The following is a 104,726-nucleotide window of genomic DNA, read 5'->3' as shown; positions in this document are numbered from 1 at the left end:
CGTGACGAACTGGAAGCAGGCCCTGGGCCAGCTCGCGATCGCCTATCCCGACCGCATCAACCCCTACCTGTAAGCAAGAAACCAACCACGAGGGACCGATCGCTTACACAGGAATCTTGACAAGCTCGATCTTCAGGATCCGTGAGGGTGCCTCGTCCAGGGCCGCGGCGACCGCGGTGTCGACGACCCGGACCTGGGGGCGGGTGAGCTTGCGGGACCAGCGGGCGACCTTGCGCACCACCCACAGCTCACAACGCCCTTCGCGGGCTCCGGCCCACACCTGGGGAAGGCGGTGGCGCAGGTCGAACGCATCGGCCACCGCGCTGCGGGTCGACAGGACACCTTCGTGGCGGGCGATCGCCATCTCCACCAGGGCCAGGTCCTGGACCTGCGGCGTTCCGTCGCCGCCGAGGGTGATCAGCTTCGGACCCCCGAGTCGTACGGGCACCGCGTCGGGTTCGGTCTGCGGGTCACTCGAGTGGAGGTCGGCCCAGGCGAGCAGCAGCTCCAGCTGTTCGACTTCGTGGATTCGGTGGACCTGGACGCCGTTCTCGGCCGCGTGGAGCAGCTGCGCCGGGGTGGCGTCCGAGAGGTCCGAGATCATGGGTCGATTCTACTCGAACACACGTTCGCACGCCATGGTCGAGGGGCGACTTTCCCCATATTTCTAGCGGGTTCTCGCGCTATTCCATCGCGGCCCCGCGGTCCCGACGGTACCGCAAGCCGACCGCCGAACCCGGCCCCTACGACCCTTCCTCGTTGCTGCCATTCGGAACGCAACCGGCTACGCGACCGAAGACCGCTGACCGTCTCCCTGGCACGCAAGAGCGGGTCTGTGTCGGAACATGTGGCAGCTCAACAGCGAGGAAGTGGCAACTCAACGGTGAGAAAGTGGCGACTCAACGACCCTGGGCCCGGTCCGAGACCCCGAGCGCCCGCAGCACGAACGACTCGAGGGCGGCGGGGGGCAGGTGCCGGGAGCTGAGGCAGGCGTGGACCAGGGACAGGGTGGCGTCGACGTCGTCGAAGGTGAAGGTGCCCTCGGCCCGGCCGTGCTCGAGGATGCCGCGCAGCACGTCCTCGACGGCGACGACGTGGTCGCGGATCTCGAGCCGGGCGGAGGGGGAGAGGTCGCCGTACAGCGACGGGCCCAGGCCCATGTGAAACCTCTCGCCCGCAGCCAGGTGGTGGCGGACGTAGGTGCGCAGCTGGTCGGCGGGCTCCTCGACGTCGTCGAGCGCGGCGCGCAGGTCGGTGGTGTAGGCGTCGGTCTCGTGGGTCGCGAAGGCGACGAGCACGGCTTCCTTGTCGTGGAAGTGGTGGTAGATCGCGGTCCGCCCGATCCCGGCCTCCTCGGCGATCGCCGCCATCGTGAGGGCGTCGAAGCTGCCCTCGCCCATCAGCTTCGCGAAGGCGTCGAACACGCGGCGCTGGACCAGGTCGCGGTGCTCGCTCAGCGAGTCGGCGAGGATCCGGGGCACGCGCGGCAGACTAGTGGAGCCGGGGCGCCGTCAGAGGGTCGCGACGCCGTTCATGATCCAGATGAAGGCGAGTGCCGCCAGGACGGCGAGCACGAGGTCGCCAAGAAGGATCGCGCCGGCCGCCAGGACGTACGGCGAGCGCCGGGGCAGGAGGCCCGTCGCCCAGCCTCCGGCGACCAGCACCAGGAGTGCCGTGAAGACGACGATCGGGCCGTAGACGTCGACCTCGAAGCCCAGGTAGGGCACCAGCGACGGTGGCGCGCAGAGCCAGACCAGGGCGCCCGCGTTGGCGACGACGACGGCGACCAGCGCGGCCATCCCGCGCCGCTCCTTCCTCACGTCGCCGTCCAGCGCTGCGTCCGCCCGTGGCCGTGCGTCTGCGCGACCATCTGCCCGTCGATCCCGAGCACGAACGTGGGGTGCTCGTCGGGGATCGGCGGGCCGGTGGCGGTCACGGACGGCAGCACCTGCTTGCCCTCGTTGCTCACCCAGTGACACGCTCCGGACGCGACCAGGTCGCGGACCAGCGCGTCGAACTCGAGCCGACGCGCTGGCGGCAGGTAGGCGATCACCGCGCTGTGGAACACCACGACGGTCCCGTACGCCGACGCCTGCTCGACCAGTGCAGGCAGCTCCTCGACGAGGTCGCCGGCGACCACCGTCGGCGGGTCGGCCCGGGCCACCTCGATCGCCCGCACCAGGCGCGTCCGCCGCTCGTCCTGCTCGGGCCAGACCAGGGTCTCCAGCCAGGCCATGTCGTCGGGGTCGGTGACGTCGAGCGGGTTGAGGTCGATGCCGCCGCGCCAGGTCACCTCGGGCAGCTCGGCCGGCAGGGGCGCGGGGCCCTTCACCCGGCAGGGCAGCCGTGGCTCGTCGCCGAGCACCACCGGACCGTCGTCGGTCGACCAGGCGTAGCCCCAGCGGTCGGGGTACAGGCACAGCCCGGCGGACGAGCCGACCTCGAGCAGGGCCAACGGCCCGGCGAAGGAACCGAACGCCGGCAGCAGCGTCGCCAGCCGACCGACCTCGTTGGTCTGCGTGGAACGGGCCAGGATCGTGGCCCGCAACGGCCCGGTGTCACCGAGCAGCGCGGCCCGCAGGCCGTCGTAGGGCCCGGGTGCGGGTACGCCGTGGCGCCGGGCCGCCGCGAAGACGAGGTTGGGCTGCTGCTTCAGCTCCGGCAGCGTGCGGATCCAGGCGACGACGTCCGGGTCGTCGGCGACTGCGGCCGCCCAGGCCGCGAAGGTGGGGGAGTCCGCCGCCTCGGCGGCGAAGCGGCGGTAGGACTCCTCGACCTCGGCGTAGGGCTCCACGCGGGGCGCCGGACCTCAGATGCGCGGGACGATGTCGCCGAGCAGCGCACCCATCCGGGTGGCGGCCAGGCGACCTGCCTCGAGCACCTCGGCGTGGTTGAGCGGCTCGCCGCTCAGGCCCGCGGCCAGGTTGGTGACCAGGCTGATGCCGAGGATCTCCATGCCGGCCTCGCGGGCGGCGATCGCCTCGAGCGTGGTGCTCATGCCGACCAGCTGGCCGCCGAGGATGCCGGCCATCCGCACCTCGGCCGGCGTCTCGTAGTGGGGGCCGGTGAACTGGACGTAGACGCCCTCGTCGAGGGTCGGCTCCACCTCGCGGCACAGCTCGCGCAGGCGCGAGGAGTACAGGTCGGTGAGGTCGACGAAGTTCGCGCCGACGATCGGCGACTGGCCGGTCAGGTTGATGTGGTCGCTGATCAGCACCGGGGTGCCGGGCGTCCAGGTCTCCTTCAGCCCGCCGCACCCGTTGGTGAGCACGATCGCGCGGCAGCCCGCCGCGGCCGCCGTACGCACGCCGTGGACGACGGCCGCGACCCCGCGGCCCTCGTAGTAGTGGGTGCGGCTGAGGAACACCAGCAGGTGGCGGTCGGGGTTGCCGTCGGTGCCGGGGATCCGGATCGAGCGGATCTTGCCGGAGTGCCCCTGCACGGCCGATGCCGCGAAGCCGGGCAGCGACGTCACGTCGATCTCGGTGGTGTTCGCGCCCCCCGCGCCGTCGAGCGCGTCGGCCGCCGGCAGCCAGCCGGAGCCGAGCACGAGCGCGACGTCGTGACGGGCCACGTCGGTGAGCTCGGCGAGACGGGCGGCGGCCTCTTCGGCCAGGGCGTACGGCGTGGACTCGGTCACGGCGCGAGCCTACTCATCACCAGGTGGCGACGAGGGTTTCCGGCACGTACCCGTGCCGCACCCGCTGCGGGTGGTCGCCGACCTCGCGGTAGGCGAGCTCCTGGCCGGTGTTCGTGTCGATGACCGCGACGGCGTCACTGCCCGACAGCGAGATCCAGCAGGTGTCGTCGAGGCCCTCGGTGGTCCAGTACGGCTTGAGATAGGTGTGGCCGGTCGTCGTCTCGTCGAAGATCGTGGACCGCCCGGACGTGCGGTCGACCAGGGCGGCGTAGTCGTCCATCGTGCCGGCGACGCACAGGGTGTCCCCGGCGTCGTTGATGGACAGGCCGTGGTGCGCGGAGTCGTTGACGTACTGCTCGCGCAGCATCCTCGGGACCCGGTTGGGCAGCGGGACCAGCCGGGTCACCGCCCCGACGGACGGCTCGGGCACACCCCCGAGGGTGTAGTCGACCTTGCCGTTGAGGTCGGGGGCCTGGGTGTCGAACTCGACGAAGCCGTGGAAGAAGGAGACCTGGAAGTAGACGTAGCGCTCGTCGGGGGAGACCGCCATCGGGCGTACGGCGCTGCTCATGTTCGGGTAGCCGGCCTCGGCCAGTTCGCGACCGATGCCCCAGCGCTCCAGGACCGAGAAGTCGGAGTTGCGCACGACCTGGAACCACCGGTCGCCCTTGAGCGCGTCGAGCAGCGGGATGTCGCCGGGCGTGTAGACGAGCCCGATGGAGGCGTGGAAGACCCGCGAGCCGTCCTGCGTGTAGTTGCTCTCGTGCGGGGTCTCGCCGGACGCGAAGGTCCGCATCCGGTCGCCCATCTTCACGACGGTGCCGTCGGTGAGGGTCTCGTCGACCATCGAGTACTCGATCACCTGGCGCTTGGTCGAGTCCGAGACCAGCAGCCGCCGGCCGTCCGGTGAGAGCGCCATGTGGTCGCTGCGGTTGCCGTCCATCGACTGCTCGCGCACGACCGAGCCGGGGGCGCCGGCCGTCGCCTTGGCGATGTCGATCCACACCACGTCGGCGAAGCTGGGCCGCGAGACCGCGAGGTAGCGCCCGTCGAGCGTGGTGAACATGTCGTCCACGAACTGGTCGTGGCCCTCGCCGGGGCCGTAGCGGATGAGCAGGAAGTACGCGAGGTCGACGGGGTTCGCCCGGATGTCCGCGAGCTCCTGCGCCTTGTCGGGCACCAGGTCCACCCCGCGCTTGAGGACGGTGAAGTCATGGGCGTCCACGATGCTCGCGGTCCCGGCCCAGTTGTTGCCGACCCACATCACGTCGCGCAGGCCGGGTGCCCGCTGCGGCAGCGCGGTCGGTGCGGCCGGGTGGGCGCTGCGGACCGGGCGCTCGGCCACCGCCGCCGGCGCGGGCTGCGCGGGCGCGGCGTCCGGGAACGCGAGCGAGAGGGTCGCGACACCGGCGGCGGTGGCGGCGAGGGACAGGCGACGGAGAGCACGGGAGGACGTCCGCATGACCTGACAACGATTCAGGTTTGGGTCAGGTCACGCTCCGCAGATATCGCGCCGCGGCCGGGTCCCACGCGCTCGGCTGGTCGCCGGCGCCCTCGCCGACGGTGAGTCCCACGATCGCCTCGTCCTTCGGCAGCCCGCCGGGGTTCAGGTCGAGCTCGAGCTCGTACGTCGACCCCACCGGCAGCGTCCCGGTGACGTCCAGCTGCGGGCGGATCAGCGGCCAGAGCCGGTCGCCCCACGTCGCTGGGGTCACCTCGCCCTCGCCGGTGACGCCGGGCAGCACCAGCCGGGTGTGGATCGACAGCGGGGGACCTGGCGGGACCTCACCCTCGGTGAGCCGGTCGTCGTTCCCCTCGCGCAGCCAGGTGTTCGCCCTCGCGCCCTCCGGTGCGAGGTCCAGCGTGGCGCGCAGCCTCCGCCAGCGCTCGGCGAGGTCGGCCGTGAGCGGCGCCGCCCACGCGACCCCCGACGCCGCGGTCGCCTGCTGCTCTCCCGTCCGAACCGACACCTGGGGACTGGCCTGGAGCACCGGGTCGGCCAGCGTCGCGTCGAGGGCGGCCGTGACGCCGTCGGGTGAGTCGTCGGCGAGGACGACCTCGGTGCCGCGCGGGGTCAGCGTGACGGATCCGTCGAAGGTGCGCGACGCCGCCAGGAACTGAGGGGCGCGCTCGCCGGCGGTCGCCTCCAGCGGGCCGTAGGCGCCGTCGATCACGTCGCGGTCGCCGAGGTCCGCCGGCACGCTCCGGGGCAGTTCGCCCCAACCCAGCGAGAGCGTGTACATCTCGGGGCTCGCCGCCTCGGTCGCGACCAGCACCCGCGTGAGCTGCTCGGGAGTGATGTCCTCCTCGAGGTCCGCGACGATCACCAACCCGCGGACGCCGTCCTCGACCTCCCGCAGTCCAGACCACGTGTCCCGGACCCCCGGCATCCCGGCGAGCTTCCCCGTGCCACCGCTGGGGGAGCGAGGGCTCGGGTCCGAGGTGCAGCCGGCGAGGCCCACCGCGACGAGGAGGAGGGCCGCGAGCGTCGGGCGTCGATGCATGGCCCCTGCATACCCCATCCGTCCCGGGCCATGTCCCGCGGTGTTTGGTCGTCGGCCGACCGGGGAACGACGGCACGCTCGCGCGAGGAACGAGGGCAGGATGACGGATCCCGAGGGTCTCTTCGCGCGGCTCGTGGCCGGGCGTCCGGCCCGGATCCGCGAGCTGGGGACGGACCTCGTGCTCGAGGACACGAAGATCACCGAGGCGGTCGACCGGCTGACTGCCGGACTCGCCGGCGTCCGATGGAACGGCGGCATCGCGGTGCTGGCCTGCCTGGGCGCGGGCCAGCGGGTCTTCGTCGCGAGCTGCCTGACCTCGTGGCGGCTCTACCGCACCGGCCGGGTGCTCGACCGGTTGGCCGGGCAGGTGACTCGATCGAGGAAGCGGCCCGTTCGACCATCAGGGTCTGGCGCCAGCGCGATCCCGACCTCGACGCCGGGCAGGTCGACAGCCTGCGTGCGGCGGTCAACTTCGCCCTGGTCCAGGAGTGCATCGTCTACACGGCTCTACTGGCCTCCGTGCGCACCGAGATCACGACCGCCGACGACGAGCTGGTCGACTGGCTCGAGGACGGCGCTGCCGACGACTACCGATGGGCTCTCGCGTACGGCGGCGGGCGCGGCCCGCGGATCCCCGACGCCGTGGCCAACGGCGACGACGGTGGCTGGACGCCGCAGGGGCTCGGCTACGACCCCGTGAGCGGCAACTACCTGACGACCTCGTACCGCACCAACGTCGGCAACCCCGACGAGTCGGACGACGACTACGACGACAGCCAGCTCACGATCACCGACCCGCGCACGGGCGAGGTGGTCAACCAGGTGCGGCTCGGCGGTGCCGGGAACCTCAGCCGCGGCCCGAGCCACGCGGGTGGTGTCGAGGTCGTGGGTGACCACGTCTACGTCGTCGGCGGGGGGAAGCTCTACGACTACGACCTGGCGGAGATCAACGCGGCGGCCCCGGGGGCGACGGTGCACCCGACGGTCGTGGACGAGAGCCTGCCCGCGACGTCGTACGCGACGGCCGCCGACGGCAGGCTCTACCTCGGCAAGTGGGACAAGGAGGGCGAGGAGGACGCCGTCTGGGTCTACGACATCGGCCCCGACGGCCGGCCGGACCTGAGCAGCGGGCAGAGGTACGACGCGCCCGCCGGCGCCAACGGGGTGGCGGTCCTGCCCGGCAACCGGCTGGTCTTCTCCGTGAACCACGGTCGGGGAGAGTCGGGAGCCCTCGAGTCGTACGTCGTGCGCGACGGCGAGCTGGACCACGCAGGGTCGATCCCGGTCGGGAACCTCCCCGAGGAGCTGATCGTCACCGACGACGGCCGCCTGGTCGGCATCAATGAGTCGGGGGCCAGCGACTACGCCCCGTGGGACACCGATGGGCGCGACCGCGACGGGACGTACGGCGGCGAGGACGACGGCGTCGGCGACACGGGCGGCTCCGAGGGCACGGACCTCGAGGACTTCTGGGCGCGCACCCATCTCTTCGACCTCCCGCTCGGGGCGTTCGACAGCGAGGGCTACCTGGTCGAGCCGACGTCGCTCGACCAGGGCGCCCTCGACGCGTTCGCCGCCGCGGACGGTCTCGATGCCGTCCGGGTCCGGCTGGCCGGCCTGCACCTCCCGGCCTCGCTGCTGGGCGAGGTCGGCGGCGCCGATGAGCTCAGCGCGGCCGTCGACGCCACGCTGGAGTCGGCCCGGTCCGACCTGACCAAGCTGGCCCCGGCCGCCGACCGGATGGGTTCGGAGCTGCGGGCCACCTCGTCGGACTACAGCGCCGCGGACATCGCCAGCGGAGTGCTGCTCAACCTCCTGCTGACCAGGATCCTGCAGTGAGGCCGCGGCTCACAGCCCGGTCGAGCGGCAGGCCCGGGCCCGCAGCCCGGTGACGTAGTCGGCCGGGGCGTCCGCCGCCTCGGCGGCGTCGGCCAGCACGCCGAGGTAGGAGGCCGAGGGCAGCCCGCCCTCGTACGCGTCGAGCACGTAGGTCCAGGCCACGATCTCCCCGGCCATCGTGGAGATCCGCACCTTCGTCTTGCGGTAGAGCCCGGAGTCGGCCGACTCCCACTGGTCCAGGCTCGGCTCGTCGAGCGGGCTGACGTCGTAGACCGCGACGAACACCGCGCTGATCGGGTCGGGTGCGATCGTCGCCAGGGAACCGTCCCAGCCGTGCTCCTCGCCGCCGAACGTCAGCCGCCACCCGGTCAGCCAGCCGGTGGTCTGCAGCGGCGAGTGGGGGCACCGCTCGCCCATTCGCTGGGGGTCGAGGTTGGTGCCGTAGGCGGCGTACGACGTCACGGGGTCAGGCTAGACCGTCGTACGCCGCCTACCGGTCAGGCGCCGGCGTACAGCAGGTGGTTGTTGGGCGTGGCGGGGGAGCAGACGATCAGCAGCACGCAGGACTTCTCGGTGCCGGTGACCTTGTTCTTCGTGGTCGCGCCGAGGATCGCGGTGCCGACCTGGGCGGGTGTGGCGCTCGGGTGGCCGGACAGGTAGAGCGCCGCGGCTCCGGCGACGTGCGGCGAGGCCATCGACGTACCGCTGATCGTGTTCGTGCCGCCGTCGAGCCAGTCGGACGTGATCTCGACGCCGGGGGCGAACAGGTCGACGCAGGTGCCGCGGTTGGAGAAGCTCGCGCGGGCGTCGTTGCGGTCGCTGGCGGCGACGGTCAGGGCCTCGGGCACCCGGGCGGGCGACTTCGTGCAGGAGTCGGCGTTCTCGTTGCCGGCCGCGACCGCGATCGTGACGCCGTCGGCGACGACCCGCTTCACGGCGGCGTCGAGGGTGGCGGACGCGCCGCCGCCGAGGCTCATGTTGGCGACCGCCGGGGCGCCCGCCGGATGGTTCGCGACGACCCAGTCCAGGCCGGCGATGACGCCGGAGGTCGCACCGGAGCCGTTGCAGTCGAGGACCCGGACCGCGACCAGCCTCACGGCCTTGGCCAGGCCCATGCCGGTGCCGCCGATGGTGCCCGCGACGTGGGTGCCGTGGCCGTTGCAGTCGCCGGCGTTCGTGTCCCCGTCGACGGTGTCGGTGCCGGACACCGCGCGGCCACCGAAGTCCGGGTGGTCGAGCTGGATGCCGGTGTCGACGACGTAGGCGGTGACACTCGCGGCCGTGGTCGGGTACGTGTAGGAGCTGTCGAGCGGGAGGTTGCGCTGGTCGACGCGGTCCAGCCCCCAGCTCGGCGCGGGGGTCTGGGTGCCGCTGGCGTGGACCGCCTGGTCGAGCTCGATCGAGCGGACCAGGCCGTTGCCGCGCAGGGCGCTCAGGGCGGCGTCGGGCAGGCTGGCCGCGAAGCCGTTGAGCGCGTGCTCGTAGACGTGGGTGACCCGGCCCCGGCCGCCCGCGGCGGAACGGGCGGTGGCGGCGGCGTCGGCACCCGGCGCGAGGGTGACGATCACGTCGACGAGGCCGCTCGCGGCGGCCTGCGCCTGGGCCTGGGCCGGGGTGGCCGGCACGGCGGCGAGGCCGGCGAGCGCGAGCGCGCAGGACGCGGTGAATCCGAGAATCCGAGGCATGGCGGGAGCAGCTTCCTCTTCGTCGACGGCGACCCCATGCCGCCGTACTCGTGGGTAGATGCACTCTGCCGCGAGCGTGATGTCCGACACAAGGAGGGGTCCTACTACGCTGGTTGCGTGACCCACTTCGATGTCCTCGTCCTCGGTGCCGGCCCCGGTGGGTACGTCGCCGCGATCCGCGCCGCCCAGCTCGGCAAGTCCGTTGCCGTGATCGAGAAGAAGTACTGGGGCGGCGTGTGCCTCAACGTCGGCTGCATCCCCTCCAAGGCCCTGCTCAAGAACGCCGAGCTGGCCCACACGCTGACCCACGAGAAGGCCAAGTTCGGCATCGAGGGTGACGCGACGATGGCCTTCGGCCCGACGCACGCGCGCTCCCGTCAGGTGAGCGCCGGCATCGTCAAGGGCGTCCACTTCTTGATGAAGAAGAACAAGATCACCGAGATCGACGGCTGGGGCACCCTGACCGGGCCGAAGTCGGTCTCCGTCGCACTGAACGACGGCTCCACCGCCGACTACACCGGCGACAACCTGATCATCGCCACCGGCGCCACGGTGCGCACCGTCCCGGGCGTCGAGGTCAACGGCAAGAACATCGTCAGCTACGAGGAGCAGATCCTCGACGAGAACCTGCCGTCCTCGATCATCATCGGCGGCTCGGGCGCGATCGGCGTCGAGTTCGCCTACGTGCTCAAGAACTTCGGCGTCGACGTCACCATCGTCGAGTTCCTCGACCGGATGGTCCCGACGGAGGACGCCGACGTCTCCAAGGAGCTCGCCCGCCACTACAAGAAGCTCGGCGTGAAGGTGCTGACCTCGACCGCCGTGAAGGGCGTCGAGGACACCGGCTCCGGTGTGAAGGTCCGCGTCGCTCCTGCCGCCGGTGGCGACGAGCAGATCCTGGAGGCCGACAAGTTCCTCGCCGCCTTCGGCTTCGCCCCGCGGCTGGAGGGCTACGGCCTGGAGAGCACCGGCGTCGCGCTCACCGAGCGCGGCGCGATCCAGATCGACGAGTTCTGCCGCACCAGCGTCGAGGGCGTCTACGCGATCGGCGACGTGACGGCGAAGATGATGCTGGCCCACGTGGCCGACGCGATGGGCACCGTCGCCGCCGAGCACCTCGCGGGTGCCGAGACGATGCCGGTCGAGTACGACTTCATCCCGCGCGCGACCTACTGCCAGCCGCAGATCGGCTCCTTCGGCTACAGCGAGCAGCAGGCCAAGGACAAGGGGTACGACGTCAAGACGGCGTCGTTCCCGTTCTCGGCCAACGGCAAGGCGCAGGGCCTCGGTGAGGCGGTCGGCTTCGTCAAGATCGTGGCCGACGCGGAGTTCAACGAGATCCTCGGTGCCCACATGATCGGCCCCGACGTCACCGAGCTGCTCCCCGCGCTCACCCTCGCGCAGAAGTGGGACCTCACCGCCGACGAGGTGGGCCGCAACGTGTTCGCCCACCCGACCCTGTCCGAGGCGGTCAAGGAGGCGATCCACGGGATCGCCGGCCACATGATCCACCTGTAGCGAACGCCCGGCCCGGCGCCCACGGGCCCGGCGCTGCCCGCACCTTCGTGCACGTCAGGACCCCGCCTCGGAACGTCGAGGCGGGGTCCTGTCAGTGGCGGGGGTGCTCAGGCGTGGGCAGGTGGTTCGATCTCAACCGCGCCGCCTGGCCCAGCGGGCCAGTCGTCGCGGTGGCGTCGCGGGCAGCTGCGGCGCCGCGGTGCCCAGCCGCTGGATCGCGGTGGCCACCCCGATGGCGACATCGGCCGCGAGCTCGGGATCGACGGTGCCGGGGACGGTCGTCTCCCGGGCGCCGGTGAGGGGGACCGCCGAGAGCTGGGCGAGATCACCGCGAACGTCGACGCCGAGCGCTCCGATGTTGGCCGCCATCTCTGCCGCCACCTCGTTCGCCCGGGAGAGCGCCCAGTCGGGCGTGACGATCCGCGGCTCGTCATCGTGCGGCGTGCGCTGCTTGAGGTGGTTGCCGATGTCGATCAACATCCGCGCCTGCGACTCGGGGCGCAGGCCAGCGCGCCGGTACTGCACGTTGAACCGGCGGATCACCTCGGCCTCCGCCGCGGTGAGGGAGCGGTTCTCCAGGGCCGGCTTCGCGGTCAGGGTGCGCGCGGTCAGGCCCAGGATCTGCTCGAAGGTGCGGGGCAGGAAGTCCCGGTCGACGGGATCGAGGACGACGACGATGACCTTCTCCGGCCCGATCCGCTCGGCCCACCGCCGCGCCAAGGCGTCGTGGCGGTGGCGCAGCCAGAACTGCCGCGGCGCGGGGCGTGTGTGTTCCGGGGTGAACAGGGAGCGCAGCCATTCGTCGTACTCGCGCCGTCCGCCGCTCTGGAGCGTCTGCTGGTACTGCGAGGACAGGATCCGTGCCAACGGGCGCAGCGTGAGCACCGCCCACAGGTCCGAGTGGCCGATCCGGGTCAGGATCTCGTCGACCTGGTCGTCGGTCGCGTCGGAGAGGAACTCGCTGCTGAACAAGCGTCGCGCAGTGCTGGGTGCGCGCAGGTCGGACGCGATCCGCTCCCACCGCTGCTCCGCCTTGACCAGGTCGGAGCCGAGGACCGGGCGGCGGGTGATCCACCTCGCCGCGGACGCGTCATGGCGTCCGCGGGAGAGGTAGTGGACGCCCTGCTCCTCGAGCTCGGCACGAGCTTGGTGAAGGCTGCTCTGCAGCGCGGTCGTGCCGGTCTTCGGCGGACCTACGTGCAGGATTCGCGCCCCTGCCGGCAGGGGGAGGGATGCGGTCACGGCGGCCAGACTATCGATCGGCGGGATGGCGACATCCGGCCGACATCGGGACCCGGAGCCGGTCCGGGGTGTCGAGGTCGTGATCACGCCGGGCGGGACGCAGGGCAGGAATCGTAGGCCCGGGCCTGCGCTGCAAGAATGGCGGACATGACGCGCGTCGTGATCGTCGGTGGGGGACCCGGTGGCTACGAGTCGGCCTTGGTGGCCGCCCAGCTGGGGGCGGAGGTCGTCGTCGTGGACTCCGACGGGCTCGGTGGCTCGGCGGTGCTCACCGACTGCGTGCCGAGCAAGACCCTGATCGCGACGGCCGAGGTGATGACCGACCTGGGTGCGGCCGGCGCCCTGGGCATCCAGGTCGACGCCCCCACCGTGGACCTCGCGAAGGTCAACGAGAGGGTCAAGGCGCTCGCCCTCGCGCAGTCCGCCGACATCGAGCGACGGCTGACCCGCGACGGCGTCACCGTCGTCCGCGGCCGCGGCCGCCTCGACGGACCGGGCCGTGTGATCGCCACGGCGCCGGACGGCACCGAGACGACGTACGACGCCGGTGCGGTCCTCCTCGCGACCGGCGCCTCGCCGCGCACCCTCCCCTCGGCGGTGCCCGACGGGGAACGGATCCTCACCTGGGAGCAGGTCTACGACCTCGATGAGATGCCCGAGCACCTCATCGTCGTCGGCTCGGGCGTGACGGGTGCGGAGTTCGCCAGCGCCTACCAGGCGCTCGGCATCCCGGTCACCCTGGTGTCCTCGCGCGACCGGGTGTTGCCGGGCGAGGACGCCGACGCGTCCCTGGTGCTCGAGGAGGTCGCGCAGCGGCGCGGCATGACGGTGCTGGGCAGGTCCCGGATGGAGTCGGTCACCCGTGACGGCGACGTCGTGACCGTGGCCCTCACCGACGGTCGGACCGTCCAGGGCTCGCACTGCATCCTCGCCCTCGGCTCGGTCCCCAACACCTCCGGCCTGGGGCTGGAGGAGGCCGGGATCGTCCTCAAGGAGGGCGGCTTCGTCAACGTCGACCGGGTCTCCCGCACGTCGGTGCGCAGCGTCTACGCGGCCGGTGACTGCACCGGGGTGCTGATGCTGGCCTCGGTCGCGGCGATGCAGGGCCGGATCGCGATGTACCACCACCTCGGCGACGCCGTGCAGCCGCTGGACCTGAAGAAGGTCGCCTCCAACGTCTTCACCGCGCCGGAGATCGCCACCGTCGGCTGGTCACAGCGGGCGATCGACGCCGGCGAGATCGAGGCGGCCTCGATCATGCTGCCGCTGCGCGGCAACCCGCGCGCCAAGATGCAAGGGGTGCGAGACGGCTTCGTGAAGCTCTTCTGCCGCCCCGGCACCCAGATCGTCGTCGGCGGGGTGGTGGTCGGGCCCCGTGCCAGCGAGCTGATCCACCCGGTCTCCCTCGCCGTCGCGGAGTCCCTCACCGCCGACCAGGTCGCCCAGGCGTTCACCGTCTACCCGTCGATGAGCGGGTCCATCGCCGAGGCCGCCCGCCGCCTGCACCGCGCCTGATCCCCGCACCCCATCCGAATTGGTCGCGATATGCGCGAAATGACGACCAATTCGCATGGGGTGCGGAGCTCGAGCCCGCCCCCCGCCGGCCTGGCGCCGGACTCCTGAGAGAATGGCGCCCATGCGCGTTCACCTCGGCTGCGACCACGCCGGCCTCGAGCTCAAGTCCCACTTGATCGGCTGGCTGACCGAGCACGGCTACGAGCCGGTCGACCACGGCCCGTTCGTCTACGACGCGCTCGACGACTACCCGGTCTTCTGCCTGCGTGCGGCCGAGGGCGTCGCCGCCGACCGCGAGCAGGGCCTCGACAGCCTCGGCGTCGTGATCGGCGGCTCCGGCAACGGCGAGCAGATCGCGGCCAACAAGGTGAAGGGCATCCGGGCCGCGCTCGCCTGGTCCGAGGAGACCGCCACCCTGGCGCGCGAGCACAACGACGCCTGGGTCGTCGCGGTCGGCGGCCGGATGCACACCCTCGAGGAGATGACGCGTCTCGTCGAGGTCTTCCTGGCCACCCCGTTCCCCGGCGACGAGCGCCACGTGCGCCGCATCGGCCAGCTGGCGTCGTACGAGACGACCGGCGACCTGCCGCCCCTGCCCGAGTCGGCGCTCGGGCACGGCCAGGACTGATGCCTGAGGGGCACACCCTCCATCGTCTCGCCGGCGAGATCACCGCGGTCTTCGGGGGGAGCCGCGTCCGGGTCGGCAGCCCGCAAGGCCGCTTCGCCGAGTCGGCCGCGCAGCTCGACGGCGCCCTGCTCGTCGATGCCGAGGCCTGGGGCAAGCAGCTGTTCATCCGGTTCGAGGGCGACCGGTTCGTCCACGTCCACCTCGGGCTGTACGGCACCTTCGACGTCCGCGACGGCGTCGCCGAGATCCCGCTGCCGGTGGGGCAGGTGCGGCTGCGCCTGGCCCGCCCCGGTGCGTACGCCGACCTGCGCGGTGCCACGACCTGTGCGCTCGTCACGGGGGCGGAGCGCGCGGCCGTCGCCGCGAAGGCAGGCCCGGACCCGCTGCGCGAGGATGCCGACCCCGAGCGGGCGTGGGCCCGGGTCTCCCGTAGCAGCGCACCGATCGGCACCCTGCTCATGGACCAGACCGTCCTGGCCGGCGTCGGGAACGTCTACCGGGCCGAGGTGCTGTTCCGCCAGCGCATCCACCCCCTGCGCCCGGGTCGCACGCTTCGCCGTACGCAGTGGAGCGCGATCTGGGACGATCTCGTCGTGCTGATGGCGCAGGGCGTGCGCACCGGGCGGATCGACACCGTCCGGCCCGAGCACACCCCGGAGGCCATGGGCCGTGCGCCGCGGGTCGACGACCACGGCGGCGAGGTCTACGTCTACCGGCGCACCGGCCAGGCCTGCCACGTCTGCGGGAGCAAGGTGCGCACCGAGGTCCTCGGCGGCCGCAACCTGTTCTGGTGCGCGCGCTGCCAACCGGTCTTCCGCTCCCGGGCGGCACGATGATCCGGCGCCTTCGCGCAGCGCGCTCCGACATCGTGATCGCCAGCCTGCTCGCGCTCTTCGCCTCGGCGGTCGTGGTCGCGATCGCGATCCTGCCGGCCGACGTACCGGTCAACCTGGTGTTCCTGCCGCTGGTGCTCGGCATCCTGTTCCTGAGCAACCGGGTGCTGCGCTGGTTCGCGGCCTTCATCATGGTCGCGCTCACCGCCGCCGCGGTCCTGCAGGACCCCTACGAGGTGCGGGTCGTCGTCGCCCTGGGCGTGATGTACGGCCTGGCGGTCCTGGTGATCCTGCTGTCCCTGCGCCGCGACCACATCGGGGTCGGCCCGATCCGCGGCCAGTCGATGCTCGTCGACCTGCGCGACCGGATCCTGGCGCAGGGGGAGATCCCGCAGCTCCCAGCCGAGTGGCTGGTGCAGTCGGCGCTGTCGTCGGCCGGGGGGTCGCCGTTCGCCGGGGACTTCGTGGTCGCCACCGCCAGCGACCGCGGCCGCCGGGTGGAGCTGGTGGTCGTCGACGTGTCCGGCAAGGGCGAGGCTGCCGGCACCCGGGCCCTCCAGCTGTCCGGCGCGATGGGCGGCCTGGTCGCCGCGCTGCCTCCGGAGCGCTTCTTCCCGGCAGCCAACGACTACCTGCTCCAGCGCGCCTGGGAAGAGGGCTTCGCGACCGCGGTCCACGTCTCGGTCGACCTCGGCACCGGCGACTTCGAGCTGCGCTCCGCCGGCCATCCGCCGGCCGTGCAGCGCGAGGCCGGCTCCGGGCGCTGGAAGCCGCTGCGTCCCGACGGCCCGGTCCTCGGCATCGTCGACGAGGCCGAGTTCGGCTGCCACCGCGGCCGTCTCGCGCCCGGTGACAGCCTGCTGCTCTACACCGACGGCATGGTCGAGGAGCCGCGTCGCGACATCGACCTGGGCATCGACCACATGATGGGGCAGGCCGAGTCGCTGCTGCGCGGGTCGTGGGACGGCCTGGCCCGGCGGCTCGTCGCCGCGGTCGGCTCGCCCGACGACGACCGGGCGCTGCTGGTGGTCCACCGGCGCCCCTGAGTTGGGGTAGGCGCGTGTGCGTGTGGCACGATTGCGCGTGGTCTCCAGCCGTGCGTGAGCGTGGCTGCGACCGGTCGGGGATGTAGCTCAATGGTAGAGCCTCAGTCTTCCAAACTGATTACGCGGGTTCGATTCCCGTCATCCCCTCGAAGTGCGGCCCGGCCACCCCAGCGCCGGGCCGTTCCGCGGGGCGTAGCGTAGTGGCTAGCGCGCCTGCTTTGGGAGCAGGAGACCGCAGGTTCGAGTCCTGTCGCCCCGACAGATCGCCCCGATCGGCGGGCCCTCGTGGCCCGTGCACCATCCCCAGACCAGTAGGAGAACACCTGTGAAGAGCGCCGTCGAGACCTTGAGCCCGACCCGGGCCAAGCTGACCGTCGAGGTGCCCTTCGAGGAGCTCAAGCCGAGCCTCGACGCGGCGTACCAGAAGATCGCGAAGCAGATCAACGTCCCCGGCTTCCGCCGTGGCAAGGTCCCGCCGCAGGTCATCGACCGCCAGGTCGGCCGCGGCGTGGTCCTCGACGAGGCCGTCAACGACGTGCTGCCGAAGGCCTACGTCGAGGCGCTCCAGGAGAACAACCTCACCCCGCTGGCCCAGCCGGACATCGAGGTGACGAAGTTCGAGGACAACGACGGGCTCGAGTTCACCGCCGAGGTCGACGTGAAGCCCGAGTTCGAGGTGCCGGCGTACGACGGCATCGAGGCCTCGGTCGAGGACCTCGCGGTCTCCGACGAGGATGTCGCCGAGCAGGTCGACGCGCTCCGTGAGCGCTTCGGCACCCTGATCGACGTCGAGCGCGCGGCCCAGGACGGCGACTTCGTCGTCATCGACCTGGTCGCCACCAACGACGGCGAGGTCGTCGAGGGCGCCGAGATCTCCGGCTTCTCCTACAAGGTCGGCAACGGCGGCATGATCGACGGTCTCGACGAGGCCCTGGCCGGCATGTCGGTCGACGAGGAGAAGACCTTCACCACCCAGCTCGTCTCCGGCGACATGGTGGGCCAGGACGTCGAGGTGGCCGTCAAGGTGACCCAGGTCCAGGAGCAGGAGCTCCCGGAGCTCGACGACGAGTTCGCCCAGGAGGCCTCGGAGTTCGACACCCTCGACGAGCTGCGCGACGACGTCCGCGAGCGCCTCACCCGCGGCAAGCGCCTCGAGCAGGCCGCCGCCGCCCGCGACGCCGTCCTCGAGGCCCTCCTCGAGAAGGTCGAGATCCCGCTGCCCGACACCATGGTCACCGAGGAGCTCAACGCTCGCCGGGCCAACCTCGAGCAGCAGCTCCAGTTCGCCGGCATGACCCTCGAGAAGTACCTCGAGGACGAGAAGCAGACCCAGGAGGAGTTCGAGGCCGACCTCGAGCGCCGGGTCCGTGACGCCGTCGCCGCGCAGTTCCTCCTCGACGCCATCGCCGACAAGGAGGAGATGGGTGTCGACCAGGGCGAGCTGACCCAGCACATGATCCGCCGCGCCCAGCAGTCCGGTCAGGACCCGCAGGAGTTCGTGAACCACATGTTCGAGCACAACCACGTGCCCGAGCTGGTCCAGGAGATCCGCCGCGGCAAGGCGCTGCAGCTGCTCGTCGAGGGCGCGACCGTCAAGGACGCCGCCGGCAACGTCGTCGAGCTGAAGAACCTGCAGGCCGACGGCACCATCGGCGAGCCCGCCGACGAGGCCGACGAGCCTGCCGCCGAGGAGACCGAGGCCCCCGCCGAGGCCTGATCCTCACCGCTGTCCCGTTCCGCGGCCCCCGACGTGCACCACGTCGGGGGCCGCGGCGTTGCGGTCCGCTGGGGGCGGTGCACGCGAACCGTTGAGTGCACGCATGTGCACTCAACGGGCTAGCCTGTCCGCCATGACCACTGTCCCGACCGTCGTCGACGCCCTGGCCCTGGCCACCGCCGTCGTCGACGACCTGGTCGTGACGACCGCCCGCGACACCCACCAGGCGATCGCCCGCCGCGCCCACGGCGTCGCCCGCCGCAGCGTCGGGCCCGCCGCCGTGCCTGTCGAAGTGCTGCACCGCGGCGTCGCCGGCCTCGTGTACGGCGCCGTGGGGCTCTCCTTGCGCGGCGCGAGCCGCGGACTGGCGCGCCTCGGTGAGTCGGGGGCCGGACCGGCCCTCGAGGACGGGCCGCGCGGCCGGTTCGTCAACGCCGCGGTCAACGGGCTGATCGGCGAGGAGCTGCGCCGCGACCGGCCCCGGCTCGCCATCGAGATGGGCGTGCGCCGCGAGGGCCGCGACGTCCCCCTCACCGCCGGCGGGGTGGCCGGCGCCTTCCCCGACGCGACGGGGCAGGTCGTCGTGTTCCTGCACGGCCTGTGCGAGAACGAGGACTACTGGCGCCGGCACCGCGACCGCCTGGGGTCGACGTACGGCGAGAGCCTGGCCGCCCGCGGCTGGACCCCCGTCTACCTGCGGGCCAACACCGGGCTCGCGTTGCGCGAGAACGGCGTCGTGCTCGCCTCCCTGATGCAGCGCCTCGTCGACGCGTGGCCGACGGAGGTCACCCGGATCGCGCTCGTCGGGCACTCGCTCGGCGGCCTGGTGCTGCGTGCCTCCTCGGCGGTCGTCGCCGAGGGCGACGGGCCCGCGCCCTGGACCCGCCTGGTCAGCGACGTGGTCACCCTCGGCACCCCGCACCTCGGCTCCTGGTTCGCGGTCGGCGCCGACCACGCCAGCCGCACCCTCGCCCGTGTCCCCGAGGTGGCCGCCCTCGGTCGGGTCATCGACCGCCAGGCGCCGGGCATCCACGACCTGATCGAGGGCCTCGCCCACGACGTACCGCCCCTGCCGCACGCGCGCTACCGCCTCGTCACGGCCACCCTGACCCGCTCCGCGCGCCACCCCGTCGCACAGACCGTCGGCGACCTGCTCGTCACGCCCCGCTCGGCCGTCGGCCGCGACCGTCGTGGCACCGAGCTGTTCCCCGGCGCGGAGGTGCTGCACCTCGGCCGCACCGACCACTTCGGGCTGCTCAACCACCCGGAGGTCCATGCCGCGCTGGCCCGCTGGCTCGCCTGAGCAGCCGGAGCAGCCGGGGGCATCCAGGGGGCATCTCCTCCCGCGGGAGGTGGTGGTGCAGCGCCGCGGGCGGCCATGATGAGCGCCATGACGACGAGAGCCGCGCGCGAGCTGCGCGCCGAGGCCGTGATCGAGGCGCCGGTGGCGCACGTGTGGGCGCTGCTGACCGACTTCGGTCAGATGGCCGCCTGGAGTCCCGAGACGGTACGGATGGTGCCGCTCAAGCGGGGCGGCCTGCGCGTGGGCCAGTGGTACCTCGGCATCAACCGGCGCAAGGGCGTCGTGTGGCCGACCCGCTCGGTGGTGGCCGACGTGGCGCCCGAGCGCCGGCTGGTCTGGGACACCCCGTCCAGCGGTGCCCAGTGGGTCTGGGAGCTCGAGGCGGACCCCGCCGACGCCGGCCGGACCCGGGTCGTGCACCGCCGGCCCGTGCCGCGCTCGCTGAGCCTCGGCAGCCGGGTCGTCGCGCCGCTCCTGCTCGGCGGCACCGATGCCCACGCCGACGAGCTCGAGGCCGGCATGGCCACCACGGTCGCGGGCCTCAAGGCCGCCGCCGAGGCCTAGGAGCCTGCTGAACAAGACGGGCGGGCGCGAGCGACGCCGGGTGCGTGCGGTCGCCAGAGCGGCGAGGACAGGCGTGGCGGGTCACTTCAACCGAGCCGAACGCAGCGAACGCTCCACCCGGCGCCGCGCAGCCGCGCGGATTGTTCAGCAGGCTCCTAGAACCCGGTGTAGCCCACCAGCGTCGTCGCAGCGAGCGCCCATACGGCGCTGGGGGAGACATAGGGCCCGCCGAGCGCGATGCCGTCGTCGTACCCGGCCCGGGCGAGCTCGCTGACGTCCTTCGACCACGCGACGTCGCCGGTCCTGCGGTCGAGGGCCTGCACAGCCCAGCTCGTGGCGTGGTCGGTCGCGACCTGGAGGAAGGCGTCGGGCGTCTCGGTGGGGGCGGTGTCGGTGCCCGGGCCGGTCCACTGGGTCGTGCCCGTCGCGGCGTCGAGGTAGGTCGTCGCCATGGTGCCGGCCTTGGCGTCGTATCCGGTCACGGCGACCTGGGTGCGGTCGGCCGTCCAGCGCCAGCCGTCGAGCTCGTCGCCGAGGTCGGCGCGCTCCCAGACCGGCTGGCCGGTGGTCGCGTCGTAGAGGGTCGAGCCGACGCCGACCCGGCCCTCGGTCGAGACGATCCGGTCGTCCTGGGTGTCCCAGGGCTGGCCCTTCAGCCGGAGCTGGACCTCGTCGCCGAGGAGCACCTCGAGCTTGTCGTTGCCGAAGCCGCGGTGCACGGTCCACGGGCGCTCGAGGAAGGAGCTCTTGCCGAGGTGGGTGCTGCCGAGCAGCTTGCCGGTGGCCCGGTCGAGCTCGAGCTGGGTGGCGTCCGGCTGTCCGTCCGGTGAGTCCTTCCACGCGGCGACCGAGACGTGGTCGCCGTTCAGGTCGAGGGCGGGGGAGCCGGCCCCGAAGCCCCGCAGCGGTGCCACGCCGGCGTCGGGCGGCCAGACGCTCTTCAGCGTGGCCGCGTCGAGAGCGGAGAGCGTGAACGGCGGGGGGTAGGCGGTCTCGTCGGCGCCCGGGGGCTTCGTGACGACGTACAGGACGCCGTCGTCGAGGACCGGCGCGCTGCCCGGGGCGACGGCCACGGCGGCCCCGGGGCCGGCGCCGCCCGTCTCGGCGTCGACGCGCACCAGGGCCTCGCCTCGCACGCAGTAGAGCGCGGCGGCGTCGGGCGACCAGCAGCCGGCGTACCCCTGCCCGCGCCAGAGCACCTTCCCGGCGCCGGAGACGCCGACCAGCAGCGGCTCGGCGTCGGGTCCCTGGCCGGCGACGGCGGTCACGAGGACCTCGCCGACGACCACGCCCGACGGCTGCGGGACCTCGTCGTCGCCGACGGGGGTCAGTGGCACGAACCGGCCTCCCGGAACCACCGTGTCGGCCTGGAGCTGCCAGGTCGTGCCCGGCTCGTGGAGGACGGCGGCCGCCGGCTGGGGACGGGTGTCGTCGGCCTTGCCCGGACCGCTCCTGCCCGGGTCCTCGTCGCCGGAGCACCCGGTCAGGCCCAGGCCGGCCATGAGGGTCACGACGGCGACGAACCGCCCGGCGGGTGAAGCCACGGGCATGGGGACCTCCTGGAGCGCGGCGGACAGTCGGCTCCCGGCAGGCTACCGGCGGGGTGCGACGACATCGGGGACCGCGTGGGGATCGCGCCCGGATCGAGCGCCGATCGCGAATCTGCTGTCGGCGAACAGTGGCGCCGAACGCGTGGATCTGTCTCCCGCTCCGGCTAGTGTCACTCGCGTGACTCAGAATCTTCCCGGTGGCCCCGTGCGCGGTCATGAGATGAACGGCGGAGCGGGGATCAACTTCCTCGACGACAACATCTACAGCCGGCTGCTCCGCGAGCGGATCGTGTTCCTCGGCTCCGAGGTCCGTGACCAGAACGCCAACGCGATCTGCGCCCAGCTGCTGCTGCTGTCGGCCGAGGACCCCGAGGCGGACATCTTCTTGCACATCAACAGCCCCGGTGGCTCCGTGGACGCCGGCATGGCGATCTACGACACCATGAACTACATCCCCAACGACGTCGCGACCGTCGGCATGGGGCTGGCCGCCTCGATGGGCCAGTTCCTGCTGTGCGCCGGCGCCAAGGGCAAGCGCTACGCCCTGCCCCACGCGCGGATCATGATGCACCAGCCCTCCTCGGGCATGGGTGGCTCGGCCTCCGACATCAAGATCCAGGCCCAGCAGTCGCTGCACATCAAGAAGGTGCTCCTCGAGCTCATCGCCGAGCACACCGGCCAGAGCGTCGAGCAGGTCACCGAGGACGCCGACCGCGACCGCTGGTTCACCGCGGAGGAGGCCCTCGCGTACGGGCTGGTCGACAAGGTCGTCAAGAGCGCCAAGGAAGCCGCCGCCGAAGGCCGGCCGGCCCACAAGAAGGACTGAGGCAGATGAACTACTACATCCCGCAGTGGGAAGAGCGGACCTCCTACGGGTTCCGCCGCATCGACCCCTACGCCAAGCTGTTCGAGGACCGCATCATCTACCTCGGCACGCCGATCTCCGACGACGTCGCCAACGCGGTCATCGCCCAGCTGCTGTGCCTGCAGTCGATGAACCCCGACCAGGACATCAGCATCTACATCAACAGCCCCGGTGGCTCCTTCACGGCGCTGACCGCCATCTACGACACGATCCAGTTCATCAAGCCGGACGTGCAGACGGTGTGCATCGGCCAGGCGGCCTCGGCCGCGGCGATCCTGCTCGCCGCGGGCGCCAAGGGCAAGCGGCTCGCGCTGCCCAACAGCCGGATCCTGATCCACCAGCCCTACACCGAGGGCACCTTCGGCCAGACCTCGGACATCGAGATCCAGGCCAACGAGATCCTGCGCATGCGCGAGCTCCTCGAGAAGATGATCAGCGACCACTCGGGCAAGTCCGTCGAGGAGGTCAGCCGTGACATCGAGCGCGACAAGATCCTCACCGCCCAGGGCGCGATCGAGTACGGCCTGATCGACTCCGTGCTCGAGTCTCTGAAGACCCCGGCCCTCGTCTGAGCCACGGCTCAGACGACGACCAACAAGACCGATGAGCATCCCGACGCACCCCTCGTGTCACGCTCCCGCCGGAGGGTGGCACGGGGTACCGTCGGGTAGTTCGATTGTGAGGAGGACCCGTGGCACGCATCGGTGACGGTGGCGACCTGTTGAAGTGCTCGTTCTGCGGAAAGAGCCAGAAGCAGGTCAAGAAGCTCATCGCTGGTCCGGGTGTCTACATCTGTGACGAGTGCATCGACTTGTGCAACGAGATCATCGAGGAGGAGCTCGCCGAGGGCTCCGAGGTCGAGCTCGCTGACCTGCCGAAGCCCAAGGAGATCTTCGAGTTCCTGAACTCCTACGTCATCGGGCAGGAGCAGGCCAAGAAGTCCCTCGCGGTCGCGGTCTACAACCACTACAAGCGGGTCCAGGCCGGCGTGCAGCCCATCTCGGGCAAGCACAGCAAGGACGAGGTCGTCGAGGTGGCGAAGTCCAACATCCTCGTCATCGGCCCGACCGGCTGCGGCAAGACCTACCTCGCCCAGACCCTCGCCCGGATGCTCAACGTGCCGTTCGCCATCGCGGACGCCACGGCGCTGACCGAGGCCGGCTACGTCGGCGAGGACGTCGAGAACATCCTCCTCAAGCTGATCCAGGCCGCCGACTACGACGTCAAGAAGGCCGAGACCGGCATCATCTACATCGACGAGATCGACAAGGTGGCCCGCAAGGCCGAGAACCCGTCGATCACGCGCGACGTGTCCGGCGAGGGCGTCCAGCAGGCGCTGCTGAAGATCATCGAGGGCACCACCGCCTCGGTGCCGCCGCAGGGTGGCCGCAAGCACCCCCACCAGGAGTTCATCCAGATCGACACCACGAACATCCTGTTCGTGGTGGGCGGCGCCTTCGCCGGCCTCGAGCACATCATCGAGCAGCGCGTCGGCAAGAAGTCCCTGGGCTTCACCGCCGAGCCGCGCGGCGAGGCCGAGCGCGCCGCCGACGACCTGCTCTCCCTGGTCCGCCCCGAGGACCTCACCAAGTTCGGCCTGATCCCCGAGTTCATCGGCCGTCTGCCGCTGATCGCGAGCGTCAGCCCGCTCGACCAGGACGCCCTGGTGCAGATCCTCACCGAGCCGCGCAACGCCTTGGTGAAGCAGTACAAGAAGCTCTTCGAGCTCGACGGGGTCGAGCTGGAGTTCACCGACGACGCCATCGGTGCGATCGCCGACAAGGCCCTCGAGCGCGGCACCGGCGCCCGCGGCCTGCGCGCGATCATCGAGGAGGTCCTCCTCCACGTCATGTACGACGTCCCCAGCCGTGGCGACGTCGAGAAGGTCGTGGTGACCAAGGAGGTCGTCGAGGACGACGTCGCGCCGACCCTGGTGCTGCGCGAGTCCAAGAAGAAGAAGTCGGCCTGATCGACCGACCCGCCTGACGCGGAAGGCCCCCGGGGACTCCCGGGGGCCTTCGTCGTCTCCGCGCGCCTCGCTTGTAACTAAGGGTTACAGAGCGAAAACCGGTGCCTCAACGCCGAGGTAGTAGCAACAGCGCCCGGGTAGATCGCACGTCCCGGCCAATACGGCGGCGTGAGCCTCCGATCGGTCGTGCGGGCTCGCCTGGACCAACCACCCGGGTGCTGTGGCCACTACCCGGGTGCTCTGGCACCGGAATTGGCGCTGTAACACTTAGTTACAAGTGCGTCCGGGCTCAGCCCTCTCGCCGGGCTACTCCGCCGGCTCCTCCGCGATCTCTGCCGTGACGGTCAGCTCGGTGGCGTCCTCGGCGAGCGTGAACACCAGCTCACCGACCACGTTGCCGCTGCGGCGCAGGTCGTCGGCGGCCTTCTCGGCGGCCCGGACCAGCCGCGCCGGGCCGGTGACCTCGACGCGCGCCAGCGGGGCGCGCATCTTGACCTTGGCGGCCGACTTGGCGCCACGGATGCCGGACAGGGCGGCGGCGACGGCGTCGATCAGGGAGCCGTCGGAGGCGGCGGGGGAGCCGAGCTCGGCGACGCTCGGCCAGGGCGCGCGGTGCACCGAGCCCTCCTGCCACCACGACCAGACCTCCTCGGTGACGTAGGGGAGGAAGGGCGCGAGCAGCCGCAGCTGGACCTGCAGGGCGAGGGCGAGCGTGGCCCGGGCGGAGGACGAGGCGTCGCTGTCGCCGGCGTACGCGCGCTCCTTGACCAGCTCGAGGTAGTCGTCGCAGAACTCCCAGAAGAACTTCTCGGTGACCTCGAGCGCGGTGGTGTAGTCGTAGGCCTCGAACGCCTCGCTCGCGCGGCGCACGACGCCGGCGAGCCGGCCGAGCAGCGCGGTGTCGACGGGCTGGGAGACGGCGGCCGGGCTGAACGTGGTCGCGCCGACGCTGCCGAGGACGAACTTCGACGCGTTGAGGACCTTCATCGCCAGCCGGCGGCCGACCTTCATCTGGGTCTCGTCGAACGGCGAGTCCAGGCCCGGGCGGGCGATCGCCGCACGCCAGCGGACCGCGTCGGCGCCGTACTTGTCGAGGATCTCGTTGGGGACGACGACGTTGCCCTTGGACTTCGACATCTTCTTGCGGTCGGGGTCGACGATGAAGCCGGAGATCATCGCGTGCGACCACGGGGCGACGTGGTTCTCGAAGTGCGCGCGGACCACGCGCGAGAAGAGCCAGGTCCGGATGATGTCGTGGGCCTGGGTGGCCAGGTCCATCGGGAACACCCGCGACCACAGGTCGGGGTCGGACTCCCAGCCGCCCGCGATGTGCGGGGTGAGCGACGAGGTCGCCCAGGTGTCCATCACGTCGGGGTCGCCGATGAAGCCGCCCGGCTTGCCGCGCTGCTCCTCGGTGTAGCCGGTCGGCGCCTGGGTGGAGGGGTCGATGGGCAGCTCGGCCTCGGTGGGCAGCAGCAGCCGGGTGTAGTCGGGCTCGCCCTCGGCGTCGAGCGGGTACCACACCGGGAACGGGATGCCGAAGAAGCGCTGGCGCGAGATCAGCCAGTCGCCGTTGAGGCCGCCGACCCAGTTGTCGTAACGGTGCTTCATGTGCGGCGGCAGCCAGTCGATCTCCGAGCCGCGGCCGAGCATCTGCTTGCGGATCTCGGCGTCGCGCCCGCCGTTGCGGATGTACCACTGGCGGGTGGAGACGATCTCGAGCGGCTTGTCGCCCTTCTCGTAGAAGTTCGCCATCCGCTGGGTGGGCTTCGGGTCGCCGTCGAGGTCGCCGGTCTCCTTGAGCTTGGCGACCATCGCCTCGCGGGCGGAGTGGACGGTCTTGCCCTGGAGGTCCTCGTACGCCGCCGCGGCCCTCTCCGACGAGAGCCACTCGGGCGTCTCGCGGGTGAGCCGGCCGTCGCGGCCGATCACGGTGCGGACCGGCAGCTGCAGCTCGCGCCACCACTGGACGTCGGTGAGGTCGCCGAAGGTGCAGCACATCGCGATGCCGGCGCCCTTGTCCGTCTCGGCGGCGCCGTGGGCCAGCACGGGGATCTCCACGCCGAAGACCGGCGAGGTCACCGTCGTACCGAACAGGTCGGCGTAGCGCTCGTCGTCGGGGTGCGCGATCAGGGCGACGACCGAGGGGATCAGCTCGGGACGGGTCGTTTCGATGTAGACCGGGGAGCCGTCGGCCTTGTGGAAGGCGACCCGGTGGTAGGCGCCGGCGTAGTCACGCGCCTCCAGCTCGGCCTGCGCGACCGCGGTCTGGAAGGTGACGTCCCACAGGGTCGGCGCCTCCTGCAGGTAGGCCTCGCCACGGGCCAGGTTGCGCAGGAACGCCCGCTGGCTGACGGTCTGCGCCTTCGTGCCGATCGTCGTGTAGGTCGTGTTCCAGTCGACGCTGAGGCCGAGGGTGCGCCACAGGTCCTCGAAGACCTTCTCGTCCTGCTCGACCAGCTGCTCGCACAGCGCGATGAAGTTGGGCCGGCTGATCGGGACCTGGCGCTTCGGGTCGGGCTTCTCGGGCGGGGTGAAGTCGGCGTCGTACGGCAGCGACGGGTCGCAGCGCACGCCGAAGTAGTTCTGCACCCGGCGCTCGGTGGGCAGGCCGTTGTCGTCCCAGCCCATCGGGTAGAAGACGGACTTGCCCTGCATCCGCTGGAAGCGGGCGATCAGGTCGGTGTGGGTGTAGGAGAAGACGTGCCCGACGTGCAGGCTGCCACTCACCGTCGGGGGCGGGGTGTCGATCGCGTAGACGTTCTCGCGCGGCTGGGTGCGGTCGAAGCCGTAGGTGTCGGCGTCCTTCCAGCGCTGCGCCCACTTCTCCTCGAGCCCCTCCAGCGCGGGCTTGTCCGGTACGACGACCGCGCTGGTGGGCGCGTCGGTCGGGTCCGGGGTCTGCGTGCTGTCGAGCTCGGTCATGGCCAAAGCCTATTGCGACCCGGCGTCAGGCTTTCAACTGGCAGTTACTCTCGGACGATGCGCCTGTCCTCGGGAACCATCGCCACCCTCGCCGTCGGTCTCGCCCTCGGGGTCGCCGGCCCCGCCTCAGTGCCCGCGGCCTCCGCGGCCCCAGCCGGCCCGGAGACGGTCACCCTGACGGGAAGCGGCTGGGGCCACGGCAAGGGACTGTCCCAGTGGGGCGCCCGCGGTGCCGCCGACCAGGGCCTCGCCGCGGCGCAGATCCTCGACTTCTACTACCCGGGCACCCAGCCCGGGCTCGCGGGCGGGTCGGTGAAGGTCCTGATCACCGCCGACACCTCCAGCAACGTGGTCGTCCAGCACCGGTCCCGGCTCAAGGTCCGCAGCCTCGCGACCGGGAGGGCCTGGAAGCTCGGCAAGCGGGGCGCGAAGCGCTGGAAGCTGACGGCGCACGGCGCCGACACCAAGCTGTCGGTGAAGACGCGGCGCTGGCGCAAGGTCCGGATCATCCCGGGCCAGGCCGAGTTCCAGGGCAAGGGCGGCACGATCCGGGTCTACGTGCCCGGCGGCGCGGTCGACTACCGCGGCAAGATCCGCTCCGTCGTGCCAGCCAACGGGCAGGGCCGCGACACCGTCAACGTGGTGAGCGTGGAGAAGTACCTGCGCGGCGTCGTCCCCTCCGAGATGCCCGCCACGTGGCACCCGCAGGCGGTCCAGGCCCAGGTCGTGGCCGCGCGTACCTATGCGGTCTTCGAGCGCGACAACAACGACCGCGGCGTCTTCGACGTCTGGGACACCACCCAGTCCCAGGTCTACCGCGGCGTCGCCGCCGAGGAGCCGGAGTCGAACGCCGCCATCGCCGCGACCGCGGGCCAGGTCCGGACGTACGGCGGCCTGCCGGCGTTCACGCAGTTCTCCTCGAGCAACGGCGGCTGGACCGCGCCGGGCAGCTTCCCGTACCAGGTCGCCAAGGCGGATCCGTACGAGGCGCTGACGACCAACCCGAACAAGACGTGGCAGGTGGTGCTGACCGACGACGCGATCGAGGCGCAGTTCCCCGGCATCGGTGACTTCTTGACCTTCGACATCGTCAAGGACCCGCAGCAGGGTGGTCGGGTCACCTCGGTCAAGATCAACGGGGCGGCAGGCAGCACCAGCCTGAGCGGCGATGCGTTCCGGGTCAGGTTCGGGCTGAGGTCGACGATGTTCGCGTAGTCGGCCTGGGCGCCGGCACCCGACCGGCGCGCAGGAACCCGCGCAGCAGCAGGCCGGCGAGCAGTGCCCAGAACGCGGCGCCGATCCCGAGCACGCTGACGCCGGAGGCCGCGACGACGAGGGTCGCGGCCGCGGGCTCGCGCTCGGCCGGATCGGCGAGCGCCTCGGCCAGGGCGGCGCCGAGCGTCCCGAGCAGGGCGAGGCCGGCGGCGGCCTGCATCACGCCGTCCGCGGCAGCCGCGACCAGTGTGGCGAACGCCGTGCTGGCGACCGCGAGCACGAGGTAGGTGGCCGACGCGCTGACCGCCGCGATCCAGCGGCGCCGCGGGTCGGGGCCGGCGGTCGGCCCGGCCGCGAGGGCCGCACTGATGGCGGCGAGGTTGATCGCGTGCCCACCGGTGGGGGCGCCGAGGACGGTGCCGATGCCGGTGACGGCGAGCGACTCGCGCCACGGGACGCGGTACCCGAACCCGCTCATCACCGCGACGCCGGGCACGTTCTGCGAGGCCATCGTGACGACGTACAGCGGGAGCGCGATGCCGACCAGCGCCGACAGCGTCCAGGTCGGGGTGGTCCAGGCAAGGTGCGGGGCGAGGTCGGCGGTGTCGATCCGTGCGGTCACGACCACGGTGACGAGGGCGACGAGCAGCGCGCCCGGCACCGCCCACCGCGGCGCGAGGCGGAGCAGGACCAGCCAGGTCACGACGAGTGGTGCGACGGCGGCGGGGGACTCGACGAGGGCGGTGACCGGCGCGAGGCACAGCGGCAGAAGGACGCCGGCGAGCATCGCCCGGGCCAGGCTGTGCGGTATCGCGGCGACGAGGTCCCCGATCTTCGGCACCAGCGCGGTCAGCACGATGAGCACGCCGGCGGCGACGAAGGCGCCCACGGCCGCGGACCAGCCGCCGGCCACGCCGGCGGACGTCGCGAGCAGCGCCGCGCCCGGCGTGGACCAGGCGAGGGTGATCGGGATCCGGTGGCGCACCGAGAGCCAGAGCATGCCGAGCGCCTGGGTCACCAGCAGCGTGGCGAGGCCCGAGGCCGCCTGGTCGGGAGAGGCGCCGACCGCGACCAGGCCGGCGAGCAGCACGACGAAGGAGCTGCTGAACCCGACCAGAGCCGTGACCACGCCGGCCAGGACCGGGCCGTGGGTACTCTCCTGGGACACGCCGCCTCCTCGGGAACGCGCGGGCGGCGTTCCGTATACAGAACACTCTAGGTGAAGCAGGTCCGATGACGCGAGCGGCGGAGGCGACCGGGGTGGGGGCCGGCGTCGGGGCCCGGATCCGGGCGCTGCGCGAGGCCCGCGGTCTCTCGCTGTCGGCGCTTGCCGCCCAGGCCGGGATCGGGAAGGGCTCGCTCTCCGAGCTCGAGACCGGTCAGCGCAACCCCACCCTCGACACCCTGTACGCCGTCGCGACCCCGCTCGGCGTCCCCCTGGCCGCGCTCCTCGACGACCACGACGGTGCCGTCGTCGCCGACGACGGCGTCGTGGCGACCCGGGTGCGGGTGCTGCGCGAGCCCGGCCGCACGACCGAGGTCTACCTGCTGCGGCTGGCGGCCGGTGTCGAGCGGAGCTCGCCCGCGCACCCCGCCGGCGTCGAGGAGCAGCTCGTCGTCCTGTCCGGCTCGGGCCAGGTCGAGCACGGTGGGCGCACGGTCCCCGTCGGTCCCGGCGACCACGTGCGCTTCGCGGCCGACGTGCCGCACACCTACCGGGCCGGCCCGGATGCTCCTCTCGAGGCGGTCAACGTGATCGTCACTCCCGTCACTCCTGGGTGAGCCTGGACGAGAAAACTCACGCTGGGACGAGGAAGTTTCCTCGTCCCAGCGTGAGTTTCACCGGCCGGCCGGTGAAACTCACCGAGGCTCCGCTGGGCGGATCGGGCTGACCTCGCCGTCGCCGGCGTCGAGCCGGGACAGGTCGACGCCGCTCTCGGCGGCCGCGCCGGACAGGGCGTGCCAGATGAAGTCGCTGAGGTAGCCGGCGGCCGCGCTGCGCGAGACGGTGTGCCGCTCGAGCCACCACTGGCCGACGGACGTGCCGAGGCCGACGACGGCGTGCGCCCACGGCTCCGCGGCGCCGGTGTCGCCGCCGAGGTGGCGCAACGCGTCGCCGAGGAGGCGGGTCAGCTTCGCGGCGATCTGGTCCTTGCCCGCGGCCAACGGGTCGGTGCCGCCGGCCGGCCGGCTGAGCAGCAGGAAGGCCTGGGGATGGGCGGCGAGGGTGTCGAGGTAGGCCGCCACGCCGGCGGTGACCCGGTCGCGAGCCGACGCAGGGGCCAGCACCGCCGTCAGGACCCGTCCCAGGACGAGGTCGGCCGCCCAGGCGCCGACCGCGGCGTGCAGCTCGTTCTTGTCGGCGAAATAGCGGTAGAGGACCGGCTTGCTGACGCCCGCCTCGGCCGCGATGTCGGCCACGGAGGCGTCGGGACCGAGGGTGTCGATGGCGCGGACCGCGGCGAGCACGAACTCCTCGCGCCGCTCGGCGCGGTGTTGCTCCCAGCGGGTGGTGCGTCCGTCGCGCTTGACGTGGGGGGTCATGGCGACCAGCGTACCTTTATCTGTTACTCGCAGTAACGATCACCTTCGGGAGAGGCGTTGCCGTCCACGACGGATCACGCCGTGGTCGCCGCGCGGGACAGGTGACCGTCTCCTGCCCGACGCTCGCCGACGACCTCGGACTCAGCGCAGGAAGCGCTGCCGCGCGGCGATGACCTCGGCGTAGATCGCCGGTGCCACGGCGGCTCCCTCGCGTCGTACGTCGGCCGCGGCGAGCACGAGCAGTCGGTTGAGCCGCACCTCGCTCGGCCGGCCGCGCGGGTCCCAGGCGCCGGGGCCGACGTCCATCCAGTACCGGCCCGCGGCGGCCTCCTGGTCCTGGTCGCGGTCGTGGTCCTTGCTCGTCAGGGGGAGAGCGTGGACGATCTCGCGGCCGTCGCGCCCGGTGGCCGTGCCGATCACCAGGACCGGGCGGTCCTTGCCCTGCGTGTGGTCGTCCTCGTAGGGGACCCACGCCCAGACGACCTCGCCCGGGTCGGGGCGGTCGTCATCGACGGGGGCGTAGGTGCCGTCCGGCTGCCCGGTCATCGTTCCTCCAGGAACTGCCCGACCAGGCCCGGGGTCGCGGCCTCGGCGAGCGCGATCGCGGCCCCGGCGGGTACGTCGGGCACCCGCACCTGCCCCTTGCCGCCGGCGGTCGTCGCGGCGAGCGCGACCAGCCCGGTCCGGCGCTGGAACCAGGTGGCGCGCTGGTTCCAGCCGATCACGTGGCCGGCCGCGAGGGCGTCGTGGCTGCGCAGCACGGAGCCGGAGCGCATCACGACGTGGCCCTCGACGAAGGCGTGGCCGAGGGACCGGGCACGGTCCCACGCGAGGAGCAGTGCGAGACCGAGCGGCAGTGGGCTCAGGCCCAGCAGCCAGCCGGGACCGCCGGCGAGGGTGCCGGCCGCCGCCGCCACCGCGAACGGCGCCGCGCCGGCCAGGGCGCGGGTGTAGCGCCGTGTGGTGGCCGCGCGGCCGTGGGGGAGCAGGGGGCTGGTCATCGGTGCGGTGGTGCCGAGGACGGCCGCCGCCACGTCGTAGCCGGTCGCGCGCGGGGCGGGCGGCAGCAACACAGCCGAGCTCGCCTGGGTGCCGCTGAGGCCGGTGACGATCGCGCCGACCCGGCGACCGCGCGCGAGCCGCAGCGCCGCGGGCTCGCCGAGGCTGACGCCGGCCAGGCGGGCGACGTCGATGCTCGTCTCGCGGTGGGTGAGCAGGCCGCGCCGCACGTGCCACGCGGCGCCGTACCGGCTCAGCACGAAGCCGCCGTTGGTGACGAGGTAGCCGCCCACCGCGAGCAGCGCGAGGAGGAGGACAGCGGCGGCGGCGACCGCGACGACGAAGCCCTGGCTGATGGCCGCGAGGTCGTCCTCGCTGACCCGGATGTCGATCGACTCCGAGAGCTGGAACGCGCCACCGATGATCGCGCCGAGGCCGACCAGGACGGTTCCGCTGAACGGGGCGTACCAGAGCCAGCGCGGCTCGAACCGTGCCACCACCCGCTCGCCCTCGGCGACACCAGCGGGTGTCGCGGCGCCCGACGGGCCGGAGGTGCGCAGCAGCTCCGTCCGCAGCCGGGCCGCCTCCTCCCGGGGCAGCGCGTCGAGCTCGAGCCGTTCGTCGCCGTCGCTCGCGACGCTGCCCGTGCCGATCACGACGGTCGCGAGTCCGAGCACGCGGTGGATGGGTGAGGCGGTCAGGTCGACGGTCCGCACCCGGTCGATCGGCGTCGCGAGGGTGTGCCGCTGCAGCAGGCCACGCTGGAGCTCGACCCGGCCCTCGGCGATCCGGTAGGTCGTCGTCAGGTAGCGCACCACGCCGAGCCCGACCGGCAGGCCGACGCCGACCAGGGTCCACGGGCCCGCCCCGGACGCACCGCCGGCGATGAGGATGCCGATGATGACGGGCAGGAACCTGCCGACCTCCTTGATCGGGTGCACCAGCAGCATGCGGGGATCGAGCCGTTTCCAGTCGAGCGGTGCCGCGGGCAGGCTCACGTGGCGTCGCCCGCGACCAGGTCCGCCTTGCGGGTCAGCTCGTCGACGAGTGCGAGCGCGACCGGGCGGTCCAGGCCCTCGATCTGCAGCGGTCCCGCGGCCGAGGCGGTGGTCACGGTGACCGTTGCGAGCCCGAACAGCCGCGCCAGCGGCCCCTGCGCGAGGTCGACGGTCTGCACCCGCGACATCGGCGCGATCCGCCGTTCCTGCGCCCACCAGCCGCGCTGGGTGTAGACCGCGTTCGCGGAGACCTCCCAGCGATGCACCCGGTACCTCCACCGGGGTACGACGACCGCCGCGGTCGCGCAGACGACGACCGCGAGGCCGAGCAGCCACCAGCGCAGCCCGTCGCGGCCGAGCAGCACCGCGGCGACGCCGAGCCCGGTCGCCACCACGAGCGCGGAGATCCCGGACTCGACGTGCCACATCAGGCGGGCCCGGGGACTGACCCGGTTCGCCGGGTCACGCAGCTGGCTCACGCCGCGAGCCTACGCGGGCCGGGGTGGGACCCGGGCCCGTGGCCTGCCGGGACGTTCGTCCCTGCAGGGCTGCGGGGAGTTCGCTCGAATTGACCATGGTGCACAGGCCTTCGGTCACGATCGCCGGACTCCCGCCCGCACCTGGGGAAGCCGACCTAGCCTGGAGAACATGTTGGACACGCTGACCCTCCGGGTGGCCTTCGGGCTCGTGGCGGTCTGCGTCCTCACGCTCTTCTACGGCGTCACCTACCGGTCCACGCGGTCGGCGTACAGCGGCTGGTGGTGCGCGTCCCTGGCCTCCTTCGTGGTCAGCGCCTCGCTGTTCCTGTTCAACGGCACACCCGTCCAGGTGGTGGCCAACCCGCTCGGCAACACGACCGGCGTGCTGGGCGCGGCCTGCGTCTGGGCCGGGGCATGTTCGCTGCGTGAGCGCCGGGTGCGGGCCTGGCAGCTGCTCGTCGCCCCGGCGGTGGTGCTGGTCGTCTCCCTCGCCGACGAGCCGCGCACCGACATCTGGTCGGGCGGCGCGGTCTACCTCGCCGCGATGGCTGCGCTCCTCGGCGCGTCGGTCCGCGAGCTCGGGCTGCTGCTGCGCGGCCTCGGGTCCGGCGACGCGCCCCGCGCCCAGTACCGCTTCGTGGTCTTGTCGATGGCTCTCGTCTCGGCCGTGATCGCGGTCTTCTACCTCGCCCGGACCGCGGTCTTCGTCGCGGTCGGGCCGGAGCACCCGTTCTTCGAGGCCTTCTTCGGGGGTCAGGTCACCACGCTGCTCATGATGGTGCTGCTCGTCGTCGTCACGTTCAGCATGTCGGCGCTCAGCCACGAGCAGCAGACCTCGGAGCTGCGCGTGCAGGCGACGCGCGACGGGCTGACCGGCCTGCTCAACCGGGCGGAGTTCCTGCGTGAGGCCCAGCGCGAGATCGATCGCGGCCCGGTCCGCGCCGACGCGGCCGTCGTCGTCGCGGACCTCGACCGGTTCAAGAGCATCAACGACGGCCTCGGCCACGCCGCGGGTGATCGCGCCCTCACCGCCTTCGCCGACGCCTGCCAGGTCGTCGTCGGGCTCCGGGGCATCATCGGCCGCCTCGGCGGCGACGAGTTCGTGCTGCTGGTCCGCGGCTCCCCGGCCGAGGCGGTGGTCGACGCCATCGCCCGGTACTACCGGGGCGAGGACCCGGCCAGCCCGATGCCGACCGTGAGCTTCGGGATCGCCTCCGTCGCCGCCGGCGACGACCTCGCGCTGGCCCTGGAGCACGCCGACGAGGCTCTCTACGAGGCCAAGGCGGCCGGCAGGGCACGGGCTGTCCGGGCTGTCCGAGCCGGACGCCGCGACGACCGCGACGACCGCCCACCGCTGCCGGTGGACGGTCGTCGTAGCGCGTGAGGGTCAGCCCCGCGCGATCCGCTTCGACAGGTGCAGGTCGTCGCCGATCTGGCGCCGGCTGAACCCGTCGTCCGCGACCATCCTCTGGTGCCGCATCTGCGCCGCGCCGACGCCGACGCGCACCCAGGCCGGTGAGCCGAGGCAGCTGCTGGGCACGACGAAGGTCACGACCCGCCCTTCGGGCGTGGCGGTGAGGCCTTCGCACGCGACGTCGTCGACACCGCGCGACATCGAGACGCCGGACTCACCGAAGAAGTCGAGGTAGGTCAGGTCGAACGTGGCCGACGGCGTGCGGACCCGCGCTCCCAGGAACACCTTCGTGCCCGGCAGCGCGCCCCGGGTGCGGAACCGGACGACGAGCGCCTCGGCGCCGTGGCTGACCTCCACCCGCCGGATGTCGACGCGGCGCTCGGCGGGCGCCGGGCGGAGCAGGTCGCCGTCGATCGTGCCGGACCGGACGTCGCGTGCCGGGTCGGTGTGGACCAGGTCGGCGGCGGAGGCCAGGGCGGGGGTGGTGAGCAGGAGGCCGGTCGCGCAGGCGAGCGCGGCAAGGGCACGAGGCACGGGGGTCATGGCGGCCATCCTGCGACGGATCCGCGGCGGCGGGAAAAACGACGGGCCCGCTGGTTAACAAACGTTAACCTCGTGTCCTACGATGGGGCCATGACCCAGTTCGAGCTGTCGCGCGAGCACGAGGAGTTCCGGCGTACCGTCCGAGACTTCGCCGAGTCCACCATCCGCCCCCACGTCGCGGAGTGGGACAAGGCGCATCACTTCCCGACCGACGTGGTCCAGAAGATGGGCGAGCTGGGGCTGTTCGGCCTCACCGCGCCGGAGGAGTACGGCGGCGCGGGCCTCGAGGCGTCCGACGGCCCGTTCACCTCGCTGTGCCTGGCGATCGAGGAGCTCGGCCGGGTCGACCAGTCGCTGGGCGTGACGCTCGAGGCGGGCGTCGGGCTCGGCATCAACCCGATCCTCACCTACGGCACCGACGAGCAGAAGAAGACCTGGCTGCCCGAGCTGGTCTCCGGCCAGCGGCTCGCCGGCTTCGGCCTCACCGAGCCGGGCGCCGGATCCGACGCGGGGGCCACCAAGACCCGCGCCGAGCTCGACAACGGGGAGTGGGTGATCAACGGCGGCAAGCAGTTCATCACCAACTCCGGCTCCGACATCACCAGCCTGGTGACGGTCACCGCCCGCACCGGCGTCTCCGAGTCCGGCAAGCCGGAGATCTCCGCGATCATCGTGCCCGCCGGCACGCCCGGCTTCGTCGCCGAGCCGGCGTACGACAAGCTCGGCTGGCACATCTCCGACACCCACCCCCTGTCGTTCACGGACTGCCGGGTGCCCGAGCAGAACCTGGTGGGGGAGAAGGGCCGCGGCTACGCGCAGTTCCTCGCCATCCTCGACGACGGCCGGGTCGCCATCGCGGCGCTGGCCGTGGGCCTGATCCAGGCCTGCGTCGACCTGTGCGTCGAGTACTCCCTCGACCGTCAGACCATGGGCGGCCCGATCGGGCGCAAGCAGGGCGTGGCCTTCCAGATCGCCGACCTCGAGGTCATGCTGCACGCCTCGCGGCTGCTGACCTACCGCGCCGCCGCCATGAAGGACGCCATGGAGGCCGGCCGCGGCCCGTCCATGAAGGAGTTCAAGCAGGCCGCGTCGGTCGCCAAGCTCTACGCCAGCGAGTCCGCCGTCACCGCGACCCGGATCGCCACCCAGGTCTTCGGCGGCTACGGCTTCATGGAGGAGTACCCCGTCGCGCGGTTCTACCGCGACGCCAAGATCCTCGAGATCGGCGAGGGCACCTCCGAGGTCCAGCGGATGCTCATCGCCCGCGGGCTCGGGCTCCCCGTCGAGTAGGGGCGTCGAGCAGGCCGGTCAGCGGGTCCAGAGCTCGGTCCACGCGTGACCGAGCTCGCGGACCATCCCGCGCAGCAGCGGGAGACTGACCCCGACGACGTTGTGGTGGTCGCCCTCGATGCCGGTCACGAAGCTGCCGCCGAGGCCGTCGACGGTGAACGCGCCCGCGACGTGGAGCGGCTCGCCGGTCGCGACGTAGGCCGCGATCTCGGCGTCGGTGACGTCGGCGAAGTGGACTGTGGTGGACGCGGTCGCCGCGACCCGGTGGCCGTTCGCGCGGTCGTGGAGGCAGTGGCCCGTGTGCAGGACGCCGGACCGGCCGCGCATCGACTTCCACCGCCGGACCGCGTCGTCGGCGTCGTCGGGCTTGCCGAGGGCGGCACCGTCCAGCTCGAGGACCGAGTCGCAGCCCAGGACCAGGCCGTCGGAGGGTACGTCGGCGCGCGTGGCCACCGCACTGCACTTGAGCTCGGCCAGGCGCAGGGCCAGCTCGGCCGGCGGGACGTCGGTGACCTGGGACTCGTCCACCCCCGAGACGATCACCTGCGGGTCGAGGCCGGCGTTGCGCAAGGTCGCCAGGCGTGCGGGGGAGGCGGAGGCGAGCACGAAGGTCGGCACGGCGTCACCCTAACGATCCGGCCGGCGCGGACGTCGCGCGGCGGGCGCCACGAGACGATGCAACCTTTCCCGGCTCTCGTGAGTCGTCATCGGTGACAGGCTGGCGGAACGAGCAAGGGAGTGCGATGGACAACGGGGGACGGGAACGGCGTACCCGTCGTCAGGTCGGCGTGCTCGGTGCGGCCGCTCTCGCTGTCGCCGGCGTCGTCGCCTCGGTCCAGCTGCTCGGGCACGGCGGCAGCGAGCCGTCGCCGGCTCCCGCGCCGCCTCCGCACGAAGCCACGGTGGGCGTGCCCTACTGGAGCGCCGGCGCGGTGCACGTCGGCGAGCAGCGGATCGCGACGGAGCATCGCACCCTGCGCTACGCCGGCGGCACCACGCTGGTCGGCACCTCCCCGGTCACGGGACGTAGCCAGTGGTTCCTCGTGGACGGCACCGCCCTGGTGCCGGTCGTCGACACGCCCTACCCGACCGCAGCGACGGTGTCGCCGGACGGTGCCGTCGTCGCCCTCGTCGGGCAGGTGGCGGAGGACCGGCGAGAGTTGACGCTGTGGGACGTCGCGCAGCGCAGACCGGTCGCCGCCACCGACGTCGCGGTCCGCGTCGAGTGCTGCGACAAGAGCGGCGAGCTCAGCGTTCTCGGCATCGACCTCGACCACCGGGTCCTGTACGTCGACCGGCGAACGATGCTGTGGACGCCCGGCCGGGCGCCGGTGGAGGTGACGGGGGCGCCGACGGGCTCGTTCGTCGCGGGCAGCCAGCAGTGGCCGCGCGGCGCCACGCACCAGCAGAGCGGAACTCTCTCGGGTGTCTTCGGCACCGTCGCCCCCGACGGCGTGTTCCAGCGGCAGGGCGTCGTGGCCAGCGACCAGGTCGGGCTGTGGTCACCCGACGGAGCGAGCTTCGTGTCCCCCGACGGGCACCGGATGATGGCCGAGGGCGTGGACGGTCGTCCTTCGGTCGACCTTCCGGTGCCGCCCGGCGGGCGCTGGACGCTGGTCGCCTGGGAGTCGCCGACCACGGTCCTGCTCGACCGGAGCGGCCCCCAGGACGACGACTCCGGCCTCCACCGGGTCACGGGGTTGGCGCGGTGTGACGTGGAGGCCATGAGCTGCACCGAGCTCGAGCCGCCGGCCACGCCGCTGGTCTGGCCGGTGGTCGGTTTGTGGTGACGCCTGCCGGGGGCAGGGTGTACCCGTGTCGAGGACGAAGGTGGCCGTGGTCTCGTCCGCGGTGACGACCGTGGTGGTGCTGGTGCTCGTGACAGCGGTCTGGGGCGGCCTCAAGCTGCTCGACGGGGGCGGTCGGCAGGACCTCTGGAAGGACTGCGCCGTCGACCCGACGCTCTCCGGCCTGCAGGGCTACTGCGTCGTCGTGAGTCGCTACCCGGCGACCCCCGTCCACTCGGAGCGGACCTACCTCGAGATCGCGGCCGTCCACGACGGCGCCGAGAACGACTACCGCTTCGTCGCCGGCTACCCCTTCCTCGACTCGGACGCCGGAGCGGCGCTGGAGGTCGACTGGTCGGCCGTTGCGGAGCGCGTCGTGGTCACGGATCCGCGTACCGGGAGCACCGTCGCCTACACCGCCCAGCAGTACGCCGGCGGCCGGTGACCGGACACACCGATGCCCCCGCGACTGGTGGGTTCGCGGGGTTCGGGGCGGAGTGGCTACTCGTCCGGCGGCTGGATGGGGTGGGTGCCGCGGTGGTCGACCCGGAACCGGAACCCGTTGGGGCTGGTCCACACGTAGGAGCCGGGCATCACGATGTCGTAGCGCCAGGCCGAGTGGGTCTTCGCCCGGTGATGACGCCTGCAGAGCGGAACTTCGTTGCAAGGACAGGTCACGCCGCCCTCGCCGTAGGGGCGGGCGTGGTCGACGTCGCAACGCTGCGCAGGTCGGGTGCAGTGCGGGAACCGGCAGCTGTGGTCGCGCAGGATCACGCGGGTCCTGTGCCGGTCGGGGATCTCGTAGGAGTCGACGGGGACGTGGTCGGCCAGGTCGATGACCGGGCGCACGATGATCGTGGTGTCCTTCGCCCGCAGCCACTCGCGGATCTGCGCGGTGCTGACCGGGCAACGACCCTCCTCCCACCGGCCCACGGGATTCGCGAACGGGTTCGGGTCGTCGAGGAGGCTGGTGTCGGTGAGGTGGACGTTCAACACAACCTTGCGCCTCGGCACCGTGCTCCCGCTGGTCCCGGTGGTTGAGGTGCGAGCGCCAGCGAGCCTCGAAACCCCCGGGCCCTCCGGCTCCCCGGTGGTTGAGGTGCGAGCGCCAGCGAGCCTCGAAACCCCCGGGCCCTCCAGGTCCTCCGGGATGAGCAGGTCGAGCGCGAGGTCCCGACGGGCCAGCTCGGCAGCGGCCTTGGACCGCCGTACGTCTAGGGACGAGTCGTCGCCCAGCTTCCCGAGGACCTCGGCACGCCGTGCCACCGCGAGGTTGAGGTCGTACCCGTCGGCGGCATCGAGCAGCCCGTCGAGGTGGACCAGGCCGTGCTCGTCAACCTCGCCGATGTCGAAGTGCCGTTGCTCGGCCGCGTTCTTGCGGTCGGTCTCGGCCTGCTCGGGGTCGAACCGCAGCACCGCTTCGGTGATGAGGCGTTCGAGCTGGGCCCACCCGACGCCGGAGGCGTTGAACAGCTGCCGGTCCACGAATCCGGCCGCTTCGGCACACAAGCCGTGGGTGAGGTCGGCGATGCGTTCGGCCCGCCACGGCGCCAGTCTCCCGGCGGTCACGGCGGCGTAGACGTTGGGCAGGCGCCAGGCGCATTCGACGACCCGTCCGACGTAAGCCTTGCCACCGTCGGGGGTGCGGCCGAGGGCCGCGACGAGTTCCATGACCGCGAACTCGGAGATCAGGGGTGCTCCGTCCCCGGCGATGGGGATGCCGGTGTCGAGGTAGCCCTCGGTGATGGTGGCGGCGCCTTCGGGTCCGGTGACGATGTGGTCGCCGGCCCATTCCACGATCCCGGCCCACTCGCGGACGAGGGAGGCCTGCCGGCCTTCGACCTCGGCGCGCAGCCCGGACAGCAGTGCTGTCGAGCGGTGCTGGGCTCCGAGATCCATGACTGGATGTTCCCACCCACCCCCGACACAACCCGAGGCCGCAAGCCCGCTTGTGGACTGGCGAAACCCGATCACGGGGGTGTGGAGAACCGACGTCACGATCGGTGAGCACAGGGGCTCGTGCTCCGGTGGTTGAGGTGCGACGAGCGCCAGCGAGGAGCCTGTCCCGGTGGTTGAGGCGCGACGAGCGCCAGCGAGGAGCCTTCTCCGGTGGTTGAGGCGCGACGAGCGCCAGCGAGGAGCCTCGAAACTCCGGGCATCCGGCGCGAACTGTGCCCGGGCAGTTCCGGCAGCACGGCCGGAGGTTTCGAGGCTCGCTGGCGCTCGCACCTCAACCACCGGCCGCATCAGCGGGCCGTAGCCCGACCGCTGAACCCGACTCCTACGGCCCTCCTTCGTTGCTGCCTTTCGGAACCCGACCGGCTACGCGACCGCAGCATCCCGGGCAGGTTCCGGCAGCGCGACCGATGGTTTCGAGGCTCGGCCGCGGGGCGGCCTCGCACCTCAACCACCGGCAGGGCTCTGCCGCGGGGCGGCCTCGCACCTCAACCACCGGCAGGGCGGCCCGGCACCTGCGGTGAGCGATCAGCCCCGGACCAGCTCCAGTCCCAACCAGTCGGCCAACCCGACCAGCTCGGCGTCGACGGCGTCACCGACCTCCGGCTCCCACGGGAGGTCCTCGTGGAGGGCGTGCGCCCGCAGCACACCGGCCCTGCGGTCGGCCTTCGCGTCGAGCTTGCCGACCAGCCGGTCGCCGTGGAGGACGGGAAGGGCGAAGTAGCCCCACCGGCGGGAGGCGGCGGGCTTGTACATCTCGAGGACGTACTCGAAGTCGAACAGGTCCAGCGTCCGGGCGCGGTCGTGGACCAGCCGGTCGAAAGGGGAGAGGAACGCGCACCGTCCCGCAAAGGGTGAGTCGGCCGCGGCCAGCGCATCGGGGTCGACCCGCCACTCGCCCTCGCACCCGTCGACCCTCGCCGGCTCGCCCGGACCGGTGCGCGCGATCCCCAGCGCGGCCTGCTCGCGCAGGTCGAGGGCGGCCCGCGCCTCGTCGTACGCCGGCACGTCGAGGTCGCCCGGGTAGACCCGCTCCGGCAGGTCGTAGACCCGCAGCCGGCCCCGGCGTCCGGTGATCGCGACGTCGCCCGTCAAGGTGAGCACCTCGAGCAGGCGGTTGACGTTCTTGTCGTTGTTCCAACCGCTCGACGCCCACGGCGCCGCGCAGGTGTCGGGGATCTCCGCGGCGGTGCGAGGTCCCTCGGCCTCGAGCAGAGCGAGCACGTCGGAGCGGAACCGCTGGTTGGCCGCCAGCCAGTCGTGGATCGTCGGGTGCAGCTCGTGTGGCGCGACGGCGAGCAGGAGGCCGATGTCGTCCATCGCCCGCACGTACGACGACAGCTCGGCCAGCGAACGCTCCGTCTCCAGCGCGAAGGTCAGGTCGGAGTGCTCGTAGGCGTCGCCGAGCCGGGACCACAGCACCAGGTCGACGCTGGGCGCCACGGCCGCGGTCGGATCGACCTGGAGCAGACTCAGCTCCTCGACGACCTCGGCCAACGAGCCGGGACGCCGGGCGTCGAGCAGCTGGGCCCGCACGGCGATCCGGCGGGCCTGCTCCCGGTCGAGCCTGATCACGCCGCGGGCCTCAGAGCCGGGCGAGTGCGTCCCGCAGCGGGTCGAGGCCGAGGCCGCCGAGGTCGAGAGCCGCGGTGTGGAAGGCCTTGAGGTCGAAGCCCGCGCCGTGCCGGGCCTGCGCCGCGGCGCGGGCGTCGAGCCAGATCCGCTCGCCGACCTTGTACGACGGTGCCTGGCCCGGCCAGCCGAGGTAGCGGTTGACCTCGAAGCGCAGGGAGCCGTCGTCCATCCGCGAGTGGGCGCGCATGAACTCGTAGGCCAGGTCGGCGTCCCAGGTCTCGCCGGGTCGCCAACCGAAGGGGTTGTCGGCCGGGACGGTCAGCCCGAGGTGGACGCCGATGTCGACGACGACACGCGCGGCCCGGAAACCCTGCATGTCGAGAAACCCGAGCCGGTCGCCCGGGTCGGCGAAGTAGCCGAGCTCGTCCATCAGCCGCTCGGCGTACAGCGCCCAGCCCTCGCCGTGTCCGCTGACCCAGCACAGCAGCCGCTGCCAGCGGTTGAGCAGGTCGGCGCGGTGGACGGCCTGCGCGACCTGCAGGTGGTGGCCGGGCACGCCCTCGTGGAAGACGGTGGTCGTCTCGCGCCAGGTCGAGAAGCGCTCGTGGTCGTCGGTGAAGGAGAACCACATGGTGCCGGGGCGCGAGAAGTCCTCGGACGGCGGTGTGTACCAGGCGCCGCCGTCGTTGACGGGCGCGACCTTGCACTGCAGGGTGCGGATCGGCTCGGCGATGTCGAAGTGGACGCCGTCGAAGTCGGCCAGGATGGTGTCGGACTTGTCCTGCATCCAGGCCTGGAAGGCCTCGCGGCTGCCGCAGTCGCGCTCCGGGTCGGCGTCGAGCGCGGCCACCGCGTCGGCGACCGAGCCGCCCGGCACGATCCGCATCGCCGTGCGGGCCATGTCGTCCTCGATCCGCTTGAGCTCCTCCCAGCCCCATCGGTAGGTCTCCTCGAGGTCGACGCTGGCGCCGAGGAAGTACCGCGACGCGAGCGTGTAGTGGTCGCGGCCGACCCCGTCGACGTCGCGGCCGCGGGGGAGCAGGTCGGTCTCGACGAAGCGCCCGAACTCCGCGTACGCCGAGGAGGCGGCCGCAGCAGCCGCCGCCAGCGCGTCCCGCCTGCCGGCGGGCGCCTCGGCGACGACGCCCGCGAAGTAGTCGCCCGCGGCGCCCTCCTGACCGGTCCAGCCCCGCACCTGGCCGGCGACCTCGGCGTACTGCCGCTTGGCGGACACCCGTCCGGCGGCGGCCTCCTCGAGCAACGTGGTGCGGTAGCCCGCGAGCGCAGCCGGGACGGCGGCCAGCCGGGAGCCGATCGCGTCCCACTGATCGACGGTCTCGGTCGGCATCAGGTCGAAGACCTCGCGCACCGCGTGGATGGCGCTCGAGATCACCGAGAACTCGCTGCGCTCGACCCCGGCCTCGGCGCGCTCGACGGTGAGCCCGACCCGCTCGAGGAAGGCCGCCTTCGCGACCTCCTCGCGGTCGTCGGCGGCCTCGAGCGCGGCGACCTCGGCGAGCGCCCGGCGGTGCAGCTCCTCGCCCGCGGCGAAGCCGTCGGGGGAGAGGTCGGGCAGCTCGCCGTCGTGGCCGGGGATGCCGGCGTAGGTCGCCGTCAGCGGGTCGAGGGCGGCGAGGTCCTCGACGAACCGGTCGGTGCGGGCGTCCACGAGTCGCGTCATGACCGAAACCCTAGGAGGCCGGTCCGACAGCAGGCACCCGCAGCACCACAGCCCCCGGGGTTTCCCCGAAGCCCGGGCTGCGCCAAGGTAGAGCCCGTGACTTCCGGTTCCACCCCGACCCCCACCCGTGGACCGCTCGACGGCGACCGTCTCGCCGGCGTGTCCGAGCTGACCCCCGACCTGTCCTTCGAGCTGCTGGCCGAGGCCCCGTCGACCAACGAGGTCGCCGCGGAGCGTGCCCGGGCCGGTGCGCACGAGGGACTCGTCGTCGTCGCCGACCACCAGTCGTCGGGCCGCGGCCGCCTCGACCGCACCTGGGAGACGCCTCCGGGAACCGCGGTGACCTTCTCGCTGGTGCTGCGCCCGACGGTGCCGCCGGCGTCCTGGCCGTGGCTGCCGCTGCTGGTCGGCCACAACGTGGCGAAGGCGATCACCGCCCTCGGCTACGAGGCGAGCGTGAAGTGGCCCAACGACGTCCTCCTCGACGAGGACCGCAAGGTCGCGGGCATCCTGGTCGAGCGGGTGGAGACCCCCACCGGTCCGGCCGCGATCGTCGGGGTCGGCATCAACGTCGCGATGACCGCCGACGAGCTCCCGGTCCCGACCGCCACCAGCCTGGCCGTGGCGGCTCCCGGCGCCCCCGATCGCACGTCCGTGCTGCTCGCCGTCGTCGCCGCCGTCCGGGAGGGGTACGACGTCTGGCAGGCCGGCGGCGAGCAGGGCACGGCGCGCCTCGCGGCGTCGTACCGGTCCAACTGCGCGACCCTGGGGCGCGACGTCCGGGTCGAGCTGCCGGGCGGCGGCCAGCTGCTCGGCCGTGCCACCGACATCGACGACGACGGTCGGCTCGTGGTCACCACGGCGTCCGGCGCGGAGCGGGTCGGCGCGGGTGACGTGATCCACGTTCGCCCGACCTGAGCCGAAGACACCTCGCTTGGTGGAATGATCTGACCCGTGGCCATCTCGAAGAAGCTGCTCAACCCCGGTGAGCGCCTGATCATCAGCACCCGTCAGCACCCCAAGGCGCTGTTCGGGCCGATCCTCGCGCTCGTGGTGCTCCTGGCCGCCGGCGTCGCCGCCCAGGTCCTGCTCGACGACTCCGGCTTCCCGGGGGTGCTCACCCTCATCGTGTGGGTGCTCGTCGTGCTCGGCATCGTGTGGTTCTCGCTGCGCCCCTTCCTGGACTGGCTGACCACCGTGCACGCCTTCACCGACCGCCGGCTGATCACCCGCAACGGCATCATCACCCGCCGCGGCCACGACATCCCGCTGGCGCGGGTCAGCGACATCGCGATGGAGGTCAACCTGCTCGACCGGCCGTTCGGCTGCGGCAGCCTGCTGATCTCCGACGCGTCGACCTTCGGCACCGTGCGACTCAACGACATCCCGCACGTCGAGGCCGCCCAGCGCCAGCTCAACGAGCTGCTCCACGAGCTCCACAGCGGACCGGCCGCCCGCCGGGACGAAGGTGTCTGACACCGGTCCGGAGCGGACGGGGGAGGAGCCGGAGCTCACGGCCGCCGAGGTGGCCGACCAGGCGGGCCTGTCGCTCGACCTGACCCGCCGCCTGTTCCGCACCCTCGGCTTCGCCGAGCACGGCGACGAGCGCGCCTACACCAGTGCGGACGTCGCGGCGATGCGGATCCTCGCGGAGGGACCCGACCACGAGGCCGTCCTGCCCGAGGTCGCGCTCAACGTCACCCGCGGTATCGGCATCACCATGGCCAGGTTGGCCGACTGGGAGGTGGGTGAGCTCGTCCAGCACGTTGCCGACGGCGCGCCGGAGAACGCCGAGGACCCCGGAGCCTGGGTGACGGCCCGGCTGGGGGAGCGGTTCGAGGACCTGCTCCTCTACGCGTGGCGCCGCCACCTCGCCGCGGCCATCGCCCGGATGGAGGCGGTCCGCGCCCTCGACGACGATCCGCACACCACCGACCTCAGCGTCGGGTTCGCCGACATCGTCGGCTTCACGGCGCTGTCCAACGAGGTCTCCCGGGAACGCATCGGTGAGCTGGTCGAGGTGTTCGAGGCCCGGTGCGGCGACGTGATCGCCCGCGAGCAGGGCCGGCTGATCAAGAGCATGGGCGATGCCGTGCTGTTCGTGAACGACGACCCGATGGCCGCGTTCACCACCGCCGAGGGGATCATCAACGTGATCGGGCGCGACCCGCGGATGCCCGACGTCCGGGTCGGTCTGGCCACCGGCGGCGTCGTGCTCCGGATGGGCGATGTGTTCGGCCCGCCGGTCAACCTGGCCGCTCGGCTGACCCAGGTGGCGCGGCGCAACCGGATCATCGTCGACCACGCCACCGCCGACCTGCTGCCGGCCGAGCAGGTCGACTCGCGGGCCCTCCCCGCCCGTCCGGTCCGGGGGTTCGGCGTGGTGGAACCGGTCGCGGTCAGGCGCGCCTGAGGCTGCGGGATCCCGCCCTCCATCTCCCCTGTCCCCATCGAAAGCCGCTGGTCAGCGGCCCTTTTGGCGCGACCTCTCAATGCAAAATTCTCTGCGTTTCCCGTCGGGGGAGGCCGGTGCGTCCCTACCTTGGCCATGTGATCGAGGTGCAGGACGTCCGGGTCGACCCGTCGACCCGGCGAACGTGGCGTGGGGACCGCGAGATCCTGTTGTCGCGCAAGGAGTTCGACCTGGTGCATGCGCTGATCGCGCGCGCCGGGTCGGTGGTCAGCCGTGAGGAGCTGATGCGCGACGTGTGGGGCGTGACCTTCTGGACGTCGTCCAAGACGATCGATGTCCACCTGGGGTGGGTGAGGCGCAAGCTCGGCGACGACACCCGACAGCCGCGGCTGATCACCACGATCCGGGGCCGGGGCCTGCGCTTCGAGGTCGAGATGACGGCCGACGCCACCAGTTCGGCATAGCACGTTCGCACTGCGTAGGGTTCGGCCGTGCCGACGACCGAACCCGCGCCCCGCATCGCCGTCATCGGTGGCGGTCAGCTCGCCCGGATGATGGCCCAGCCGGCCGTCGCCCTCGGCGTACCGCTCCGTCTTCTCGCTGAGGCCGAGGGCGTCTCGGCCGCCCAGGTCATCCCCGACCAGATGGTCGGCGACTACCGCGACCTGGCGACGCTGCGCACCGTCACCGAGGGTTGCTCGGTCGTCACCTTCGACCACGAGCACGTCCCGACGGAGCACCTGCGCGCGCTCGCCGCCGACGGTGTGACCGCCCACCCGGGACCCGAGGCACTCGTCCACGCGCAGGACAAGGTCGTGATGCGGGAGGCGATGACCCGTCTCGGCGCCCCGCAGCCGCGCTGGGCCGTCGTCGCGACCGAGGCCGACGTCGAGGCGTTCGGTCTCCCGTGCGTGCTCAAGGTCTCCCGGGGTGGGTACGACGGCAAGGGGGTCTGGGTCGTGCGGACGCTCGCCGACGCGGCCGAGCCCCTGGCCGCCGCCGAGGCGACCGGGGTCCGGCTGCTCGCCGAGGAGCTCGTCGACTTCCGGCGCGAGCTCTCCGCCCTCGTCGCCCGCGCACCCAGTGGCCAGGCGGCGGCGTACCCCGTCGTCGCGACCCTCCAGGTGGACGGTGTGTGCCGGGAGGTGATCGCCCCGGCGCCCGACCTCGAGCCGGCTGCCGCGACCGCCGCCCAGGAGCTCGCGCTCCGGATCGCCGGCGAGCTGGGCGTCACCGGCATCCTCGCCGTCGAGCTGTTCGAGACCGTCGACGCCGACGGGCACAGCCACGTCCTCGTCAACGAGCTCGCGATGCGCCCCCACAACACGGGCCACTGGACCCAGGACGGCGCGGTCACCAGCCAGTTCGAGAACCACCTGCGCGCGGCCCTCGACCTGCCGCTCGGCTCGCCCGCCCCGCGCGCCCGCTGGACGGTGATGGTCAACATCCTCGGCGGCGACGATCCCGACGTCGGTCGCCTGTACGACGGCTACCGACACGTCCTCGCCCGCGACCCGGGGCTGCGCGTGCACCTCTACGGCAAGGAGCTGCGTCCGGGCCGCAAGGTGGGCCACGTCAACGTCTACGGCGACGACCTCGAGGACTGCCTCGAGCGCGGCCGGCACGCGGCCGCGTGGTTCCGAGGCGACCTCGGCGACGAGAGCGAGTAGCCAGCCCCTAGGCTCGGCCCCATGAAGGCGCGCGTGGGCATCGTGATGGGCTCCGACTCCGACTGGCCGGTGATGAAGGCCGCGGCCGAGGCGCTGCGCGAGTTCGGCATCGCCTACGAGGCCGACGTCGTCTCCGCGCACCGGATGCCGGCGGAGATGCTGGCCTACGGCCAGGAGGCTGCCGGGCGCGGGCTGTCGGTGATCATCGCCGGCGCCGGCGGCGCGGCCCACCTGCCCGGCATGCTGGCGGCGGTCACGCCCCTGCCGGTGATCGGCGTACCGGTGCCGCTGAAGTACCTCGACGGCATGGACTCGCTGCTCTCCATCGTGCAGATGCCGGCAGGGGTCCCGGTGGCCACGGTCGCCATCGGCGGGGCGCGCAACGCCGGCCTGCTCGCCGTGCGCATCCTCGCGGCGACGGATCCCGTGCTGCAGAAGCAGATGAGCAGCTTCCAGGACGAGCTGAAGCTGGCTGCCGAGGCGAAGGGCGCCGTCGTCCGGGATCAGTGACTGGATTTCGACGCGCAGTCGCGACCTCGTTCCTCGGCCGCGTGCTTGCTCAATCCTGCGGCGCCCACGCGTCGCGTTCGTTCCTCACGCGCCGCTGCGCCTCCGCCACTCGATGGCCGGGCAGGTGTCCATGACCATCGGCACACCGGCCGCCCAGGTCCGCTCGAAGGCGGCCTGGTCGACCACGCCCAGCTGGAACCACACGCCCCCGGCGCCGATGGCGACCGCCTCGTCGGCGAACCGGCCGGCGTCCTCGGAGCGACGGAACACGTCGACCACGTCGACGGGGAACGGTACGTCGGCCAGCGTCGCGTAGCCCTGCTCGCCGAGCACGACCGGTGCGGACGGGTGGATCGGCACGATCTTCTTGCCGCGCGCTTGGAGCAGCTCGGCGATCCGGTACGACGTCCGGTCGGGGTTGCTGGACAGGCCGACGACCGCCCAGGTCGTGGCCTCCTCGAGCATCCAGTCGATGGCAGTGGGGTCGAGGTGCGCGGGGGTGGTCATGAGGGTGCAACCCGGGGGGTGGCCCAGGTCTTCCCGCGGGTGGCCGGGGTCAGGACCGGCCGAGTGCCTCGCGGACGTCCCGCACCACCTGCTCGACGTCGCGGTCGCTGCCGGTGATCACGATCGTGGGCCCGCCGTCGGTGACCGGTCCGCGCAGCACGGCGAGCGCGTGGTCCAGCGCCCGGTCGACCAGGGCCCGCGTCGTCGCGGCGTCGTCGACGTCGCCGCGTAGCCACTGCCGCAGCACGTGGTTGTGGGCGATCACGACCGAGGACGCCACCAGCTCGGCGCGCAGCGGGCCGTCGGGCTCGGTGTCCAGCCAGCGGTGGACGTGCTGGGCGAACAACCGGACGTACCGCTGGACGCTGGCGATCTCACGGTCCCGGATCGCCGGCACCGTGCTGGCGAGCCGGTAGCGGGCCCGGGCGGTCTCGCCCTCGGCGAGGTAGTGGGCCAGCACCACCCCGGCCGCTTCGCGCAGCGCGACCTCGCGGCCCGCGGGCGAGGCGGTCGCGAGCCGCTCGTCCACCCGGTGCAGCAGCGCCTCGTGGTCGGGCAGCACGACGTCGTCCTTGGTGGGGAAGTGCCGGAAGAAGGTGCTCCGGCCGGTCCCTGCCTTGGCGGCGATCTCGTCGACGGTCGTGGCGTCGTACCCCTGCCCGGCGAAGAGCTCGAAGGCGGCGGCGACGAGGCGGTCGCGAGCGGTGGGCACGGGTCGACCTTAACTCGACGGGACGGAGTCTCGCCAGTACGATACTGAGTACCAACGAGACCAGGAGAGCCGTCGTGAGCGACTACCCGATGTACGCCCTGTCCGAGGAGCACCAGGCCATCCGCGAGGCCGTGCGCGCGATCTGCGACGCCAAGGTCGCGCCGTTCGCGGCCGAGGTCGACGAGCAGGCCCGCTACCCGCGCGAGGCGGCCGAGGCGCTGCGTGCGGCCGACTTCCACGCGCCCCACGTCCCGGAGGCGTACGGCGGCGCCGGGGCCGACGCCCTGGCCACCGTGCTGGTCATCGAGGAGGTCGCCCGCGCCGACGTGGCGGCCTCGCTGATCCCCGCGGTCAACAAGCTCGGCTCGCTGCCCGTCATGATCGGCGGCTCCGAGGAGCTCAAGGCGAAGTACCTACGCCGGCTCGCGGCCGGCGAGGGCTTCTCCTACTGCCTCTCGGAGCCCGACGCCGGCTCCGACGCCGCCAACCAGAAGACACGCGCCGTGCGCGACGGCGACGGCTGGGTCCTCAACGGCACCAAGCGCTGGATCACCAACGCGGGGGAGTCGGAGTTCTACACCGTGCTGGCGATGACCGACCCGGACAAGCGCAGCAAGGGCATCTCGGCCTTCGTCGTCGAGAAGTCCGACGAGGGCGTGTCCTTCGGTGCGCCGGAGAAGAAGCTCGGCATCAAGGGCTCGCCGACCCGCGAGGTCTACTTCGACAACGTCCGGATCCCCGGCGACCGGATCATCGGCGAGGAGGGCAAGGGCTTCGAGTACGCCATGAAGACCCTCGACCACACCCGCATCACCATCGCCGCCCAGGCCGTCGGCGTCGCCCAGGGAGCGCTGGACTACGCGCTCGGCTACGCCAAGGAGCGGCAGCAGTTCGGCAAGGCGATCGCCGACTTCCAGGGCCTGCAGTTCCTGCTCGCCGACATGGGCATGAAGGTCGAGGCGGCCCGCCAGCTGACCTACGCCGCCGCCGGCCGGTCCGAGCGCGGCGACAGTGACCTGACCTTCTTCGGCGCCGCGGCCAAGTGCTTCGCCTCCGACGTCGCGATGGAGGTCGCCACCAACGCGGTGCAGGTCCTCGGTGGCTACGGCTTCACCCGCGACTACCCGGTCGAGCGGATGATGCGCGACGCCAAGATCACCCAGATCTACGAGGGCACCAACCAGGTGCAGCGCATCGTGATGGCCCGCCAGCTCCTCGCCGGGGTGCAGAGCGAGCTGTGACCCGCGCGGCCCGGGGGATGTTCCCTGGGCGCCGGCTTCGCGCGAGCGCCCCGCAGCCCTCTGGGCTGCGGGGCGCTCTGCTGTCGGGACCAGCCACCCTCCGCGCCGCTGGCGGCGGCGACGAGGCAGGCGGCGACGAGGTGGAAAACCCGGGTCCGCCCGTAACGAAGGTGGCAGCGCCGACGTTGGACCCTCGAGTTCGCCCATCCACCGGGGCGATGGGCGAAGCATTCCCTTTTTCATCTTTCGGGAGATGGGGTCGTCTTGATGCGTCGTTACCTGGTCCTGGGGAGTGCCGTCGCGGCACCCCTCGCGTTCCTGTTCGCCCTGATCGGGGTGGGGAGTCCCGCGTCCGCAGATCCCTACACGCCCACCCTGCCGGCGTCGTGCCGGGTCGCCGTGCCGATCGCGCTGGTCGGCGACAGGGTCGTGGTGCGCGTCCGGGTGACTGCTGCCGGGAACCTGCAGCCGACCGGGACGGTGAGCGTCGGAGTCGACCGCACCTTCTCCACGACGGTGCGCTACGACGGCACGTCGGCGGAGGTCCACGGACCCCGGCTGAGCCGCGGTGAGCACCGGGTGCGGGTCAGCTTCGTCCCGGACGACCCGACGAAGTTCTCCGGATGCCGGGACGCCGTGACGGTCAACCTCGGCGTCGAGCGGGCCGACGCGGTCGGTGGGGCGCTTCCCGACACCGGTGGCCCGCACCTGGGACTCCTTCTCGCCGGGATCGGACTGGTGGCGGGCGGTGGTGGGCTCGTGGGGCGAGGCCGCCGCCGGACGTGACACCCGAGTGCGCACCGCGTTGGATGAGGTGGGGCCATCCGAGGCGGGGCCCCGCGAGGAGGGAGCCCCATGACGCAGACCGACCTGCCCGACGGCACCGAGCCGACAGGGCCGACCGGGACCCAGCGCGTGCGCGTGCGACGGCGCCGTTCGCGTCCCGCCGACGCCCCGGCGGCGACGGAGCCCGGGTCGAGCCGCCGCCGGATCTCGTTCTGGGCCGGCTGCGGCCTGATCCTCGCCGGCCTGGCGGTGCTGGGCTGGGTGGCCTGGCAGTTCTGGGGCACCAACTGGCAGTCCGCGCAGCGTCAGGACGACGTGCGCCGCGCGCTGCACTCCGGCTGGGGTGAGGGCCAGGACGTCGTCCGCACCGAGTTCGGCAACGCCACCGCGATCCTGCACATCTCGAAGTTCGGCAAGGACTACGCCGTCCCGGTCCTCGAGGGCTCCAGCCCGGAGGTGCTCGCCGCCGGTGTGGGCCACATGGCCGACACCGCCGACGCCGGCGCAGCCGGCAACTACGTCCTCGCCGGGCACCGGGTGACCCACGGCGAGCCCTTCGCCGAGCTGCCGTCGCTGGAGCCGGGCGACCAGGTCGTCGTCGAGACCCGAGCCGCGACCTACACCTACGTCCTCGACACCGGCGGGGAGGACCTCGTCATCCCGTTCACCCAGACCTGGGTGCTCGACCCGAAGCCGGTCAACCCGAAGGGCGGCACCCAGCCCCCGGCCGACGCGGGGGACCACCTGATCACCCTGCTCACCTGTTCGGAGATCTTCCACACCGACAACCGCTCGGTGCTCTTCGGGCACCTGGTCGAGACGACGCCGACCGACTCCGCGCTGGGGTGAGGCGGACGGGTGAGCCGGTTTGGTGACGTGTGCACTAGTCTGCTGCCAACGCACTGCCCGTCACCTTGAACGCGCCGGGTCGTTGCATGGGGAAGTTCAAGGAGGACACGTGCTCAAGAAGCTAGCTGCGCTCGGCATGCTCGCTGCCGCATTCGCGCTCGCGCCGTCGGCGCCCGCGGGTGCCGAAGACGGCTACACGGCCAAGATCCCGACCGTGAGCCACATCCAGGTCATCACCGCCGAACCGGGCAAGCCGATCGTGCTGGAGGTCAGCGCGAGCGCCGACTACCCGACGCCGCCGGCCGGCGACATCGCGGTCACGGTCTCCTCGAGCGGCACCGCCGCCCGCGGCGCGCGTGCCCTCGTGTCCAAGCCGGTGTTCACCACGACGGTGCACTTCACCGACCGGCCGATCCGGGTCACCGGCCCGCGCCTGCCGAAGGGCGCCTACCTCGCCCGGCAGGACTTCTCGCCGGACAACACGGCGCTGTTCTTGCCGTCGTCCGACTCCACCCGCTTCCGGATCGGGGCGGCCGACGGTGGCGAGCCGGGCGGCGCGCTGCCCAACACCGGTGGCCCCGACATGGCCTGGCTGCTCCTCGGCGGCGGTCTCGTCGCCGTCGGCGCCGGTGGTGTCGGCCGCGCCCCCCCCCGCCGCCCCGCGGCCGCCTCCCCCCCCCCCCCCCCCGCCGCCCGCCCCCGCGGGGGCCGCCCGGCGCTGCTTTTCCCGGGCCGCCGCGACCGCGCCCCGGGCGAGCGGGAGCTACGGCGCCGACCACCGCGTGCTGCGAGCCATGCCGAGGGCCCGGTCCGGGCCCCGCCAGTTGGCCTGCATGAACAGCCAGGGTCGGGCGAACCACATGAAGCCGTCGACGTACTTCTTCGCCTCCCGCGTCACCGCGGGAGACAGGCCCCAACGCGGGTCGCCGACGCGCGAGGTCGGCGGGATGCCGAGGGTGACGCAACCGCGGCGGTCGGCGGTGGAGCCGCAGACCCGGGCGTTGTCGTTGACCCGGCTGCCCTGTGCCTCGACCTCCGGCCACATCATCCCGTTGCCGTTCTGCGCGGTGTCGACGACGAAGTGGACGCCCTTGACGCCGCGCTGGCGCAGGATCCGGGCGAGCTCGGCGCCGTAGGCGACGCTCTCCTCGGTGCCGACGTAGTGGGTGGCGTTGAGGGCGAAGCCGCGCGCGTGGGCGATGCCGTTCGCGAGCAGCAGGTCGGCGGCCTGGGTGGCGCGGGGCGCGCCCGTCTGGGGCGTGCTGCTCCAGTCGGCGGCGCCGGCGTCGAGGTAGACGCTGGTGTGGGGCTGCGCGGAGAAGGCCTTCACGGCATAGGTGATCAACGAGCTGGTCACGGCGCGGTTCGAGCACCACCAGAACGGCAGGTCCGGCTGGAGGATCACGGCGGTGTGCTGGCGGCCGAGGGCGCGGGCGGCGTTGCTGATCCAGCGACGGTAGGTGTCCTGGGCGCCACGGGACGGCGCGCGGCCGCCGCACACGGCGTGCTCCCACGGGTCCATCCGGAAGACGGCGAGCTGGACGAGGACCTTCGGGTCGCCGCCGGACGCGTTCTCGACGTACTCGCGCACGACCGAGCCGATCCGCTCCGGCGAGCCGCTCCAGTCGCCGAGCCACAGGGACTTCGGGCGCAGCGCGATCTTGCCGAGCTGCCGCCTCGTCTCGCCGCCGGCCGACTCGTAGGCCCGCCAGGTCTGCTCGAGGTCACCCCGGTAGACGCCCCAGCGCCGCTCGGCGAGCGGGTTGTCGAGGTTCTGCAGGTGTGCCGGCTGGGCGCGCTGCCAGACCTCCTTGTCGCGGACGTAGCGCCGCTGCTTCGGGGCCTGCGGCGTCGGGGTCGGCTGCTGCACCGGCAGCGGTGGCGGGGCGGCCTCGGGAGTGGCCGTCGTCGGCGGCGCGGAGGTGGGTGCCGCCGCGGGCTCCGCGGGCGACGGCTCCTGGTCGGCACACCCGGCAAGAGCGGCGGTGGCCAGCACGGCGACGAGGGACGCGAGGGCTCGGCGGACGGGGACTCCAGGGCTCAGCAGCATCGCGTCGAGGCTAACCCGGACGGCTGCTCGTCTCGAACTCGGCGCAGCCCTAGACTGGAGCTCGCTCCTGTTCCCGCTCCCCGGAGGTCTCGATGCCCTCGTTGCGCTGCCCCTGTGCCACCACCCTGCGTGCCGACACCGACGACGAGCTCGTCGAGAAGGTGCAGGAGCACCTCGCGGCCGAGCACCCGGGTCGGGAGTACAGCCGCGAGGAGATCCTGTTCATGGCGATGTGAGCCACCGGCCCACCGGCCACGCTCACACGATCCGGGGCAGCTCGCTGGCCTTGCCGGTGAACTGCGGCGCCCGCTTCTCGAGGAACGCCGCGACGCCCTCCTTGCCGTCGCCGATCGAGGTCCAGAACATGGCCAGCGAGTCGGTGAGGTGGGCCTCGAGCGGCTCGGCGGCGGCGCTGTTGCGGTACAGCAGCTGCTTGGCCAGGCCCAGCGCGACCGGCGAGCGGTCCGTGACGAACGACCGCGCCAGCTCGTACGCCGCCGGCAGCAGATCCTCGGGCTCGTGGAGACTGCGCACCAGCCGGCCGGCGAGGGCCTGCTCGGCGGTGAGGACGTCGGCCGAGTAGACCCACTCGAGGGCCTGCTGGATGCCGACGATGCGCGGCAGGAACCAGCTCGAGCACGCCTCGGGGACGATCCCCAGCCGACCGAAGACGAACCCGATCCGGGCCTTCGTCGAGGCCAGGCGCAGGTCCATGGCCAAGGTCATGGTGGCGCCGATGCCCACCGCCGGGCCGTTGATCGCGGCGATGACCGGCTTCGGCAGCGCGTGGATCGCCAGGGTGATCTTGCCGCCGGTGTCGCGGATGCCGTCGGCGAACGGTTGCTCGTCGTACGCCGCCCGGAACTCCTCGGGCGTCGGGGACAGCGACTCGTCGAGCCCGAACACGTTGCCCTCGGCGGAGAGGTCCATGCCCGCGCAGAACGCGCGCCCCGAGCCGGTCACGACGACCGCGCGCACGGCGTCGTCGCGGGCGTCGGTGAGGAACACCTCGAGCAGCTCGCGGGCCATGGTGAGGTCGAACGCGTTGAGCGCGTCGGGGCGGTGCAGCGTCAACGTGGCGATGCCGTCGTCGTCGACGTGCCAGGTCAGGGTCTCGTACACGGGTCCTCCGGGGGTGCGGTCAGCGGGCGAGGCCGGTGGCCGTGCAGAGATCGGCGGTGATCTCGTCGGTCCGGTCAGCGGCGATCTTGCCGAACAGCTGCTTCGCGCGCGCGGTGTCCCACGTGGTGTCGGCCCGGGCGAGCGGGACGGTGCACGACTTCTCCACCTTGGTCATCGCCAGCGCCCACCTGCCGGCATCGACCGGCCCGGTCGTCGTGCCGAACCGGAAGAAGTCGGGGACCGCGGCGTTCAGCTCCCACCAACGGACCGGGTTGAGCACCGACCAGGGGGACAACACCTCCTCGCCGACCGCGGCGATCACCTCACGCTGCTGCTGGACCCGCGCGAGGTCGGAGATCGGGCTGTACTTGCGGGCCCGCGCGTAGGCCAGCGCGGTCGCGCCGTCGACCTCCTGGCAGCCCTTCTTCACGTTGAGCCCGGAGTCCTTGTCGCGGATGCGTTGCCTCGGGCAGATCTCGATCCCGCCGACCGCGTCGACCACGCCGACGAGGCCGCCGAAGCCGATCTCGACGTACTGGTCGACGCGCAGCCCGGTCGCCTTCTCCAGGGTCTGGACGAGCAGGGGGGTGCCGCCCTTGGCGTACGCCGAGTTGACCTTGCTGGTGCCGAACCCGGGGATGTCGAGCGGCGAGTCGCGCGGGATGGACACCAACGTGGTCGGGCCGTCGCCGGTGTGCAGCAGCAGGATGGTGTCGGTCAGCTCGGACGCGGCATCGCCCGTGTGGAGCTTCCGGCGCTCCTCGGGCGACAGACCGGCGCGCGAGTCGCTGCCGACGAGGAGGTACGTCGTCCCGGGTTGCTCGGCCGGCCGCTCGGCGCTCGGCTCGAAGTCGACCTTCTCGACCTTGTTCCACGCGATCAGCGGCACCGCGACCAGGAAGACCAGCCACAGCACGAGGACCAGGAGCACCAGCCGCAGGTAGGTGCGCGGCCGCGTCCACCGGCTGCGGCCCCGCGTCCGGGGAGCCGGGGCAGGAGCTGGGGACGGAGCCGGACGGCGTCCGGACGGCGGCGGCGTGCCGCCGTACTGCTGTGCGGGAGGCAGTCGGGGCGGAGGCGGCGGTGGGGTGGCGCCGGGCCGCTGCTGGACCGGGATCCGGCGGGTGGGCTCGGGGTCGGCGGAGCCCCGTCGGCCCTCCTGCGCCCCGGGGCCGTAGACCCAGTCGAAGTCCTCGCCGCCGGTGCCCCCGGTGTCGTTGCCACGCCCTGCCATGCCCATGACGCTACCGTCAGGCCGTGAGCGAAATCGTCGCGGCCCGCACGCCGTCGTACTCCCGCATCGAGCTGGCCACGCTGACCTCACGGGCGCAGGCCAACCTGCTGGGCAACATCCACGGCGGCGAGGTGGTCAAGCTGGCCGACTCCACCGCGGGGGTCGTCGCCCAGCGGCACAGCGGGGGGCCGGCCGTCACCGCCGCGCTCGACGAGATGGCGTTCCTCGAGCCGGTCCGGGTCGGCGACATCGTCCGCACCATCGGCCAGGTCAACTGGGTCGGCACCTCCTCGATGGAGATCGGGGTCCGGATCGAGACCGAGCCGTGGGACGCCGCGGGCAAGGTGCTGCACGTCGGCTCGGCCTACTTCGTGTTCGTCGCGGTCGACGCCGCGGGCCACGGGCGGCCCGTCCCGGCGCTCGAGCCCGAGACCGACGAGGACCGCCGGCGCATGCACGAGGCGCAGGTGCGTCGCGCCCACCGGCTCGCCCGGCGCCAGGAGATCGACGCGATCCGCGCCCGGAGCTGACCCGGACCTGACCCGGACCTGACCCGGAGCTGATCAGTCCCGGGGCGTGGCGACCTCGGTGAGCGCCGCGGCGACGGCGTCGACCGCGGCGGGACGCGGGGGAGCGCCGTACGTCGAGAGCTGCACCCGGCGGTGCGCCGCCAGCGGCCGTCGTACGACGTCGCGGTGCTGGTGGGCGCGCAACGCCAGGCCCGGCAGCACGCTCACCCCGAGCCCGCTCACGACGAGGGACTGGACGGCGACGTAGTCGTCGCTCGCGAACGCGATGGCCGGGGTGAAGCCGGCGTCCGCGCACAGGTGGAGCAGCTCGCGGCGGCAGCGCTCGCAGCCGGTGATCCAGCCGGTCGTCGCGTAGGCGCCGAGGTCCACGTCGCCGTCGGGCGGTGCCGCGGACGCCGGCGTGACGAGGTACAGCGGGTCGTCGACGACCGGGACCGAGGTGATCTGGTCGGGCTCGGGCTGGTCGGGGTAGGCGAAGGTGAGCGCGAGGTCGGTCTGGCCCGCGCGGAGCAGCTCGTAGGCCTCCGGCGGCTCGGCCTCGACGAGGTCGAGCTCGATGCCCGGGTGCCGGGTCGCGAGCAGGGCCAGGGCGTCCGGGACCAGGGTCGCGGCGCCCGACGGGAACGCCGCGAGCCGGACCCGCCCGGACTGGAGACTGGTCGCCGCGGCGAGCTCGGCCTCGGCCCGGGCGAGCAGGCCGAGGATCTCCTCCCCGCGGCGCGCCAGCAGCTCGCCCTCCGGGGTGAGCCGGACGCCGCGACCGACCCGCTGGAGCAGCACCGCGCCGGTCTCGGCCTCGAGCCGGCGCAGGTGGTGGGAGATGGTGGGCTGCCCGTAGTGGAGGTGGGCGGCGGCCGCCGACACCGAGCCGGTGCGGTGCACCGCCACCAGGGCCTCGAGGCGGCGCAGGTCGATCATGCCGGCAGCCTATCGTTCGATGAGGTCGATGGAACGCAGTGAAAGGAACTATTGGACCGATGAGTGGTGGGTCGTCGACGATGGAGGCATGTCGAGCGCCGACCTGACCTTCGCCGACGTCCTCGCCGCTGCCGAGGTCGTCGGCGCGCACCTGCCGCCCACCCCGCTGCAGGCGCACCCGCTCCTCGACCAGGCGCTGGGCCGTCGTGTCCTGGTCAAGCACGAGAACGTGCAGCCGACGGGCGCCTTCAAGGTCCGCGGCGGCGTGCACCTGTCCGCGACGCTGACCGAGGCGGAGCGCGCCCACGGCCTGGTCACCTGCTCGACCGGAAACCACGCGCAGTCGGTGGCGTACGGCGCCCGCCTGGCCGGCGTGCGCGCGACGATCGTGATGCCCGCCGGCGCTCCCGCCGCCAAGTGCGACGCGGTCCGTGCGCTCGGCGCCGAGGTCGTCCTCGTGGGAGCCAGTCTCGGTGAGGCCGCCGAGCACGCCCGCGCCCGCGCCGCGGAGACCGGCGCCTCGTTCGTCTGCCCGACCGACCCGCGGATCATCCTCGGTCACGCCACGGCCTACCTGGAGCTGTTCGGTCAGGCGCCCGACGTCGAGACCCTGTTCGTCCCGATCGGCAGCGGCACCGGCGCCGCCGGCGCGTGCCTGGTCCGCGACGCGCTCGCCCCCGGCTGCCGGGTGATCGGCGTGCAGTCCGCAGCCGCTCCCGCCGGCTGGCACTCGTGGCGCACCGGCCGGATCGAGGCCGCGCCCGCCACGACCCGGGCCGCCGGCCTGGCCACGACGACCGGCTACCCGCGGACCCAGGAGATCCTGCGCGCCCGGCTCGACGACTTCGTGCTGGTCGACGACGACGCCATCGACGCCGCCGCGCGGCTGCTCGCCACCTGCGCCCACACCCTGGCCGAGGGGGCGGGCGCCGCGTCGCTGGCCGCCGCCGTCGCGACCGAGAGCGAGGGCACCGTCGCCGTGGTCTGCACCGGTGGGAACGCCTCGGCCGACGAGATCGCCCGGCTGGCCGGCTCGGTCGCAGCGGCCTGAACCGGTCGCTGCGGCCTGACCGGTCGCGGCGCGTCGCCGCCGGAGTGACGCGTGGGACTGGTGATACTGGGCGGGTGCCTCAGATCCCCGTCGACGAACGCGCCGCCCGGGTGCGGTTCCGCCGGGCCCTGACCCTGATGGCCTTCACGCTCGTCGTACCGGGCTCGGCCCAGCTGCTCGCCGGCAACCGGGCGATCGGCAGGCTCGCGCTGCGGGTGTGGCTGTTCTCGCTCGGCACCCTGCTGGTGGTCGGCGCCTGGAGCTGGTTCGACAAGGGCTTCGCGCTGGGCCTGGCGTTCAGCCCCACGGTGATGCTGGTGGTCCGGCTCTACCTGATCGTCGGCGCCCTCGGCTGGGCCGCGCTCTTCGTGGACGCCTGGCGGATCGGCCAGCCGCTCAGCCTGCGCCTCCCGCACCGCCGCGCCGTGGTCGGCGTCAACGGCATCCTCTGCTTCTCGGTCGCCGGCACCCTGCTCTTCGGCGCCCACCTGGCCGCCGCTCAGCGCGAGTGGCTGACCATGTTCGCCGACGGCGACCTGGGCAGCGCCCACAACGGCCGCTACAACATCCTGCTCATCGGCGGCGACTCCGGCAACGACCGCTGGGGCCTGCGCACCGACTCGATGACCATCGCCTCCGTCGACGCCACCACCGGTCGCACGGTGATGATCGGCCTGCCGCGCAACATGCAGAACTTCCCGTTCCGCAAGGGCAGCGTGATGGCCGAGCAGTTCCCCAAGGGCTTCAACTGCGACGGCTGCTACCTCAACGGCGTCAGCACCTGGGTCGGCGACCACACCCAGCTGTTCCAGGACTCCGCCCACCCCGGCCTCGACGCCACCGTGTCCGCCATCGAGGGCATCACCGACCTGGACATCAACTACTGGGTGATGGTCAACATGCGCGGCTTCGAGCGCCTGGTCAACGCCTTCGGCGGGGTCACCCTCAACGTCCGCCAGCGGATCCCCGTCGGCGGTCTCGGCGACGACGTCACCGGCTACATCGAGCCCGGCAAGCGCAAGCTCAACGGCCATGACGCCCTCTGGTACGCCCGGGCCCGCGAGGGCTCTGACGACTACTCGCGCATGGCCCGCCAGAAGTGCGTGTTCTCCGCGATGGTCTCCCAGGTCAGCCCGGCCCAGGCGCTGACCAACTTCCAGGAGATCGCCAAGGCCTCCAGCGCCATGATCCAGACCAACATCCCCGGCGGTGCGCTGAGCGACTTCGTCCAGCTCGCCCTGCGCGCCCGGACCCAGAAGATCTCCTCGGTCTCCCTCGTCCCGCCGCGCATCGACACCGCCCACCCCGACATCGACCTGGTGCACCAGATGATCCGCAACGCCATCGACCGCGCCGAGGGTGACCTCAAGGCCGCCAAGAAGGGCAAGGCGCCGGCGCAGCCCCAGGGCGACCAGGGCGGCGGCGACAAGGCCACCGAGCAGCCCGCCCAGCAGCCCGGCACCGTCACCGGCGGGTCGCTCGGCTCGCGCAACCAGGGCTACCAGGCCAACGAGACCGACGACGTCGCGGCGGCCTGCTGACTCCACGTCCGCGACACCCGGACGTGCCGATGTCCCCGCAGCCTGTTGGTTCTGCGGGGTTCGGGGCGGGGTGGCTACTCGTCGGGCGGGTGGACGGGGTGGGTGCCGCGGTGGTCGACCCGGAACCGGAACCCGTTGGGGCTGGTCCATACGTAGGACCCGGGCATGACGATGTCGTAGCGCCAGGCGGAGTGGGTCTTCGCCCGGTGGTGGCGCCGACACAGCGCCACTTCGTTGCAGGGACAGGTCGCGCCACCCTCGCCGTAGGGGCGGTGGTGGTCGATGTCGCAGCGTTGTGCGGGTCGGGTGCAGTGCGGGAACCGGCAGCCGTGGTCGCGCAGGGCGACGCGGACCTTGTGGCGCTCGGGGATCTCGTAGGAGTCGACGGGGACGTGCTCGGCCAGGTCGATGACCGGGCGCACGATGATGGTGGTGCCCCGGGTGCGTAGCCACTCGCGGATCTGCGCGGTGCTGATCGGGCAGCGGCCTTCCTCCCATCGGCCCACGGGGTTCGCGAACGGGTTCTCCCCGGCTGCCGTGATGGAGGTGTCGGTGAGGTGGACGTTCAACACCACCTTGCGCCCCGGCACCGTGGTCCCGGTGGTTGAGCTGTCTCCGGTGGTTGAGGTGCGAGCGCCGGTCCCGGTGGTTGAGGCGCGAGCGCCGGTCCCGGTGGTTGAGGTGCGAGCGCCAGCGAGCCTCGAAACCTCCGGGCCCTCCGGGCCGGGGAGGATGAGGTCGAGGGCGAGGTCTTGGCGGGCGAGCTCGGCAGCGGCCTTGGACCGCCGCACGTCCAGCGACGAGTCGTCGCCCAGCTTCCCGAGGACCTCGGCACGCCGTGCCACCGCGAGGTTGAGGTCGTACCCGTCGGCGGCATCGAGCAGCCCGTCGAGGTGGACCAGGCCGTGCTCGTCGACCTCACCGATGTCGAAGCGCCGCTGATCCGATGCGTTCCGCCGTTCGGTCTCGGCCTGCTCGGGGTTGAACCGCAGCACCGCTTCGGTGATGAGGCGTTGGAGCTGGGCCCACCCGACGCCGGAGGCGTTGAACAGCTGCCGGTCCACGAATCCGGCCGCTTCGGCACACAAGCCGTGGGTGAGGTCGGCGATGCGTTCGGCCCGCCACGGCGCCAGTCTCCCGGCGGTCACGGCGGCGTAGACGTTGGGCAGGCGCCAGGCGCATTCGACGACCCGTCCGACGTAAGCCTTGCCACCGTCGGGGGTGCGGCCGAGGGCCGCGACGAGTTCCATGACCGCGAACTCGGAGATCAGGGGTGCTCCGTCCCCGGCGATGGGGATGCCGGTGTCGAGGTAGCCCTCGGTGATGGTGGCGGCGCCTTCGGGTCCGGTGACGATGTGGTCGCCGGCCCATTCCACGATCCCGGCCCACTCGCGGACGAGGGAGGCCTGCCGGCCTTCGACCTCGGCGCGCAGCCCGGACAGCAGTGCTGTCGAGCGGTGCTGGGTTCCGAGATCCATGACTGGATGTTCCCACCCACCCCCGACACAACCCGAGGCCGCAAGCCCGCTTGTGGACTGGCGAAACCCGATCACGGGGGTGTGGAGAACCGACGTCACGATCGGTGACCGCAGGGGCGTCGGGGACCGCAGCCCGACCGCCGAACCCGGTCCCTCGTCAACCCTCTCGTTGCTGCCTTTCGGAACGCGACCGGCTATGCGGCCGCAGCCTCCCGGACAGTTCCGGCAGCACGGCCGGAGGTTTCGAGGCTCGCTGGCGCTCGCACCTCAACCACCGGCGGGGGCTCGCTGGCGCTCGCACCTCAACCACCGGCGGGGGCTCGCTGGCGCTCGCACCTCAACCACCGGCGGGGGCTCGCTGGCGCTCGCACCTCAACCACCGGCGGCGGCTCGCTGGCGCTCGCACCTCAACCACCGGCGGCGGCCTGCTGACCACGGGCGACCTCGCACCTCAACCACCGGCGGAGGCTCGCTGGCGCTCGCACCTCACCCGTCGCCGGGCGTGCACGCGAGCTGTTCGACCTCCGGGTCAGAGCGGCAGCGCGGCCACCACGGCGTCGTACGTCGCCCGGTCGGGGGCGGCGACGAGCCCGCCGGACAGCAGCTGCGGCTGCAGCGGCGAGCCGTCGTGCTGGCCGATGACGCCGCCGGCCTCGGTGAGGATGAGCGCGCCGGGCAGATGGTCCCACGGCATGCTGCGGCTGTAGAGGAGGGCGCGGGCGTCACCGGCGATCAGGTGCGGGTAGTCGACCCCGCAGCAGGCCCAGGTGAGCTCGAGCGTGCCCAGGTCGCCGAGCTCCCGGCCGACCCAGGAGCGCCGGGCGGTCCGGAACGGTACGTCGCCCTGCGCGGCCGTCACGCTCAGCCGCTCGCCGTTGCGCCAGGCGCCACCGCCGAGCTCGGCGACGTACGATGCCTCGAGCTGCGGCTGCCAGATCCAGCCGCGGGTCACCTCGCCGTGCTGGACCTCCGCGACCATGACGGCGTGGTCGGGGGAGCCGTTGACGAAGTTCTTGGTGCCGTCGACCGGGTCCACGGTGAAGGCGTGCTCCGCGGTCGCGAACCGGTCGAGCAGTGAGGGATCGGCCGCCATCGCCTCCTCCCCGAGCACGAGCGCGTCCGGGTACGCCGCCTGCAGCGCTGCCGTGATCAGCGCCTCGGACTCGTGGTCGGCGATCGTGACGAGGTCGCCGGGGTTCTTCTCGGAGACGTGCTCGTCGGCGAGGGCCTGGAACCGGGGGTTGATCACCTCCGCGGCGACGTCCTGGAGGAGGGTCAGCACGGCGGCAGTGTCCACGCGCTCACGGTAACGGGACAGCGGACGGCCTCGTGAGGTTGGGTAGGCTCATGCGCTTCACCGAGCACGAGCTGACCGCAGCACTCACCGGGGCGGCCAAGGTCGTGCTGGCCGCGGACCGCCGCTCCCGCAAGCGCGGTGTCGACGTCGACACGCTTTGGGAGCAGATGGACCGCTACCAGCGGTTCAAGGTCCTCGACGCCCTCGGCGACCAGGTGCTGCCGGTCCTCGTCGCCCTGCCCGACGTCGACGTCGCCCCCGGCACCCGGCCGACGTACGACGACCGCCAGGTCGCGGAGGTGGTCGAAGGTCTCCTGCAGGGCGGTCGTGGCCGGGTGCGTCGCGCGGTCGAGGTGAAGGCCCGCACTGCGCTGGTCCAGGCCGCTCTCGCGGCCATCCCGCCGCGCCTGGACCCCGACGCGCTGCTGACCGACGAGTCCTGAGCGACGAATCCTGACCGGGGCGACCTGGACAGTAGGGTCTGCTCCGTGCGTGTGCAGGCCGTCGTGGTGACCTTCAACAGGTTGGCGATGCTGCAGCGACTCGTCCCGCGGCTGCAGGAGATCGCCGGCCTGGAGCGGATCCTCGTCGTCGACAACGCCTCGACCGACGGCACGGGGGAGTGGCTGGCCGGGCTCGACGACCCCCGGGTCGACCACGAGACGCTGACGACCAACACCGGGGGAGCGGGCGGCTTCCACCACGGTCTCGCCCGGGCGGTGCGCGAGGGTGCCGACCTGGTGTGGCTGATGGACGACGACGGTCTGCCGGCCCCCGACTGCCTCGATCTCCTCCTGGAGCGCCAGGAGCGCGACGGCCTGGAGTTCTGCGGGCCGGCGGTGCTGGCCGAGCAGGACCCGTCGCGGCTCTGCTTCCCGATCCGGCTGCCCGGCGGGACCCGGGTCGTGCACGAGATGGCCGCGGTCGAGGCGGCCGCGCAGGACGGCCTGATCGACGACGTCGTGATCCCGTTCAACGGCGTGCTCGTCACCCGTGGGCTGGTCGAGCGGATCGGGCTGCCCCGCGAGGAGTTCTTCATCTGGGGTGACGACGTGGAGTACCTGTGGCGCGCCCAGCGGGCCGGCGCCCGGATCGCGACGGTCGTCGACGCCCAGTTCCTCCACCCGGCCACCGACGACCTCGGCACGCCGATGATGTTCGGGCGCACCACCTACAACCACACCCCGAGCGACCTCAAGCACTACTGCATGGCTCGCAACAACACGCTCAACCTGCGCACCTACCGCGGCTGGGTGCACGTGCTGCTGTTCTGGCTGAAGACCGTGTGGTTCTACCTGTTCACCCGGCCGGAGCCGGCCCGGATCCCGCTGAGCGCCCGCGCCGCGGCCGCCGGCCTGCGCGGCGACTTCACCGGTCACCGGAGGTACCTGCGATGAGCGCCCCGAGGGCCGCCGAGAAGGTGGCCGTCGTCGTCGTCACCTACAACCGCGCAGACCTGCTCGAGCAGATGCTCGCCGGTCTCGGTGCGCTGGACCGCGCTCCCGACGCGGTGTTCGTCGTCAACAACGCCAGCGCCGACCACACCCGCGACGTGCTCGCGGCCAGCACGCTGCCGGGCCTGGTGCCGATCCACACGACCGACAACCTCGGCGGAGCGGGCGGCTTCCGGCTGGGCCTGCAGACCGCCTACGACCAGGGCTACGACGTCATGTGGCTGATGGACGACGACGTCGTCCCGGCCCCCGACTGCCTGACCCGTCTCCTCGAGGCCGACGGCTCGTGCCTGGTCGCGGTCCGCGAGGACCGCGCGGGCGCGCTGGTCGAGAAGGCGGCGCTGCGCTTCGACCTGCGCAACCCGCTGGCGATCCGCCCGAAGACGGCCAGCATCGACTCGACGTACCCGACCCGGGCGGCGATGCCGGCCACCGTCGAGGTCGAGAACGTCGCGTTCGAGGGCTTCCTCGTCCGCCGCGAGGTGATCGACCGGATCGGGCTGCCCGACGCGTCGTACTTCATCTTCTACGACGACGTCGACTTCGCCATCCGCGCCCGGCGGGCCGGCTTCCCGATCCGCGCCGTCCGCGACGCCGTACTGGTGCGCCAGCTCGACTTCGACCAGCAGCACGACCTCGCGGGCTGGAAGGGGTACTACATGTACCGCAACCTGTTCGTCGTGCACTTCCGGTACGGCGAGAACCCGCTCGTGCGGCTCAAGCCGGCACTGATCGCGCTGGTCGTGGTCCTGCTCAGTCCGCTGCGGGGTGGTCGGGCCGAGGCACGGAACGTGACGCGAGCGCTTCGGGATGGCTGGCGGATGCGGGCTCGTCCGGCGCGCTGACCTCCGTCACCAGGCGGGCGCGCAGGCCGACCCGGTTGCCGGTCGCGATGCCGGCGATCCACACGGCGAAGGCGCCGAGCGCCGCCCCGGCGATCACGTCGACGAAGAAGTGCCAGCCCAGGTAGACGGTGGCGAGGACGGTCAGGCCGAAGAAGGTCCACGCGCTGATCCGCACCCAGCGGGCCAGCCTGACCGCCTCCACGATGAGGCAGATCGTCATCATGATGCCGACGTGCAGCGACGCGAACGCGGCGATCGTCTGGAGGCCGGACTCGCCGTGGGTGGCGAGGGTGTTGACCCGGTCGTCCCACATCGAGTCCGCGAGCCTGCTGACGTAGGTCTCGGGCAGGGCCGCGAAGGTGCTGCTGTCGGAGTAGATCGGGCCCACGGTGGGGACCAGCACGTAGAGCAGGGCGCCGAGGGCCCAGTCGACCGCGACCGCCGTGACGAACCACTCACCGGCGCGGGTCTGCCGGGTCCACACGAGCGCGATCGCGATGGAGACCGGCACCAGCGCGATCCACACGATGTAGACGGCCGAGAAGAAGTGGGCCGCGAGGCCGGTGCCGAACCACGCGTGCAGCACGGCCGCCGGGTCGTGCCCGGCGAACAGGAACCTGTCGAGGTCGGCCAGTGGGTCGTCGTAGAGGTTCTCGTGGACGAACGGAGCCATGCTCTTCACGTTGCGGAAGGCGGCGTAGCACAGGTACCAGGCGATCACGCCGTTGAGCGCGAACTTCCAGTGCGACAGCGGCCAGCGCTCGCGCAGCACCGTGCGGAACGTGGTGCGGAGCCGGCGCAGCCAGCCCGCCCGGGGCCGGCCGGCGCCCAGGAAGGTGCGCGGCACGACGTCGAGCGCGATCGCTCCGAGCACGATGGCGGGGAACCGGATGTAGCCCGGGATCAGGCTGTCGGGGTCCTTGATGGGGATGTCCTCGACCGCCGAGAACACCACGGTGAGCACGGCGAGCCCGAGGCCTGCGAGCCAGGCCAGTGCGAAGGAGGGAGCCCCGCGTCCGGTCGAGTGGTGGGTATACACCAGAACAGGATATTCGTCACCTGCCCCCGGGGGCGAACAGGGCACGACCGCGCGTCCGAATGGGGAACGGGGCGGCGGGTCCGTAAACTCACCGATCGTGTCTCTCACCTCGTCGAACCCCGACCTCCCCGATGTGGTCGTCGTCGGCTCCGGATTCTTCGGTCTGACCATCGCAGAGCGCTGCGCCGCCGACCTGGGCCTCAAGGTCCTCGTCCTCGAGCGCCGCTACCACCTCGGCGGCAACGCCTACAGCGAGTTCGAGCCCGAGACGGGCATCGAGGTGCACAAGTACGGCACCCACCTGTTCCACACCAGCAACGAGCGGGTCTGGGAGTACGTCAACCGGTTCACGGACTTCACCAGCTACCAGCACCGGGTGTTCGGCAAGTACCAGGGGCAGGTCTACTCGCTGCCGATGAACCTGGCGCTGATCAACAGCTTCTTCGGCAAGAGCCACACGCCCGACGAGGCCCGCGCCCTGATCGCCGAGCAGGCCAGCGAGATCGACACCAAGGACGCGAAGAACCTCGAGGAGAAGGCGATCAGCCTGATCGGGCGCCCGCTCTACGAGGCGTTCATCAAGGGCTACACCGCCAAGCAGTGGCAGACCGACCCCACCGAGCTGAGCGCGGACATCATCACCCGCCTCCCGGTGCGCTACAACTTCGACAACCGCTACTTCAACGACACCTACGAGGGCCTTCCGGTCGACGGCTACACCGCCTGGCTCGAGCGGATGGCCGACCACCCCAACATCGAGGTCCGGGTCGACACCGACTTCTTCGACGTCGCCGACGACTACAAGGGCAAGGTCCCGATCGTCTACACCGGCCCGGTCGACGAGTACTTCGGCAACTGCGAGGGCCGCCTGTCCTGGCGCACGGTGGACCTGAAGCAGGAGATCCTCGACGTCGACGACTACCAGGGCACCGGTGTGGTCAACGCCAACGACGCCGACGTCCCGTTCACGCGTGAGCTGGAGTTCAAGCACCTCCACCCGGAGCGGGCCGCCTCCTACAAGCCGGGGCGCACGGTCGTCGTCCGCGAGTTCAGCCGGTTCGCGGAGGAGGGCGACGAGCCCTACTACCCGATCAACACGGCCGAGGACCGCGCCAAGCTGCTCAAGTACCGCGACCTCGCGGCCAAGGAGCCGATGGTGCTCTTCGGTGGCCGTCTCGGCACCTACAAGTACCTCGACATGCACATGGCGATCGCGGCTGCCCTGTCCATGTACGACAACAAGCTCCGGCCACACTTCGCCGAGGGCGCCGAGCTGAAGAGCGGCGGGGTGGACGCATGAGCACGGCCGACACGGGCACGGCGATCGTGCAGCGTCTGCTGCAGCGCCAGATCCTGCCGCTGGACACCGACCCCGACGTCCTGCCGCTCTACCTCGACTGCGAGGAGCCCAACCTCGACGAGGACAAGTACGTCGTCGGCGGCTCGCGCGCGGCCAAGGAGCTCAACAACGCCTCGATCCGGCAGAAGACCTCGACCGGCCGCGCCGTCCGGCCCGACCAGGTCCTCTCCCGCACCGCCGTCCTGGTGCCGTCCGGCGAGAAGATCTCCTTCGGCACCTACTTCAACGCCTTCCCGGCCAGCTACTGGCGCCGGTGGAGCGTCGTCGACGCCGTCACCCTCACCGTGACGGTCCGCGGCTCCGGCGCCACCGTCATCGTCAACAAGTCGATGGCCAACGGCCGCCAGCAGAAGGTCGACAGCGGGGTCACCGAGGCCGAGGGGCCGACCACGCTGAGCTTCGAGCTGCCGCTCGGACCGTTCATCGACGGCGGCTGGTACTGGTACGACGTCGTGGCCGGCCACGGCGACGTCACCGTCGAGTCGGCGGAGTGGACCGCCGACGTCCCGGCCGACCAGCTGCGTCACCAGGGCCACGGCACCGTCGACCTGGCGATCACCACCATGAACCGGCCCGACTTCTGCGCCAAGCTGCTCGCCCAGCTGGGCACGCCGGAGCTGCTGCCCTACCTCGACACGGTCTTCGTGATGGAGCAGGGCACCCAGCTGGTCCGCGACAGCGCGTATTTCCCGGGCGCCGAGGAAGGCCTCGGGGGCCGGTTGAAGGTGATCCAGCAGGGCAACCTCGGCGGCTCGGGCGGCTACGCCCGGGGCCAGCTCGAGTCGGTCCGCAAGGGGACCGCGACCTACGCGATGATGATGGACGACGACGTCGTCTGCGAGCCCGAGGGCATCATCCGCGCCGTCACCTTCGGCGACCTGGCCAAGCGCCCGACCATCGTCGGTGGCCACATGTTCAGCCTCTACGCCAAGAGCCGGCTGCACAGCTTCGGCGAGATCGTCCAGCCCTACCGGTTCTGGTGGATGTCCCCGAAGGACGGCTTCCAGGACTGGGACTTCGGCGCTCGCAACCTGCGCTCCGCGCGGTGGCTGCACAAGCGCCAGGACGTCGACTTCAACGGCTGGTTCATGTGCATGATCCCGCGCCAGGTGCTCGAGGACATCGGCCTGTCGCTGCCGCTGTTCATCAAGTGGGACGACTCCGAGTACGGCCTGCGCGCCAAGGCGGCCGGCGTACCCACCGTCACCTTCCCGGGGGCCGCGGTCTGGCACGTCCCGTGGACCGACAAGAACGACGCCCTCGACTGGCAGGCCTACTTCCACCAGCGCAACCGGTTCGTCGCGGCCCTGCTGCACTCCGGCTACCCGCGCGGTGGGCGACTGCTCCAGGAGAGCTTCGCGTTCGACCTCGCCCACCTGGTCTCCATGCAGTACTCCACCGTGGAGCTGCGGATCCAGGCGCTCGAGGACGTCCTCGCCGGCCCGCACGGCCTGCACGGGATGCTCGGCACCCGCCTCGGTGAGGTCAACGCGTTCCGCAAGCAGTTCACCGACGCCCAGCTCCACGCCGACCCCGACGACTTCCCGCCGGTGCGCCGCGAGAAGCCGCCCCGCAAGGGCAAGGACCTCAGCGACGTCCCCGGCCGCCTGTCCAAGGCGATCACCGCGGGCCTGGCGCCGGTCCGCCAGCTGAAGAAGCCGCGCGACCTGTCCCGGGAGTTCCCCGAGGTGGAGATCCGGGCGATGGATGCCAAGTGGTACCGGATCGCGGGCTTCGACTCCGCGATCGTGTCGATGAACGACGGCACCTCGGCGGCGCTCTACCGGCGCGACCGCGAGCGCTACAAGGCGCTGGTGCGTCGTACCGTCCAGCTGCACAACCGGTTCCGCCGCGACTGGGACGAGATCGCCGCGCAGTACCGGGCGGCCCTCGGTGACATCACCTCGCCCGAGACCTGGGAGAAGACCTTCGCCCCGTGGACGGAGGGGGAGGGTCGATGACCGCGACCACACCCGACGAGGCCGGCCTGCCGCCGCTGCAGCCGCCCTCCTCGGACAACGGCCTGATCGGCGTCCTGCGCCGGCGCTACCTGCTCAAGCTGCTGGTGCGCCGGGAGATCAGCGCCCGCTACCAGGGCTCGTTCCTGGGTCTGATCTGGTCCTACATCAACCCGCTGACCCAGTTCTGCATCTACTACTTCGTGGTCGGCTTCATCTTCAACCTGCACGCCGACATCCCGAACTTCGCGATCCACCTGTTCGCCGGCCTGACGGTGGTGCACTTCTTCACCGAGACCTTCGGTGCCGGGACCCGGTCGATCGTGCGCAACCGGGCGCTGGTCGTGAAGATGGCCATGCCGCGAGAGATGTTCCCCGTCGCCACGATGCTCGTGTCGCTCTACCACGTCATCCCGCAGGTCGTGATCCTCATGGTCGCCTCGCTGCTCTCCGGGTGGACGCCCGAGCCCGTCGACCTGGTCGCGTTCCTGCTCGGCCTGCTCATCTGCGGGCTCCTCGGCCTGGCGGGAGCCCTGTTCTTCAGCGCCGCCAACGTCTTCTTCAGCGACTTCGGCAACATCGTGGGCGTCTTCAACAACTTCGTGCGCTGGGGCGTCCCGATGATGTACTCCTACGCGATGGTCGACCAGCGGTTCGGCGACTTCGCGAAGTACTACCTCTACAACCCGCTGGCCGACGCCGTGCTGCTCTTCCAGCGGGCCTTCTGGGTGGGCACGGTCGACGACCCGGACCATCAGGCCGTCGCGGCTATGCCCGAGCACCTGCTGCTCAACGGCGCGCTGATCGTGGTCATCGCGGCCCTGGTCCTGGGGGTCGCCCAGTTCGTCTTCAGCAGGCTCGAGAACAAGATTCCGGAGCGTCTCTGACATGGCCGCCTCGATCGTGGTGGAGAACGCCACCAAGTACTTCACCCTGCGCTACCACCGCACGTTCAAGGAGGTGGCGGTCGCCAAGGTCAAGGGGCGCCAGACCGCCGAGACCTTCCGGGCCGTCGACGACGTCTCGTTCACCGTCGAGCGTGGCGAGTCGGTCGGCCTGATGGGCCTCAACGGCTCCGGCAAGAGCACGCTGCTCAAGATGATCAACGGCGTGATGCGGCCCGACGAGGGTTCGATCCTCACCCGGGGACGGATCGCGGGCCTGATCGCCACGGGTGCCGGCTTCCACAACCAGCTCACGGGTCGCGAGAACCTGTTCCTCAATGCTGCGATCCTCGGCATGACCGAGCCGGAGATCCGCCGCAAGTTCGACGACATCGTCGAGTTCGCCGACCTCGGCTCCACCCTGGACGGCCCGGTCGGCCACTACTCGTCGGGGCAGAAGGCCCGCCTCGGCTTCGCCATCGCGATCCACGTGGACTCCGACATCTTCCTGGCCGACGAGGTCCTCGCCGTCGGCGACAAGCCGTTCCGGGTCAAGTGCATGAGGAAGATGCGCGAGATCCGCAACAGCGGCGATCGCACGCTGTTCTACGTCAGCCACTCGCCGGAGTCGGTCGTCAAGATGTGCGATCGCGTCCTGGTCCTGGAGAAGGGGCGCCTCGGCTTCGACGGCGACCCGGTCGAGGCCGTCCACTACCTGCGCTACGACGAGGAAGACGACATCGACGACGAGTCGCTCGCCAACGACATCTGAGCGTGCCGCGGCTCAGGCCGTGGGCGAGGGCCGTCGCCGGGCGGTGAGCGCGAGCACGACGGCGGCGCTGAGCGCGCCGAGGGTGCCGAGGACCTCGTCACCGAGCGTGTCCTCGTACGCCGTGCCGAGCTCGGTGCCGTTGCGGATGAAGGTCAGCCATTCGCCGACCTCCCAGCCGATGGCGAGCACCGCGCCCAGGCCGGTGACGGCGACGACCAGCACCCAGGTGGGGGACAGTCGCCGCGCCAGCAGCAGCCCGAGCCCCCCGCACAGCAGCGCCCAGTTGGCGAAGTGGTTGAGGTCGTCCCACCACGCCACGGCGTCGTAGAGGTCGAGGCTGTTCCCGGTCACGTCGATCAGGAACGGCACCATCACGAGCGCGAAGGCGCCCCACGGCACCGGCCCCGCAGGGGCGGTGTGCCGCGTGCGCAGCCACCACAGCGCCGGCACGAGCAGCATCAGCAGGGGGTAGGCGACCAGGCGCGCCCCGAACGCCTTGCCGTCGAACCGGTCGATCCCGGGCACGAACGCGGCGACCGCGAGCTGGGCGACGGTCGCGGCAAGGACGAGGCCGGGGACCCACCAGGGGCAACGGCGCGCGGCAGGGGCGGGCATGCGCGCAGCCTCGCACAACGCCGCGCCGGAGGGGCCCGGAACGGGCTCAGGTAGCCCACCTGCGGGCCGATGCACAAATTTGCATGCGCTCGGCGTGTCGAGTGGAAATTACACGATTGTAGTTACTCACGATCTCTTCCCAGGCGCATGTGACGCATGTGAAAGTTGCTACTCGTGTGACACCTTCCCCGCACACACGTCTGGAGCTAGAGCTATGTCGCCGTACCCCACGGAGATCCCCGAGCACACCCGGCGCAGCCGGTTCGTGACCCTGTGCCAGCAGTCGCTGGCGCTCGCCGTCGTCGTCGCCGTCCTCACCCCGGCCGCGCGTACGGTGACCATGGAGGTCCGCCCGGCCGAGCCGGGCGCCACGTCCGCGCCGAGCACCGTCAGCCTGCAGGCCGCGACCACGCCGCTGACGGTGCCGACAGCCACCGTCGACCCCACCGTCAGGTCGTACTCGCTGACGCCGTCGCCGGCTGCCGTCAGCGGCCGGGTCACGCTGCACGGCAGCGTCAAGGAGCTGGCCGACGGCGGCGACAAGGTCACCAGCGACGCGCTGCCCGTCGAGGGCTACGGCACCGTCGGGGTGACGTGGGCGCACGGCACCGACGTCCCCGAGGACGGGATCACCGTCAACGTCCGCACCCGCACGGGCGATGCGTGGAGCGGCTGGACGACGGCGGAGTACCACGACGAGCACGGCCCGGACCCCGACAGCGCCGAGGCCCAGCGCTCGCGCCCCGGTACCGAGGCCGTCCTGGTCGGCGACGTCGACCAGGTCCAGGTCAAGGTCGAGACGGCCGACGTCGCGCCGGCCGACATCCAGGTCGCCGTCATCGACCCCGGTACGCCGGCCGCCACGGCGAAGGAGGGCCCCGCGCTCTCGTCGGGCGCTGCTGCCGCCACCACCTCGGGCGAGACGAGCGCGCGGCCGGGCGCCGACGGCGCGATCGCGTTGCAGGCGGCCACGACCGGTGCACCGCAGCCTCAGATCTACTCGCGGGCGCAGTGGGGCGCACCGGAGGACGCGAGCTACAAGCCCAAGTACGGCACCATCAGCGCCGGCTTCGTGCACCACACCGTGAACGCCAACGACTACCGACCCGAGGACGTGCCGGCGATCCTGCGCGGCATCTGGAAGTACCACGTCAAGACCCGGGGCTGGAGCGACATCGGCTACAACTTCCTCGTCGACCGGTTCGGCCGGATCTGGGAGGGACGCGCCGGTGGCGTGGACAAGCCCGTCGTCGGTGCCCACACGCTCGGCTACAACGACTACTCCTTCGCGATGTCCGCGATCGGCAACTACGAGACCGCGCAGCCGACGCAGGAGATGCTCAACGCGTACGGCGCCCTGTTCGCCTGGAAGCTCTCCCTGTCCGGCGTCGACGCCGCGTCGATGAGCCAGCAGGTCGGCAAGAGCAGGTTCGCCGCGATCAACGGACACCGCGACGCCGGCAAGACGGCCTGCCCGGGCAAGTACCTGTACGCACAGATCCCGGCCATCCGGTCGCTCGCCGCCCAGATCCAGCAGGGCGCACTCCTGGGCCAGCTCAACGGCAACTACATCGGCTCGGCCAACCCGGACATCGTCGTGCGCAAGGCCTCGACGGGCCGCCTGGTCCTCCACGACCTCGACCGGGTCGGCGGGCGGTGGGCGATCGCGGCGACCGTCAAGACCAACGTCTCCGCGCCCTGGGCCAAGCAGGTCCTCCGCGTCGGCGACTGGGACGGCGACGGGCTCAACGACCTGATCGTGATCCGCAAGAGCGACAAGGCGCCCGTGCTGTTCCGCGGAGCCGGCGGTGGCATGTTCCAGCCTGCCCAGGTGCTGCCGGGGAGCTTCGGGGGGGTGAAGCTGCTCGCCGCTGTCGGGGACATGACCGGCGACAAGCTGCCGGACCTGATGGGCCAGCCGAAGGGAGGGCAGATGCAGGTCTACCCGGGCAACGGCGTCAACGGGTTCCAGGCAGCCGTGCCCGCCGCGGGGCAGGTCACGGGCAAGCGACTCGTCCCGGTGGGGCGCTGGAACAAGGACGGGGCGCCCGACGCGCTCGTCAGTGACGGTACGACGCTGTCGCTGTACACCAGCATCCTGCCGGGCGGGTGGGCCGCTGCGAAGGCCATGAAGTCGGGCGTTCCCGGCTACGACTGGGTGATCGGTCTCGGGCCGATGGCCAGCGGCGGCAAGGTCGTGGTGGTGCGCGACAAGGCCACCGGAGCGGTCTACGCGCTGGAGAAGGTCAAGGCCAAGAAGCTCGGCTCGCCGATCCTGCTCAAGAAGCGCAAGAAGTACGACCTCGCGGGCTAGCCCCGCGAACCGATCCGTCCTGGTCGTTCAGGCGGGGAAGCGGGCCGTGGCGTGCTCGGCGACGTAGGTCGCCTCGAGCCGCTCCGGTTCGGCCCGGACGACCAGGATGAGTGAACCGCCCGCGAGGAGCGGTTCGCAGAGGATCGCCGGCTCCGTGACGGGGTCGGCGACCGCGAGCAGGCGGCCGTCGCCGACCAGACCGGTGCCGGCCGCCTCGCTCCACAGCTGGGCCTGGCTCAGCTGCCGCCCGCCGGTCTCCACGGCGGGGTCGTCGGCCTGCGGCGGGTCCCAGGCCGAGAACGCGTCGGGCTGGGACCAGATGTCGACGCCGACGTCGACCACACCGGCCGGGACCGGCTCCGGGAACCGAACGCCCAGCGGCAGCAGCGCGCAGGCCAGCACGGCCAGCTCGCCGCTCCGGTCGGCCCAGTCGGCCAGGCTGTCGGGTCCGCACACGACGGCAGCGAGATCCGTGGTGGCGGTGTCCGTGCTCGTCGTGACGACCAGGCCGCAGTTCCAGGCGGCGCCGAGGAAGACGGTCCCGAGCCAATGCGGCGGCAGGTCGATCGCGACCCGGTCGCCACGTTCCAGGCCGAGCTCGTCGACGAGCAGCGAGCTCGCCTTCGCCACCCAGTTCGCCCACGTGGTCACGGACAGCTCGACCCGTTCGCCGCTCGCCTGGTCGTAGAAGGTCACCAGCGGCTGGCCCGGGTCGTTGCGCAGGCGGGCGGCCAGGACGGCGGGAAACGTGGTCAACGTCGTCACGGGCCGAGCCTAGGGTTCGGTGGTGTCGCGGTGGGTCATAGGGTGCGGCCATGGTCCTCGACGAGATCCCCGGCTTCTGGGCCGTGGTCCCCGCCGGCGGCGCCGGCACGCGGCTGTGGCCGCTGTCGCGCTCGCGTGCGCCGAAGTTCCTCCACGACCTCACCGGGTCCGGTCGGTCGCTGCTCGAGCAGACCCACGACCGGCTCGCCCCGCTGGCGGGGGAGCGGGTCCTCGTCGTCACGGGGGAGGCCCATCGGGCGGCAGTCCGCGACCAGCTCGCGATGCTGCCCGAGGACGCCGTCGTCGCCGAGCCCAGCGCTCGCGACTCGATGGCCGCCATCGGCCTCGCCGCCGCGCTCCTCGAGCGCCGGGGCGCCGAGGTGATGGGCTCCTTCGCCGCCGACCACGTGATCGCCGAGCCGGAGCGGTTCGCCGCCTCCGTCGCCGCCGCGGTCGCCGCAGCCCGCGACGGCTGGCTGGTCACCATCGGCATCGAGCCGACCTTCGCGTCGTCGGCGTTCGGCTACATCCGCGAGGGCGAGGAGCTCCCCGGTCACCCGGCTGCCCGCCGGGTCGTCGAGTTCGTGGAGAAGCCCTCGGTCGCGGTGGCCGAGGAGTACCTCGCGACCGGCCAGTACCGCTGGAACGCCGGCATGTTCGTCGTGCGGCCCTCGGTGCTGCTGGACCTCCTCGCCGAGCAGGACCCCGACTTCGCCGCCACCCTGCGCACCATCGCCGCCGAGCCCGACCGCCTCGGCGAGCTCTGGGAGAGCCTCCCGAAGATCGCGATCGACCACGCCGTCGCCGAGCCGGCTGCGGCCGCCGGCAAGGTCGCCACCATCCCGGGCGGCTTCGGCTGGGACGACGTCGGCGACTTCGACTCCCTCGCCACCCTCCTGGGCGGCGCGGACACCTGCAGCGTCCTCGGCGACCCGGCCCTCACCCAGCTGATCGACGCCAGCGGCATCGTCGTCCCCGGCTCCGGCCGCACGGTCGCCGTCATCGGCCTCGACGACATCGTCGTCGTCGACACCCCCGACGCGCTCCTCGTCACCACCCGGGCCCGCGCGCAGGAGGTCAAGAACGTCGTCGCCGCGCTCAAGCAGAAGGGCCGCACCGACCTGGTGTGACGCGCTCGCGCCATGGGCATCGCGGCCGGTCGTCGGCGGGAAGTGTGGGCGACGGAGCGGAGAGAGCGAGGGACGAGCGACCGGAGCGGAGGAGCCGAGTCTTCCCGCGAGCCGGCTGTCTTGCCGCCACGTGGGCGGTGTCCCTGGGCAACCCGACCGCGTGCGCGGCAGCGTGGCGGAGCGAAGCGACGACGCGCTCGCGCCGTCTACGCCATGGGGATCGCGGCCGGTCATCGGCGGGAAGTGTGGGCGACGGAGCGTAGAGAGCGAGGGACGAGCGACCGGAGCGGAGGAGCCGAGTCTTCCCGCGAGCCGGCTGTCTTGCCGCCACGTGGGCGGTGCCTCTGGCAACCCGACCGCGTGCGCGGCAGCGTGGCGGAGCGAAGCGACGACGCGCTCGCGCCGTCTACTCAGTACGCGTAGGGCTCCGGGGCGTCGGTGAACGGGTACTTGGCCATGAACTTCTCCAGCGCGGCGCCGCTCACCTCGGAGCAGTACTGCCACGAGCCGTACTGCTTCTGGGTGTCGCGGTCGACGCGCCAGTGCGTGAAGGCGATGTGCTGGCCCTTCGGGAAGGACTTGCCGACCTCCTTCTCGTCCGCCTTCGTCCACGGGGCGACCTTGAACTTCAGCCGCTGGTTGGTGTCGTTGGCGTCCATCACCTTGGCGATCGCGCGCATGGCCGAGACCTCGGCCGAGTCGTCGCCGGCGGTCGTGTCGTACCACAGGATCGTGTAGCCGTGCTCGAGGTTGTGGACGAGCTGCTCGAGCTCGGGGCGCGAGTCCTCGGTGTAGAACCGGTCGCCGATCGGAGCCGGGGCGACGCCTCCGACGTTCCAGTGCGCGCCGTACGCGACCGGTGACTCGGTGTAGGTGACCTGCTGGCCCTCGGGCACGTGCTCCTGGTTGCCCGTGGCCTCCTTCTCGGTGATGTCGCCGCAGACGCTGGCCTTGGCGCCGATCTCGGCGACGCTCTTGCCCTTCCACTTCTGGTCGTTGACCGTCTCGCGGACCTTCGGGTAGAGCGCGGCTCCGACGATGATCAGCGCGACCACGACGCAGACGCCGACGATGGCCATGCCCTGGCGCTGGTCGGCACGCTTCTGCTTGCGCCGGATGTCGTCGATGACCTGGCGGCGGTCCGACTTCTCGGACTTGCTGGACTTGACCACGTGCGGGCTACCTCGTCTTGGTCGTGTGGGGCGTGCGCGGGAGCACCCCCGTGCGGCGAACGCGGTGAGTCTACGGAGTCACCGGTCGAAACTGCAGGTCGGTGCCGAGATCGCCGGTGTCCGTGCTCTCCCAGCCGTGGGCGAAGGCGACGATGTCGGCTGCGGCGCGCCGCTCCCGCTGCGCGGTCACGGCGGCCGGGGCGCTCGCGCGGGCCGTGATCCCCGCGCGCGCGAGCGCGGCGACGAGCTCCTCGGCCGCCACGGGGCTGCCGAACGGCGCGCGCGCGGTCGGGTGGCCGGCGACGGCCTGGACGACGGCCTCCCGGGCGCCGTACCCGAAGAGGTCGGCGCCCTCGGCCCGGATCAGGGCGCGGGCGCCGGGACCGTCGTCGCCGGGAGCGAGCACCAGGTCGCCGCGCCCGCGCAGGACCGCGCACGGGCGGGCGCCGAGCTTGCCCTGCGCGAGCTCGACGGCGGAGGCGATCTCGTCGGCGACGGCGGGAGCGGTGACGGCGAGCTCGTTGCCGTGGGCGTCGACGCGCCCGGCGAAGGACTCGAGGACGGCCACGCCTGCGGCGCCGATCGCGATGTCGGTCTGACCCTCGCGCCAGGGGCGGCCGGCGGTGTCGGTGACGACGACGCCGACGTTGACGCCGCGTCGCTCGGCCACCGCGGCCCGCAGGCGACGCGCGGAGGCGTCGGGGTCGAGCGGCAGCAGGACCACGGATCCGGCGACGACGTTGGACGCGTCGACGCCGGCCGCGGCCATGGTGAGGCCGAGGCGGTTGCGGACGATCCGGGTCGGTCCGCGGAGCGCGACGATGCGCTCGGTCTCGGCGTCGATCCACGCGTCGCGGTCGCCGGACTCGACGCGGCCCTCGGCCTTGCTCACCACCTTGCTGGTGACGACGAGGACGTCGCCGTCGACGAGGTCGTCGGGGCCGAGGGCGGCGAGCAGTGCGGTGGCGAGGTCGTCGCCGGGCCGGATCTCCGGCACGCCGTCGGGGGCGGTCACGCTCAGCGTCATCAGCGCACCAGGTCGATCGCGGCCGCGGCCATCGCGGCGGTCGCGTCGTGGTCGGTCATCATCAGCGGTACGGCGGCCGCGCGGATGCCCGCCGCCTCGAGCCGGCCGACCTGGCCGGCGTCGCGCTCGTCGACCAGCCAGCCGTCGAGCACCCCGCCCGCCGAGCGGGCGCCGTAGTTGAGGCCGACGCCCGCGGCACTCACCTCGACGCCGATCGAGGTCAGCATCTGCTCGGCCATGCCGCGCACGTGGGTGTCGCCGACGATGGGGGACAGGCCGACCACCTTCGCCTCCGTCGCCCGTACGGCGTCTCGCAGGCCCGGGACGCCGAGGATGGTGCCGACGGACACGACCGGGTTCGACGGCGGCAGCACGACGAGGTCGGCTCCGGTGATGGCGTCGATCACGCCGGGCGCGGGGGTGGCCTGGTCGAGGCCGACGAACACGACCTGCTCGGCGGGGACCTCCGCCCGCAGCCGGACCCAGTACTCCTGGAAGTGGACGACCCGCTTCCCGCTGACGCTCTCCGGGGCGGCGACGGCGACGTGCGTCTCGACGCGGTCGTCGGTCATCGGCAGCAGGGTCAGGGTGTCGCCGTACCTCGGCGCGAGCCAGCGCTGGCACAGCGCTGCGGTGACCTGGGAGAGCGGGTACCCGGCGTCGAGCATCTGGGTGCGCACCAGGTGGGTGGCGATGTCGCGGTCGCCGAGCCCGAACCAGGTCGGCTCGACGCCGTACGCCGCCAGCTCCTCCTTGGCGCTCCACGTCTCCGCCCGCCGGCCCCAGCCGCGTTCGAGGTCGATGCCGTCGCCGAGGGTGTACATCACGGTGTCGAGGTCCGGGCAGACCTTGAGGCCGTGGATCCACCAGTCGTCGGCGTTGTTGGCGACCACCGTGACGTGGGCGTCCGGGGCCACACCCGGTAGGGTTCCGGCGGCGATGCCGTGGAGCAGGCCCTGCAGGAACCGGGCTCCGCCCATGCCGCCCGAGAGGACGGTCAGCTTCCGCAGCGGTCGGCCGATGGATCCACTGGCTGCCAGGTCAGGTGTCGAGTCCACGGGGGACAACTGTGCCGTGCCCGGAAAAGGCAGCGTGCACGGGGCTGCCTATAGCAGACTCAGCCTTGACTGTTTGGGTATGACACGTATGTAATTCAAGTGATGTCGTTCGGGGCATCGGGTCGAAGTCGTAAGGGGCGAACGTCGTGAGGGAACTGTTCCTGGTCGAGGCAGAAACCGATGAGCTGGGGTGGCAGGAGCGTGCGTTGTGCGCGCAGACCGACCCCGAGGCTTTCTTCCCGGAGAAGGGAGGATCGACGCGCGAGGCCAAGAAGGTCTGCCAGACCTGCGAGGTGCGCGTCGAGTGCCTCGAGGCGGCGTTGGGCAACGACGAGCGCTTCGGCATCTGGGGCGGCATGTCGGAGCGCGAGCGTCGCAAGCTGAAGAAGCGCGCCGTGTGAGCCCGTCTGAGACGTGCGAGGAACGAGCACGGCTCAGACACAAGGCGAAGGTTGAGCAAGCGCGCGACCGAGCCTGCGAGGTCGCGGTAGCGAGTCGAAACCCAGTCGGAGACGCGCGAGGTACCGCCCCGTTCCGACCAACGATGTGCCCCCTTCACATCAACGGTCGTAGGGTCTGACCTCGTGTCGCAACAACCCGAGGTGGCTGTCCTCCTGGTCAGCCACGACGGCAGCTCGTGGCTGCCGGCGGTCCTCGACGGCCTGATCGCGCAGACCACGCCCCCCGCGCGCGTCGTGGCCGTCGACACCGGCAGCAAGGACGGCAGCGCCGACCTGGTCCGGGCCGCGCTGGCCGACCGGCTGCCCCTCGAGCAGCGCTCGCTGGCCGGCGACACCGGGTTCCCCGACGCTGTCGCTGAGGGCCTCCTCGTCCTGGCCGAGACCGGCACCGAGGGGCCCGGCCCGGAGTGGGTGTGGCTGCTCCACGACGACGCGAATCCCGCGCCGGACGCCCTCGCCGCGCTGCTCGCGGCGGCCGCGGCGCGTCCCGACGCCGACATCCTCGGTCCCAAGCTGCGCGAGTGGCCCTCGCTGCGCCGGCTCCTCGAGCTCGGCGTCACGATCAGCGGCACCGGCCGGCGCGAGACCGGCCTCGAGCGTGGCGAGTACGACCAGGGTCAGCACGACCAGGTCCGCGAGGTGCTCGCGGTCAACTCCGCCGGCATGCTCGTGCGGCGCCAGGTCCTCGAGGACCTCGGCGGCTTCGACGCCGCGCTGCCCATCTTCGGCAACGACATCGACCTCGGCTGGCGTGCCGCCGCGGCCGGCCGCACCACCCTGGTCGTCCCCGACGCGGTCGTGTTCCACGCGGAGGCCGCCCACCGGGGGATCCGCCGCACGCCGCTCACCGGACGGCACATCCACTTCCAGGAGCGGCGCGCCGCCCTGTTCACGCTGCTCGCCAACGGCCGAGGTGCCACCCTGCCGCTGCAGCTGCTGCGGTTGACCCTCGGCTCGCTGCTGCGCGTCCTCGGGCTGCTCGGCGTCCGGGCGGTCGGGGAGGCGCTCGACGAGCTCGCTGCGCTGGTCTCCGTGCTGCGTCACCCCGGCCAGGTCCGGGCCGCCCGCCGCGCGCGGCGCGCGGCGGCATCGGGCGGCACCGACCGGGCGCGGGTACGACGCCTGCTCGCCCCGTGGTGGCTGCCCTACCGGCACGGCCTCGACCTCGCCTCCGACCTCGTCGCCGCCGCGACCAACCAGGCTGCTGACGTCGCCGAACGCCGCCGGATCGCGGCCGCCGAGCGCGACGCGGCCGCCGGACCGCCGCCGGCCCGCCACCGCGACGAGGACGAGGACTTCGCCGACACCGGCATCGTCGTCCGCTTCCTGACCAACCCGGTCGCCGTCGCGACCGCGGTCACCGTGCTGGCGCTGCTCATCGGCGTGCGCGACGTGGTCGGCGGCATCGCCGGCGGCGCGCTGTCGCCCGCGCCGGGCAACGTCGGCGAGTGGTGGGCGCTGCACCTCGAGGGTCGGCACCCCATCGGCTTCGGCAGCGACGTCCCGGCGCCGCCGTACGTCCTGCCGCTCGCGGTGCTCGGCCTGCCCTTCGGCCCGTCGCTGCTGATGTCCCTGCTGATGGCGTTCGCCGCGCCGCTCGGGCTGTGGGGCGCGTGGCGGTTCCTGCGTGTCGTCGCTCGCCTCGTCACGCCGTACGGCGCCCCGCGCTGGCTGCTCCTGTGGGGCTCGCTCACCTGGGCGCTGGTGCCGCTGGTCGCCGGCGCCTGGGGCGGCGGCCGCTGGGGGATCGTCGTCGCCGCGGCCGTGCTGCCCTGGCTGGCGCATGCCGCCCTCGGTTTCGCCGACCCCGACCCCGGCCACCGCTGGCGCGCCGGCTGGCGCACCGGTCTCGCGCTCGCGCTGCTGACCGCCGTCGCGCCACCGGCGTGGCTGGTGGTCACCCTCCTCGTCGCGGTCCTGCTCGGCCTCGCCGTGCGGCTGCTGCCCAGCGAGGTCGGGGACCGCTCGGTCTGGGGACCTCCCGTCGCCGCCCTCGTCGTCCCGCTCCTCGTGCTGCTGCCGTGGTGGCTGCCCGCCCTGTTCGAGGGCGGGCTCGCCGGCACCGTGCTCGACGTCGGCCGCTGGCCGACGGCCGCGACCTCCGGCTGGGACCTGCTGGCGGGTCGCCTCGGCGGGCTCGGCGCACCCGCCGCGGTCGGTCTGGTGCTGCCCGTGCTGGCGGTGCTGGCCCTGCTGCCGCGCGCGACGCGGATCCCGGTCGTGGTCTGCTGGCTGGTCGCCGCGGTCACGGCCGTGGTCGGCGTACCCCTGGCCGTCACGACCATCGACATCGCCGGCCCGGTCGGGCAGCAGCCCGGCCTCGGCGCCGTCCTGCTGGTGCTCCAGGGGGCCTGGATCACGGCGATCCTGCTGGGCGGCCTGTCGCTCCACCACCTCGGTGACCGGCCGAAGCCGGCGCAGGCCGCGCTCGCCCTGTCCGGTGTCGCCGGGCTGGTCGCCCCGCTCGTGGGGCTCGTGTGGTTCGCCGGCTGGGGCGCCGAGGAGCTCGACGACCCGGCGCCGTCCGACGTCCCGGTCTACATGGCCCAGCGTGCCGAGCGGGCCGAGCAGGACGGCGTGCTCGTGCTGCGCGGCAGCACGGACGCCGGACTGCGCTACGACGTCCACCGCGGGGACGGCCCGACCGTCGGGGAGGACGAGATCGCCGCGCTGACCCCCGAGGACGAGCAGGTCACCTCGACGATCCGGTCCCTGGTGACCTCGCCCGACCCGGACGCCGCGGCCCGGCTCGCCGACCTCGGCATCCTCTACATCGTCCAGGCCGCGCCCGCCGACGGTTCGGTGGCCGCCAGCCTCGACGCGACCGCCGGTCTGGTGCAGGCCAGCTCCGAGCGCGGCACCCGCGCCTGGCAGGTCAGCCCCGAGCCGGGCCCCCTCCCGTCCCACCACGCGTGGCTGCGCTGGCTCCTGCTGCTGGTCCAGGCCGTCGCGATCCCGGTGCTGGTCGTGCTCTGTCTCCCGCCGCTGCGAAGGAACCGCGATGAGTGAGTCCAAGCCCGCAGGCCGCCGCGCGGCGGTCGTCCGCCGTCGGCGGGTCGACGTCCTCGTCGCGCTGGCGATCGTGCTGCCCGCGGTCGTGGCGCTGGCGATCGGCGCGATCGGCGACGAGCAGTCCCCGGTCGCCGGTCCGCAGCCGCCGACCACCGCCGAGCTCACCTCCGCCACGGTGGTGTGCCCGGGCGGCACCCGTCCGGCCAGCACGGCCCGCGTCGGACGTGCGCCCGGTGTCGCCGGTGGCGAGCTGGCGGTCCTCGCCGCGGCGCAGGACGGGGCCGAGACCGTCGCCGGGGCCCCGGTGAGCGTCGAGGCCGGCAGCACGGCCGTGGTCCCGGGCAGCGCCGGTCCCGTCGTCCTCGACGGCCGCGGCGCCGCGGCGCCCGGCATCACCGCCGGTCGCGACGACCCGCTCGCCGTGCCTGAGTGCCGCACCCCGGCCTACGACGAGTGGCTGGTCGGCCTCGGCGCGACCGCCCGCTACGCCACCACCTTGGAGCTCGTGAACCCCGACGACGGCGAGGCGGTCGTCGACGTGGCGCTGTACGACGCCGACGGACCGGTCGAGGAGCCCGCACTGCGCGGCATCCAGGTGCCCGCCCACGGCGTCCAGCGCGTCGACCTCGCCGCCTCGGCGCCCCGACGCGAGATGACCGCCGCCCACGTGAACGTCACCCGCGGCCGGGTCACCGTGACCGCGCGCACCACCCGCGACCAGCTCGGCCGCGGCCGGGTGACCACCGACTTCCTGCCGACCCAGGCCGCTCCCGACACCGACAACCTCATCCTCGGTGTGCCCGCCGGTGCCCGGGCCGCGACGCTCTCCGTCGCCAACCCGGGTGACGACGAGGTCCGGGCACGGGTCCGGCTCGTCACCGCCGACGCGACCTTCACCCCGACCGGCGCCCCCGAGCTGTCGGTCCCGCCGCACGCCCTCCGGGAGGTCGACCTCGGTGCCCTGCTCGCCGGCGACGGCGGCGCCGGTGTGGTGGGCCTCGTCGTCGAGTCGGCCGAGCCGCTCGTCGCGTCGGTCCAGCTGGTCTCACGCGGCGACCTCGTCCTGCTCGCGCCCGCGATCGAGGTGCGCGAGCCCACCGCCACGGTCGTGCCGCCGGGGGAGAAGACCCTGCTGCTCGGGCACGCGATCCGTACCGGCGTCGTCCACGTGACGTCGTACGGCGCGGACGGGGCGGTGCTCCGCGAGGACCAGGTCGAGGTCGCCCCCGACCGGGCAGCCTCCCTCGCGCTGCCGCCGGAGGCGGTGCTCGTCTCGATCGAGCCGCGCAACACCCGCATCGCCGGCGTGGTCTCGCTGCCCGCGAGGGGTGCCGAACGCGGGCTCGCGACGCTGCGGATGCGGCCGGCCGAGACGCACGCCCGGATCCCGGCGGTCTCGCCGGAGTGATCGCGGCCCCGGCCGCGGCCGGTCAGTCGTCGTCGAGGTCGGAGGGGTAGCGCGGGTCGACGTCGTGCGGCTCGATCCCGAGCAGCTCGGCGACCTGCTCGACCACGATCGTCAGCACGATCGCCTCGAGGTCGGCGCGGTCGGCCGCCCGGTGCTCCAGCGGTCGGCGGAAGACGACCAGCCGGGTCGGCGTCGTCCCCGAGCCCCGCACCAGCGACGACAGCGGCACGCGACCGGAGTCCCAGTCGTCGGGCAGCTGCGGGGCGTCCTCGACGGCGTACTCCACCAGGCCGAGGTGGTCGGACCACCGCGCGTCGATGTCGGTCACCACGTCGAGCATGATCTTGTCGAACACCTCGCGCCGGCTGCGCGGCAGCGGCGGCCGGTGTCCCGACGCCGCCAACGGCTGCACCGCGGGACCGCGCATGCCGCGTCCGCGCCGGTCGCGGCGCCGGCGGGGGACCAGCTCGGGCTGCGGCATCGGGGACTCCACACCAGCGAGCCTATCCACGTGCCGACCACCGGAGCGGTAGCGTCTGCGCCGTGAGTGTGACGGCCAACGCGGGACCCCAGAGCCTGCGTACCTGTTCGCGCACGGCCTGCGGCCGGCGCGCCGTGGCCACGCTCACCTACGTGTACGCCGACTCGACCGCCGTGCTCGGTCCGCTGGCCACCTACGCCGAGCCGCACGCCTACGACCTGTGCGACGTGCACAGCGAGCGGCTCTCCGCCCCCCGCGGCTGGGAGGTGGTCCGGCTCTCGCTCGGCACCCAGCAGCCCGGTCCCAGCAACGACGACCTGCTCGCCCTCGCCGACGCCGTGCGCGAGGCGGCCCGCCCGGTGCGCCGCGAGCCCGTCGAGCCCCCGCGCGAGCCGGGGCGCGAGGTGGCCCGCAAGGGGCACCTGCGGATGCTCACCACCGACTGAGTGCGCGGTGCTGTTCATGCCCTAGGGTCTGGGCATGGCCACGACCAGTCCTGACAACCTCGCCAAGGTCTTCAAGGCCTACGACGTGCGCGGCATCGTCGGCGAACAGCTCGACGAGGAGCTGGCCCGCGCCACCGGTGCGGCCTACGTCGAGGTGCTCGGCGTCGACGCGCTGGTGATCGGCTACGACATGCGGCCCAGCTCGCCGTCCCTCGCGGGCGCGTTCGCCGACGGCGCGACCTCGGCGGGTGCCGACGTGACCATGATCGGCCTGGCCTCGACCGACCAGCTCTACTTCGCGTCGGGCCACCTGAACCTGCCGGGCGCGATGTTCACCGCGAGCCACAACCCGGCCGAGTACAACGGCATCAAGATGTGCCGCGCGCTCGCCCAGCCGGTGGGCGTCGAGAGCGGCCTGGCCGAGATCCGCGACCGGGTCGCGGCCGGGGGCTCGACCGGCTCGACCAGCGGGGGCCCGCGTCGGACCGGCTCGATCGGCGCCCACGACGTGCTCCAGGCGTACGCCGCCCACCTGCTCGCGCTCGCCCCCGTGACGGGCCGCAGGATCAAGGTGGTCGTCGATGCCGGCAACGGCATGGCCGGGCACACCGCGCCGGCCGTCTTCGGCCGCCTCGCCGACCAGGTCGAGATGGTGCCGCTCTACTTCGAGCTCGACGGCACCTTCCCCAACCACGAGGCGAACCCGATCGAGCCCGACAACCTGGTCGACCTGCAGAAGGCGGTCATCTCGGAGCGGGCCGACATCGGCCTGGCCTTCGACGGCGACGCCGACCGCTGCTTCCTCGTCGACGAGCGCGGAGAGCTGGTCTCGCCGTCCACGTTGACCGCGCTGATCGCGGCGCGCGAGCTGGCCAAGGAGCCCGGCGCCACGGTGATCCACAACCTGATCACCTCGCGGGCGGTGCCCGAGATCGTCACCGAGCTCGGCGGCACCCCGGTCCGCACCCGCGTCGGCCACTCCTACATCAAGGCCACCATGGCCGAGACCGACGCGATCTTCGGTGGCGAGCACAGTGGCCACTTCTACTTCCGCGACTTCTGGCGGGCCGACTCCGGCATGCTCGCCGCCTTGCACGCGATGGCGGCGTTGGCCGAGTCGGACCGCCCGCTCTCCCAGTTGCTGGCCGACTACGCCCGCTACCCGCTGAGCGGCGAGATCAACAGCACCGTCGCCGACCAGGGCGCGGTGCTCGCCACCCTCGAGGCGACGTACGCCGGACAGGACGGCGTCACCGTCGACAAGCTCGACGGGCTGAGCGTCGACCACGCCGACTGGGCGTTCAACGTGCGCGCCTCGAACACCGAGCCGCTGCTGCGGCTCAACGTCGAAGGAAAGGACGAGTCCACCATGGCCCGAGTCCGTGACGAGGTCCTCGCGACCATCCGGAGCAGCAAGTGAGCGCCGCCGAGCAGGGCGGGATCTCCCCGGAGCTGCTGGCGATCATCGTCTGTCCGTCCTGCAAGGGCGAGCTCGCGCTCACTCCCGCGGGTGAGGCGGTCGAGCTGGTGTGCCAGGGCTGCGGCCTCGCCTACCCGGTGCGCGACGGGATCCCGGTCCTGCTGGTCGACGAGGCACGCAAGCCGGCCTGAGGGCTGGACGAAGGGGCGGTCCGATGATCTGGTTCGACGAGTCCCGGCTGGACGACGAGGCGGCGCTCGCCGCCGCCGACCTCCGGTTGCGCACGCTGGCGGAGGCCGGCTCCCGGGTACGCCGGGAGGTCGACGGCTGCGCCGACGCGATCGCGGAGGCGGTCGCCCGCTCCATCGAGACCCGGCCCCGGGCGGTGATCGCCGCCGGACCGGACTCCCGCCTGCTGCGGGCGGTCCTCGAGCCGTTCTGCCCGGTCCCGTTCGTGGCCTGGCCGTCCCCGGCCCTGCCCGGCTGGGCCGGCAGCCTCGACCTGGTCGTCGTGCTCGCCCCCGAGGGTGGGGACGCCGGCACGGCGCTCGCCGTCGCCGAGGCGGTGCGCCGCGGCTGCCAGCTGGTCGTCGCCGCCCCGCCGGGCTCGATGGTCGCCGAGCACGCGACCGGCCGCTGGACAACACTGCTGCCCACGAGCACCGGTGACCAGCTCGCCACCGCCGTCGCGATGCTCTCCTTCCTCGACCAGGTCCACCTCGGCCCGAGCGCGGAGCCCGAGGCCGTCTCGGAGGCCCTCGATGCGGTCGCCATCGCCTGCTCGCCGCACCGCGACATCTCGATCAACCCCGCGAAGATGCTGGCCATCTCGCTCGCCGACGCCACCCCGCTGGTCTGGGGCGGCTCGGTCCTCGCGGCCCGGGCCGCGCGCCGGATCGCGGAGTCGATCCGGCGTACCTCCGGCCGCACGGCGCTCGCCGGCGACGCGGAGCACCTCCTGCCCGTCGTGGAGGCGGCCCGGCCGCGCAACGTGTTCGCCGACCCGGTCGCCGACGGCACCGGCGACCGCCGTCCGGTCCTGGTCGTGCTCGACGACGGCGCCGACGACCCGGTCGTCCGCGACCAGCGCCGACGACTCGAGGACGCGGCCCGCGCCCAGGACGTCCGGGTCGAGCACGTCGCCTCCGAGGCGGCCGGCGAGGTCGCCCGCTACGCCTCGCTGCTGCTCAGCGGCACGTATGCCGCCGAGTACCTCCGCCTCGGCCTGGTCGCGGACTGACCGGACCCGCGGACCCCACGTTGCAGATCGGCCCGCCGCGCTGGTGCGCGACGGGCCGATCTGCTTGCTCGGGCCGGGTCAGCCGGTGACCGGGACGTGCTCCTTGACCGGCTTCGGGGCGGGGGCGTCACCCGGGGTGAGCGACCGGCCGGTGGTGACGTTGCCGCAGGTGGCCGAGGCGACGGTCAGCTTGATCTGGTCGAGCACGTTCAAGTAGAGCGCGTCGACGGTGAAGGTCCCGTCGGCGTTCGCCGTCTGCCGGTTCACGACCAGCTCGATGATCGGTGGGACGCCGGCCATGCTGGGGATCTTGATGGCCTGGTTGGCCAGCTTGGTGTCGACGTCGACCGGCAGGCCCAGGGCCCGGAGGTCGGCGATCGTGGTCGTGCCCGCGTCGCCGGTGCACTTCGCCTCGACGGCGCCGGCGCCGACGAGCTTCAACTTGCCGGCGAGGACGTCGCACAGGCCGCCGAGCTCGCCGTTGGTGAGCTTGCTGATGTCGAGGGCGCCGAGGGCGCCGAGGTTCAGCGGCGTGTCCTTGGTGCTGGTGGCGACCTGGTCCAGAACTCCCTGCAGCTGGGTCAGCAGCGGGCCGAGCACCTGGGTGTTGACCGGGTCGAGGACCGGTCCGAGCTGGCCGACGAGCTGGGTGCAGGCCGTGTTGAGCTGGCCGGTCAGCGTGCCCTGGGGGTCGATCGTCTTCAACAGGTCCTGGCCGACCGCGAGGTCGGCGACGCTGGCGCTGGCAGCGCCGTTCTGCGCCGAGGCGTTCACGATGCCGCCGCTGGCCACAGGGTTGGTGGGGAGTGCGATGAGGGAGTCGCTCTTCAGCGAGCCGTCGGTCGAGGTGACGGCCGGGGTGCGCGGGATGACGCCGTTGCCCGCGATCGAGAGCTCCAGACCGAAGGCGGACGACGGATTGCCTGCCGCGGTCGCGGAGCCGCCCGTGAGCAGGGCCGCGGACGTCGCCGCTCCCGCCACGAGGAGGAGCGCGCCCGCCACGGGAGCCAGGTGCCGCTTGTTCTTCATCGGTGTTCCCTTCATCTTCATCACTTGTCCCCGAGGTGGAGCAGGTCGTGGGGGTCAGGCCTCGTCGACCATGACCGGTGTGCCGATCGGCACGGTGCGGAGCAGGTCGAGGGCGTCATCGGGCACCCGGACGCAGCCGTGGCTGACCGCCTTGCCGAAGACCGACGGGTCGGTCCAGCCGTGCAGGGCGACCGTGCCCGGGCCGCCGCCGTAGGAGTCGAGGGTCTCGCTGTGGCTGCCGAGCGGCAGGATGACCGGCGAGAACGGCTGCTGGTCGTCGATGATCTGGCCGAGCACGAAGGTCCGGCCGAGCGGCGTCGGCGTACCGCTGGCACCGATCGCGACGGTCCAGGCCCCGACCAGCGCGTCGTCCTCGAACAGCTCGAGCGAGCGCTCGCCGAGGTGCACCTTCACGAGGAAGCGGCTGCGGGCCTCGGCCAGCTCGGAGCCCCGGACCCACCCCGTCGAGCCGTTCGGCTTCGACGGGAGCAACACCTGCACCCAGTCGCGGTTGCGGGTGATCACCGGCAGCCACACATCGCCGAACTCGGTCGGCCGCACCTTGCCGAACGGCGTGCCGTCGGGCTCGTCGTACAGCGCGGCCACCCGCTTCGGGTGCACGACCGTGCCCTTCGGCACCTTGGTGGGCCGGGGGTCCTGCGGAGCCTCCTCGATCGTGGTCCGCGTGGAGCTCACGGGCAGCGTCGAGAGGTCGAACGACGAGGCCGGCGTCGTGTCCGGACCCTCGTCGTCCCCGCTGTCCTTGAGGACCATCACCAGGGTCGAGAGCGCGAAGAGCAGCACGACGAGGGCCACTGGCCAGCTGGTGCGGCGGCGCGCCTGCTCCATGGCCGGTCCCTCCCCGAATGCTCATCCCCATGACCTTCATGTGGTCCTCCCCGCCGGACAACGAGCGAAGGCGACGAAGGTCACGCTCACGGGCGACCACGGGCGGTGGTCGTCCACAGCGAGCGTCCACTGCTGCGGCCCGCCCGCGGGGGGCTCAGTAGGATCGCGGCATGGCCGGCCGGATACGTGACGAGGACATCGCCGCGGTCCGCGAGCGGGTCAAGATCGACGAGGTCGTGTCGTCGTACGTCACCCTCCGCAACGCCGGCGGCGGCTCGATGAAGGGCCTGTGTCCCTTCCACGACGAGAAGTCACCGTCGTTCCACGTGACCCCGAGCCGGGGGTTCTTCCACTGCTTCGGCTGCCAGGAGGGCGGCGACGTCTTCACCTTCTTGATGAAGATCGACGGGCTCAGCTTCGGCGAGGCCGTCGAGCGGATGGCCGACAAGTACGGCGTCCAGCTGCGCCGCGACGACACCGGCCAGGACGACCGGCCGCGCGGCCCGCAGCGCCGCCGCCTGGTCGAGGCGCACGCGGTGGCCCAGGAGTTCTACGCCGAGCAGCTCGGCACACCCGACGCCCTGGCCGCCCGGCAGTTCCTGGCCGAGCGCGGCTTCGACCAGCAGGCCGCCCTGAAGTTCGGGGTCGGGTTCGCGCCGCGCGACGGGGAGGCGCTGTGGCGCCACCTGAGCGGGCGGAAGTTCACCTCCGAGGAGCTGATCGCCGCGGGGCTGGTGGCGATGGGCCGCTCCCACTACGACAAGTTCCGCGGCCGCCTGCTCTGGCCGATCCGTGAGACCAACGGCGAGACCATCGGGTTCGGGGCGCGCCGGCTCTTCGACGACGACCGGATCGAGGCCAAGTACCTCAACACCTCCGAGACGGCGATCTACAAGAAGAGCCACGTGCTCTACGGCATCGACCTGGCGCGCAAGCCGATCGCGCTCAGGTCGCAGGCCGTCATCGTCGAGGGCTACACCGACGTGATGGCCTGCCACCTCGCCGGCGTGGAGACCGCGGTCGCCACCTGCGGCACCGCCTTCGGCGACGACCACGCCCGGGTGCTGCGCCGCTTCCTCGACGACCACGCCGCGCTGCGCAGCGAGGTGGTCTTCACCTTCGATGGCGACGAGGCCGGCCAGAAGGCCGCCCTGCGCACCTTCGAGGGCGACCAGCGCTTCGTCGCCCAGACCTACGTCGCGGTCGCGCCCGAGGGCATGGACCCCTGCGACCTGCGGATCCAGCGCGGCGACGACGCCGTCCGCGAGCTGATCGCCAGCCGCCGGCCCCTCTACCGCTTCGTCCTCGAGAACGTCGTCGGTCGCTACGACCTCGACCGCGCCGACAGCCGGGTCGACGCACTGCGGGCCGGTGCCCAGCTGGTCGCCAGCGTCCGCGACAAGTCGAAGGTCGACGCCTTCGCCCGCGAGCTGGCCGGCATGGTCGGCGTCGACCCCGACCAGGCCCGGGCCGAGGTACGACGCGCCGCCGCCAAGGGCCCCGCCCCGGCCGGACGCCCCGACCGGGGGCGGCCGCCGCAGCGGGAGGCCGCTGCGGAGCCGGCCCCGCGCTCCGCCGTACCGGACCTCCGGGACCCGCGCTTCGGCATCGAGCGCGAGACCCTCAAGCTGGTGCTCCAGTCGCCGATGGCGATCGGGCGCACCACCGCCGACATCGGCAGCAACGACTTCACCCACCCGACGTACCGGGCCGTGTGGGACCTGGTCGCGGCCGCCGGCGGCACGGTCGCCGGTCAGGACGACCCGGGCTGGGTGTCGCGCCTGCGCGACGCGGCCACGGACCCGGCGGTGTCGTCGCTCATCAGCGCGCTCGCCGTCGAGCCGATCCCGGTCAACCGCGACGTCGACGCCGGGTACGTCGCGCACCACGTGTACCGCCTGCAGGAGCTGACCGTGCTGCGCCGCATCGAGGAGGTCCGCTCCCGGCTGCAGCGCACCAACCCGCTCGACCACGCCGCCGACTACAACAAGATGTTCGGCGAGCTCGCGGCACTCGAGCAGCACCGGCGCACCCTGCGCGAGAAGATCGTCGGCGCCCCATGAGGTCGTTCCTGTCCCGCCGTCCGCCCTTCCCGGTCGGGCCGGGGGAGCGGCTGCTCGCCAGCGCCACGGCGCGCCGCGGCGGCGAGGGTCCGCAGGTCGTCGGCGGCACCCGCGACGCCCTCTACCTCCCTGCCCGGGTTCCGTGGGAGCGGGTCGCCAGCGCCGACTGGGACGTCGAGGAGTCGACCCTGCGCGTGGTCGAGGTGGCCGACTTCGGTGCGCCCAGCCCGCTCCACCTGCTGCGCCTCGACGACGCCGAGCGACTGCTCCAGCTGGTCCGCGAGCGGGTCACGGCCAGCATCGCCGTGCAACGCCACGTCCGGGTCGCCGGGCGCCGCGAGGTCCGGATCCTGGCCCGTCGGGCCCCGGGCAGCCACGGCGAGCTCGCCTGGTTCGTCGAGTACGACGAGGGCCTGGACCCCGCCGACCCCCGCGTCGACGCCGTCGTCCAGGACGCCCTCGCGGCCGCGAGGGCCGACGTCGGCGTCTGACGCCGTTGCGGGGACACCAGGATTTCGGACGACGGCCGTGTCCTTGCTAGTGTTTCCCCGCTTCCACCCGGCGGGTGGAGAGCAGCTTTCCCCCGTAGCTCAACTGGCAGAGCATGCGACTGTTAATCGCAGGGTTATTGGTTCGAGTCCAATCGGGGGAGCCGGAAGAGGGCCTCTGGCCTGCGGAAACGCGGATCAGAGGCTCTCTGCATTTCGAGCCGGGTGACCGCGCGGATTGTTCACTTCGAGTCTGCCGTCCGCGTGCGCGAAGGCCCCTGACCTGCGGAAACGTGTTCTGTGCGACCAACTGCGGTGCGCCCAATGACTTGGGCGCAGGCGCTGCGGTGCCTAGAAACAGGCCAGAAACTCCGAAGGACATCCGTTGATCAGCGCCGAGATGCAATCCAGGTGAGTGCACGCTGTGTCGCTGCGATGTGGGTGGGCGGCACGGTCGGGAGCCGGTTCGCGATGATCGTCGGGTCTGCGAGCCCTGCGTCGAGCAGCGCACTGACGAAGTTGAGGTCCTTCTCGCGGAAGGCGCAGAGCTTCGCGACGCAGAGGTCTTCCTTGGCGAGGCACCATCCAGTGAATCTCGGCGTGCCGGACGGTGCGGCGGTGTTCGCGTTCTGCACCTTGACCAAGCGCTCGCGCCAACCGTCGGGAAGGACGGCCGTGGTGAGGTCGACGCCATCGATGCAGAAGCCGTGGAGCTCCTCGAATGGTGAGAACTCGCCTGCGACGCCCTCGATGAGGTCAGCCAGCCGCGCCGTCTCGTCGTTGTCGTCGGCGATGGGCAGGACGTCAACCTCTATCGACATCGTCGCCGCCGGCGGCAGCTGTGACTCGTCGTAGGTGCCGAGGATGGCCTGCGATCCGACGATGATGATCTCGGGCTGCTCGATGATCTGACAGGCCGTTCGGATGGCGTGTTCGAGCTGGTCGCGGCGCATCAGCTGACCTGCTCGAGGACCTGGCGGCGCTGCTCCTGGGTGAGCAGACCTGACATAGGGGACACCTCGCGCATCTCGATGGAGTCGCGGTCGAGCCCAGTCAGCAACCGGTGTAGCCCAAGGAGATCGCCTCGCTCGACGAGTTCCCGCCAGCGCTCCAGGTTGCGTTCATGCGGTTGGCCGGTCACCCGCTCGCTGAGCCGGTCAAGGTTGAGGTCGAGGGTCGGGCGCCACTCGTCGAGGGTCTCGCGAGTCAGCATGATCGAGAGCTGCCGGTGCAGCCTCCAGGAACGGCGCTCTGAGCGGTTCAGCTCGGGAACCACAGGGCGTCGCACGACCTCGAGCCGGAATCCCATGCAGCACAGAAGTCGGTCGAGCTGGTCGTCGCTCATCTCGACCTTCTCTGACAGGAAGCCACTGATGCTCGGCTGACGCACGCCGCTGAGCCGGGACAGGCTGGACTGGGTGGTGCCCGTCTCGAGCATCACCGTTCGCAGAACCTCGCTCCGGCTGGCCACATTGCAACTATAGCAGTATCTGCTATGACTACGCCGCGCGCCGTGGCGCTTGGACCCCACCTCCGCAGCGCGCAACTGCGACTGTGACCGCAGGGCCGAAGAGATTTGAATCAACGACCCCGGTCTGGTTCGTCAAGGTCGCTCTAGGTCGTCCTCTCCTACCGGACGTGAGGTCGAGATGAGCCTGCGCACCCACCACGGACGGCGGCTGGGCGACCAGCCTCTGGTCCCCGACGAGCCGAGGCCCCGGAGCGGTGTCCGCACGGTCCGCGACGGCGTCGGAGCCGCCGTCGGCGTCGCGCTCGGCATCGCCCCCCACGTGCTGCACCACATCGGCCTCCTGGCCGGCGCGGCGCTGATCACGGGAACATCGGGCAACCTGTTGTTCTACGCCGTCGGTCTGCTGCTCTCGATGCCGATGCTGCTGCGCCTGCACCGGCGGTTCGGCACTCCCTGGGCGCCGGCGATCGCCGTCGCCGTGTTCACCGCCCTGTTCGCCGTGTCGGCCTTCGTGATCGGCCCCGCGATCTCCGGGGTGGACGACGCCCCACCGTCGCCGGTCCCGAGCGACCAGAGCCCGCCCGGGGACCACTCGAGCCACCACTGACGGCCCCTCGGCAGGGCACTGCGGACCACCGGCTCACGCTGTCAAGCGCATGCGGAGCGGAATCGCGGGGCTCCCGGTTCGGTTGGGGCTCAGCTCCCCGAGGTGCCGCCGGAGGCGCCGTCCTGCGGGGCCTCCGGCTGTTGCTGGGGACCGCTCCCGGGCGGCATCTGCCCCCAGCCGGGCGGCGGCCCGTCCTGTCCGTCGCGGCCCTCCCAGCGGGGGAAGCCGCCGCCCGGACCGCCGGGGCCCATCCGCTGGTGGCGGAAGTCGGGGCTGTCGTCGTGGCTCGCGACCAGCGCGGTGCCCACCCCCGCGCCGGCACCCAGGACCAGGCCGGCCAGGCCGACCGCGACCATCGAGCGCAGGGTGAAGGCGCGGTCGCGCCACCGGGTCTTCAGCACCGGCGCCGCGGCCGGGGGCACGGGCGGTGCGGGTGGCGCCGGTGGCGCGGTCGGCGTCTCGGCCGCCGGCTGGGCGCCGGGGTCGGCGGAGCTGGGGGTGTCGGGGGTCGGGTCGTCGGGCTGGCTCATGGCTCCACGCTCGTCCCGCAGCCTGTGCTGAGCCTGTGTGCAGCCCGTGAAGAGCCGCAGGATCCGCACAACGGATCCACAGGATCCGCACAGGTTGCTGGCACAGTCTGGTGCCATGACCGAGACCGCGACCCGCCCCGACGGCACCCCGCTGCGTGCCCTCGTCGTCGACGACGAGGTCAACATCGCCGAGCTGGTCGCGATGGCGCTGCGCTACGAGGGTTGGGCCGTCGAGACCGCCCATACCGGTGGCGAGGCGGTCAGCGCGGTCCGCAGCCACGGGCCGGACGTCGTGGTCCTCGACATGATGCTGCCCGACTACGATGGCATGGAGGTGCTGCGCCGGATCCGGGCCGACGCCCCGTCCGTACCGGTCCTCTTCCTGACCGCCCGCGACGCCGTGGAGGACCGCGTCGCCGGCCTCACCGCCGGCGGCGACGACTACGTGACCAAGCCGTTCTCCCTCGAGGAGCTGGTCGCCCGCCTCCGGGCGCTGGTACGACGAGCGGGCACCGCCGTCGAGCAGAGCCGCTCCACGCTGGTCGTCGGTGACCTGGTCCTCGACGAGGACAGCCGCGAGGTCACCCGGGGCGGCGAGGAGATCGCGCTGACCGCGACCGAGTTCGAGCTGCTGCGCTACCTGATGCGCAACCCGCGCCGGGTGCTCAGCAAGGCGCAGATCCTCGACCGGGTCTGGAACTACGACTTCGGCGGCCAGGCCAATGTCGTCGAGCTCTACATCTCCTACCTGCGCAAGAAGATCGACGCCGGCCGTGACCCGATGATCCACACCATGCGGGGCGCGGGCTACGTGCTGAAGCCGGCCGGGTGATGGACCGGCTGGTGGGTCGCCTGTGGCCGCACTCGCTCGCCGCGCGGCTCGTCGTCACCGCGGTCACGCTGGTCGCGGTGGTCTCGCTCCTGGTCGGGACGGTCACCACCCTCGGCATGCACGCCTGGCTGACCAACCGGCTCGACCGCGACGTCGCCTCCCTGACCCGCGGGCCCGCCGGGGCGCCGCCCCCGGACGCCTTCGGTGGCGAGGGCACCCTGCGGGCGGCGTTCGCCGGTGACGCGCAGCAGGGATACGTCGTGACCTACTCCGACGACGGGCCCCAGCCACGGGGCCTCGGACCCGCCGTGCTCCGCCGTCTTGTCGACGTCGGCCGCGACCCCGCCACCGTCGATCTCCCGGGCCTGGGCAGCTACCGGGTCCTGCGCAGCCACGAGGAGCGCGACGGCGTCACGACGGTGGTCGGGCTGCCCACCGAGGACGTCGACGAGGCCACCGCGTCCCTCGTCCGCCTCGAGGTGGTGCTGGCCCTGCTCGGCATCGTCGCCGCGGCGCTGGCCGGCACCGCCGTCGTACGACGCCAGCTGCGTCCCCTCACCGAGGTCGCCGCCACGGCGCACGCAGTCGCCGCGCTGCCGCTGGCCGAAGGAGACATCGGCCTCACCGAGCGGGTCCCGGCGCGGTTGACCGACCCGCGCACCGAGGCGGGGCAGGTCGGCCTGGCCCTCAACCAGCTCCTCGAGCACGTCGAGTCCTCGCTGTCCGCGCGCCACCGCAGCGAGCAGCAGGTCCGCCAGTTCGTCGCCGACGCGTCGCACGAGCTGCGCACCCCGTTGACCACGATCGCCGGCTACACCGAGCTCGCCCGGCGGCAGGGCGATCCCGACACGGCGGCCCTGGCGCTGGCCAAGGTCGAGGAGGAGGCGGCCCGGATGACGGCCCTGGTCGAGGACCTTCTCCTGCTCGCCCGGATCGACGCCGGGCGCCCGCTCGCGGCCGAGCCCGTCGACCTGACCCGGCTGCTGCTCGAGGCTGTCGACGACGCCCGGGTGGTCGCCCCCGACCACCGCTGGCGGATCGTGCTGCCCGCGGACGGCGAGCCCGTCGAGACGATCGGCGACGAGCACCGCCTGCACCAGGTGGTCACCAACCTGCTGGCCAACGCCCGCAAGTACACGCCTGCGGGGACGACCGTCACCGTGACCGTCCGGGCCGACGGCTTCGACGTCCACGACGACGGTCCCGGCTTCCCACCCGACCTGTTCGACACCGCCTTCGAGCGGTTCACCCGCGGTGACGCCTCGCGGCACCGCTCCGACGGGATCGGCCTCGGCCTGGCCCTCGTGCAGGCCATCGTCAGCGCCCACGGCGGATCCGTCACCCTGCACAGCGTGCCCGGCGACACCCGGATCACCGTGCACCTCGCACCCCAGATCGCCCACGCCTAGGTTCGGCCGGGTATGCCGACGGGACCCGGAGGAAACCGGTAGCGCGACCGGCCCCCGCGGGGCGACGCTGCAGGGGTGAGCACGAGCACCTGGACGAGCGCGGTGTGGGCGACGGAGGAGTTCCGCGCCGATCTGGGTGCGTTCGTGACCGCAGCGGCGGGGGTCCCCGAGCGGCTCGAGGTGGTCGCCCACCGACCCTGGTCGGCAGTGTGGCGGGTCACGGCGGCCGGCCGGTCGTCGTACGCCAAGCAGAACTGTCCGGGCCAGGCCCACGAGGCGCGGCTGATGGCCCGGCTGGCGCAGGTCGCCCCGGACCGCGTCGTCCCGGTCCTCGCCGCCGACGGCGACCGCGACCTGCTGCTCACCGCCGACCTCGGCCCCACCCTCCGCGAGCGTGGGCGGACCGATCTGGCCACGTGGACCCGGATCGCCGTCGACGCGGCGGACCTCCAGCGCCGCCTCGTGCCCGAGGCCCGCGCCCTCCACCTCACCGTGCTCGCTCCCGTCGACGCCACGACGTACGTCGCCAACGCGGTCGGCCGCCTCGCCGCCCTCGCCCCCGACGACCCTCGTCGCCTGGCGCCCGAGGTCGCCGTCCTGCTCGAGGCCCTCCTCCCGGCCGTCGAGCGGTGGGCGGACCAGGTCGAGGACCTCGGCCTGCCGCTGACACTGCTCCACAACGACCTGCACGCCGAGAACCTCGTGCTCGCCCCCGACGGCGGGCTCCGCTCCTTCGACTACGGCGACGCCGTCGTGGGCGACCCGCTCGCCAGCCTGTACGTCCCCCTCGCCATGGCCCGCCGCAGCCTCGACCTCCCCGCCGACGACCCGCTCCTGTGGCGGATCGCCGACGCCGCCCTCGAGACGTGGTCCGACCTCGCCCCGCTCGCCGACCTGCGCGCCGCCCTCCCCGCCGCGCTCCAGCTCGGCCGCCTGGCGCGCGTCGAGTCCTGGCGCCGCTGCGTCGCCACGATGACCCACGACGAACGGGTCGAGTTCGGCTCCGCGCCCGCCGTACGCCTCGCCTCGCTGCTCGACCCACCGCCGTTGGGCGGGCGCGCCGCACTAGGGTGAGCCGCGCGGGCCGGTAGCTCAGTCGGTCAGAGCAGAGGACTCATAATCCTTGGGTCGTGGGTTCGAGCCCCACCCGGCCTACTCCGCGCTACTCGCCCCAACCCATGGGGAACACCTCGAACGGCGCGGCGAGCGCCACGCCCAGCCGCGACCCGGCGGCCCGGGCCATCCCCTCGAGGAACTCCCGCGGGTCCCAGTCCTCCCAGCCCAGCCCGTCGATGTAGGCCGCGTGCGCCTCGAGCGACTCGACGCCGGCGTCGAAGGTGGCGGTCGTGTCGACGGCGTGTGTCGCCTCGGGGGAGCCGAAGGCCCAGACCTCGCGCACGCCGCCCCAGGGCTCGAGCCCGTCGGAGCCGCCGAGCTGGTCGGCGAAGACCCACCGGTTCCCGGCGTCCCGTACGGCGTCCACGACCGCCCGGCCGACCGCGATGTGGTCGGCCTGGTTGAGGTTGCGCCCGCCCCAGGTGTCGCGGAAGTTGCCGGTGATCACGATGTCGGGGCGGTGCCGGCGGACCTCGGCGGCGATCACGCTGCGCAGCGCGACGCCGTACTCGAGGACGCCGTCGGGCTGGCGCAGGAAGTCGACGACGTCGACCCCGACGACCTCGGCGGAGCGGACCTGCTCAGCCTCGCGCACCGCGCGGCACGCGTCCGGGTCGAGCCCGTCGATGCCGGCTTCGCCGCTGGTCACCATGCAGTAGACGACGCTCTTGCCCTGGCCGGTCCAGCGCGCGACCGCGGCCGCTGCTCCGAACTCCATGTCGTCGGGGTGCGCGACGACGCACAGCGCCCGCTCCCAGGTCTCGTCGAGGGGCTCCAGCGGGGCGGGGTTCTCAGCCATGCGTCGAGCATGTCACCCGTCGAGCCGCTGGCGCAGCGCCACGGCGTCGTGGGGTGCGCGGCCCCGGGCGTCGTTGTCGAAGTAGACGAAGACGTCCGCCTGCTCCGACCACCGTCGGCACTTGCTCGCCCACCGGTCGAGCGAGCGCGGCGCGTACCCGCTGGCGTACAGCTCGGTGTGCCCGTGCAGCCGCACGTGCACGACGTCGCTGGTGACCACCTCGGCCATCGGCCAGCGGCCGGGGGAGTCGGAGACGACGCAGCCGATCCCGTGCTCACGCATCTGCTCGAACGCCTCGTCCACGCAGAAGCTGCGGTGGCGGAACTCGACGACGTGCCGCACTCCCCGGGGGAGGAGCCGGTAGAACGAGCCCATCAGCGCGGCGTCGTACGACAGGGAGGCCGGCAGCTGCCACAGCACGGGGCCGAGCTTCGCCCCCAGCTCGAGGACGCCGGAGCCGAAGAACCTGGCTAGTCCGTCCTCGACGTCGCGCAGTCGCTTGAGGTGGGTGATGAATCGGCTGCCCTTGACGGCCAGCACGAAGTCGTCGGGGGTCTCGTCGCGCCACCTGCGGTACGTCGAGGGCCGCTGCAGGGAGTAGAACGAGCCGTTCACCTCGACGGTCGAGAGCCGCTCGGCCAGGTAGGCGAGCTCACGCCGCTGCACCAGCCCCTTCGGGTAGAAGTCGCCGCGCCACGACGCGTAGGACCACCCCGACGTGCCGACCCGGATGGCGCCCATGCGGCAGCAGTACCCGCTACCGCGCGACTGCGTCGGCGATGAGCAGCCGGCTGCCGTCCTGCACGAGGAAGAGGGTGATGTCCTCGGTGCGGGAGCCGCCGCCGGGCAGCCGGTAGCGGTAGGTGTAGCGGACCTGCATCGCCGTCGGGTCGCCGCTGACCGACAGGATCCGGGGGTCGCGGATCGACGCCCAGACCTGGCGGTACCGCGGGCTGCGCTGCTGGTAGGCCCGGGTCAGCCAGGTGATCCCCAGCGCCGGGTCGCCGCTGGCGGTGGCGACGTAGTCGCGGGCGAAGTCCTCCAGTTCGGCTGCCGTCGGCGGTGTCGGCCCGGCCGAGGGAACGGCGGCGGTCGGCACGTCCTCCCCGCGACTCGTCGCCTCCGACGCCTTGGTCCGCGGCGGCGGGTCCTCCTCGCCGCCGCCCGTGAACAGCAGCGCCGCTCCCACGATCCCGAGCACCGCGACCACCGCCGCGCCTGCCGCCACGAGTCCCGCGATGGGGAACCGGCGGCCCCCGGACGCCGGCGCCACCCGGGCCCGCAGGTAGTCGGCGACCTCGGCCGCCGAGGGTCGGTCGCGGGCGTCGGGGCGCAGCCCGAGCTCGATGAGGGGCGCGAGCCAGCCGGTCGTCCGCGGGACGACCGGCGTGCCGCCCGGTGCGGGCGGCTCGCCCGTGGTGGCGTGCAGCAGCACCGCCGCGAGCGACCAGACGTCGTCGGGCGCACCGGGCGCGGTGAAGGCGGGGTCCGGTGCGACCCGGGCGCGGTCGAGCAGGAGCGCCCGCCCGTGGGCGTCCACCTCGATCGCGGCCGGCGAGATGGCGCCGTGCCCGCCGGCGGGGGCGTGGACCGCGGCCACGGACTCGGCCACCGGCAGGAGCAGCCGGGCCGCGTCGTCCGCTGACAGCACGCCGTACCCGGTCACGACAGGCACGCTACCCAGCCGAGGCGTTGTCGATCAGCAGGTTGCCGCCCTGGTCGACGAGGAAGAGGGTTACCCATTCCCGGCGACGTCCCTGTCCCTGGAGGACGTAGGAGTAGCGGTAGGTCACGCTCATCCGGGCGGGATCGGCCGACAGGTCCACGATCTCGGGGTTCTTCACCTTCCCCCAGAACGACGCGTAGTCCGGGCTCTTCGCCTGGTACGCCGGCGTCAGCATCGCGAGCCCGCGGTCCGGGTCGCTGCTCGCCGTCGCGACATACGTGCGTGCGAACTCCTCCAGCTCGGCGGCCGTCGGCGTGGCGGGCGACGTGGTGGGTCCGGTCGCCCCGGTCGGCCCACCCGACGAGCTCGGTGTGTCTCGGGTCGTGGGTGTGCGGTCGCCGTCGGGCCGGAGCGCCAGGACGGCCACGACCAGCAGCGCGAGCACCAGCGCCGCAACGGCCGCCGCGGCGACGCGGCTCGTCCGCCGGATGGCCGGAACGGCCGGCAGCGCCATCGTGTGCTCCGCAGCGTGGGCGGTCCGGGCCAGCTGGTCGCGCACCTCGGCCATCGTGGGCCGGGCCTGCGGGTCCTTGGCCATCGTCGTTGCGAGCAGCGGTGCGAGCCACCCCGCGCCCGCCACGACGGGCGGGTCCTCGTGCGCGATCCGGTAGACCACCGCCAGAGGAGCGTTGTCCAGGTCGTCACGGTGGTACGGCGGCCGCCCGGTCAGCAGGTGCACGAGCGTGGCGCCCAGCGACCACACGTCGCTCGCCGGCGTCGCCTGCCCGCCGACCGCGACCTCCGGAGCCAGGTAGGCAGGGGACCCGGTCACGAGGCCGGTGCGGGTCAGCGTCGCGTCGCCGGAGCCCCGGGCGATGCCGAAGTCGGTCAGCTTCGCGCCCTCGGGTCCCGCGAGGATGTTCGAGGGCTTGACGTCGCGGTGCACGATGCCGAGCCCGTGTGCGTGCGCGAGCGCGTCGGCCACCGGCGCCAGCAGCCGCGCGGCGTCGTCGGGCGAGAGCGGTGCGTCCCGCACGACGGCCGACAGCGCCTGGCCGTCGACCTTCTCCATCACCAGCCAGGTGTCGCCGTCGTCGGTCACGAGGTCGTAGACGGCCACCACGTTCGGGTGGCCGAGCTGCGCGGCGAGCCGGGCCTCGCGCTCGGCCCGCGCCGCGTCGATGCCCGGACCGGACGCCCTCCCGAGCCGCTTGAGCGCGACGGTGCGGCCGAGCACCTCGTCGTACGCCGCCCACACGGCGCCGTGCGCACCGCGGCCGATCTCGTGCTGGAGGGTGTAGCGCCCCGCTACCCGTTGGTTGGTCATCGCCCTCGCAACGTACCCGCGTCCGCCGAGGCGAACCCAGTGGGCCGACCGCTCACCCATGGGGCACCCTTGGTCCGGGGACCATCCCCGCTCACGACGAGAGAGAGGACCGACGTGTCCGTCGACACCACGCTTCTGGACGACCTCGAGTGGCGCGGCCTGCTGGCCGAGTCCACCGATCGCGACGCGCTGCGCACAGCGCTGAGCGAGGGGAGCGTCCGGTTCTATGTGGGCTTCGACCCGACCGCGCCGAGCCTCCACATGGGCAACCTGGTCCAGATCGTCACCGCGATGCGCCTCCAGCGTGCCGGCCACACGCCGTTCGCGCTCGTCGGTGGTGCGACCGGCATGATCGGCGACCCGCGGGACTCGGGGGAGCGCACGCTCAACTCCCTGGACACCGTCCAGGAGTGGACCGCGCGCGTGCGCAGCCAGATCGAGCCGTTCCTCTCCTTCGAGGGTGAGAACGCGGCGACCATGGTCAACAACCACGACTGGACCGAGGGCCTGTCGGTCATCGACTTCCTGCGCGACATCGGCAAGCACTTCCCGGTCAACCGGATGCTCGCCCGCGAGACCGTGCGGCGTCGGCTCGAGTCCGGCATCAGCTACACCGAGTTCTCCTACGTTCTGCTGCAGTCGATGGACTTCTTGACCCTCCACCGGGAGCGTGGCGTCACCCTCCAGTTCGGTGGCTCCGACCAGTGGGGCAACCTCACCGGCGGGGTGGAGCTGATCCGCCGAGCCGAGGGGGCCACCGCGCATGCCTTCGCGACACCGCTCATCACCAAGGCCGACGGCACCAAGTACGGCAAGACCGAGGGCGGCGCGCTCTGGCTGGACGCGGAGATGATGCCGCCGTACGCCTTCCACCAGTTCTGGCTCAACGTCGAGGACGAGAAGGTCGGTGAGCTGCTGCGCGTCTTCACCTTCCTCCCGCGCGAGGAGATCGAGGCGCTCGAGGCACGCCACGCGGAGAAGCCGTTCCTGCGTGAGGCCCAGAAGGTGCTGGCCGACGAGGTCACCACCTTGGTCCACGGGGAGACGGAGACCGCGAATGCGAAGGCGGCGGCCGAGGCGCTCTTCGGCGGCGGCGACGTCACCCTCCTCTCCGGTACGACGCTCGAAGCCGCGCTCGGTGAGGCCGGCACCGTCGACGTCGACGGCAGCGCCGGGATCCCCGACGTCGTCGAGCTGCTGACCCTGACCGGGCTGGCGAAGTCCAAGGGCGAGGCGCGGCGCACCATCGCGGAGGGCGGGGCCTACCTCAACAACGTGCGGGTCGACGACCCGGAGCAGGTGCCCGTGGCCGCTGACCTGATCGCCTCCTCGTGGCTGGTGCTGCGGCGCGGCAAGAAGCGGTTCGCCGGCGTGCGGGTGCGCTGAGCCGGCCCACATCCCCCCTCGTGGGCGGTCCCTCCGGGGGCCGCCCACGAGCTGTTTTCAGGGCCCGGGGAGCCCCTCCCGGCACCCTGTGGCCCGGGTCACGTCGTTTCGATTTGTGCTTCTGCGGGGGAGTGCGTAATGTTCTCATTGTCGCCGGGTGCGGCGGGAAGCAAGACGGCGGTCAGCCGGAGGGCTTCCGGCCCCGCGACCACCAAGTCTCGAACCCCAGGTTCGGACGCCGGTCAGAAAAGCAAGTCCACACGGATTTGGCACAGACCGGAGTCAGACCCTAAGGTTTCGGACTGCATCAGCTCGAAGAAGAACTGCGGCCCACGGTCGCAGGAAACTTCGAAGCGTGTGATGTTTGAGAACTCAACAGTGTGTCATGCATAGATTGTTGTGACGTTTGTGTGCATCGATCATGTGGGCCGTCCTTTGATGGTCTGATGGTTGGATGTGTGTTTTCGGCAATGATGATTCTGATGACAAGTTTGTCAGCAGGTCGTGTTGCTGGGTTTGAATTTTCTTATGGAGAGTTTGATCCTGGCTCAGGACGAACG

Annotated in this window: 101 protein-coding genes and 4 tRNA genes; 58 read left to right on the top strand and 47 right to left on the bottom strand. The window is 72.3% G+C overall.

Annotated elements, in window-relative coordinates; genetic code table 11:
- Positions 1–103: 103 nt before the first annotated feature.
- The 7 genes from KU893_RS21310 to KU893_RS21280 all read right to left on the bottom strand — a co-directional run bounded on the left by KU893_RS21310 (position 104) and on the right by KU893_RS21280 (position 6,144).
- Positions 104–604: a hypothetical protein gene (locus KU893_RS21310; RefSeq protein ID WP_218236544.1), complete on the bottom strand. Its 501-nt coding sequence runs from the start codon at positions 602–604 to the stop codon at positions 104–106.
- Between the two features lie 295 nt (positions 605–899).
- The gene (locus tag KU893_RS21305) at positions 900–1,481 is read right to left on the bottom strand and encodes a TetR/AcrR family transcriptional regulator (RefSeq protein ID WP_218236542.1); all 582 of its coding nucleotides are present in this window, start codon (positions 1,479–1,481) and stop codon (positions 900–902) included.
- 30 nt (positions 1,482–1,511) lie between these two features.
- Positions 1,512–1,820, bottom strand: coding sequence for a hypothetical protein (locus KU893_RS21300; protein ID WP_218236540.1), 309 nt, complete (start codon positions 1,818–1,820; stop codon positions 1,512–1,514).
- Entirely contained in the window at positions 1,817–2,794 is a 978-nt protein-coding gene (locus KU893_RS21295) for a DUF2332 domain-containing protein (protein WP_218236538.1), read from the bottom strand. The genes KU893_RS21300 and KU893_RS21295 overlap by 4 nt, the downstream gene beginning before the upstream one ends.
- A gap of 15 nt (positions 2,795–2,809) precedes the next feature.
- The gene (locus KU893_RS21290; RefSeq protein WP_218236536.1) at positions 2,810–3,640 is read right to left on the bottom strand and encodes a purine-nucleoside phosphorylase; all 831 of its coding nucleotides are present in this window, start codon (positions 3,638–3,640) and stop codon (positions 2,810–2,812) included.
- A 16-nt stretch (positions 3,641–3,656) separates the two neighbouring features.
- Positions 3,657–5,102: a YncE family protein gene (locus tag KU893_RS21285; RefSeq protein WP_218236533.1), complete on the bottom strand. Its 1,446-nt coding sequence runs from the start codon at positions 5,100–5,102 to the stop codon at positions 3,657–3,659.
- Between the two features lie 25 nt (positions 5,103–5,127).
- On the bottom strand, positions 5,128–6,144 hold the full coding sequence (locus tag KU893_RS21280) for an acyl-CoA synthetase family protein (RefSeq protein ID WP_218236531.1): 1,017 nt from the start codon (positions 6,142–6,144) through the stop codon (positions 5,128–5,130).
- Between the two features lie 318 nt (positions 6,145–6,462).
- On the opposite strand from KU893_RS21280, the gene KU893_RS21275 reads away from it, so the two are divergent.
- Positions 6,463–7,983, top strand: a complete 1,521-nt coding sequence (locus KU893_RS21275; protein WP_218236529.1) for an LVIVD repeat-containing protein — start codon at positions 6,463–6,465, stop codon at positions 7,981–7,983.
- 9 nt (positions 7,984–7,992) lie between these two features.
- Here KU893_RS21275 and KU893_RS21270 read toward each other — a convergent pair whose 3' ends face one another.
- A complete protein-coding gene (locus KU893_RS21270) occupies positions 7,993–8,445 on the bottom strand; it encodes a gamma-glutamylcyclotransferase family protein (protein ID WP_218236526.1) in 453 nt (150 codons plus the stop codon).
- Between the two features lie 35 nt (positions 8,446–8,480).
- Positions 8,481–9,668: a S8 family peptidase gene (locus KU893_RS21265; protein ID WP_218236524.1), complete on the bottom strand. Its 1,188-nt coding sequence runs from the start codon at positions 9,666–9,668 to the stop codon at positions 8,481–8,483.
- Positions 9,669–9,785: 117 nt separating this feature from the next.
- Between KU893_RS21265 and lpdA the strand changes: the two genes are divergently transcribed.
- Positions 9,786–11,186: a dihydrolipoyl dehydrogenase gene (gene lpdA, locus KU893_RS21260; RefSeq protein ID WP_257441584.1), complete on the top strand. Its 1,401-nt coding sequence runs from the start codon at positions 9,786–9,788 to the stop codon at positions 11,184–11,186.
- A 132-nt stretch (positions 11,187–11,318) separates the two neighbouring features.
- On the opposite strand, the gene KU893_RS21255 is transcribed toward lpdA, so the two are convergent.
- Positions 11,319–12,428, bottom strand: a complete 1,110-nt coding sequence (locus KU893_RS21255) for a hypothetical protein (protein WP_218236520.1) — start codon at positions 12,426–12,428, stop codon at positions 11,319–11,321.
- 147 nt (positions 12,429–12,575) lie between these two features.
- On the opposite strand from KU893_RS21255, the gene KU893_RS21250 reads away from it, so the two are divergent.
- From KU893_RS21250 to KU893_RS21210, 9 genes are all read left to right on the top strand, one after another.
- Complete coding sequence (locus tag KU893_RS21250) at positions 12,576–13,943, top strand: NAD(P)H-quinone dehydrogenase (protein ID WP_218236518.1); 1,368 nt, start codon at positions 12,576–12,578, stop codon at positions 13,941–13,943.
- A 121-nt stretch (positions 13,944–14,064) separates the two neighbouring features.
- The gene (locus KU893_RS21245; protein ID WP_218236516.1) at positions 14,065–14,571 is read left to right on the top strand and encodes a ribose-5-phosphate isomerase; all 507 of its coding nucleotides are present in this window, start codon (positions 14,065–14,067) and stop codon (positions 14,569–14,571) included.
- Positions 14,571–15,407: an Fpg/Nei family DNA glycosylase gene (locus KU893_RS21240; RefSeq protein ID WP_218236514.1), complete on the top strand. Its 837-nt coding sequence runs from the start codon at positions 14,571–14,573 to the stop codon at positions 15,405–15,407. The genes KU893_RS21245 and KU893_RS21240 overlap by 1 nt, the downstream gene beginning before the upstream one ends.
- Positions 15,362–16,450, top strand: a complete 1,089-nt coding sequence (locus KU893_RS21235; protein ID WP_218236512.1) for a PP2C family protein-serine/threonine phosphatase — start codon at positions 15,362–15,364, stop codon at positions 16,448–16,450. The genes KU893_RS21240 and KU893_RS21235 overlap by 46 nt, the downstream gene beginning before the upstream one ends.
- A 76-nt stretch (positions 16,451–16,526) precedes the next feature.
- Positions 16,527–16,597, top strand: a tRNA-Gly gene (locus KU893_RS21230).
- 39 nt (positions 16,598–16,636) lie between these two features.
- Positions 16,637–16,709: transfer RNA gene (locus KU893_RS21225), tRNA-Pro, on the top strand.
- Positions 16,710–16,775: 66 nt separating this feature from the next.
- Complete coding sequence (gene tig, locus KU893_RS21220; RefSeq protein WP_218236510.1) at positions 16,776–18,167, top strand: trigger factor; 1,392 nt, start codon at positions 16,776–16,778, stop codon at positions 18,165–18,167.
- A 133-nt stretch (positions 18,168–18,300) separates the two neighbouring features.
- Entirely contained in the window at positions 18,301–19,470 is a 1,170-nt protein-coding gene (locus KU893_RS21215) for an esterase/lipase family protein (RefSeq protein ID WP_218236508.1), read from the top strand.
- 87 nt (positions 19,471–19,557) lie between these two features.
- The gene (locus KU893_RS21210) at positions 19,558–20,034 is read left to right on the top strand and encodes an SRPBCC family protein (RefSeq protein ID WP_218236506.1); all 477 of its coding nucleotides are present in this window, start codon (positions 19,558–19,560) and stop codon (positions 20,032–20,034) included.
- Between the two features lie 155 nt (positions 20,035–20,189).
- Here KU893_RS21210 and KU893_RS23400 read toward each other — a convergent pair whose 3' ends face one another.
- Entirely contained in the window at positions 20,190–21,584 is a 1,395-nt protein-coding gene (locus KU893_RS23400; RefSeq protein ID WP_218236504.1) for a PQQ-like beta-propeller repeat protein, read from the bottom strand.
- 220 nt (positions 21,585–21,804) lie between these two features.
- Here KU893_RS23400 and KU893_RS21200 point away from each other — a divergent pair, with 220 nt between their 5' ends.
- The 3 genes from KU893_RS21200 (at position 21,805) to clpX (ending at position 24,418) form a co-directional block, all read left to right on the top strand.
- Positions 21,805–22,410: an ATP-dependent Clp protease proteolytic subunit gene (locus KU893_RS21200; protein ID WP_218236574.1), complete on the top strand. Its 606-nt coding sequence runs from the start codon at positions 21,805–21,807 to the stop codon at positions 22,408–22,410.
- Between the two features lie 5 nt (positions 22,411–22,415).
- The gene (locus KU893_RS21195) at positions 22,416–23,021 is read left to right on the top strand and encodes an ATP-dependent Clp protease proteolytic subunit (protein ID WP_179729806.1); all 606 of its coding nucleotides are present in this window, start codon (positions 22,416–22,418) and stop codon (positions 23,019–23,021) included.
- A gap of 119 nt (positions 23,022–23,140) precedes the next feature.
- Positions 23,141–24,418: an ATP-dependent Clp protease ATP-binding subunit ClpX gene (gene clpX / locus KU893_RS21190; protein WP_218236501.1), complete on the top strand. Its 1,278-nt coding sequence runs from the start codon at positions 23,141–23,143 to the stop codon at positions 24,416–24,418.
- Between the two features lie 306 nt (positions 24,419–24,724).
- Here clpX and valS read toward each other — a convergent pair whose 3' ends face one another.
- The gene (gene valS / locus KU893_RS21185) at positions 24,725–27,343 is read right to left on the bottom strand and encodes a valine--tRNA ligase (protein ID WP_218236499.1); all 2,619 of its coding nucleotides are present in this window, start codon (positions 27,341–27,343) and stop codon (positions 24,725–24,727) included.
- A 57-nt stretch (positions 27,344–27,400) separates the two neighbouring features.
- Between valS and KU893_RS21180 the strand changes: the two genes are divergently transcribed.
- The gene (locus KU893_RS21180; RefSeq protein WP_218236497.1) at positions 27,401–28,558 is read left to right on the top strand and encodes a SpoIID/LytB domain-containing protein; all 1,158 of its coding nucleotides are present in this window, start codon (positions 27,401–27,403) and stop codon (positions 28,556–28,558) included.
- Here the strand turns inward: KU893_RS21180 and KU893_RS21175 are convergent.
- A complete protein-coding gene (locus tag KU893_RS21175; RefSeq protein WP_218236495.1) occupies positions 28,524–29,726 on the bottom strand; it encodes a benzoate/H(+) symporter BenE family transporter in 1,203 nt (400 codons plus the stop codon). The two genes, KU893_RS21180 and KU893_RS21175, sit on opposite strands and share 35 nt — an antisense overlap.
- A gap of 65 nt (positions 29,727–29,791) precedes the next feature.
- Here KU893_RS21175 and KU893_RS21170 point away from each other — a divergent pair, with 65 nt between their 5' ends.
- Entirely contained in the window at positions 29,792–30,340 is a 549-nt protein-coding gene (locus tag KU893_RS21170; RefSeq protein ID WP_218236493.1) for a helix-turn-helix domain-containing protein, read from the top strand.
- A gap of 78 nt (positions 30,341–30,418) precedes the next feature.
- On the opposite strand, the gene KU893_RS21165 is transcribed toward KU893_RS21170, so the two are convergent.
- The 4 genes from KU893_RS21165 to KU893_RS21150 form a co-directional block, all read right to left on the bottom strand.
- Complete coding sequence (locus tag KU893_RS21165) at positions 30,419–31,102, bottom strand: TetR/AcrR family transcriptional regulator (RefSeq protein WP_218236491.1); 684 nt, start codon at positions 31,100–31,102, stop codon at positions 30,419–30,421.
- A gap of 141 nt (positions 31,103–31,243) precedes the next feature.
- Entirely contained in the window at positions 31,244–31,648 is a 405-nt protein-coding gene (locus tag KU893_RS21160; protein ID WP_218236489.1) for a type II toxin-antitoxin system PemK/MazF family toxin, read from the bottom strand.
- Entirely contained in the window at positions 31,645–33,051 is a 1,407-nt protein-coding gene (locus KU893_RS21155) for a PH domain-containing protein (RefSeq protein WP_218236487.1), read from the bottom strand. The genes KU893_RS21160 and KU893_RS21155 overlap by 4 nt, the downstream gene beginning before the upstream one ends.
- A gap of 44 nt (positions 33,052–33,095) precedes the next feature.
- Positions 33,096–33,578, bottom strand: coding sequence for a PH domain-containing protein (locus KU893_RS21150; protein ID WP_257441580.1), 483 nt, complete (start codon positions 33,576–33,578; stop codon positions 33,096–33,098).
- Between the two features lie 169 nt (positions 33,579–33,747).
- Between KU893_RS21150 and KU893_RS21145 the strand changes: the two genes are divergently transcribed.
- Complete coding sequence (locus tag KU893_RS21145) at positions 33,748–34,962, top strand: GGDEF domain-containing protein (protein ID WP_218236485.1); 1,215 nt, start codon at positions 33,748–33,750, stop codon at positions 34,960–34,962.
- 3 nt (positions 34,963–34,965) lie between these two features.
- Here KU893_RS21145 and KU893_RS21140 read toward each other — a convergent pair whose 3' ends face one another.
- Positions 34,966–35,535 (bottom strand): hypothetical protein, encoded by a 570-nt coding sequence (locus KU893_RS21140; protein ID WP_218236483.1) that lies wholly within the window; start codon positions 35,533–35,535, stop codon positions 34,966–34,968.
- Positions 35,536–35,625: 90 nt separating this feature from the next.
- On the opposite strand from KU893_RS21140, the gene KU893_RS21135 reads away from it, so the two are divergent.
- On the top strand, positions 35,626–36,825 hold the full coding sequence (locus tag KU893_RS21135; RefSeq protein ID WP_218236481.1) for an acyl-CoA dehydrogenase family protein: 1,200 nt from the start codon (positions 35,626–35,628) through the stop codon (positions 36,823–36,825).
- A gap of 18 nt (positions 36,826–36,843) precedes the next feature.
- Here KU893_RS21135 and KU893_RS21130 read toward each other — a convergent pair whose 3' ends face one another.
- Entirely contained in the window at positions 36,844–37,443 is a 600-nt protein-coding gene (locus tag KU893_RS21130; RefSeq protein WP_218236479.1) for a Maf family protein, read from the bottom strand.
- A gap of 125 nt (positions 37,444–37,568) precedes the next feature.
- Between KU893_RS21130 and KU893_RS21125 the strand changes: the two genes are divergently transcribed.
- Both KU893_RS21125 and KU893_RS21120 read left to right on the top strand, forming a co-directional pair.
- The gene (locus KU893_RS21125; RefSeq protein WP_218236477.1) at positions 37,569–38,615 is read left to right on the top strand and encodes a hypothetical protein; all 1,047 of its coding nucleotides are present in this window, start codon (positions 37,569–37,571) and stop codon (positions 38,613–38,615) included.
- Positions 38,616–38,640: 25 nt separating this feature from the next.
- Positions 38,641–39,057 carry a hypothetical protein gene (locus tag KU893_RS21120; RefSeq protein WP_218236475.1) on the top strand — a complete coding sequence of 139 codons (417 nt, stop codon included), beginning with the start codon at positions 38,641–38,643 and terminating at the stop codon, positions 39,055–39,057.
- A gap of 56 nt (positions 39,058–39,113) precedes the next feature.
- Here KU893_RS21120 and KU893_RS21115 read toward each other — a convergent pair whose 3' ends face one another.
- From KU893_RS21115 to KU893_RS21105, 3 genes are all read right to left on the bottom strand, one after another.
- Entirely contained in the window at positions 39,114–40,511 is a 1,398-nt protein-coding gene (locus KU893_RS21115; RefSeq protein WP_218236472.1) for an HNH endonuclease signature motif containing protein, read from the bottom strand.
- A gap of 585 nt (positions 40,512–41,096) precedes the next feature.
- The gene (locus KU893_RS21110) at positions 41,097–42,143 is read right to left on the bottom strand and encodes a DNA glycosylase AlkZ-like family protein (RefSeq protein ID WP_218236469.1); all 1,047 of its coding nucleotides are present in this window, start codon (positions 42,141–42,143) and stop codon (positions 41,097–41,099) included.
- A 10-nt stretch (positions 42,144–42,153) separates the two neighbouring features.
- Positions 42,154–43,824 (bottom strand): DUF885 domain-containing protein, encoded by a 1,671-nt coding sequence (locus tag KU893_RS21105; protein WP_218236467.1) that lies wholly within the window; start codon positions 43,822–43,824, stop codon positions 42,154–42,156.
- Positions 43,825–43,920: 96 nt separating this feature from the next.
- Here KU893_RS21105 and KU893_RS21100 point away from each other — a divergent pair, with 96 nt between their 5' ends.
- The 6 genes from KU893_RS21100 to purE all read left to right on the top strand — a co-directional run bounded on the left by KU893_RS21100 (position 43,921) and on the right by purE (position 48,417).
- A complete protein-coding gene (locus KU893_RS21100) occupies positions 43,921–44,742 on the top strand; it encodes a biotin--[acetyl-CoA-carboxylase] ligase (protein WP_257441579.1) in 822 nt (273 codons plus the stop codon).
- 36 nt (positions 44,743–44,778) lie between these two features.
- Entirely contained in the window at positions 44,779–45,300 is a 522-nt protein-coding gene (locus KU893_RS21095) for a PH domain-containing protein (RefSeq protein ID WP_218236465.1), read from the top strand.
- Entirely contained in the window at positions 45,293–46,237 is a 945-nt protein-coding gene (locus KU893_RS21090; protein WP_218236463.1) for an adenylate/guanylate cyclase domain-containing protein, read from the top strand. Before KU893_RS21095 ends, KU893_RS21090 begins: the two co-directional genes overlap by 8 nt.
- Before the next feature lie 137 nt (positions 46,238–46,374).
- Positions 46,375–46,701, top strand: coding sequence for a winged helix-turn-helix domain-containing protein (locus tag KU893_RS21085; RefSeq protein WP_218236461.1), 327 nt, complete (start codon positions 46,375–46,377; stop codon positions 46,699–46,701).
- Between the two features lie 27 nt (positions 46,702–46,728).
- The gene (locus KU893_RS21080) at positions 46,729–47,907 is read left to right on the top strand and encodes a 5-(carboxyamino)imidazole ribonucleotide synthase (protein WP_218236459.1); all 1,179 of its coding nucleotides are present in this window, start codon (positions 46,729–46,731) and stop codon (positions 47,905–47,907) included.
- Between the two features lie 21 nt (positions 47,908–47,928).
- Entirely contained in the window at positions 47,929–48,417 is a 489-nt protein-coding gene (gene purE / locus KU893_RS21075; protein ID WP_218236456.1) for a 5-(carboxyamino)imidazole ribonucleotide mutase, read from the top strand.
- Positions 48,418–48,501: 84 nt separating this feature from the next.
- On the opposite strand, the gene KU893_RS21070 is transcribed toward purE, so the two are convergent.
- On the bottom strand, positions 48,502–48,924 hold the full coding sequence (locus KU893_RS21070) for a CoA-binding protein (RefSeq protein ID WP_218236454.1): 423 nt from the start codon (positions 48,922–48,924) through the stop codon (positions 48,502–48,504).
- A gap of 49 nt (positions 48,925–48,973) precedes the next feature.
- A complete protein-coding gene (locus tag KU893_RS23020; RefSeq protein WP_218236452.1) occupies positions 48,974–49,636 on the bottom strand; it encodes a TetR/AcrR family transcriptional regulator in 663 nt (220 codons plus the stop codon).
- 89 nt (positions 49,637–49,725) lie between these two features.
- Here KU893_RS23020 and KU893_RS21060 point away from each other — a divergent pair, with 89 nt between their 5' ends.
- The 3 genes from KU893_RS21060 to KU893_RS21050 all read left to right on the top strand — a co-directional run bounded on the left by KU893_RS21060 (position 49,726) and on the right by KU893_RS21050 (position 52,512).
- Positions 49,726–50,877, top strand: a complete 1,152-nt coding sequence (locus KU893_RS21060) for an acyl-CoA dehydrogenase family protein (protein WP_218236567.1) — start codon at positions 49,726–49,728, stop codon at positions 50,875–50,877.
- Between the two features lie 267 nt (positions 50,878–51,144).
- Positions 51,145–51,663: an LPXTG cell wall anchor domain-containing protein gene (locus KU893_RS21055; protein WP_218236449.1), complete on the top strand. Its 519-nt coding sequence runs from the start codon at positions 51,145–51,147 to the stop codon at positions 51,661–51,663.
- 69 nt (positions 51,664–51,732) lie between these two features.
- Entirely contained in the window at positions 51,733–52,512 is a 780-nt protein-coding gene (locus KU893_RS21050) for a class E sortase (protein ID WP_218236447.1), read from the top strand.
- Between the two features lie 285 nt (positions 52,513–52,797).
- On the opposite strand, the gene KU893_RS21045 is transcribed toward KU893_RS21050, so the two are convergent.
- Positions 52,798–52,935: a hypothetical protein gene (locus KU893_RS21045; protein ID WP_218236445.1), complete on the bottom strand. Its 138-nt coding sequence runs from the start codon at positions 52,933–52,935 to the stop codon at positions 52,798–52,800.
- 340 nt (positions 52,936–53,275) lie between these two features.
- Positions 53,276–54,562, bottom strand: a complete 1,287-nt coding sequence (locus tag KU893_RS21040; protein WP_218236443.1) for a glycoside hydrolase family 6 protein — start codon at positions 54,560–54,562, stop codon at positions 53,276–53,278.
- Positions 54,563–54,654: 92 nt separating this feature from the next.
- Here KU893_RS21040 and KU893_RS21035 point away from each other — a divergent pair, with 92 nt between their 5' ends.
- Complete coding sequence (locus KU893_RS21035) at positions 54,655–54,798, top strand: DUF1059 domain-containing protein (RefSeq protein ID WP_218236441.1); 144 nt, start codon at positions 54,655–54,657, stop codon at positions 54,796–54,798.
- A gap of 22 nt (positions 54,799–54,820) precedes the next feature.
- Here the strand turns inward: KU893_RS21035 and KU893_RS21030 are convergent, their stop codons facing one another.
- Positions 54,821–55,684, bottom strand: a complete 864-nt coding sequence (locus KU893_RS21030) for a crotonase/enoyl-CoA hydratase family protein (protein ID WP_218236439.1) — start codon at positions 55,682–55,684, stop codon at positions 54,821–54,823.
- A 19-nt stretch (positions 55,685–55,703) separates the two neighbouring features.
- Complete coding sequence (locus KU893_RS21025) at positions 55,704–56,918, bottom strand: LCP family protein (RefSeq protein WP_218236437.1); 1,215 nt, start codon at positions 56,916–56,918, stop codon at positions 55,704–55,706.
- Positions 56,919–56,941: 23 nt separating this feature from the next.
- Between KU893_RS21025 and KU893_RS21020 the strand changes: the two genes are divergently transcribed.
- Complete coding sequence (locus tag KU893_RS21020; protein WP_218236434.1) at positions 56,942–57,448, top strand: acyl-CoA thioesterase; 507 nt, start codon at positions 56,942–56,944, stop codon at positions 57,446–57,448.
- Positions 57,449–57,481: 33 nt separating this feature from the next.
- On the opposite strand, the gene KU893_RS21015 is transcribed toward KU893_RS21020, so the two are convergent.
- Positions 57,482–58,366, bottom strand: a complete 885-nt coding sequence (locus KU893_RS21015; RefSeq protein ID WP_218236432.1) for a LysR family transcriptional regulator — start codon at positions 58,364–58,366, stop codon at positions 57,482–57,484.
- Positions 58,367–58,454: 88 nt separating this feature from the next.
- On the opposite strand from KU893_RS21015, the gene KU893_RS21010 reads away from it, so the two are divergent.
- Together KU893_RS21010 and KU893_RS21005 are read left to right on the top strand one after the other, a co-directional pair.
- Positions 58,455–59,417 carry a threonine ammonia-lyase gene (locus KU893_RS21010; RefSeq protein ID WP_218236430.1) on the top strand — a complete coding sequence of 321 codons (963 nt, stop codon included), beginning with the start codon at positions 58,455–58,457 and terminating at the stop codon, positions 59,415–59,417.
- A gap of 74 nt (positions 59,418–59,491) precedes the next feature.
- Entirely contained in the window at positions 59,492–60,958 is a 1,467-nt protein-coding gene (locus tag KU893_RS21005) for an LCP family protein (RefSeq protein WP_257441576.1), read from the top strand.
- A gap of 74 nt (positions 60,959–61,032) precedes the next feature.
- On the opposite strand, the gene KU893_RS21000 is transcribed toward KU893_RS21005, so the two are convergent.
- Positions 61,033–62,436: an HNH endonuclease signature motif containing protein gene (locus KU893_RS21000; protein WP_218236428.1), complete on the bottom strand. Its 1,404-nt coding sequence runs from the start codon at positions 62,434–62,436 to the stop codon at positions 61,033–61,035.
- Between the two features lie 529 nt (positions 62,437–62,965).
- On the bottom strand, positions 62,966–63,733 hold the full coding sequence (locus tag KU893_RS20995) for an inositol monophosphatase family protein (RefSeq protein ID WP_218236426.1): 768 nt from the start codon (positions 63,731–63,733) through the stop codon (positions 62,966–62,968).
- Between the two features lie 50 nt (positions 63,734–63,783).
- Here KU893_RS20995 and KU893_RS20990 point away from each other — a divergent pair, with 50 nt between their 5' ends.
- Genes KU893_RS20990 through KU893_RS20980 form a run of 3 tightly spaced genes read left to right on the top strand, consistent with a single transcriptional unit; the run spans position 63,784 to position 66,032 of the window.
- Complete coding sequence (locus tag KU893_RS20990) at positions 63,784–64,176, top strand: hypothetical protein (RefSeq protein WP_218236424.1); 393 nt, start codon at positions 63,784–63,786, stop codon at positions 64,174–64,176.
- 45 nt (positions 64,177–64,221) lie between these two features.
- A complete protein-coding gene (locus KU893_RS20985) occupies positions 64,222–65,130 on the top strand; it encodes a glycosyltransferase family 2 protein (RefSeq protein WP_257441575.1) in 909 nt (302 codons plus the stop codon).
- Positions 65,127–66,032, top strand: a complete 906-nt coding sequence (locus tag KU893_RS20980) for a glycosyltransferase family 2 protein (RefSeq protein ID WP_218236422.1) — start codon at positions 65,127–65,129, stop codon at positions 66,030–66,032. Before KU893_RS20985 ends, KU893_RS20980 begins: the two co-directional genes overlap by 4 nt.
- Here the strand turns inward: KU893_RS20980 and KU893_RS20975 are convergent.
- Positions 65,941–67,071, bottom strand: coding sequence for a phosphatase PAP2 family protein (locus KU893_RS20975; RefSeq protein WP_218236420.1), 1,131 nt, complete (start codon positions 67,069–67,071; stop codon positions 65,941–65,943). The two genes, KU893_RS20980 and KU893_RS20975, sit on opposite strands and share 92 nt — an antisense overlap.
- 97 nt (positions 67,072–67,168) lie before the next feature.
- Between KU893_RS20975 and glf the strand changes: the two genes are divergently transcribed.
- The 4 genes from glf to KU893_RS20955 are packed head-to-tail and all read left to right on the top strand — an operon-like array spanning position 67,169 to position 72,045.
- Positions 67,169–68,371 carry a UDP-galactopyranose mutase gene (gene glf / locus KU893_RS20970; protein ID WP_218236417.1) on the top strand — a complete coding sequence of 401 codons (1,203 nt, stop codon included), beginning with the start codon at positions 67,169–67,171 and terminating at the stop codon, positions 68,369–68,371.
- Entirely contained in the window at positions 68,368–70,392 is a 2,025-nt protein-coding gene (locus KU893_RS20965) for a glycosyltransferase (protein WP_218236415.1), read from the top strand. The genes glf and KU893_RS20965 overlap by 4 nt, the downstream gene beginning before the upstream one ends.
- Positions 70,389–71,276, top strand: coding sequence for an ABC transporter permease (locus KU893_RS20960; protein ID WP_218236412.1), 888 nt, complete (start codon positions 70,389–70,391; stop codon positions 71,274–71,276). The genes KU893_RS20965 and KU893_RS20960 overlap by 4 nt, the downstream gene beginning before the upstream one ends.
- A gap of 1 nt (position 71,277) precedes the next feature.
- On the top strand, positions 71,278–72,045 hold the full coding sequence (locus KU893_RS20955; RefSeq protein ID WP_218236411.1) for an ABC transporter ATP-binding protein: 768 nt from the start codon (positions 71,278–71,280) through the stop codon (positions 72,043–72,045).
- A gap of 12 nt (positions 72,046–72,057) precedes the next feature.
- Here the strand turns inward: KU893_RS20955 and KU893_RS20950 are convergent, their stop codons facing one another.
- Positions 72,058–72,660, bottom strand: a complete 603-nt coding sequence (locus KU893_RS20950; RefSeq protein ID WP_218236408.1) for a DUF2238 domain-containing protein — start codon at positions 72,658–72,660, stop codon at positions 72,058–72,060.
- Positions 72,661–72,874: 214 nt separating this feature from the next.
- Between KU893_RS20950 and KU893_RS20945 the strand changes: the two genes are divergently transcribed.
- Complete coding sequence (locus KU893_RS20945; protein WP_218236406.1) at positions 72,875–74,974, top strand: N-acetylmuramoyl-L-alanine amidase; 2,100 nt, start codon at positions 72,875–72,877, stop codon at positions 74,972–74,974.
- A 27-nt stretch (positions 74,975–75,001) separates the two neighbouring features.
- Here KU893_RS20945 and KU893_RS20940 read toward each other — a convergent pair whose 3' ends face one another.
- Positions 75,002–75,739, bottom strand: coding sequence for a TIGR03089 family protein (locus tag KU893_RS20940; RefSeq protein WP_257441573.1), 738 nt, complete (start codon positions 75,737–75,739; stop codon positions 75,002–75,004).
- Between the two features lie 50 nt (positions 75,740–75,789).
- On the opposite strand from KU893_RS20940, the gene KU893_RS20935 reads away from it, so the two are divergent.
- Positions 75,790–76,869 carry a mannose-1-phosphate guanylyltransferase gene (locus KU893_RS20935; RefSeq protein WP_218236404.1) on the top strand — a complete coding sequence of 360 codons (1,080 nt, stop codon included), beginning with the start codon at positions 75,790–75,792 and terminating at the stop codon, positions 76,867–76,869.
- A 410-nt stretch (positions 76,870–77,279) separates the two neighbouring features.
- Here KU893_RS20935 and KU893_RS20930 read toward each other — a convergent pair whose 3' ends face one another.
- The 3 genes from KU893_RS20930 to cofD form a co-directional block, all read right to left on the bottom strand.
- On the bottom strand, positions 77,280–78,041 hold the full coding sequence (locus tag KU893_RS20930) for a DUF3105 domain-containing protein (RefSeq protein ID WP_257441572.1): 762 nt from the start codon (positions 78,039–78,041) through the stop codon (positions 77,280–77,282).
- 70 nt (positions 78,042–78,111) lie between these two features.
- Entirely contained in the window at positions 78,112–79,068 is a 957-nt protein-coding gene (locus tag KU893_RS20925; RefSeq protein ID WP_218236402.1) for a coenzyme F420-0:L-glutamate ligase, read from the bottom strand.
- Positions 79,068–80,126 carry a 2-phospho-L-lactate transferase gene (gene cofD / locus KU893_RS20920; protein WP_257441571.1) on the bottom strand — a complete coding sequence of 353 codons (1,059 nt, stop codon included), beginning with the start codon at positions 80,124–80,126 and terminating at the stop codon, positions 79,068–79,070. The genes KU893_RS20925 and cofD overlap by 1 nt, the downstream gene beginning before the upstream one ends.
- 146 nt (positions 80,127–80,272) lie before the next feature.
- On the opposite strand from cofD, the gene KU893_RS20915 reads away from it, so the two are divergent.
- From KU893_RS20915 to KU893_RS20905, 3 genes are all read left to right on the top strand, one after another.
- Positions 80,273–80,527, top strand: coding sequence for a WhiB family transcriptional regulator (locus tag KU893_RS20915; protein WP_308167236.1), 255 nt, complete (start codon positions 80,273–80,275; stop codon positions 80,525–80,527).
- 201 nt (positions 80,528–80,728) lie between these two features.
- Positions 80,729–83,596, top strand: a complete 2,868-nt coding sequence (locus KU893_RS20910) for a glycosyltransferase family 2 protein (protein ID WP_218236400.1) — start codon at positions 80,729–80,731, stop codon at positions 83,594–83,596.
- Complete coding sequence (locus KU893_RS20905) at positions 83,589–85,007, top strand: DUF5719 family protein (RefSeq protein ID WP_218236397.1); 1,419 nt, start codon at positions 83,589–83,591, stop codon at positions 85,005–85,007. Before KU893_RS20910 ends, KU893_RS20905 begins: the two co-directional genes overlap by 8 nt.
- Before the next feature lie 22 nt (positions 85,008–85,029).
- On the opposite strand, the gene KU893_RS20900 is transcribed toward KU893_RS20905, so the two are convergent.
- Positions 85,030–85,500 carry a metallopeptidase family protein gene (locus tag KU893_RS20900; protein WP_257441570.1) on the bottom strand — a complete coding sequence of 157 codons (471 nt, stop codon included), beginning with the start codon at positions 85,498–85,500 and terminating at the stop codon, positions 85,030–85,032.
- A gap of 50 nt (positions 85,501–85,550) precedes the next feature.
- Here KU893_RS20900 and KU893_RS20895 point away from each other — a divergent pair, with 50 nt between their 5' ends.
- Genes KU893_RS20895 through KU893_RS20880 form a run of 4 tightly spaced genes read left to right on the top strand, consistent with a single transcriptional unit; the run spans position 85,551 to position 88,594 of the window.
- On the top strand, positions 85,551–85,934 hold the full coding sequence (locus KU893_RS20895) for a DUF3499 domain-containing protein (protein WP_204838877.1): 384 nt from the start codon (positions 85,551–85,553) through the stop codon (positions 85,932–85,934).
- 34 nt (positions 85,935–85,968) lie between these two features.
- A complete protein-coding gene (locus KU893_RS20890; RefSeq protein WP_218236395.1) occupies positions 85,969–87,354 on the top strand; it encodes a phosphomannomutase/phosphoglucomutase in 1,386 nt (461 codons plus the stop codon).
- Positions 87,351–87,545, top strand: coding sequence for a Trm112 family protein (locus tag KU893_RS20885; protein ID WP_257441569.1), 195 nt, complete (start codon positions 87,351–87,353; stop codon positions 87,543–87,545). The genes KU893_RS20890 and KU893_RS20885 overlap by 4 nt, the downstream gene beginning before the upstream one ends.
- Positions 87,546–87,568: 23 nt before the next feature.
- On the top strand, positions 87,569–88,594 hold the full coding sequence (locus KU893_RS20880) for an SIS domain-containing protein (RefSeq protein ID WP_218236393.1): 1,026 nt from the start codon (positions 87,569–87,571) through the stop codon (positions 88,592–88,594).
- Positions 88,595–88,672: 78 nt separating this feature from the next.
- On the opposite strand, the gene KU893_RS20875 is transcribed toward KU893_RS20880, so the two are convergent.
- Complete coding sequence (locus tag KU893_RS20875; RefSeq protein WP_218236391.1) at positions 88,673–89,623, bottom strand: hypothetical protein; 951 nt, start codon at positions 89,621–89,623, stop codon at positions 88,673–88,675.
- Positions 89,624–89,677: 54 nt separating this feature from the next.
- The gene (gene ldt-CoaP / locus KU893_RS20870) at positions 89,678–90,472 is read right to left on the bottom strand and encodes a L,D-transpeptidase (RefSeq protein ID WP_218236389.1); all 795 of its coding nucleotides are present in this window, start codon (positions 90,470–90,472) and stop codon (positions 89,678–89,680) included.
- A gap of 170 nt (positions 90,473–90,642) precedes the next feature.
- On the opposite strand from ldt-CoaP, the gene dnaG reads away from it, so the two are divergent.
- From dnaG to KU893_RS20855, 3 genes are all read left to right on the top strand, one after another.
- Complete coding sequence (dnaG, locus tag KU893_RS20865) at positions 90,643–92,535, top strand: DNA primase (RefSeq protein ID WP_218236387.1); 1,893 nt, start codon at positions 90,643–90,645, stop codon at positions 92,533–92,535.
- The gene (locus KU893_RS20860) at positions 92,532–93,026 is read left to right on the top strand and encodes a hypothetical protein (protein ID WP_218236384.1); all 495 of its coding nucleotides are present in this window, start codon (positions 92,532–92,534) and stop codon (positions 93,024–93,026) included. Before dnaG ends, KU893_RS20860 begins: the two co-directional genes overlap by 4 nt.
- A gap of 88 nt (positions 93,027–93,114) precedes the next feature.
- Positions 93,115–93,187: transfer RNA gene (locus KU893_RS20855), tRNA-Asn, on the top strand.
- Between the two features lie 225 nt (positions 93,188–93,412).
- Here KU893_RS20855 and KU893_RS20850 read toward each other — a convergent pair.
- Positions 93,413–93,976, bottom strand: coding sequence for a DUF6036 family nucleotidyltransferase (locus KU893_RS20850; RefSeq protein ID WP_218236383.1), 564 nt, complete (start codon positions 93,974–93,976; stop codon positions 93,413–93,415).
- On the bottom strand, positions 93,976–94,494 hold the full coding sequence (locus KU893_RS20845) for a helix-turn-helix transcriptional regulator (protein ID WP_257441568.1): 519 nt from the start codon (positions 94,492–94,494) through the stop codon (positions 93,976–93,978). The genes KU893_RS20850 and KU893_RS20845 overlap by 1 nt, the downstream gene beginning before the upstream one ends.
- Before the next feature lie 178 nt (positions 94,495–94,672).
- Between KU893_RS20845 and KU893_RS20840 the strand changes: the two genes are divergently transcribed.
- Positions 94,673–95,101, top strand: coding sequence for a hypothetical protein (locus KU893_RS20840; protein ID WP_218236381.1), 429 nt, complete (start codon positions 94,673–94,675; stop codon positions 95,099–95,101).
- A gap of 89 nt (positions 95,102–95,190) precedes the next feature.
- Here the strand turns inward: KU893_RS20840 and KU893_RS20835 are convergent, their stop codons facing one another.
- Positions 95,191–95,631, bottom strand: a complete 441-nt coding sequence (locus KU893_RS20835) for a hypothetical protein (RefSeq protein ID WP_218236379.1) — start codon at positions 95,629–95,631, stop codon at positions 95,191–95,193.
- 115 nt (positions 95,632–95,746) lie between these two features.
- Between KU893_RS20835 and KU893_RS20830 the strand changes: the two genes are divergently transcribed.
- The 4 genes from KU893_RS20830 (at position 95,747) to KU893_RS20815 (ending at position 99,027) form a co-directional block, all read left to right on the top strand.
- A complete protein-coding gene (locus KU893_RS20830) occupies positions 95,747–96,463 on the top strand; it encodes a response regulator transcription factor (RefSeq protein ID WP_218236377.1) in 717 nt (238 codons plus the stop codon).
- Positions 96,463–97,872 carry a sensor histidine kinase gene (locus KU893_RS20825; protein WP_218236375.1) on the top strand — a complete coding sequence of 470 codons (1,410 nt, stop codon included), beginning with the start codon at positions 96,463–96,465 and terminating at the stop codon, positions 97,870–97,872. Before KU893_RS20830 ends, KU893_RS20825 begins: the two co-directional genes overlap by 1 nt.
- Before the next feature lie 75 nt (positions 97,873–97,947).
- Positions 97,948–98,946 (top strand): phosphotransferase, encoded by a 999-nt coding sequence (locus KU893_RS20820; protein ID WP_218236372.1) that lies wholly within the window; start codon positions 97,948–97,950, stop codon positions 98,944–98,946.
- Positions 98,947–98,953: 7 nt separating this feature from the next.
- Positions 98,954–99,027 (top strand) — tRNA-Ile (locus tag KU893_RS20815).
- Between the two features lie 7 nt (positions 99,028–99,034).
- On the opposite strand, the gene KU893_RS20810 is transcribed toward KU893_RS20815, so the two are convergent.
- Genes KU893_RS20810 through KU893_RS20795 form a run of 4 tightly spaced genes read right to left on the bottom strand, consistent with a single transcriptional unit; the run spans position 99,035 to position 102,780 of the window.
- On the bottom strand, positions 99,035–99,787 hold the full coding sequence (locus tag KU893_RS20810; RefSeq protein ID WP_218236370.1) for a PIG-L deacetylase family protein: 753 nt from the start codon (positions 99,785–99,787) through the stop codon (positions 99,035–99,037).
- Between the two features lie 12 nt (positions 99,788–99,799).
- A complete protein-coding gene (locus KU893_RS20805) occupies positions 99,800–100,528 on the bottom strand; it encodes a DUF72 domain-containing protein (protein ID WP_218236368.1) in 729 nt (242 codons plus the stop codon).
- Between the two features lie 16 nt (positions 100,529–100,544).
- Entirely contained in the window at positions 100,545–101,462 is a 918-nt protein-coding gene (locus tag KU893_RS20800) for a protein kinase family protein (protein ID WP_218236366.1), read from the bottom strand.
- Between the two features lies 1 nt (position 101,463).
- Positions 101,464–102,780 carry a serine/threonine-protein kinase gene (locus KU893_RS20795; protein ID WP_218236364.1) on the bottom strand — a complete coding sequence of 439 codons (1,317 nt, stop codon included), beginning with the start codon at positions 102,778–102,780 and terminating at the stop codon, positions 101,464–101,466.
- Positions 102,781–102,894: 114 nt separating this feature from the next.
- Here KU893_RS20795 and tyrS point away from each other — a divergent pair, with 114 nt between their 5' ends.
- The gene (tyrS, locus tag KU893_RS20790; protein ID WP_218236362.1) at positions 102,895–104,166 is read left to right on the top strand and encodes a tyrosine--tRNA ligase; all 1,272 of its coding nucleotides are present in this window, start codon (positions 102,895–102,897) and stop codon (positions 104,164–104,166) included.
- Positions 104,167–104,726: the final 560 nt, after the last annotated feature.

The organism is Nocardioides daeguensis (genome assembly GCF_019192965.1).
Classification (GTDB): Bacteria; Actinomycetota; Actinomycetes; order Propionibacteriales; family Nocardioidaceae; genus Nocardioides; species Nocardioides daeguensis.
This window is presented reverse-complemented; position numbering and strand designations above follow the sequence as displayed.

What these genes read in the sequence shown, in the direction of transcription:
- KU893_RS20925 (WP_218236402.1), bottom strand. Translation starts at nt 79,068, where the DNA reads ATGACGCTGAGCGTGACCGCCCCCGACGGCGTGCCGGAGATCCGGCCC.
- KU893_RS21040 (WP_218236443.1), bottom strand. Translation starts at nt 54,562, where the DNA reads ATGCTGCTGAGCCCTGGAGTCCCCGTCCGCCGAGCCCTCGCGTCCCTC.
- KU893_RS21145 (WP_218236485.1), top strand. Translation starts at nt 33,748, where the DNA reads ATGTTGGACACGCTGACCCTCCGGGTGGCCTTCGGGCTCGTGGCGGTC.
- KU893_RS21035 (WP_218236441.1), top strand. Translation starts at nt 54,655, where the DNA reads ATGCCCTCGTTGCGCTGCCCCTGTGCCACCACCCTGCGTGCCGACACC.
- KU893_RS21170 (WP_218236493.1), top strand. Translation starts at nt 29,792, where the DNA reads ATGACGCGAGCGGCGGAGGCGACCGGGGTGGGGGCCGGCGTCGGGGCC.
- KU893_RS21015 (WP_218236432.1), bottom strand. Translation starts at nt 58,366, where the DNA reads ATGATCGACCTGCGCCGCCTCGAGGCCCTGGTGGCGGTGCACCGCACC.
- KU893_RS20890 (WP_218236395.1), top strand. Translation starts at nt 85,969, where the DNA reads ATGGCCACGACCAGTCCTGACAACCTCGCCAAGGTCTTCAAGGCCTAC.
- KU893_RS20835 (WP_218236379.1), bottom strand. Translation starts at nt 95,631, where the DNA reads ATGAGCCAGCCCGACGACCCGACCCCCGACACCCCCAGCTCCGCCGAC.
- KU893_RS20960 (WP_218236412.1), top strand. Translation starts at nt 70,389, where the DNA reads ATGACCGCGACCACACCCGACGAGGCCGGCCTGCCGCCGCTGCAGCCG.
- KU893_RS20935 (WP_218236404.1), top strand. Translation starts at nt 75,790, where the DNA reads ATGGTCCTCGACGAGATCCCCGGCTTCTGGGCCGTGGTCCCCGCCGGC.
- KU893_RS20850 (WP_218236383.1), bottom strand. Translation starts at nt 93,976, where the DNA reads ATGCGCCGCGACCAGCTCGAACACGCCATCCGAACGGCCTGTCAGATC.
- KU893_RS21180 (WP_218236497.1), top strand. Translation starts at nt 27,401, where the DNA reads ATGCGCCTGTCCTCGGGAACCATCGCCACCCTCGCCGTCGGTCTCGCC.
- KU893_RS20990 (WP_218236424.1), top strand. Translation starts at nt 63,784, where the DNA reads ATGCGCTTCACCGAGCACGAGCTGACCGCAGCACTCACCGGGGCGGCC.
- ldt-CoaP (WP_218236389.1), bottom strand. Translation starts at nt 90,472, where the DNA reads ATGGAGCAGGCGCGCCGCCGCACCAGCTGGCCAGTGGCCCTCGTCGTG.
- KU893_RS23400 (WP_218236504.1), bottom strand. Translation starts at nt 21,584, where the DNA reads ATGCCCGTGGCTTCACCCGCCGGGCGGTTCGTCGCCGTCGTGACCCTC.
- valS (WP_218236499.1), bottom strand. Translation starts at nt 27,343, where the DNA reads ATGACCGAGCTCGACAGCACGCAGACCCCGGACCCGACCGACGCGCCC.
- KU893_RS21160 (WP_218236489.1), bottom strand. Translation starts at nt 31,648, where the DNA reads ATGACCGGGCAGCCGGACGGCACCTACGCCCCCGTCGATGACGACCGC.
- KU893_RS21000 (WP_218236428.1), bottom strand. Translation starts at nt 62,436, where the DNA reads ATGGATCTCGGAACCCAGCACCGCTCGACAGCACTGCTGTCCGGGCTG.
- KU893_RS21240 (WP_218236514.1), top strand. Translation starts at nt 14,571, where the DNA reads ATGCCTGAGGGGCACACCCTCCATCGTCTCGCCGGCGAGATCACCGCG.
- KU893_RS20860 (WP_218236384.1), top strand. Translation starts at nt 92,532, where the DNA reads ATGAGGTCGTTCCTGTCCCGCCGTCCGCCCTTCCCGGTCGGGCCGGGG.
- KU893_RS21245 (WP_218236516.1), top strand. Translation starts at nt 14,065, where the DNA reads ATGCGCGTTCACCTCGGCTGCGACCACGCCGGCCTCGAGCTCAAGTCC.
- KU893_RS21195 (WP_179729806.1), top strand. Translation starts at nt 22,416, where the DNA reads ATGAACTACTACATCCCGCAGTGGGAAGAGCGGACCTCCTACGGGTTC.
- KU893_RS21165 (WP_218236491.1), bottom strand. Translation starts at nt 31,102, where the DNA reads ATGACCCCCCACGTCAAGCGCGACGGACGCACCACCCGCTGGGAGCAA.
- KU893_RS20945 (WP_218236406.1), top strand. Translation starts at nt 72,875, where the DNA reads ATGTCGCCGTACCCCACGGAGATCCCCGAGCACACCCGGCGCAGCCGG.
- KU893_RS21060 (WP_218236567.1), top strand. Translation starts at nt 49,726, where the DNA reads ATGTACGCCCTGTCCGAGGAGCACCAGGCCATCCGCGAGGCCGTGCGC.
- KU893_RS20810 (WP_218236370.1), bottom strand. Translation starts at nt 99,787, where the DNA reads ATGGCTGAGAACCCCGCCCCGCTGGAGCCCCTCGACGAGACCTGGGAG.
- KU893_RS21055 (WP_218236449.1), top strand. Translation starts at nt 51,145, where the DNA reads ATGCGTCGTTACCTGGTCCTGGGGAGTGCCGTCGCGGCACCCCTCGCG.
- KU893_RS21280 (WP_218236531.1), bottom strand. Translation starts at nt 6,144, where the DNA reads ATGCATCGACGCCCGACGCTCGCGGCCCTCCTCCTCGTCGCGGTGGGC.
- KU893_RS20875 (WP_218236391.1), bottom strand. Translation starts at nt 89,623, where the DNA reads ATGAAGAACAAGCGGCACCTGGCTCCCGTGGCGGGCGCGCTCCTCCTC.
- KU893_RS20805 (WP_218236368.1), bottom strand. Translation starts at nt 100,528, where the DNA reads ATGGGCGCCATCCGGGTCGGCACGTCGGGGTGGTCCTACGCGTCGTGG.
- KU893_RS21250 (WP_218236518.1), top strand. Translation starts at nt 12,576, where the DNA reads ATGACGCGCGTCGTGATCGTCGGTGGGGGACCCGGTGGCTACGAGTCG.
- KU893_RS21310 (WP_218236544.1), bottom strand. Translation starts at nt 604, where the DNA reads ATGATCTCGGACCTCTCGGACGCCACCCCGGCGCAGCTGCTCCACGCG.
- KU893_RS21025 (WP_218236437.1), bottom strand. Translation starts at nt 56,918, where the DNA reads ATGGCAGGGCGTGGCAACGACACCGGGGGCACCGGCGGCGAGGACTTC.
- KU893_RS20795 (WP_218236364.1), bottom strand. Translation starts at nt 102,780, where the DNA reads ATGACCAACCAACGGGTAGCGGGGCGCTACACCCTCCAGCACGAGATC.
- KU893_RS21155 (WP_218236487.1), bottom strand. Translation starts at nt 33,051, where the DNA reads ATGCTGCTGGTGCACCCGATCAAGGAGGTCGGCAGGTTCCTGCCCGTC.
- KU893_RS21215 (WP_218236508.1), top strand. Translation starts at nt 18,301, where the DNA reads ATGACCACTGTCCCGACCGTCGTCGACGCCCTGGCCCTGGCCACCGCC.
- KU893_RS20965 (WP_218236415.1), top strand. Translation starts at nt 68,368, where the DNA reads ATGAGCACGGCCGACACGGGCACGGCGATCGTGCAGCGTCTGCTGCAG.
- purE (WP_218236456.1), top strand. Translation starts at nt 47,929, where the DNA reads ATGAAGGCGCGCGTGGGCATCGTGATGGGCTCCGACTCCGACTGGCCG.
- KU893_RS20905 (WP_218236397.1), top strand. Translation starts at nt 83,589, where the DNA reads ATGAGTGAGTCCAAGCCCGCAGGCCGCCGCGCGGCGGTCGTCCGCCGT.
- KU893_RS20825 (WP_218236375.1), top strand. Translation starts at nt 96,463, where the DNA reads ATGGACCGGCTGGTGGGTCGCCTGTGGCCGCACTCGCTCGCCGCGCGG.
- KU893_RS21115 (WP_218236472.1), bottom strand. Translation starts at nt 40,511, where the DNA reads ATGGATCTCGGAGCCCAGCACCGCTCGACAGCACTGCTGTCCGGGCTG.
- KU893_RS21210 (WP_218236506.1), top strand. Translation starts at nt 19,558, where the DNA reads ATGACGACGAGAGCCGCGCGCGAGCTGCGCGCCGAGGCCGTGATCGAG.
- KU893_RS21070 (WP_218236454.1), bottom strand. Translation starts at nt 48,924, where the DNA reads ATGACCACCCCCGCGCACCTCGACCCCACTGCCATCGACTGGATGCTC.
- KU893_RS21135 (WP_218236481.1), top strand. Translation starts at nt 35,626, where the DNA reads ATGACCCAGTTCGAGCTGTCGCGCGAGCACGAGGAGTTCCGGCGTACC.
- KU893_RS21105 (WP_218236467.1), bottom strand. Translation starts at nt 43,824, where the DNA reads ATGACGCGACTCGTGGACGCCCGCACCGACCGGTTCGTCGAGGACCTC.
- KU893_RS21010 (WP_218236430.1), top strand. Translation starts at nt 58,455, where the DNA reads ATGTCGAGCGCCGACCTGACCTTCGCCGACGTCCTCGCCGCTGCCGAG.
- KU893_RS20955 (WP_218236411.1), top strand. Translation starts at nt 71,278, where the DNA reads ATGGCCGCCTCGATCGTGGTGGAGAACGCCACCAAGTACTTCACCCTG.
- KU893_RS20950 (WP_218236408.1), bottom strand. Translation starts at nt 72,660, where the DNA reads ATGCCCGCCCCTGCCGCGCGCCGTTGCCCCTGGTGGGTCCCCGGCCTC.
- KU893_RS21200 (WP_218236574.1), top strand. Translation starts at nt 21,805, where the DNA reads ATGAACGGCGGAGCGGGGATCAACTTCCTCGACGACAACATCTACAGC.
- KU893_RS20880 (WP_218236393.1), top strand. Translation starts at nt 87,569, where the DNA reads ATGATCTGGTTCGACGAGTCCCGGCTGGACGACGAGGCGGCGCTCGCC.
- KU893_RS21265 (WP_218236524.1), bottom strand. Translation starts at nt 9,668, where the DNA reads ATGCCTCGGATTCTCGGATTCACCGCGTCCTGCGCGCTCGCGCTCGCC.
- KU893_RS21125 (WP_218236477.1), top strand. Translation starts at nt 37,569, where the DNA reads ATGGACAACGGGGGACGGGAACGGCGTACCCGTCGTCAGGTCGGCGTG.
- KU893_RS21050 (WP_218236447.1), top strand. Translation starts at nt 51,733, where the DNA reads ATGACGCAGACCGACCTGCCCGACGGCACCGAGCCGACAGGGCCGACC.
- KU893_RS20840 (WP_218236381.1), top strand. Translation starts at nt 94,673, where the DNA reads ATGAGCCTGCGCACCCACCACGGACGGCGGCTGGGCGACCAGCCTCTG.
- KU893_RS20830 (WP_218236377.1), top strand. Translation starts at nt 95,747, where the DNA reads ATGACCGAGACCGCGACCCGCCCCGACGGCACCCCGCTGCGTGCCCTC.
- KU893_RS21285 (WP_218236533.1), bottom strand. Translation starts at nt 5,102, where the DNA reads ATGCGGACGTCCTCCCGTGCTCTCCGTCGCCTGTCCCTCGCCGCCACC.
- KU893_RS20980 (WP_218236422.1), top strand. Translation starts at nt 65,127, where the DNA reads ATGAGCGCCCCGAGGGCCGCCGAGAAGGTGGCCGTCGTCGTCGTCACC.
- dnaG (WP_218236387.1), top strand. Translation starts at nt 90,643, where the DNA reads ATGGCCGGCCGGATACGTGACGAGGACATCGCCGCGGTCCGCGAGCGG.
- KU893_RS21140 (WP_218236483.1), bottom strand. Translation starts at nt 35,535, where the DNA reads ATGACCCCCGTGCCTCGTGCCCTTGCCGCGCTCGCCTGCGCGACCGGC.